The sequence below is a fragment of the Ruegeria sp. MALMAid1280 genome, assembly GCF_049195285.1.
Classification (GTDB): Bacteria; Pseudomonadota; Alphaproteobacteria; order Rhodobacterales; family Rhodobacteraceae; genus Ruegeria.
On sequence record NZ_JBMIRT010000038.1, the window covers coordinates 1 to 111819 of the forward strand.

112 protein-coding genes and 2 pseudogenes (1 of these 114 only partly in view) are annotated in these 111819 nt (G+C 60.1%); 49 read left to right on the forward strand and 65 right to left on the reverse strand.

Going from position 1 to position 111819, the window contains the following annotated elements:
* From ACOQFT_RS04780 to ACOQFT_RS04800, 5 genes and pseudogenes are all read left to right on the forward strand, one after another.
* Nucleotides 1-421, forward strand: a pseudogene (locus tag ACOQFT_RS04780) (transposase); the annotation flags it as partial.
* Nucleotides 422-959: 538 nt separating this feature from the next.
* Complete coding sequence (locus ACOQFT_RS04785; protein WP_421596899.1) at nt 960-1985, forward strand: ABC transporter substrate-binding protein; 1026 nt, start codon at nt 960-962, stop codon at nt 1983-1985.
* 90 nt (nt 1986-2075) lie between these two features.
* Entirely contained in the window at nt 2076-4202 is a 2127-nt protein-coding gene (locus tag ACOQFT_RS04790) for an ABC transporter permease (protein ID WP_421597014.1), read from the forward strand.
* The gene (locus tag ACOQFT_RS04795) at nt 4199-5272 is read left to right on the forward strand and encodes an ABC transporter ATP-binding protein (RefSeq protein WP_421596900.1); all 1074 of its coding nucleotides are present in this window, start codon (nt 4199-4201) and stop codon (nt 5270-5272) included. The genes ACOQFT_RS04790 and ACOQFT_RS04795 overlap by 4 nt, the downstream gene beginning before the upstream one ends.
* A gap of 2 nt (nt 5273-5274) precedes the next feature.
* On the forward strand, nt 5275-5841 hold the full coding sequence (locus ACOQFT_RS04800; protein WP_421596901.1) for a histidine phosphatase family protein: 567 nt from the start codon (nt 5275-5277) through the stop codon (nt 5839-5841).
* A 6-nt stretch (nt 5842-5847) separates the two neighbouring features.
* Here the strand turns inward: ACOQFT_RS04800 and ACOQFT_RS04805 are convergent, their stop codons facing one another.
* The 3 genes from ACOQFT_RS04805 to ACOQFT_RS04815 form a co-directional block, all read right to left on the reverse strand.
* Nucleotides 5848-6639 carry an inositol monophosphatase family protein gene (locus ACOQFT_RS04805; protein WP_421596902.1) on the reverse strand — a complete coding sequence of 264 codons (792 nt, stop codon included), beginning with the start codon at nt 6637-6639 and terminating at the stop codon, nt 5848-5850.
* 167 nt (nt 6640-6806) lie between these two features.
* Nucleotides 6807-7343 (reverse strand): tyrosine-type recombinase/integrase, encoded by a 537-nt coding sequence (locus ACOQFT_RS04810; protein ID WP_421596903.1) that lies wholly within the window; start codon nt 7341-7343, stop codon nt 6807-6809.
* A 244-nt stretch (nt 7344-7587) separates the two neighbouring features.
* Nucleotides 7588-8787, reverse strand: a complete 1200-nt coding sequence (locus ACOQFT_RS04815; protein ID WP_421597015.1) for an ROK family transcriptional regulator — start codon at nt 8785-8787, stop codon at nt 7588-7590.
* Nucleotides 8788-9017: 230 nt separating this feature from the next.
* Between ACOQFT_RS04815 and ACOQFT_RS04820 the strand changes: the two genes are divergently transcribed.
* The 10 genes from ACOQFT_RS04820 (at nt 9018) to ACOQFT_RS04865 (ending at nt 14226) form a co-directional block, all read left to right on the forward strand.
* Nucleotides 9018-9992: a sugar ABC transporter substrate-binding protein gene (locus tag ACOQFT_RS04820; protein ID WP_421597016.1), complete on the forward strand. Its 975-nt coding sequence runs from the start codon at nt 9018-9020 to the stop codon at nt 9990-9992.
* Between the two features lie 116 nt (nt 9993-10108).
* Nucleotides 10109-11179: an ABC transporter permease gene (locus tag ACOQFT_RS04825; RefSeq protein ID WP_421596904.1), complete on the forward strand. Its 1071-nt coding sequence runs from the start codon at nt 10109-10111 to the stop codon at nt 11177-11179.
* Complete coding sequence (locus ACOQFT_RS04830; protein WP_421596905.1) at nt 11179-11961, forward strand: ATP-binding cassette domain-containing protein; 783 nt, start codon at nt 11179-11181, stop codon at nt 11959-11961. Before ACOQFT_RS04825 ends, ACOQFT_RS04830 begins: the two co-directional genes overlap by 1 nt.
* A complete protein-coding gene (locus ACOQFT_RS04835; protein ID WP_421596906.1) occupies nt 11958-12599 on the forward strand; it encodes a hypothetical protein in 642 nt (213 codons plus the stop codon). The genes ACOQFT_RS04830 and ACOQFT_RS04835 overlap by 4 nt, the downstream gene beginning before the upstream one ends.
* A 123-nt stretch (nt 12600-12722) precedes the next feature.
* Nucleotides 12723-12917: a hypothetical protein gene (locus ACOQFT_RS04840; RefSeq protein ID WP_421596908.1), complete on the forward strand. Its 195-nt coding sequence runs from the start codon at nt 12723-12725 to the stop codon at nt 12915-12917.
* Nucleotides 12899-13024 carry a hypothetical protein gene (locus ACOQFT_RS04845; protein WP_421596909.1) on the forward strand — a complete coding sequence of 42 codons (126 nt, stop codon included), beginning with the start codon at nt 12899-12901 and terminating at the stop codon, nt 13022-13024. The genes ACOQFT_RS04840 and ACOQFT_RS04845 overlap by 19 nt, the downstream gene beginning before the upstream one ends.
* Nucleotides 13025-13048: 24 nt before the next feature.
* Nucleotides 13049-13348 carry a hypothetical protein gene (locus tag ACOQFT_RS04850; protein WP_421596911.1) on the forward strand — a complete coding sequence of 100 codons (300 nt, stop codon included), beginning with the start codon at nt 13049-13051 and terminating at the stop codon, nt 13346-13348.
* Between the two features lie 38 nt (nt 13349-13386).
* On the forward strand, nt 13387-13635 hold the full coding sequence (locus ACOQFT_RS04855; RefSeq protein ID WP_421596912.1) for a hypothetical protein: 249 nt from the start codon (nt 13387-13389) through the stop codon (nt 13633-13635).
* Nucleotides 13636-13681: 46 nt separating this feature from the next.
* On the forward strand, nt 13682-13870 hold the full coding sequence (locus ACOQFT_RS04860) for a hypothetical protein (protein WP_421596913.1): 189 nt from the start codon (nt 13682-13684) through the stop codon (nt 13868-13870).
* 110 nt (nt 13871-13980) lie between these two features.
* Entirely contained in the window at nt 13981-14226 is a 246-nt protein-coding gene (locus ACOQFT_RS04865; RefSeq protein ID WP_421596914.1) for a hypothetical protein, read from the forward strand.
* 192 nt (nt 14227-14418) lie between these two features.
* Here ACOQFT_RS04865 and infB read toward each other — a convergent pair whose 3' ends face one another.
* The 6 genes from infB to pip all read right to left on the reverse strand — a co-directional run bounded on the left by infB (nt 14419) and on the right by pip (nt 21704).
* On the reverse strand, nt 14419-16893 hold the full coding sequence (gene infB / locus ACOQFT_RS04870) for a translation initiation factor IF-2 (RefSeq protein WP_421596915.1): 2475 nt from the start codon (nt 16891-16893) through the stop codon (nt 14419-14421).
* A gap of 8 nt (nt 16894-16901) precedes the next feature.
* Nucleotides 16902-17525 (reverse strand): RNA-binding protein, encoded by a 624-nt coding sequence (locus ACOQFT_RS04875; RefSeq protein WP_421596917.1) that lies wholly within the window; start codon nt 17523-17525, stop codon nt 16902-16904.
* A gap of 23 nt (nt 17526-17548) precedes the next feature.
* The gene (gene nusA / locus ACOQFT_RS04880; protein WP_421596918.1) at nt 17549-19162 is read right to left on the reverse strand and encodes a transcription termination factor NusA; all 1614 of its coding nucleotides are present in this window, start codon (nt 19160-19162) and stop codon (nt 17549-17551) included.
* Nucleotides 19162-19752, reverse strand: coding sequence for a ribosome maturation factor RimP (gene rimP / locus ACOQFT_RS04885; RefSeq protein WP_170447332.1), 591 nt, complete (start codon nt 19750-19752; stop codon nt 19162-19164). Before rimP ends, nusA begins: the two co-directional genes overlap by 1 nt.
* Nucleotides 19753-19911: 159 nt before the next feature.
* Complete coding sequence (locus ACOQFT_RS04890; RefSeq protein ID WP_421596920.1) at nt 19912-20730, reverse strand: ABC transporter substrate-binding protein; 819 nt, start codon at nt 20728-20730, stop codon at nt 19912-19914.
* Nucleotides 20727-21704 carry a prolyl aminopeptidase gene (gene pip, locus ACOQFT_RS04895; protein ID WP_421596922.1) on the reverse strand — a complete coding sequence of 326 codons (978 nt, stop codon included), beginning with the start codon at nt 21702-21704 and terminating at the stop codon, nt 20727-20729. Before pip ends, ACOQFT_RS04890 begins: the two co-directional genes overlap by 4 nt.
* Nucleotides 21705-21752: 48 nt before the next feature.
* On the opposite strand from pip, the gene ubiG reads away from it, so the two are divergent.
* Entirely contained in the window at nt 21753-22499 is a 747-nt protein-coding gene (ubiG, locus tag ACOQFT_RS04900; RefSeq protein WP_170405771.1) for a bifunctional 2-polyprenyl-6-hydroxyphenol methylase/3-demethylubiquinol 3-O-methyltransferase UbiG, read from the forward strand.
* Between the two features lie 390 nt (nt 22500-22889).
* On the opposite strand, the gene ACOQFT_RS04905 is transcribed toward ubiG, so the two are convergent.
* From ACOQFT_RS04905 to ACOQFT_RS04920, 4 genes are read right to left on the reverse strand one after another with little or no spacing between them, the layout of a single operon-like run.
* A complete protein-coding gene (locus ACOQFT_RS04905; RefSeq protein ID WP_421596924.1) occupies nt 22890-23330 on the reverse strand; it encodes a MarR family winged helix-turn-helix transcriptional regulator in 441 nt (146 codons plus the stop codon).
* Nucleotides 23331-23344: 14 nt separating this feature from the next.
* Entirely contained in the window at nt 23345-24175 is an 831-nt protein-coding gene (locus ACOQFT_RS04910) for a carbon-nitrogen hydrolase family protein (RefSeq protein ID WP_421596925.1), read from the reverse strand.
* A complete protein-coding gene (gene grxC, locus ACOQFT_RS04915; protein WP_421596927.1) occupies nt 24175-24432 on the reverse strand; it encodes a glutaredoxin 3 in 258 nt (85 codons plus the stop codon). The genes ACOQFT_RS04910 and grxC overlap by 1 nt, the downstream gene beginning before the upstream one ends.
* Nucleotides 24433-24469: 37 nt before the next feature.
* Nucleotides 24470-25198, reverse strand: a complete 729-nt coding sequence (locus ACOQFT_RS04920; protein ID WP_421596928.1) for a double zinc ribbon domain-containing protein — start codon at nt 25196-25198, stop codon at nt 24470-24472.
* Between the two features lie 16 nt (nt 25199-25214).
* Here ACOQFT_RS04920 and ACOQFT_RS04925 point away from each other — a divergent pair, with 16 nt between their 5' ends.
* Both ACOQFT_RS04925 and hemH read left to right on the forward strand, forming a co-directional pair.
* Nucleotides 25215-26045, forward strand: a complete 831-nt coding sequence (locus ACOQFT_RS04925; protein WP_421596930.1) for a methyltransferase domain-containing protein — start codon at nt 25215-25217, stop codon at nt 26043-26045.
* A 57-nt stretch (nt 26046-26102) separates the two neighbouring features.
* A complete protein-coding gene (gene hemH / locus ACOQFT_RS04930) occupies nt 26103-27152 on the forward strand; it encodes a ferrochelatase (RefSeq protein ID WP_421596931.1) in 1050 nt (349 codons plus the stop codon).
* 89 nt (nt 27153-27241) lie between these two features.
* Here the strand turns inward: hemH and ACOQFT_RS04935 are convergent, their stop codons facing one another.
* Entirely contained in the window at nt 27242-27424 is a 183-nt protein-coding gene (locus tag ACOQFT_RS04935) for a hypothetical protein (RefSeq protein WP_010442520.1), read from the reverse strand.
* A gap of 140 nt (nt 27425-27564) precedes the next feature.
* Nucleotides 27565-28164, reverse strand: coding sequence for a L,D-transpeptidase (locus ACOQFT_RS04940; protein WP_421596933.1), 600 nt, complete (start codon nt 28162-28164; stop codon nt 27565-27567).
* 168 nt (nt 28165-28332) lie between these two features.
* Here ACOQFT_RS04940 and ACOQFT_RS04945 point away from each other — a divergent pair, with 168 nt between their 5' ends.
* Entirely contained in the window at nt 28333-28848 is a 516-nt protein-coding gene (locus ACOQFT_RS04945) for a CAP domain-containing protein (protein ID WP_421596935.1), read from the forward strand.
* 66 nt (nt 28849-28914) lie between these two features.
* Here the strand turns inward: ACOQFT_RS04945 and ACOQFT_RS04950 are convergent, their stop codons facing one another.
* The 7 genes from ACOQFT_RS04950 to ACOQFT_RS04980 all read right to left on the reverse strand — a co-directional run bounded on the left by ACOQFT_RS04950 (nt 28915) and on the right by ACOQFT_RS04980 (nt 33699).
* Nucleotides 28915-29379, reverse strand: a complete 465-nt coding sequence (locus tag ACOQFT_RS04950; RefSeq protein ID WP_170674368.1) for a PTS sugar transporter subunit IIA — start codon at nt 29377-29379, stop codon at nt 28915-28917.
* A gap of 62 nt (nt 29380-29441) precedes the next feature.
* Nucleotides 29442-30005, reverse strand: a complete 564-nt coding sequence (gene hpf / locus ACOQFT_RS04955) for a ribosome hibernation-promoting factor, HPF/YfiA family (protein ID WP_421596937.1) — start codon at nt 30003-30005, stop codon at nt 29442-29444.
* Nucleotides 30006-30257: 252 nt separating this feature from the next.
* Nucleotides 30258-31016 (reverse strand): LPS export ABC transporter ATP-binding protein, encoded by a 759-nt coding sequence (lptB, locus tag ACOQFT_RS04960; RefSeq protein ID WP_170447358.1) that lies wholly within the window; start codon nt 31014-31016, stop codon nt 30258-30260.
* Nucleotides 31016-31507 (reverse strand): LptA/OstA family protein, encoded by a 492-nt coding sequence (locus ACOQFT_RS04965; RefSeq protein ID WP_421596939.1) that lies wholly within the window; start codon nt 31505-31507, stop codon nt 31016-31018. The genes lptB and ACOQFT_RS04965 overlap by 1 nt, the downstream gene beginning before the upstream one ends.
* A 3-nt stretch (nt 31508-31510) precedes the next feature.
* Entirely contained in the window at nt 31511-32110 is a 600-nt protein-coding gene (gene lptC / locus ACOQFT_RS04970; protein ID WP_170447362.1) for an LPS export ABC transporter periplasmic protein LptC, read from the reverse strand.
* Between the two features lie 15 nt (nt 32111-32125).
* On the reverse strand, nt 32126-33088 hold the full coding sequence (locus tag ACOQFT_RS04975) for a KpsF/GutQ family sugar-phosphate isomerase (RefSeq protein ID WP_421596941.1): 963 nt from the start codon (nt 33086-33088) through the stop codon (nt 32126-32128).
* Entirely contained in the window at nt 33085-33699 is a 615-nt protein-coding gene (locus ACOQFT_RS04980) for a ribonuclease D (protein WP_421596943.1), read from the reverse strand. The genes ACOQFT_RS04975 and ACOQFT_RS04980 overlap by 4 nt, the downstream gene beginning before the upstream one ends.
* A gap of 198 nt (nt 33700-33897) precedes the next feature.
* Between ACOQFT_RS04980 and ACOQFT_RS04985 the strand changes: the two genes are divergently transcribed.
* The 7 genes from ACOQFT_RS04985 to ACOQFT_RS05015 all read left to right on the forward strand — a co-directional run bounded on the left by ACOQFT_RS04985 (nt 33898) and on the right by ACOQFT_RS05015 (nt 40692).
* Nucleotides 33898-35130: an MFS transporter gene (locus ACOQFT_RS04985; protein ID WP_421597017.1), complete on the forward strand. Its 1233-nt coding sequence runs from the start codon at nt 33898-33900 to the stop codon at nt 35128-35130.
* Nucleotides 35131-35165: 35 nt separating this feature from the next.
* Nucleotides 35166-35594, forward strand: coding sequence for an Lrp/AsnC family transcriptional regulator (locus ACOQFT_RS04990; protein WP_421596944.1), 429 nt, complete (start codon nt 35166-35168; stop codon nt 35592-35594).
* Between the two features lie 73 nt (nt 35595-35667).
* Complete coding sequence (locus tag ACOQFT_RS04995; protein ID WP_421596945.1) at nt 35668-36360, forward strand: lytic transglycosylase domain-containing protein; 693 nt, start codon at nt 35668-35670, stop codon at nt 36358-36360.
* A 69-nt stretch (nt 36361-36429) separates the two neighbouring features.
* Complete coding sequence (flhA, locus tag ACOQFT_RS05000; RefSeq protein WP_421597018.1) at nt 36430-38457, forward strand: flagellar biosynthesis protein FlhA; 2028 nt, start codon at nt 36430-36432, stop codon at nt 38455-38457.
* A complete protein-coding gene (locus ACOQFT_RS05005) occupies nt 38454-39227 on the forward strand; it encodes a flagellar biosynthetic protein FliR (protein WP_421596946.1) in 774 nt (257 codons plus the stop codon). Before flhA ends, ACOQFT_RS05005 begins: the two co-directional genes overlap by 4 nt.
* Nucleotides 39224-40312 (forward strand): flagellar type III secretion system protein FlhB, encoded by a 1089-nt coding sequence (gene flhB / locus ACOQFT_RS05010; RefSeq protein ID WP_421596947.1) that lies wholly within the window; start codon nt 39224-39226, stop codon nt 40310-40312. The genes ACOQFT_RS05005 and flhB overlap by 4 nt, the downstream gene beginning before the upstream one ends.
* Complete coding sequence (locus ACOQFT_RS05015) at nt 40309-40692, forward strand: hypothetical protein (RefSeq protein ID WP_421596948.1); 384 nt, start codon at nt 40309-40311, stop codon at nt 40690-40692. The genes flhB and ACOQFT_RS05015 overlap by 4 nt, the downstream gene beginning before the upstream one ends.
* Before the next feature lie 24 nt (nt 40693-40716).
* Here the strand turns inward: ACOQFT_RS05015 and ACOQFT_RS05020 are convergent, their stop codons facing one another.
* From ACOQFT_RS05020 to ACOQFT_RS05060, 9 genes are read right to left on the reverse strand one after another with little or no spacing between them, the layout of a single operon-like run.
* A complete protein-coding gene (locus ACOQFT_RS05020; RefSeq protein WP_421596949.1) occupies nt 40717-41220 on the reverse strand; it encodes a flagellar basal body-associated protein FliL in 504 nt (167 codons plus the stop codon).
* Nucleotides 41221-41232: 12 nt separating this feature from the next.
* Nucleotides 41233-41964 carry a flagellar basal body L-ring protein FlgH gene (flgH, locus tag ACOQFT_RS05025; RefSeq protein ID WP_421596951.1) on the reverse strand — a complete coding sequence of 244 codons (732 nt, stop codon included), beginning with the start codon at nt 41962-41964 and terminating at the stop codon, nt 41233-41235.
* Complete coding sequence (gene flgA / locus ACOQFT_RS05030; RefSeq protein WP_421596952.1) at nt 41964-42380, reverse strand: flagellar basal body P-ring formation chaperone FlgA; 417 nt, start codon at nt 42378-42380, stop codon at nt 41964-41966. Before flgA ends, flgH begins: the two co-directional genes overlap by 1 nt.
* Nucleotides 42380-43165 (reverse strand): flagellar basal-body rod protein FlgG, encoded by a 786-nt coding sequence (gene flgG, locus ACOQFT_RS05035; RefSeq protein ID WP_421596953.1) that lies wholly within the window; start codon nt 43163-43165, stop codon nt 42380-42382. Before flgG ends, flgA begins: the two co-directional genes overlap by 1 nt.
* A gap of 22 nt (nt 43166-43187) precedes the next feature.
* Nucleotides 43188-43898, reverse strand: a complete 711-nt coding sequence (locus tag ACOQFT_RS05040) for a flagellar hook-basal body complex protein (RefSeq protein WP_421596954.1) — start codon at nt 43896-43898, stop codon at nt 43188-43190.
* Nucleotides 43898-44170 (reverse strand): flagellar biosynthetic protein FliQ, encoded by a 273-nt coding sequence (locus ACOQFT_RS05045; RefSeq protein ID WP_058282142.1) that lies wholly within the window; start codon nt 44168-44170, stop codon nt 43898-43900. Before ACOQFT_RS05045 ends, ACOQFT_RS05040 begins: the two co-directional genes overlap by 1 nt.
* Nucleotides 44171-44174: 4 nt before the next feature.
* Nucleotides 44175-44465 carry a flagellar hook-basal body complex protein FliE gene (gene fliE / locus ACOQFT_RS05050; RefSeq protein WP_170405836.1) on the reverse strand — a complete coding sequence of 97 codons (291 nt, stop codon included), beginning with the start codon at nt 44463-44465 and terminating at the stop codon, nt 44175-44177.
* Between the two features lie 12 nt (nt 44466-44477).
* Nucleotides 44478-44864 (reverse strand): flagellar basal body rod protein FlgC, encoded by a 387-nt coding sequence (flgC, locus tag ACOQFT_RS05055; protein WP_421596955.1) that lies wholly within the window; start codon nt 44862-44864, stop codon nt 44478-44480.
* A 12-nt stretch (nt 44865-44876) separates the two neighbouring features.
* Nucleotides 44877-45263, reverse strand: coding sequence for a FlgB family protein (locus ACOQFT_RS05060; RefSeq protein WP_421597019.1), 387 nt, complete (start codon nt 45261-45263; stop codon nt 44877-44879).
* 105 nt (nt 45264-45368) lie between these two features.
* Between ACOQFT_RS05060 and ACOQFT_RS05065 the strand changes: the two genes are divergently transcribed.
* From ACOQFT_RS05065 to ACOQFT_RS05090, 6 genes are all read left to right on the forward strand, one after another.
* Nucleotides 45369-46688: a FliI/YscN family ATPase gene (locus tag ACOQFT_RS05065; protein WP_421597020.1), complete on the forward strand. Its 1320-nt coding sequence runs from the start codon at nt 45369-45371 to the stop codon at nt 46686-46688.
* An 86-nt stretch (nt 46689-46774) separates the two neighbouring features.
* Nucleotides 46775-47611 (forward strand): flagellar motor protein MotB, encoded by an 837-nt coding sequence (locus tag ACOQFT_RS05070; RefSeq protein ID WP_421596956.1) that lies wholly within the window; start codon nt 46775-46777, stop codon nt 47609-47611.
* 98 nt (nt 47612-47709) lie between these two features.
* Complete coding sequence (locus tag ACOQFT_RS05075) at nt 47710-49005, forward strand: flagellar hook protein FlgE (RefSeq protein WP_421596957.1); 1296 nt, start codon at nt 47710-47712, stop codon at nt 49003-49005.
* Between the two features lie 33 nt (nt 49006-49038).
* On the forward strand, nt 49039-50490 hold the full coding sequence (gene flgK, locus ACOQFT_RS05080) for a flagellar hook-associated protein FlgK (RefSeq protein WP_421596958.1): 1452 nt from the start codon (nt 49039-49041) through the stop codon (nt 50488-50490).
* A gap of 2 nt (nt 50491-50492) precedes the next feature.
* Entirely contained in the window at nt 50493-51500 is a 1008-nt protein-coding gene (locus tag ACOQFT_RS05085; RefSeq protein ID WP_421596959.1) for a flagellin, read from the forward strand.
* Nucleotides 51497-52591, forward strand: a complete 1095-nt coding sequence (locus ACOQFT_RS05090; RefSeq protein ID WP_421596960.1) for a flagellar basal body P-ring protein FlgI — start codon at nt 51497-51499, stop codon at nt 52589-52591. The genes ACOQFT_RS05085 and ACOQFT_RS05090 overlap by 4 nt, the downstream gene beginning before the upstream one ends.
* A 37-nt stretch (nt 52592-52628) precedes the next feature.
* Here ACOQFT_RS05090 and ACOQFT_RS05095 read toward each other — a convergent pair whose 3' ends face one another.
* The 8 genes from ACOQFT_RS05095 to ACOQFT_RS05130 form a co-directional block, all read right to left on the reverse strand.
* Nucleotides 52629-53273: a DUF1523 family protein gene (locus tag ACOQFT_RS05095; protein ID WP_421596961.1), complete on the reverse strand. Its 645-nt coding sequence runs from the start codon at nt 53271-53273 to the stop codon at nt 52629-52631.
* A 10-nt stretch (nt 53274-53283) separates the two neighbouring features.
* Nucleotides 53284-53550, reverse strand: coding sequence for a hypothetical protein (locus ACOQFT_RS05100; protein WP_421596962.1), 267 nt, complete (start codon nt 53548-53550; stop codon nt 53284-53286).
* Between the two features lies 1 nt (nt 53551).
* Entirely contained in the window at nt 53552-54889 is a 1338-nt protein-coding gene (locus ACOQFT_RS05105) for a DUF6638 family protein (RefSeq protein WP_421596963.1), read from the reverse strand.
* Between the two features lie 294 nt (nt 54890-55183).
* Nucleotides 55184-55741: a hypothetical protein gene (locus ACOQFT_RS05110; RefSeq protein ID WP_421596964.1), complete on the reverse strand. Its 558-nt coding sequence runs from the start codon at nt 55739-55741 to the stop codon at nt 55184-55186.
* A gap of 7 nt (nt 55742-55748) precedes the next feature.
* A complete protein-coding gene (locus ACOQFT_RS05115; RefSeq protein ID WP_421596965.1) occupies nt 55749-57680 on the reverse strand; it encodes an ATP-binding protein in 1932 nt (643 codons plus the stop codon).
* Nucleotides 57681-57773: 93 nt separating this feature from the next.
* On the reverse strand, nt 57774-58892 hold the full coding sequence (locus tag ACOQFT_RS05120; protein ID WP_421596966.1) for a hypothetical protein: 1119 nt from the start codon (nt 58890-58892) through the stop codon (nt 57774-57776).
* Nucleotides 58885-59262, reverse strand: a complete 378-nt coding sequence (locus ACOQFT_RS05125) for a hypothetical protein (protein ID WP_421596967.1) — start codon at nt 59260-59262, stop codon at nt 58885-58887. The genes ACOQFT_RS05120 and ACOQFT_RS05125 overlap by 8 nt, the downstream gene beginning before the upstream one ends.
* Nucleotides 59263-59283: 21 nt before the next feature.
* Nucleotides 59284-60363, reverse strand: coding sequence for a hypothetical protein (locus tag ACOQFT_RS05130; RefSeq protein WP_421596968.1), 1080 nt, complete (start codon nt 60361-60363; stop codon nt 59284-59286).
* A 270-nt stretch (nt 60364-60633) separates the two neighbouring features.
* Between ACOQFT_RS05130 and ACOQFT_RS05135 the strand changes: the two genes are divergently transcribed.
* The 3 genes and pseudogenes from ACOQFT_RS05135 (at nt 60634) to ACOQFT_RS05145 (ending at nt 63911) form a co-directional block, all read left to right on the forward strand.
* Nucleotides 60634-62109, forward strand: coding sequence for an NAD-dependent succinate-semialdehyde dehydrogenase (locus tag ACOQFT_RS05135; protein WP_421596969.1), 1476 nt, complete (start codon nt 60634-60636; stop codon nt 62107-62109).
* Nucleotides 62110-62223: 114 nt separating this feature from the next.
* Nucleotides 62224-63078, forward strand: a pseudogene (locus ACOQFT_RS05140) (hypothetical protein); the annotation flags it as partial.
* Between the two features lie 173 nt (nt 63079-63251).
* Nucleotides 63252-63911: a hypothetical protein gene (locus tag ACOQFT_RS05145; protein WP_421596970.1), complete on the forward strand. Its 660-nt coding sequence runs from the start codon at nt 63252-63254 to the stop codon at nt 63909-63911.
* Between the two features lie 88 nt (nt 63912-63999).
* Here the strand turns inward: ACOQFT_RS05145 and ACOQFT_RS05150 are convergent, their stop codons facing one another.
* From ACOQFT_RS05150 to ACOQFT_RS05175, 6 genes are all read right to left on the reverse strand, one after another.
* On the reverse strand, nt 64000-64467 hold the full coding sequence (locus tag ACOQFT_RS05150) for an Hsp20 family protein (protein WP_421596971.1): 468 nt from the start codon (nt 64465-64467) through the stop codon (nt 64000-64002).
* Between the two features lie 122 nt (nt 64468-64589).
* Nucleotides 64590-65405 carry a trypsin-like serine peptidase gene (locus ACOQFT_RS05155; protein WP_421596972.1) on the reverse strand — a complete coding sequence of 272 codons (816 nt, stop codon included), beginning with the start codon at nt 65403-65405 and terminating at the stop codon, nt 64590-64592.
* Nucleotides 65402-66193 carry a trypsin-like serine peptidase gene (locus ACOQFT_RS05160; RefSeq protein WP_421596973.1) on the reverse strand — a complete coding sequence of 264 codons (792 nt, stop codon included), beginning with the start codon at nt 66191-66193 and terminating at the stop codon, nt 65402-65404. Before ACOQFT_RS05160 ends, ACOQFT_RS05155 begins: the two co-directional genes overlap by 4 nt.
* A gap of 118 nt (nt 66194-66311) precedes the next feature.
* Complete coding sequence (gene glcF / locus ACOQFT_RS05165; RefSeq protein WP_421596974.1) at nt 66312-67628, reverse strand: glycolate oxidase subunit GlcF; 1317 nt, start codon at nt 67626-67628, stop codon at nt 66312-66314.
* 4 nt (nt 67629-67632) lie between these two features.
* Complete coding sequence (locus tag ACOQFT_RS05170) at nt 67633-68733, reverse strand: FAD-binding protein (protein WP_421596975.1); 1101 nt, start codon at nt 68731-68733, stop codon at nt 67633-67635.
* 25 nt (nt 68734-68758) lie between these two features.
* Nucleotides 68759-70207, reverse strand: coding sequence for an FAD-linked oxidase C-terminal domain-containing protein (locus tag ACOQFT_RS05175; RefSeq protein ID WP_421596977.1), 1449 nt, complete (start codon nt 70205-70207; stop codon nt 68759-68761).
* 81 nt (nt 70208-70288) lie between these two features.
* Between ACOQFT_RS05175 and ACOQFT_RS05180 the strand changes: the two genes are divergently transcribed.
* Both ACOQFT_RS05180 and ACOQFT_RS05185 read left to right on the forward strand, forming a co-directional pair.
* A complete protein-coding gene (locus tag ACOQFT_RS05180) occupies nt 70289-70999 on the forward strand; it encodes a DUF599 domain-containing protein (RefSeq protein ID WP_421596978.1) in 711 nt (236 codons plus the stop codon).
* Nucleotides 71000-71034: 35 nt separating this feature from the next.
* Nucleotides 71035-71382 (forward strand): hypothetical protein, encoded by a 348-nt coding sequence (locus tag ACOQFT_RS05185; RefSeq protein WP_421596979.1) that lies wholly within the window; start codon nt 71035-71037, stop codon nt 71380-71382.
* 3 nt (nt 71383-71385) lie between these two features.
* Here ACOQFT_RS05185 and ACOQFT_RS05190 read toward each other — a convergent pair whose 3' ends face one another.
* The 4 genes from ACOQFT_RS05190 to ACOQFT_RS05205 all read right to left on the reverse strand — a co-directional run bounded on the left by ACOQFT_RS05190 (nt 71386) and on the right by ACOQFT_RS05205 (nt 74264).
* Nucleotides 71386-71871 carry a flavodoxin family protein gene (locus tag ACOQFT_RS05190; protein ID WP_421596980.1) on the reverse strand — a complete coding sequence of 162 codons (486 nt, stop codon included), beginning with the start codon at nt 71869-71871 and terminating at the stop codon, nt 71386-71388.
* Between the two features lies 1 nt (nt 71872).
* Nucleotides 71873-72343, reverse strand: a complete 471-nt coding sequence (gene rlmH / locus ACOQFT_RS05195; RefSeq protein WP_421596981.1) for a 23S rRNA (pseudouridine(1915)-N(3))-methyltransferase RlmH — start codon at nt 72341-72343, stop codon at nt 71873-71875.
* Nucleotides 72344-72387: 44 nt separating this feature from the next.
* Entirely contained in the window at nt 72388-72747 is a 360-nt protein-coding gene (gene rsfS / locus ACOQFT_RS05200) for a ribosome silencing factor (protein WP_421596982.1), read from the reverse strand.
* Between the two features lie 164 nt (nt 72748-72911).
* Nucleotides 72912-74264 (reverse strand): mechanosensitive ion channel family protein, encoded by a 1353-nt coding sequence (locus ACOQFT_RS05205; protein ID WP_421596983.1) that lies wholly within the window; start codon nt 74262-74264, stop codon nt 72912-72914.
* A 241-nt stretch (nt 74265-74505) separates the two neighbouring features.
* Here ACOQFT_RS05205 and leuC point away from each other — a divergent pair, with 241 nt between their 5' ends.
* From leuC to ACOQFT_RS05230, 5 genes are all read left to right on the forward strand, one after another.
* Nucleotides 74506-75909 carry a 3-isopropylmalate dehydratase large subunit gene (gene leuC, locus ACOQFT_RS05210; protein WP_421596984.1) on the forward strand — a complete coding sequence of 468 codons (1404 nt, stop codon included), beginning with the start codon at nt 74506-74508 and terminating at the stop codon, nt 75907-75909.
* 37 nt (nt 75910-75946) lie between these two features.
* Nucleotides 75947-76492, forward strand: a complete 546-nt coding sequence (locus tag ACOQFT_RS05215) for an HdeD family acid-resistance protein (protein ID WP_421596985.1) — start codon at nt 75947-75949, stop codon at nt 76490-76492.
* A gap of 42 nt (nt 76493-76534) precedes the next feature.
* Complete coding sequence (gene leuD, locus ACOQFT_RS05220; RefSeq protein ID WP_421596986.1) at nt 76535-77140, forward strand: 3-isopropylmalate dehydratase small subunit; 606 nt, start codon at nt 76535-76537, stop codon at nt 77138-77140.
* A gap of 408 nt (nt 77141-77548) precedes the next feature.
* Nucleotides 77549-78328: a hypothetical protein gene (locus tag ACOQFT_RS05225; RefSeq protein WP_421596987.1), complete on the forward strand. Its 780-nt coding sequence runs from the start codon at nt 77549-77551 to the stop codon at nt 78326-78328.
* Nucleotides 78325-79353 (forward strand): endonuclease/exonuclease/phosphatase family protein, encoded by a 1029-nt coding sequence (locus tag ACOQFT_RS05230; protein ID WP_421596988.1) that lies wholly within the window; start codon nt 78325-78327, stop codon nt 79351-79353. Before ACOQFT_RS05225 ends, ACOQFT_RS05230 begins: the two co-directional genes overlap by 4 nt.
* Nucleotides 79354-79359: 6 nt before the next feature.
* Here ACOQFT_RS05230 and ACOQFT_RS05235 read toward each other — a convergent pair whose 3' ends face one another.
* Nucleotides 79360-80250, reverse strand: a complete 891-nt coding sequence (locus tag ACOQFT_RS05235; RefSeq protein ID WP_421596989.1) for an epimerase — start codon at nt 80248-80250, stop codon at nt 79360-79362.
* 83 nt (nt 80251-80333) lie between these two features.
* On the opposite strand from ACOQFT_RS05235, the gene ACOQFT_RS05240 reads away from it, so the two are divergent.
* Entirely contained in the window at nt 80334-81227 is an 894-nt protein-coding gene (locus ACOQFT_RS05240) for a LysR family transcriptional regulator (protein WP_421596990.1), read from the forward strand.
* Between the two features lie 132 nt (nt 81228-81359).
* Nucleotides 81360-82463, forward strand: coding sequence for a 3-isopropylmalate dehydrogenase (gene leuB, locus ACOQFT_RS05245; protein ID WP_421596991.1), 1104 nt, complete (start codon nt 81360-81362; stop codon nt 82461-82463).
* 59 nt (nt 82464-82522) lie between these two features.
* Here leuB and ACOQFT_RS05250 read toward each other — a convergent pair whose 3' ends face one another.
* Entirely contained in the window at nt 82523-84712 is a 2190-nt protein-coding gene (locus ACOQFT_RS05250; protein WP_421596992.1) for a transglycosylase domain-containing protein, read from the reverse strand.
* Between the two features lie 260 nt (nt 84713-84972).
* Here ACOQFT_RS05250 and ACOQFT_RS05255 point away from each other — a divergent pair, with 260 nt between their 5' ends.
* Nucleotides 84973-85311, forward strand: coding sequence for a P-II family nitrogen regulator (locus ACOQFT_RS05255; protein ID WP_058273036.1), 339 nt, complete (start codon nt 84973-84975; stop codon nt 85309-85311).
* Between the two features lie 34 nt (nt 85312-85345).
* Nucleotides 85346-86668 (forward strand): ammonium transporter, encoded by a 1323-nt coding sequence (locus ACOQFT_RS05260; RefSeq protein WP_421596993.1) that lies wholly within the window; start codon nt 85346-85348, stop codon nt 86666-86668.
* A 123-nt stretch (nt 86669-86791) separates the two neighbouring features.
* Here ACOQFT_RS05260 and ACOQFT_RS05265 read toward each other — a convergent pair whose 3' ends face one another.
* The 4 genes from ACOQFT_RS05265 to ACOQFT_RS05280 form a co-directional block, all read right to left on the reverse strand.
* Nucleotides 86792-87976: an aromatic amino acid transaminase gene (locus tag ACOQFT_RS05265; RefSeq protein ID WP_421596994.1), complete on the reverse strand. Its 1185-nt coding sequence runs from the start codon at nt 87974-87976 to the stop codon at nt 86792-86794.
* The gene (gene sseA, locus ACOQFT_RS05270; protein ID WP_421596995.1) at nt 87976-88830 is read right to left on the reverse strand and encodes a 3-mercaptopyruvate sulfurtransferase; all 855 of its coding nucleotides are present in this window, start codon (nt 88828-88830) and stop codon (nt 87976-87978) included. Before sseA ends, ACOQFT_RS05265 begins: the two co-directional genes overlap by 1 nt.
* A gap of 81 nt (nt 88831-88911) precedes the next feature.
* Nucleotides 88912-89181 carry a CBU_0592 family membrane protein gene (locus ACOQFT_RS05275; protein ID WP_421596996.1) on the reverse strand — a complete coding sequence of 90 codons (270 nt, stop codon included), beginning with the start codon at nt 89179-89181 and terminating at the stop codon, nt 88912-88914.
* Between the two features lie 29 nt (nt 89182-89210).
* Nucleotides 89211-89774 carry a helix-turn-helix domain-containing protein gene (locus tag ACOQFT_RS05280; RefSeq protein ID WP_421596997.1) on the reverse strand — a complete coding sequence of 188 codons (564 nt, stop codon included), beginning with the start codon at nt 89772-89774 and terminating at the stop codon, nt 89211-89213.
* 107 nt (nt 89775-89881) lie between these two features.
* Between ACOQFT_RS05280 and ilvD the strand changes: the two genes are divergently transcribed.
* Nucleotides 89882-91714: a dihydroxy-acid dehydratase gene (gene ilvD / locus ACOQFT_RS05285; RefSeq protein WP_421596998.1), complete on the forward strand. Its 1833-nt coding sequence runs from the start codon at nt 89882-89884 to the stop codon at nt 91712-91714.
* 196 nt (nt 91715-91910) lie between these two features.
* Here the strand turns inward: ilvD and ACOQFT_RS05290 are convergent, their stop codons facing one another.
* Nucleotides 91911-92729, reverse strand: coding sequence for a sulfotransferase family protein (locus ACOQFT_RS05290; protein ID WP_421596999.1), 819 nt, complete (start codon nt 92727-92729; stop codon nt 91911-91913).
* 141 nt (nt 92730-92870) lie between these two features.
* On the opposite strand from ACOQFT_RS05290, the gene ACOQFT_RS05295 reads away from it, so the two are divergent.
* Entirely contained in the window at nt 92871-94448 is a 1578-nt protein-coding gene (locus ACOQFT_RS05295; RefSeq protein ID WP_421597000.1) for a DUF5928 domain-containing protein, read from the forward strand.
* 32 nt (nt 94449-94480) lie between these two features.
* Here ACOQFT_RS05295 and ACOQFT_RS05300 read toward each other — a convergent pair whose 3' ends face one another.
* Entirely contained in the window at nt 94481-95977 is a 1497-nt protein-coding gene (locus tag ACOQFT_RS05300) for an aldehyde dehydrogenase family protein (RefSeq protein WP_421597021.1), read from the reverse strand.
* A gap of 18 nt (nt 95978-95995) precedes the next feature.
* The gene (locus ACOQFT_RS05305) at nt 95996-97102 is read right to left on the reverse strand and encodes a saccharopine dehydrogenase family protein (RefSeq protein ID WP_421597001.1); all 1107 of its coding nucleotides are present in this window, start codon (nt 97100-97102) and stop codon (nt 95996-95998) included.
* 488 nt (nt 97103-97590) lie between these two features.
* On the opposite strand from ACOQFT_RS05305, the gene ACOQFT_RS05310 reads away from it, so the two are divergent.
* Nucleotides 97591-101181, forward strand: coding sequence for a flavoprotein (locus ACOQFT_RS05310; RefSeq protein WP_421597002.1), 3591 nt, complete (start codon nt 97591-97593; stop codon nt 101179-101181).
* On the opposite strand, the gene ACOQFT_RS05315 is transcribed toward ACOQFT_RS05310, so the two are convergent.
* From ACOQFT_RS05315 to ACOQFT_RS05345, 7 genes are all read right to left on the reverse strand, one after another.
* Nucleotides 101178-102341: a hypothetical protein gene (locus tag ACOQFT_RS05315; protein WP_170405990.1), complete on the reverse strand. Its 1164-nt coding sequence runs from the start codon at nt 102339-102341 to the stop codon at nt 101178-101180. The two genes, ACOQFT_RS05310 and ACOQFT_RS05315, sit on opposite strands and share 4 nt — an antisense overlap.
* Nucleotides 102342-105620, reverse strand: a complete 3279-nt coding sequence (locus ACOQFT_RS05320) for an adenylate/guanylate cyclase domain-containing protein (protein ID WP_421597003.1) — start codon at nt 105618-105620, stop codon at nt 102342-102344.
* A gap of 111 nt (nt 105621-105731) precedes the next feature.
* On the reverse strand, nt 105732-107441 hold the full coding sequence (locus ACOQFT_RS05325) for an ABC transporter ATP-binding protein (RefSeq protein ID WP_421597004.1): 1710 nt from the start codon (nt 107439-107441) through the stop codon (nt 105732-105734).
* 4 nt (nt 107442-107445) lie between these two features.
* The gene (locus ACOQFT_RS05330; protein ID WP_421597005.1) at nt 107446-108396 is read right to left on the reverse strand and encodes an ABC transporter permease; all 951 of its coding nucleotides are present in this window, start codon (nt 108394-108396) and stop codon (nt 107446-107448) included.
* The gene (locus ACOQFT_RS05335; protein WP_421597006.1) at nt 108393-109370 is read right to left on the reverse strand and encodes an ABC transporter permease; all 978 of its coding nucleotides are present in this window, start codon (nt 109368-109370) and stop codon (nt 108393-108395) included. The genes ACOQFT_RS05330 and ACOQFT_RS05335 overlap by 4 nt, the downstream gene beginning before the upstream one ends.
* An 83-nt stretch (nt 109371-109453) precedes the next feature.
* Entirely contained in the window at nt 109454-111019 is a 1566-nt protein-coding gene (locus ACOQFT_RS05340; RefSeq protein WP_421597007.1) for an ABC transporter substrate-binding protein, read from the reverse strand.
* Between the two features lie 102 nt (nt 111020-111121).
* Nucleotides 111122-111819 carry the 3' portion of an ABC transporter substrate-binding protein gene (locus ACOQFT_RS05345; RefSeq protein ID WP_421597008.1) on the reverse strand. It continues 883 nt past the right edge of the window, so 698 of the gene's 1581 nt are visible here — the last part of the coding sequence; the start codon falls outside the window, past its right edge — the gene reads right to left on this strand; its stop codon occupies nt 111122-111124.

The following is a 111819-nucleotide window of genomic DNA, read 5'->3' on the forward strand; positions in this document are numbered from 1 at the left end:
CTATGACGCGGATGCGGATGTTTACCGATGTCCGGCAGGCGAGACGCTGACATACCGCTACACGACTGAAGAAGGCGGCCTGGTGGTGCGGCGCTACTGGACCGACGCCTGTCAGACCTGCCCTGTCAAGGCGGGCTGCACGACTGGCAAGGAACGTCGTATCACCCGATGGGAGCACGAGCATCTGGTCGACGACATGCGCGACCGCTTGAGCCGCGACCCGGCCCTGACGGGTCTGCGTCGCTCGACCGTCGCGCACCCGTTCGGCACGATCTAGGGCTGGATGGGGGCAACGCACTTCCGGATGCGGCGGCTGAAGAACGTCCGCACCGAAATGGCCTTCCATGTCCCTGCCTATAACATCAAGCGGATGGTCGCCCTGATCGGGGTACGTCGGTTACTGACCGCCAATCCGGCTTAAACTGGGGCGATCCGTTCAAATTTCACGACGGGAAACGCCGCAAGAGCGCAGATTCCACACAGCCTCAGCCCATTGTTGACGTTGGTTGGGAAAGTTGCCTCGGTCATGTAGGGCGATGAGCGCACACTCACTGCGTGAGCCCACCCAACACAAGCGGGGTCAAAACTGGACGTTCACATTTTGCAAAATTCGTTAGAAAATCTATATCGACGCTAGACAACCTGGCACTCAAACGCGTTCTCCAATTCTTGCAAGCATCAAACATCCGCGCATTCGAAAGCTATCGGTGAGCTTGCGATCTGCCATTGGAAACCGCTTGCAGAGGCGCTCCGCTTGGATCGTACTGAATTTGTCGCTCTGTGAAATTCCTTGCGAAACAAGAGTTAGAGTGCTCAGACTGGCATGGTCACATGAAGGGTACACCGGACGGCTGCCGGAAAAACACCGAAATCGTCACGCTTTTGCGTGCGCTCCTTCACCCGTGGCACGACGGCGCCGGCGCAAAGCCGACTGTCGGAAAAATATGGGAGGATAGACTTTGGAAAAACTGACCACCACAATTGCTGGATCACTGATCGTATTCGCCGCTTCGATGGGCGCTGCGCAAGCCGACAAGCTGACATTTTACTGTTCGGCGCAGGAAGACTGGTGCCAACTGATGGCGCGCAGCTTCGAGGACGCCACAGGAATTGACGTAAATATGACCCGCAAATCGTCGGGCGAGACTTTTGCGCAAATCCGTGCGGAAAGTTCAAACCCAAAAGGAGATGTCTGGTGGGGCGGCACGGGTGACCCGCACCTTCAGGCGGCCGAAGAAGGTTTGACCATGGAATATGTCTCGCCTATGCGCGACCAGCTTCATGACTGGGCGATTTCACAGGCCGAAAGTGCCGGCAACAAGACCATAGGTATCTATTCGGGTGCCTTGGGCTATGGCTACAACTCCGACCTGCTGGCTGCCAACAACCTGCCTGAACCCGCCTGCTGGAAAGACCTGCTCAAGCCTGAGTACAAAGGGCACGTTCAGATGGCGAACCCGAACTCGTCCGGAACTGCCTACACGACGCTGGCGTCGATGGTGCAGATCTTTGGCGAGGACGAGGGTTTTGAGTTCATGAAAGGCCTTCACGCCAACATAAATCAGTACACCAAATCGGGTTCAGCACCCATCAAGGCCGCAGGCCGTGGCGAGAACACGATCGGCATTGTCTTCATGCATGACGCGGTCAAGCAGGCGGTGTCAGGCTTCCCTGTAAAGGTGGTCGCCCCGTGCGAAGGCACTGGTTACGAGATCGGCTCGATGTCGATCATTGAAGGCGCACGCAACGAAGAAGAAGCCAAGAAGTTCTACGACTGGGCGCTGAGCGCCGAAGCGCAGAACCTCGCGCTTGAAGTCAATGCCTTCCAGGTTCCGTCAAACAAAGGTGCGAAGACGTCAGACAGCGCGCCGGACATGAGCCAGATCAAGCTGATCGACTATGACTTCAAAAAGTACGGCTCCTCTGATGAGCGCAAGCGTCTGCTGCAAAAGTGGGACGAAAACGTGTCAGTGCTGCCGCAGTAAGTGACTGACAACGCGAAAACCAGGACCCATTCGGTATTGATCTTCTGGATCATTGTCGGGTGGGTCGGCTACTGCCTGCTGCCATGGTATATGGTTGAGGGTGGCCTTTGGTCATCTGAATGGCTCTTTAGCGGCTATCCGTTTGATGAAGATTTTGCGCCCGCTCTCTTTCTGACCGCGCAAAGGGAAAAGCTCTGGCTTGCACCATTGCTGGTCCCACTGGCTTTGCCGCTTCTTGTGCTGGGCAAACCCAAATCTGATCCGATCTACGCCAAGATTCTGATCCTCGCGGGTGCTCTGGGCTTTGGCTGGCTGATTGCGCAAGGCTTTGGGATCGGCATTCGCGGCTTGAACTTCGACTGGCTAAAGGCCTTGTTTGGCGAGCCCAAAATCCGCCAGTTCGGCATGGGCTACGGCGCTATGCTCTGTGCGTCGGCTTTCCTGTTCCTGTTCACGCAGGGCATTGCGGCGCGCGGTGCAGTCATCGGCGATGTGTTTGTCGCCAGCGCCATCGGCGGCGTCATCACAATCGTGACGGCCTTTGTGTTCTTTCCAATTGCCAACATGCTGTTTTCGGCCTTTGTGACAGAAGAAGGAGCCTATTCCGTCTCTGTATTTGCATCGAAATTCTTCGATGATCGTCTCTGGGGACTGGGCTGCTTTTGGGGCGCGAAATGCGGCGCCGCCTGGAACTCCCTTTTCCTTGCGATTCTTGTCGGCCTTATCACTACTGTTCTGGGATTGTGCTTTGCACTTGCGGTCACCCGATCAGGGTTTCGGTTCAAGCGCGGTATGCGCGCGCTGACTGTTTTGCCGATCATCACGCCGCCCTTCGTAATCGGGCTGGCTCTGATCCTGCTCTTCGGCTTGTCAGGGTCGGTTACGGTCTTTTTTGCTGATCTTTTTGGCGTGCAACCGACGCGGTGGCTTTACGGTATGCCGGGTGTCCTCATCGCACAGACGCTGGCCTTCACCCCTATCGCGTTTCTTGTGCTGATCGGCGTGGTCGAAGGCGTGTCTCCGTCGATGGAAGAAGCGGCCCAAACGCTGCGTGCCAACAGGTGGCAAACCTTCCGGACGGTGTCGCTGCCCTTGATGCGGCCCGGTTTGGCGAATGCCTTTCTGCTCGGCTTTATCGAAAGCATGGCCGACTTCGGTAACCCGCTGGTTCTGGGTGGCAATTTCGACGTGCTGTCGACCGAGATTTTCTTTGCCATCGTCGGCGCGCAATATGACCAGGGGCGGGCGGCCGTGCTGGCCATGGTACTGCTCTTCTTCACGCTGTCTGCCTTTTATGCGCAGCGCGCGTGGCTCGGAAAGAAAAGCTACACCACCGTTTCCGGCAAGGGGGATGCCGGCGTGCATCCGCTGATGCCGAACGGTCTGGCCATTCCAGTGCTGGCCATCGCGACCGTCTGGGCGCTGTTTACAGCTGTTGTGTACAGCATGATCATTTACGGCAGCGTCGTTGAGCTTTGGGGCGTTAACAGCACGCTCACTTTGAAACACTATGTCACCGCCTTCTCAGTGCGCTTTGAAGAGGAAGGCATTCGTTGGACAGGTGCCGCATGGGACAGTTTCTGGACGACCATCAGCATTGCGGCCATCGCGGCTCCGCTGACGGCTGCTGTCGGACTGGTAACCGCCTATCTGCTCACCCGGCAAAACTTTGCAGGGAAGAACGCCTTCGAATTTGGAACGATGCTGTCCTTTGCTATCCCCGGTACCGTGATCGGGGTCAGCTACATCCTTGCCTTCAACGTCCCGCCGATCGAAATCACCGGCACCGGTGTCATCCTCGTGGTCAGCTTCATTTTCCGCAACATGCCAGTCGGCGTGCGTGCGGGCATTGCATCCATGTCGCAACTGGACCGGTCGCTTGATGAATCCTCGCTGACGCTGGGCGCAAACTCTTGGCAGACGTTTAGACGCGTGATCCTGCCCCTGCTCAAACCCGCCATTCTGGCTGCACTCGTCTACAGTTTCGTCCGCGCTATGACCGCTATCTCGGCGGTCATTTTCCTGGTGTCGGCCGAATACGACATGGCGACCAGCTACATCATAGGGCGCGTCGAGAACAATGATTACGGCCTTGCCATCGCCTATTCCACGACGCTGATCTTCGTGATGCTGGCAGCGGTGGGGCTTTTGCAATTCCTCGTGGGCCGCGTGCAGATCGGACGGCGCACGCAAATAGGAGCGGAAAGAACGACATGACGGGTACCAACATTGCTAGTAAAGCCGCGCCGGTTCGGTTCGAAGGGGTGTCAAAGGTGTTTGGCAAAGATGTCGTGGCCGTCGACAACATCGACCTGCAAGTGGAAGCAGGTAAACTGGTGACGCTGCTGGGGCCGTCGGGCTGCGGCAAAACAACGACGCTGCGCATGATTGCCGGTTTGGAAATGGCGAGTTCAGGCCGGATCGTGATCGGCGACCGGGATGTGACAAAGCTACCTGCGACCGATCGCGACGTTTCCATGGTTTTCCAGTCTTACGCCCTGTTCCCACATATGAGTGTGCTGGAAAACGTGATGTACGGGCTCACCTTCTCCGGCTTTGACAAGAGAGAGGCCAGATCGCGCGCGCTCAACGGGTTGGAGCTGGTGGGCCTCAAAGGCTTTGACAACCGCTTGCCAAGCGAGCTGTCCGGTGGCCAACAGCAAAGGGTCGCCGTCGCCCGCGCTCTGGTGCTGGAACCGCAGGTGCTACTCTTTGATGAGCCCCTGTCGAACCTCGATGCCAAACTGCGCCGACAGGTGCGTGAGGACATCCGCTCCATTCAGCAGGACCTCGGACTGACGGTTGTCTACGTGACCCACGATCAGGAAGAAGCGCTGGCAGTCTCCGACGAGATTGTCGTCATGCGCAACGCCGCCATCGCCCAGATCGGGACCCCGCGACAACTCTATGATGCGCCAATTGACCGCTTTGTGGCTGACTTCATCGGTGAAGCGAACCTGATCGAGTGCAAAATCGTCGAAGTCGACAGCGATCAGGCGACAATCGAAATCGAAGGACACCGCCACAGTTTGCTTTCGCGCGATTTGCCCGTGGGTCCGGCAACTCTGGCGGTGCGCCCGTCCCGCATCCTGATCGGATCTGAAACCGGCATCCCGGCAAGAGTCGCCAAGGCAACCTATGTCGGCGTTCGCATGGAATACACGCTGACCGGCGTATTCGGACAGGTGTTTGCCGTGCAGGACGACGTGGATGACCCGTTGCAACCGGGCACCGACGTCAAAATGGCCTTTGCAGACCGGGGACCGGTTTTGCTGCCGCAAGGCTGATATTGGCGAAACTCATTGTCATTTCGCACCCAGAAGTGGTGGTGAACCCAGAGATTGCGATCACCGACTGGGGGCTGAGTGAGGTGGGCCGCGCTCGGGCAGACGCATTCGCAACCGCTCCGATCATGGCCTCAGTCAGCGCCATCTGGTCCAGCACCGAGCGCAAGGCAGAACAGACAGCCGCCATACTGGCCAGACCGCACGGCCTTCAGGTGAAGTTAAACCCGGCGCTGGGCGAAAATGACCGCAGTGCCACAGGTTTCTTGCCACCGTCCCGGTTCGAAGCCGCGGCAGGTGCATTCTTCGCCGCACCGGATGTGAGCTTTCGCGGCTGGGAAACCGCAATGGATGCACAGGCCCGCATTGTCAGGGCGATCACGTCGATCATGAACGCGCACGATGGTGGCGACCTTGCCATCGTCACCCACGGCGCGGTTGGGACGCTGCTCTGGTGTCACTTCTCTGATGTGCAGATTGGGCGGCAGCACGACCAGCCTGGGCAAGGGCATTACTGGAGCGCTGATTTGGACACGCTGTGCTGTAACTCCGGCTGGCGGCCCATCGCCTGACGCAAATCAGACGCGCCATGCCTTCTCGCAAATGGCTTTGAGATCATCAAAGATCTTTGGCGTGCCGGCAATGACGCGGCCACCATCGCGGATCATTTCATTGGCGTCCTGATCTTCGACGACACCACCGGCCTCTGCGATCAACAACTGACCGGCAAGACAGTCCCACGCGTTCATATGCTCTTCGACGTACCCCAACAGCCGGCCTGCCGCGACATAGGCAAGCGACAGCGCGCCGCTCGCATTGCGATGATACATGGCCCCGCGTTCGATGATGCCTGAAATAATTGGGATCACCTTTGCCGCTTCGATTCGGTTCGAATATCCAACCGAGACGGTCCCGCTTGCCATATCGACGCCTGATGCCACCTGAATTGGTTCCCCGTTGAGCGTAGCTCCCGCACCCCGCATGGCGACATAGGTCTCAGCCACGTTCGGCTCGTGAATGACACCGATTTGCGTTTGCCCCTCTGAAACAACCGCCAGGACAATCGTCCACGCCGGAATGCCGTTTACAAAGTTCGTTGTGCCGTCAATTGGGTCGATCACCCAGTCAAACCCGCTGGACCCTGATTTCGCAGCGTGCTCCTCTCCGAAAATTCCGTCATGGGGATAGGCTTTGGCTATTTTTTCGCGAACAAACGTCTCGACATTCCGGTCGGCTTCGCTGACCCAATCCTGAGCACCCTTTGCGTCCACCACCAGAGCGGTTCGATTGCCAAAATATCTTATCGCCAACGCCCCTGCTTCTTCAGCCACTTCGGTGGCGAATACACTTCGATCAGAGATGCTATGCACTCGACCCTCCTGCAGTTAAATTCTGTTTATGAGTACAACTAATAGGCCGTGCCAGGAGTTAGCACCACTAAACGGCATTCAAACCACGTATCGTCGATTTATCCAGATACGCACTACAATAGCGAAATGAAGCCGCAAACTAACGGTGGAAGGTGGGCCCGTTAGCCTTAAATCTCAATGGCTTCGGCGATGGTCAGGGTACCCTCGAGTTCGACGCCGAGATACCGGACTGTGCCGTCCATCTTGGTACAGCCCAGCAAGTGCTGAACTACACTGAGGTTACCAGTTTTCCTGTAGATCTGGGTAACTTTCGTGCGCCTCAATGAATTGGTTCCGTAGGCGCTTGCGTCGAGGCCGATCGATGTGACCCAGTCTCGAACAATCCGCGCGTATTGACGTGTCAAATTGTGCAATCGTTCGTGAAATCGACCGGGCCAAAGGTATTCTGACCCGACCATGAGTACGTCTTCCATCCATTTCTCAACAGAGGCGCGGGTGCCCTCGGATGTTTCGAAGCGCACAGGTTTCTGCGTTTTGGTTTCAGCGGGCGCATTTGACCTACAATACGCCCTTTGTTCCAGGCTGGGCGAAGTGCGCGAATGGCAGGTAAATTTGGGGTTTCCATGGTCGATCCTCCAATCCGCCATGCCCGCCCACAACGACAACCCGACGTTGACGCAATACAATATCATAGGATGCTGCATGCTGCTCGAATGACAGTGAAGCGCAGAAAGAAGACTTTGCAAAGTTTAACGAACAGCGCATAATCGCTGATCGGCAGCAGGTGATAAGCTTGCGGCGCAGCATTTCAAAGCGGCCGTTCGCGGTTGGTATGTGGTCCCATTCAAGCTGAAATCGCGCGCGTCAAAGAGGCGTCCGAAGGCCGCCACCTAAAGCGTGACCAGCGATTCCTTCCTGCATAGAAGACTTGACTGCAATGTGCTTCGGCTACATCCCCGAAAGCCCAGCATTGGTATTCAATAGAAATTGGCGGAAAATTGGGCTGCTAGCCGCCCCAATGCCACGAGCGTTTTCCCCAACCGCTGCGGCTTCCACGACCGGAGGAATCAAACCGCGTTTGTCTTGGTTGATTAAGTAACGGCGTACCCTTGACACCAGTTCTTCCCGAACTTCAGGCGGGAACGCGCCATCGATGAAAATGGCCTCAAAGTCGATGACAGCGCAAATTGAAAGAGCGGCCTTGGCTAATTCTTGCGCCGTGGTGCCTATCCAAGGGTCGACATAGCGAGAAATGCTGCTCCAATCCTGCGGCTTCCTCCATAGAATCCCCGGGGCGACACCTGCTTCGATCAATCGGTCCTCGAGCAAAAACAGCGACGCAGTGTCGATCAGTTGCTGGCTTTCACCCAAAGGACCCGTCGTGCGCATGGCGCCCAATGCGCCGGCGTTGCCTTGGTTGCCTTCGAACACGGTGCCGTTCAGTGCAACACCGCCGCCGATCATTGAGCCAATAAAGAAGTAGAAGTAGTCACGATATTCCGCCCCACGCCCATAGAGATGCTCTGCGTGACATGCGGCTGTCGCGTCGTTGACCACAAAAACCGGCAAGTCGCTAAACTTGGCGACCTCGGAAAAGAAGTTCACGTTTCTCCAAGATCGAAATTTTTTTGCGGCAAGCCCAGATAGATCGTGCCATTTCCAAAGTTCGAATGGGGTCCCGATCCCGATCCCACAAACACGATCACGAAGCCTCTGAGGCTCGTGGGCCAGAAGCGTTTCCAAACCAGACTCCAAAAACCCGAAAATAACCTCTGGTAGCGGATAGTCATAAGTCGTGGAAAGTTGGCGGCGCGGCGTGCCTGTAAAGTCGATCAAGAGCAGATCAGCGCTACGCCGCCCGATCTTCATCCCGACCGACAAGATGCCTTCCGGGTTTAATTCCATCGGGATTGAGGGCTTTCCAACCTTCCCGCGCAGCGGGGTTCCACGCTTGAGAATCGCATCCTTTTCAAGCTTGCGCAGAATGATTGATACAGTCTGAGGAGACAGGCCCGTTAATCGCGCGACGTCGGCGCCTGCGGCGGGCCCATGCCGTTGTAAAACTGTCAAAATCAGACGTTCGTTGTGATCGCGAACCCCACTTTGACTTACCCCACCGGTCAGTGTGTTGAGTGCCTCTCTCTCCATAAGCCAGAACATAAACACCTTGTTTTCTTATGAAAAGGTGCCTGGGCAAATTAATAAATAAACTTTATTTATTTATTGACAGGAAGACCAGAATCACAGTTTCTTGAATCAGACCTTCATTGGAGGATGAGGGCGAGTCTCGCAGGCATGCCGTGCGGGGCAACACATTTTTCTGGGAGGACAACATGAAAAGTCTATTCAAGATTGCCGCATCTGCGACCGTGCTCACGATGGCAGCTGCATCTGCTCACGCGGCCGGGGAAACTGTTTGCCTGATCACGAAGACGGATACCAATCCATTCTTTGTAAAGATGAAGGAAGGCGCAACGGCCAAAGCCGAAGAGCTTGGAATGACCCTAAAGGCCTTTGCCGGCAAAGTTGACGGCGACCACGAAACCCAGGTTCAGGCCATTGAAACTTGTATACTCGACGGCGCAAAGGGAATTCTCCTGACGGCCTCGGACACAAGCTCGATTGTCCCCGCTGTTCAGCAGGCGCGTGATGCTGGCCTTCTGGTTATTGCTCTGGACACACCGCTGAGCCCAATTGATTCCGCTGACGCAACCTTTGCGACAGACAACTACAAAGCCGGCCTGTTGATCGGACAATGGGCGAAGGCAAAGATGGGCGATGCGGCTGCGGACGCCAAGATTGCGACGCTTGACCTAAACGTCAGTCAGCCAACCGTGGACGTTCTCCGCAATCAGGGCTTCCTGGACGGCTTCGGTGTGGACCTGGCAGACCCTAATGTCATTGGCGATGAATCTGATGCGCGATTGGTCGGCAGTGACGTGACCGACGGCAACGAAGAAGGTGGGCGCCGCGCCATGGAGAACCTTCTGGCCAAGGACGCGACGATCAACGTTGTTCACACGATCAACGAACCGGCAGCGGCAGGTGCCTATGAGGCTTTGAAATCCATTGGACGTGAAAACGACGTGCTGATCGTTTCGGTCGACGGTGGCTGTCCCGGTGTGCAAAATGTGCAGGCCGGAGTTATTGGAGCCACAAGCCAGCAATATCCGCTGTTGATGGCTTCGCTTGGAGTCGAGGCTGTCAAAAAGTGGGCTGAGGAAGGCGTAAAGCCTGAAAACACGCCCGGAAAAGACTTCTACGATACCGGAGTCGCGCTCATCACGGACCAACCTGTTGATGGCGTGGAATCAATCTCGGTCGCCGAAGGCTTGGAGCTCTGCTGGGGCTGACGCAGACCTAATGGATGAGGCGCATGTGAGCGCCTCATCAATCCTTTCAGCAGCAAACCGAAAATTCCTGTCCACTTACCTCGTGGGCGCAATGCCAGCCACAAAAAGGGGGAGAGATGTCTGAATCAAACCAAAGTGCCCAGGGATTTGAATCCGCCGCCAGCAGAACAGAATCTGTAGCCGAGTTCGAAGATCATCGGCGTGGCGTATTAGGGAAGTTGCAGCATCTTCTCCACGTTAACCCATCCTTTGTGCCGCTAATTGTCCTGGTCGGGGCGATAGTGATTTTTGGCCTGCTTTTGGGCTCAAAATTCTTCTCACCTTTTGCAATGACACTGATCCTTCAGCAGGTTCAGATCGTCGGCATTGTGGCCGCGGCACAGAGCCTTGTCATTCTGACAGCAGGCATTGACCTGAGCGTCGGCGCGATCATGGTGTTTTCTTCTGTCATCATGGGGCAATTCACGTTCCGCTACGGCATTCCAGTGCCCATCGCCGTCATGTGCGGACTTGCGGTTGGAACCTTGATCGGAGCACTCAACGGATGGCTTGTCAGCCGCGTTAAACTTCCCCCCTTTATCGTCACACTTGGAATGTGGCAGATCGTTCTGGCCACAAACTTCCTGTATTCCGCGAACGAGACTATTCGCAGTCAGGACATCGAAGCCAACGCCCCTTTCCTTCAATTCTTCGGAACCAAGTTCAGCATCGGTGGAGCGACCTTTACAGTTGGCGTCATTTTTATGCTCACCCTGATTTTAGTGTTGGCCTATGCACTTAAACACACAGCTTGGGGAAGGCATGTCTATGCCGTGGGTGACGATCCTGAGGCCGCCGAACTGTCAGGTGTCAACGTCCATCGAACGCTCATGTCCGTCTATATGTTGTCTGGTCTGATCTGTGCCTTCGCGGGCTGGGCTCTGATTGGGCGCATCGGATCAGTCTCGCCAACGTCCGGCCAATTGGCCAACATTGAAAGCATCACCGCTGTTGTGATCGGAGGCATCTCTCTGTTCGGTGGGCGGGGGTCTATTCTGGGATCGCTATTCGGCGCACTGATCGTCGGCGTGTTTACTCTTGGGCTAAGGCTGCTCGGCGCGGACGCGCAGTGGACTTTCCTACTCATCGGTCTTCTCATCATCGCAGCGGTCGCAGTTGACCAGTGGATCAGAAAGGTATCGGGCTAATGTCAGACACAACTCCAGTCGTCCAAGGGCGCGGGATCGTGAAGCGCTATGGCCACGTCACCGCCATCGACCATTCCGACTTTGAACTGCGGCAAGGAGAAATCCTTGCAGTTATCGGGGACAACGGCGCCGGCAAATCGTCCATCGTCAAAGCGATTTGCGGGGCTACAATCCCGGATGAGGGCGAAATCCTGATCGAAGGAGAAAAGGTCAACTTCACCTCGCCGATCGACGCCCGGAATATGGGGATCGAAATCGTCTATCAGCAGCTGGCCATGTCGCCCGCTCTTTCGATTGCAGACAACATGTTCATGGGGCGCGAGATCCGCAAACAGGGTTTCATGGGCAAATATCTGCGTCAGCTTGACCGACCAGCCATGGAAAAGTTCGCCCGCGAAAAACTGACCGAGCTTGGGCTGATGACTGTACAATCGATCAATCAGGCGGTTGAAACACTGTCTGGTGGCCAGCGTCAAGGCGTTGCCGTTGCGCGCGCAGCCGCCTTTGCGACCAAGTTCATCATCATGGACGAACCCACAGCAGCTTTGGGCGTGAAAGAGAGCCGCAAGGTACTTGAACTCATCCAAGACGTACGCGCACGTGGCATTCCGATCATCCTGATCAGCCACAACATGCCACATGTCTTCGAAGTCGCTGACCGAATCCATGTGCACCGGCTCGGCAAAAGGCTCTGCACGATTGATCCCAAGGATTACACGATGTCCGACGCCGTAGCGTTTATGACCGGCGCAAAAGAACCACCAAAAGAAGACGCCGCGTGATCGAGCAGGATGCAACGCGCGTGTGCGACCTGATCTCCTCTCGGAGGCAGGTTGGGGTTCGGGCGATTGTCGCAATCGCCGGCCCCCCTGCATCCGGAAAGTCGACCCTGGCAGAAACCGTTGTGCAATCGCTGAACGCACAACAGGGCTCGGCGGTTCCGTTGGCCGCGCTGGTGCCTATGGATGGCTACCATTTGGACAACCGAATACTTGAAGCGCGAGGGTTGCTGGCGAGAAAAGGCGCGCCAGAAACCTTCGATGCAATTGGGTTTTGCAATGCAATCAAAGGGTTGAAATCCTCGCAACATGAGTCCTTTCACCCTAAATTTGACCGTCAAATGGATTTAGCCATTGCCAACGCGATTGCGGTTCACCCGGACACTCCGATTGTTGTTGTTGAGGGGAACTACCTTCTGATGGATAGCGTCCCATGGAGGACACTGGCGGAAGTCTATACCGCAACGGTTTTTGTCTGCCCTAATTTGGAAGAACTCGAAAACAGGCTGCAATACCGCTGGATCAAGCATGGATTTGACCCAGAAACCGCACGCCAACGCGCGAAATCGAACGATCTGCCCAATGCTATTCTTGTCATCAGTGGTAGCCGGAGAGCCGATCTTACATTGAACCAGAATTAAACCGAATTCGGGGTACGCGACGCGTTCTGAACTTACGCATTGGCTTCAGCCAGCCATTGATGCAGCACCTCTAGGCGGATTCAGGTGCAGCCAAAATCAGCCCATACGCGACGAGGAGACCTCATGAAATTTTTGAACACAGTAAAATTAAACGAGATCAAAGACCTGATAGGCTTCGGATTACTGGATGCCGTCACCACCAATCCAGGCCCGATCGCCATTTCCGGCCGCGATTTTAAAAAGGTCGTTGCTGAAGTTTGCACTCTGACGAATACGCAGTTTCGGCGGAAGTTGCGGCATTGGATACCGCGGGACTGATTGCAGAGGGAGAGCATCTTGTAGCAATCGCCGAAAATGTTGTTGTCAAATTGCCGCTTACACCGGATGGATTCAGGGCTTTCTGGCGCGGCGTTTCTTGCATCTGATGCGGTGCAGACTGGACGGAAGCTATGCGTGATCGGCGTGTAGACGCGGCAGGGGCGCGACTTGGGGTCGATGTGACTACTGTCGAAGGCCGTCTGGCCGCAACCGCATATGCCCTCGTGCAGGAAGGAATCAGTAGCGGCGGTTATCCAGTCTTTCCCAAGAACCCCGAATTTACGCGTATCGGCGCAGAGGCCGCAGCGATTTACGAGTTGATGAATCCCGGCACCATTCTGGAAACAGGCGTTGGCGGCGACCCCGCGAAGCAGCGCGCCATACAGGATTATATTGAAGCCGCTGGTAAAACATTTGCACAAGGTGGTTAAGGCTTCTGGACGGCGAACTGGCGCAAGGCTGGGTGGAAGTGTTCCCTGAACTGACGGAAGATGAGCGCCGCTTGGGGCAACTGTCAAGCTTCACACCGGAACGGATCAAGCAATGTCTTGAAACGTATCCGATTGAAGATTTAGATCTGGCTAACAACACAGGATCGCCGATCCCTGATGATCCGACCGATAGTCTCATTTCGACTCCGATCCCAGAAGAAACCGTGCCAAATATCGTTGATAGTGCGGCCTGGGTAACCGACGCCAGTCAATCCCAATTCCAATGACGCAACACAACGCGGGCATCAGCGAGAAAATGAATCCGCACAGATTTTGGGGCAAAATGGCTTTGACATCATTCAGAATCCGGCGCTCGACGGGCCGAAAAATCCTGACTATTTGATCACCAGAGAGATTTACGATCACTACGCACCGTCAAATGACCGCACCCGAAACATTTGGTCCGAAGTCAAAGGCAAAATCGACAGGGGACAGACTGAAAACATTGTCATTGGTCTTTAGGATAGCAATGTAGATGAAGACGCCCTTCGACAACAGTTTGAGAACTGGCCGACTGAGGGGCTTGGCGATGTGACTATCATTCGCCGTGACGGAACCATTGGGAGGATGTGATGGCAATCGCGTATCATATTTACGCCGATCTGGATATCCAAACGTTGAAGAGGCGAACCGAAGCTGCCGCCAAGGGTACGCAAAACCTTTGGGAAGGTTGGTGGGTTAACGATGACCTGGGGCCGTTCCACGAAGAGGTCATAGAGGATTACGGTGATCAAAAAGGTTACAAGACGATAATGACTTCGCGTTACTTCAAGGACCGCAGGGTTGAAGCGCGGGCTGGATTAATTGAGTTTTTTTGACTCCTTGCCGGGAAGGAAACTCATTTTGAATGGCGACAGCTTCGTCGAATATCGGGAAAGCTAAGAGCAGCCATTGGTGAGGTCGCAGCAAATGCCAGCCTTGTCCCGCGTAGCCGACGTTGAAGCTAGCAACAGCCTACAAAAAAAGCGGTCCAATCGGACCGCTTTTCCTAATTTCTGTTCCGGACCGGATCAGTCCAGCGTGCGGGTGACCTCTTCGCGCTCGAAGATTTCGATCACGTCGCCGGCGCGGATATCGTCGTAGTTCTCGAACGCCATACCGCATTCCTGACCCGACTGAACCTCGGCCACTTCGTCCTTGAAGCGCTTCAGCGTCTTCAGCGTGCCTTCGTGAATCACCACGTTGTCGCGCAGCAGGCGGACACCTGCGGAGCGGCGGGCAACACCCTCGGTAACCAGACAGCCGGCAACCTTGCCAACACCGGTGACCTTGAAGACTTCGCGGATCTCGGCGTACCCGATGAACTTCTCGCGAATCTCGGCGCTCAGCAGGCCAGAGGCGGCGGCTTTCACGTCATCCACGAGGTCATAGATCACCGAGTAATAGCGGATCTCGACACCCTTCTGGTTCGCCGTGTTCCGCGCCGAAGCATTGGCACGCACGTTGAAGCCAAAGATCGGAGCGCCCGAGGCTTCGGCCAGACCGACATCCGTCTCGGTAATCGCACCAACGCCCGAGTGCAGCACGCGCACGCGCACTTCGTCGTTGCCGATTTTTTCCATCGCCTGAACGATGGCCTCGGCCGAACCCTGCACGTCCGCTTTCATCAGAATCGGCAGCTCGGTGACGTTTTCGTCTTCCTTGGCCTTCTGCATCAGCTGCTCAAGGGTCGTCGCGGCACCAGCAGCGGCGCGTTTGTCCTTGGCGGCCTGTTCGCGGTATTCGGCGATTTCACGAGCCTGCGCTTCGGTTTCGGTGACGTTCAGAACGTCACCGGCCTCGGGCGTGCCATTCAGACCCAGAACCTCAACCGGAACCGAGGGGCCAGCTTCCTTGACGCGCTCACCCTTGTCGTTGATCAGCGCACGGACCTTACCGTATTGCTCACCCACAACGAAGATGTCGCCCTGACGCAGCGTACCGGTCTGAACCAGAACGGTGGCAACCGGGCCGCGGCCCACATCCAGCTGCGCCTCGATCACGGCACCCTGGGCGGCGCGGTCGGGGTTGGCTTTCAGTTCCAGAATCTCGGCCTGCAGTGCGATGGCTTCCAGCAGCTCATCGAGACCCTGACCGGTGATGGCGGACACTTCGACGTCCTGAACCTCACCCGACATTTTCTCGACGATGACTTCATGCTGCAACAGATCGGTGCGGACCTTATCCGGGTTGGCATCCGGCTTGTCGACCTTGTTGATCGCCACGATCATCGGCACTCCGGCCGCTTTCGCGTGGTTGATCGCCTCGATCGTCTGCGGCATCACCGCGTCATCAGCAGCCACAACCAGAACCACGATATCCGTGACCTGAGCCCCGCGCGAGCGCATTGAGGTAAACGCCGCGTGGCCCGGCGTATCCAGGAAGGTCAGCGTCGTACCGCCATCGGTTTTCACCTGATAGGCACCGATGTGCTGGGTGATACCACCCGCTTCACCGGCCACAACACGTGCGTCGCGGATTGCGTCCAGCAGCGAGGTCTTGCCGTGGTCAACGTGACCCATGATGGTGATGACTGGCGGGCGCGGCTGCAGGTCGTCATCGCTGTCTTCGACCTCTTTGATGACGTCTTCAACATCCGAATCAGAGACGCGGGTGACCTTGTGGCCAAATTCCTCGATGATCAGCTCGGCGGTGTCGGCGTCGATAGTCTGGTTCTGCGTAACCATCATGCCCATGTTCATCAGCGATTTGACAACGTCCGCCACGCGCTCGGCCATACGGTTGGCCAGTTCCGAGACCACGATCGCCTCGGGCAGCTGAACGTCGCGGATCACCTTTTCCCGCTCGACCGGGCCGCCCATGGCTTTCTGGCGCGCACGCTCCTGCTTGCGCTTCATCGACGCCATCGAGCGTTGGCGGTTGCCTTCGCCACCGGTAGCCTGACCCAGTGTCAGCTTGCCGGACCGGCGATTGTCGTCACGACCCTTGCCACGGCCACGCTGTTCACGCTCGCGATCCTGCTTGCGCGGAGTCGCAGCGGGGGCCGGTTTGCTGGCCGGTGCACGGGCGGTTTTGGGTTCTTCGGAGGCCGGGGTGGCTGCGGCGCGTTTGGCTGCGTCTTCTGCCTCTTTGCGCTTGCGCTCTTCCTCTTCGGCCTTGGCCTTTGCACGTTCTTCCGCCTCACGCTGTTCGCGTTCCTTGGCTTCCTGCTCGGCACGGCGACGGGCGCGTTCTTCTTCACGCGCCTTTTCGGCGGCCTCGCGGGCGGCGGCCTCTTCGGCCTCGCGCGCTTTGGCGGCCTGCAATGCCTTCATCCGGCGGGCCATTTCCGCGTCGGAAATCCCGGCAGGGCGGCGCGACGGATCACCCGAGGGCGTTGCTCCGCCACCCGGTTTGCCGGCGCCCGGCTTGGGAACCACCACGCGCTTGCGTTTGGTTTCCACCACGACATTCTTGGTGCGTCCGTGGCTGAAACTCTGTTTCACATTTCCGGGGCGTGCCCCGCCACGAAGACCCAATGTCTTTTTGCCGTCATTATCGCTCATAAAGCTTCTTACCCTTCCGTGCGGCCCCTGCCGCCGTCATCCGTTTCGCGCAAGCCACGCAGGCGCTGCGCTTCCTCTACAACACGTTTGGCGAGTCCACCAGAGGCCAAGGCCGCATGAATCACCGTTTGGCGCCCAAATGCCTGTCCCAACTCGTCCGCCGTGAGCCATCCGATGTATTTTCCGAAGTGCGGCGTGCTGAGTTTCGACTTGCCGCGCCCCGATCCATCGATGGCCTGAATCAGTACCTGGGCCTCTTCCCGGTCCAGCCACGTCTTGACCTTTTCGTACCCGGCGACCGCGTCACCGGACTTGCGTGCCAGGCTGAGAAGTTCAACCACGCGACGCGCAACCTGCTTTTCGACCTCATCGGTCAGATCTTTCGGCACACTCACCTGAGCCTTGAACCCGCGCGCGAACAATTTCTTGCTCACCGCCTTGTCCAGCGCCCCGCGATCCGCCGCCACGTAAACCCCGCGCCCCGGCAATTTTGCCGCGACATCCGGAAAGACCTGACCGTCCGGCCCCATCACAAAGCGGATCAAGCCATATTTAGGCTGAATCTCGCCCGTGGCGATGCACTTGCGCTCAGGTCCTTCGGACCGATCCTTATGGACGCCACCGCGACCCATGTGCGCCACCCGAGGCCCTGAGATCAGGCCTCGGCCTCCTCTTCAGTAACTTCGCTGTCTTCTTCGGCCTGCTCCAGCTCGGCCGGATCGACCCAACCCAGCATGATGCGCGCGGTCATGACCAGATCCTGCGCCTCTTCCAGCGTCACGCCGAAAGGCTCAAGCACACCGTCATCCTTGATACGCTCACCGTCGACCGTGGTCCAGCCACCGGCCAGTTCCCAGTCGGCGCAAGTGGCAAAGTCTTCCAGCGTTTTCACGTCGTCCTTTGCCAGAGCCTCTACCATCTGGGGTGTCAGACCTTCGAATTCAATAAGGCTGTCCTCGGCACCCAATGCACGGGCACTGTCCAGTGCCGCTTTGGCCTGGGCTTCCAGGAATTCACGGGCACGGGTCTGAAGCTCTTGCGCGGTGCCTTCGTCGACGCCGTCGATCACCAACAGCTCTTCGATTTCCACGTAAGCGACTTCTTCCAGATTGGTGAAGCCTTCAGACACCAGCAGCTGCGCGAAGAACTCATCCAGATCCAGGCTGTCCATGAACAGCTTGGTGCGGGCTTCGAATTCCTTCTGACGGCGGGCCGATTCTTCGGCCTCGGTCATGATGTCGATGTCCAGACCGGTCAGCTGGCTGGCCAGACGCACGTTCTGACCGCGGCGACCGATGGCGAGGCTCAGCTGCTCTTCGGGAACCACAACTTCGATCTTGCCGGCTTCTTCGTCCAGAACCACCTTGGAAACCTCGGCAGGCTGCAGCGCATTCACCAGGAAAGTCGGCTGATCTTCGTTCCACGGGATGATGTCGATTTTCTCGCCCTGCAGTTCGTTCACAACGGCCTGCACGCGGCTGCCGCGCATACCAACGCAGGCACCGACGGGGTCGATGGACCCATCATAGGAAATCACGGCGATCTTGGCGCGCGAACCGGGGTCACGGGCCACGGCCTTGACCTCGATGATGCCGTCATAGATTTCCGGCACTTCCATCTTGAACAGCTCGGCCATGAATTCCGGCGCGGTGCGCGACAGGAAGATCTGGTGGCCACGAACCTCGCGACGAACTTCCTTGATATAGGCACGCACACGGTCGTTGGGGCGATAGCTTTCGCGGCCGATCTTGTCGTTGCGGCGCAGGACGGCCTCGGCACCACCCAGATCGACGATAACATTGCCGAATTCTTCGCGCTTGACCGCACCGTTGATGATGGTGCCGGCTCGATCCTTGAATTCTTCGTACTGACGGTCGCGCTCGGCTTCGCGGACCTTCTGCAAGATCACCTGCTTGGCGGACTGAGCAGCGATACGACCCATTTCAACCGGCGGAACTTCTTCAACGAAGACGTCACCGACCTCGGGCGCTTCCAGGTACTGCTTGGCCTGCTCGACGGTCATCTCGGCCTGATAGTTCTCAAGCTCTTCATCCTCAACCACGGTGCGGACGCGGGTAAAGGTCGCCTTGCCGGTCTTGCGGTCGATGCTGACTCGGATGTCCATCTCGGCGCCGTAACGGCTCTTGGCAGCACGGGCGAGCGATTCCTCCATCGCTTCGACAACCAGACCGGGGTCGATCATCTTTTCGCGGGCCACGGCCTCGGCGGTCTGCAGCAGCTCCAGCTGGTTGGCTGAGGTGATTGCCATCAGTTCGTCTCCTCTTCGGACCCTTCGGTCTCAATCTCGTCGAAAGCGTTTTCGTTCAGGGCACCGGCGTCTTTGCGCTGGCGCAGCATTTCCTTGATCAGGTCATCGGTCAGGACCAGCTTGGCATCGCTCAGCCAGTCGAATTGCAGACCGATGGTGATCGTCTCATCCCCCTCGGGGATGTTGATCAGAACCTCTTCCCCTTCGATCCCGGCCAGTTCGCCCTTGAAGCGTCGGCGGCCGTCGATCAGCTCGGCGGTCTCGATCTTGGCCTCATAGCCCTCAAACGCCTCAAAGTCTTTGAGGCGGGTCAAAGGCCGGTCGATTCCGGGGCTGGAGACCTCCAGCGTATAGGCGTCCAAAATCGGGTCTTCGACATCCAGCGTGGCGCTGACCGCGTTGGAAATCTCGGCACAGTCATCCACTTCGATGCCGCCATCGGGCTTGTCGGCCATGATCTGCATCGTGGTGGTCTTACCGCTCATCAGGCGGATGCGGACCAGCTCATACCCCAGATCCTCGATCACAGGGGTGATGATCTCGGCCAGTCTCCGGTCGATCGCAGCTTTGGCTATCAGGTCGTTTGTCATCTGGTACTCTACCCTTCGTCCGGGCACAAAAAAACGGGCGCGCGGCCCGTCGAAATTTCCGGTGGAGCCTTGGACCAGAAGTCCAACGCGCCGCTGTTGAAACTGCATATACGCAGGGTTTGTCGAAACTGCAACCCCCGGCGGGATTCGTGAACGGATTTACGCCCGCCACCACCGTTCGGCGATGCGCCCGTCGTCCAGCATCTCCCTGCCGATTTGACGCGGCATACCGACATGCGCAGCCACGGCCAGCGCCATATTCGATTCGCCGGGATGGTACCGCAGACCGCGCAAACCTTTCAGATCATCGCTTTCGGGCAAGGCCACCACATCCACATAGCCGTCCCGCAACGCCTCGGCGCGGACACGCGGATCAGGGATCACGATAATCTCTATCGCATCGACCCAGCCCGCCTGACCCGTCTTGTAGTGATCCGGAACACGCCGCCCCAGAAAATGCCGGTCATCTTCCGCGCGCTCGACCTTGTAACAACCGGTACCATTTGCAGCGTTCAGAGGCGTCACACCCTGCCCATCACGCGTGATGACAAAGCGGCTGTCGGCCAGCAGGAAAGGCAAGCCCGGGTTGGCCTCGGCCAGTTTCAGCCGCACCGATTCAGGCGCCAGCGCCTCGGCCTCTCCGACCTCGCGCAGCACCGAGACTACGTCGGTCACATTCAGCGCCGCGCCATCGTGAAATGTTACGTCGGTGCGCAGATCAAAGGTCCAGATCCGCGCGTCGGAATCGGTCTGCCAGCCGGTCGCCAGCTCACCGCGCAGGGTGCCGTCGGGCGCAATCTCGGTCAGGGTATCGAACACGGACCCGCGGGCCACCTGTTCCAGACTGTCATCGCGCGGCACCGCAAGGCGCAGCGTACCGCCGGCCTTGGGCGTATCCGCCAACGAAGCCCCCGTCGCCGCCAGCAACGCAGCGGCAGCACCCGAGGCAAACAGAGCACGGCGGTCAATCCGGGTCATGCCACCTCCTCGGCCACGCGATCCATGATCCGGACCAGCTCGGCGCTGATACCGGGTTCAGAGAGGGCGTGACCTGCGTTGCGTACCATCTTGAGCTCGGCGTTGGGCCAGCGTTCGGCCAGGTTCCAAGCGGCCTGCGGTGGGCAGATCATGTCATAGCGCCCCTGCACGATATGACCGGGGATATGGGCGATCTTCTCGATCTGATCCAGAATCAGCCCGTCTTTCTCAAGGAAAGCGCCATTGATGAAATAGTGATTCTCAAGCCGCGCAAAGGCGCGCGCGTATTCGCCGGGGCTTTCCCCCGTCATTCCATTGGTGTGGATCGACGCCAGTGCGTTTTCCCAAGCCGACCACGCCCGCGCATACAGAATCTCGGTTGCGCGATCCCCCGAGAACAGGCGTTTGTTATAGGCCCCGATTGTGTCGGACAGCTCTGCCTCGGTCAGCAGAGCGGTGAATTTCGCCCATGGCTCGGGCCAGAACTTGCCTGCGCCACCGCCATAGAACCAATCCAGCTCGGCCTGAGTCGCCAGAAACACGCCGCGCAGCACCAGACGGTTGACCCGGTCGGGATGAGTTTGCGCATAGATCAGCGCCAGCGTCGCCCCCCAGCTGCCGCCAAACACCGTCCAGTCGTCGATATCCAGCAAGGCCCGCAGCCGTTCGATATCAGCCACCAGATGCCACGTCGTGTTGTCGGTCACTGACGCGTGCGGCCGCGACCGCCCACAGCCGCGCTGATCGAACAGAATCACCCGAAAGACAGCCGGGTCGAAATACCGCCGCATCGCCGGGCTGCAGCCGCCGCCCGGCCCACCGTGCAGCACGACTACCGGCTTGCCGTTGGGATTGCCGCATTGTTCCAAATAGATACGGTGCCCGTCGCCCACATCGACCATGCGCTGATCGAAAGGATCGATCGGCGGGTACAGATATTGAACTGCGCGCTTTTGGTCCGGGTACTTGTCCATTATGGCCCTATATAGTCCTTAAACGTAAAAGAGCATACGGAGACAGGAATGCAAGCGCATCCGAACACGGTGGACCCTTCCGAGATCGCAAAATTCGAAGCGATGGCGGCCGAGTGGTGGGACCCTCATGGGAAATTCAAGCCTCTGCACATGCTGAATCCGTGCCGCCTGGATTATATCACACAACAGATTGCGGGCGAATTTGACCGCGATCTGAAGGCCCCGCGCCCATTCGAAGGCCTGCGCCTGTTGGACATAGGCTGCGGTGGCGGCCTGCTGAGCGAACCAATGGCCCGCCTTGGCGCCACGGTGGTCGGAGCCGACGCCGCCGAAGGCAACCTGCCCGTCGCCCGCATCCATGCCGAGCAATCGGGGCTTGAGATCGACTACCGCCACACCACCGCCGAGGACATGGCCGCCGCAGGCGAACAATTCGACGTGGTGCTGAACATGGAGGTGGTCGAGCACGTCGCCGACCCGGCGGGTTTTCTGACTGCGTCGCAGCACTTGTTGAAGCCGGGCGGCCTGTTGATCTGCTCGACCATCAACCGCAATCCGAAATCCTATGCGATGGCCATTTTCGGCGCCGAGGTCGTCATGCGCTGGCTGCCGCGCGGAACGCATGAATGGAACAAGTTCATCACCCCCGATGAGCTGTTCGACCTGCTGCGCCAGGCCGGGCTGGACCCGGTGGACCGCAAAGGCTTTGTGTTCAACCCGATCCTGTGGAGTTGGTCGATCTCGGACCGGGATCTGAGCGTGAATTATGTGACGGCAAGTGTGAAGCCGGGGTAAACTCAGCACAACGATGAAAATGACAGGTAAATGGACAAGTAAGTGGTTTCTTCCGCTCTATGATCGAAACCCATTAATCGGAAGCGTGTTGGGCTTGGCCTGCATTAATTTCGCATTCGCTGTAATTGGATTCTACACCGCCGCTATGAAAGTACTTGCAGGGTTTCCGACACTCGTAGTGATATTCGCTCTAACTCCTCTTTTTGCTATCTTAGTCAAACCTTTGACTATGATAGTTTTTTTGGTGAGTGAGTTCATATGTAAAACACTCGGCCTTTATCGCCTACTGGGAGTCGAAGGGCGTCCGATCCGTAACCGCTATGGGCTTGCGGAGTAACGTCCTGTATCGCTGCCGAGAAGTTGCAGGATACAAGGCTAAGCTTCTGCCCCCTACTCCCCCTCCAACTGAATCCGCAAATCCCGCAGTACCGGCAGCGTGCTGCGGACGCGCTCCAGCCCCAGCTCTCCGACCACGCGGTTGATCAGGGGGGCAATCGAAGAAATCGCCTGATCGCGCGCCCTCCGGCCAGCGGGGCTGATCGCGACCATCTTGCGGCGGGCGTCGTCCCAGTCAGGGCGGATGTGGATGTATCCGGCCCATTCCAGCTTGGCCAAAGTGTTGGTCATCGCCCCGCGCGTGACGTGGAACGTATTGGCCAGTTGCGCCGGGCTGCGTTCATCCCCCACAAACACCAGATGGTTCAGCACCGAGAAATGCGAGATTTCCATGCCCTTGGGCAGCACCCGGCTCAGCCGGTTCCGCAGCAACTGGTCGGCGGTCAGGATCTCGCTGAACAGCGTGACCGCAAGGGCATTTTTCTCGTCAGTCATGTCTCGGTTCTGGGTCAGGGCCCGTCAAAGGGCCGCACGTGAGTCAATGAGGGCACCCGACGGCGCGCCTCTGTCACAGAACTATCATCCAAATCGAAAAAGTGAATGCCCGGATCGGTGCCTGCGTCGATGACGACCTCGCCCCACGGGGCCACAACCATGCTGTGACCGTAAGTATGGCGCGTCTTGCCGCAGGTTTTCGGATGCGTGCCGGTCTGTGCGGGCGCCAGCACCCAACAGCTGTTTTCAATCGCTCGGGCGCGCAGCAGAGATTGCCAATGGGCCGCGCCGGTCACCGGCGAAAACGCTGCCGGAACGGTCAGGATACGAGCGCCCGCCTGCGCCAAGGCCGCATAGAGATGCGGGAACCTAATGTCATAGCAGATGGTCATACCCACCGCGCCGAATTCGGTTCTGGCCAGCACCGCGCGGTCGCCGGGGCGGTAGTTCTTGGATTCGCGGAAGGTCTCGGTGTCAGAAACCTGCACGTCGAACATGTGGATCTTGTCGTACCGCGCCACGATCTGCCCCTGCGGGTCGATCATGAAGGATCGGTTGGCAAAACGCCCATCGGCGTCATGGGTCTTGATCCCCAATGAGCCGATCAGCAGCCAGACACCCAGCGCGGCGGCCTGATCCCGCAGGCCCGCCAGCGTCTGGTCATCCTCTTCATGCTGCAGCACCTCGCGCTGGCGTGTCGTGCTGGTGGACACGCAGTTCGTCACCTCGGGCGTCAGGATGAACCGTGCGCCCTGCCCTGACACCTCGGCCATCATGGCGCGCACGGTTGCCAGATTCTCGGCCGGATCATCCGACGAGGTAAGCTGCAGCAGCGCAGTTTTCATCAGGCTGCCAGCAGGCGATCCAGCTTGCCCTGACGCTCCAGTTCATAGAGGTCGTCGCAGCCGCCCACATGCTGTGTGCCGATGAAAATCTGCGGTACGGTGCGTTTGCCACCCGCGCGCTGGATCATCTCGGGCTTGCGTTTGGGGTGAAGCAAGACATCGATCTCATTGAATTCGACGCCTTTCTGTTTCAGCAACCGCTTGGCCGCGTGGCAATATCCGCAGAGCGGCGAGGTATAGAGTTCAACCGGCTTCATATTTCGTCCCTTGAGGTTTCGCGCAATCCTGAGCGAATTAGGCATCCTTGGCAACGCGCGCCAGTACCAACACGAAAATATGATTTGCTCCCGCGGCAAGGCAGACACGCGCACAAGCCGACAGAGTTGCCCCCGAGGTCATCACATCATCCACCAGCAAAACATCGCGCCCCTGCATCCGGTGACGCCGTTTGGGATGCGTCACAATGGCATCCGCCAGAGTCTCGGCCCGTTCCACAGCGGTTTTGCCATCCAGCACCGGGGTCCGCACCCGTCGCAGCAGCAAATCCGGACACACGTCCAGCCCGCTCTGACGCCCCAGATGCTGCGCCAGCAGGGCCGACTGATTATAGCGCCGCTTCAATAGCCGCGACCAATGCAGTGGCACCGGCGCGATCAGCATGTCATCGCGGAGCAACTCGCGCCCCGCCTGCGCCATCCAGCGGGCCGCCGGCTTTACCAGTTCCGGCCTGTCCCCATGTTTCAGCGCCAGAATCAGGGACCGCGCCTTGCCGTCATACAAAAGCGCCGCGCGCCCGTCCTGCCAGGGGCGTGGCGACTTCATGCAGTCGTCACATTCGATCCGGTGGCCGTCCGCCTCACCGGGCAGCGGCACGCCACAGCTTTCGCACACCACCCCGCCGATAAAGGGCGTATCGCGCCAGCATTGGCCACACAGACCGAAATCCGCTTCGGTCAGTTCACCGCATCCCAGACAGCGCGGCGGATAGATCAGGTGAACAGCGGTTTGAATCCGCTGCCACATGCGATAATTGCGCCCTATGAAGCTGCCTGACTCCAACGCACCCTCTCTGTTCGACCGCCTGGCCCTGACCCGGCACCGCGCCCGCGCGCAGGATGACGCGCTGTTTCTGCACCATGCCGCCGTGGACGAGGTGCAGGATCGGCTCTCCATGGTTAACAAAACCTTTACGGCACCCGCGGTGGTGACGCCGTTTGCGCCGATTTGGCAGGATGTGCTGCCCGGGGCACAGGTCGTCGCAGATGACGAAGTTCTGGCCCTCACGCCCGGGGCACATGATCTGGTGATTCATGCCATGGCGCTGCACTGGGCCAATGACCCGGTTGGACAGCTGATCCAATGCCACCGCGCCCTGCGCCCCGACGGGCTGCTGCTGGTGGTCTGTCTGGGCGGAGAAACCCTGCACGAGCTGCGCGCCGCCCTTGGACAGGCCGAGATCGAAGTCGCTGGCGGCCTCAGCCCCCGCATCGCGCCGATGGCCGAACTACGCGATCTGGGCGGTTTGCTGCAACGGGCGGGGCTCGCTCTGCCGGTGGCCGACACCGCGCGTCTGACGGCGGAATACCGCGACCTGACCCACCTGATGCGCGATCTTCGGGCGATGGGCGAGACCAACAGCCTGTCGAGCCGCGTGAAACACCTGACAAAACGGCAGGTCTTTGCCCGGGCGCAGCAGATCTATGCCGACCATTTCACCACGCCGCAGGACCGTCTGGCCGCCACGTTTGAACTGGTTTGCCTGACTGGTTGGTCTCCCGACGAAAGCCAACAGAAACCTCTGCGCCCCGGATCGGCCCAAGCCCGCCTTGCCGATGCGCTGGGTGCAAAAGAAGGCAAACTGCCCGATTGACGACCGGGTTTTTCCCGTTATCTCAGCTTGGCACAGAGAAATCTCAGGAAGCCCGACATGTTTGACGCCACTCGCCCATCCCACGCCCCCGCAGACCACCCCAAGGTCAAGATGGGCCGCGTCGGTATTCTGCTGGCCAATCTGGGCACGCCGGACGATTACAGCTATTGGCCGATGCGCCGCTATCTGAACGAGTTTCTGTCGGATCAGCGTGTGATCGACTATCCCAAGTGGAAATGGCAGCCGATCCTGCAGGGTATCATCCTGACCAAACGCCCCTTCAGCTCGGGCGAGGCCTACAAGTCGATCTGGAACCACGACAAGGGCGAAAGTCCGCTGATGACGATCACCAAGGACCAGACCGCCAAGCTGCGCGACGCGATGCAGGCGCGCTATGGCGACCGTGTTCTGGTTGATTTCTGTATGCGGTACGGAAACCCATCGACCAAGTCCAAGGTGCGCGAGATGGTCGCAGCAGGCTGCGACCGCATCCTGTTCTTCCCACTCTATCCGCAATACGCCGGTGCGACGACAGCCACCGCCAACGACCAGTTCTTCCGCGCCCTGATGGAGGAAGCCTGGCAGCCCGCCACCCGCACCGTGCCCGCCTATTTCGACGAACCCGCCTATATCGACGCTTTGGCCGATTCGGTGGAAAAAGCCTATGCCGCGATGCCGGTTGAACCTGACATTCTGGTCGTTTCATACCACGGAATGCCGGAACGCTATTTGCAGCAGGGCGACCCGTACCACTGCCAATGCGCAAAAACCTCGCGGTTGCTGAAGGAACGGCTGGGTTGGTCGGACGACCGGCTTGTATCGACCTTCCAGTCCCGATTCGGCCCCGAGGAATGGTTGAAGCCCTATACGGTCGATCACGTGGCCGAACTGGCCCGGCAGGGCAAAAAGAACATCGCCGTGATAGCCCCGGCGTTTTCCGCCGATTGCATTGAAACGCTGGAAGAGATCAACGAAGAGATTCGGGAAAGCTTTGAGGAAGCAGGCGGCGAGAGCTTTACCTATATCCCCTGCCTGAACGATGATGATTCGCACATCGCGGCCCTGGGCAAGGTGATTGAAAACAACCTGAAGGGCTGGCTGGACTGACCGGCCCCTTCAAACAGACCCGGTCAAGCAGACATGAAAAAAGGCGGTGGATTGCTCCACCGCCTTTTCTCTAGATGACGCTCGTCAAATTAGCTTGCTGCAACAGCTGCGGCAACTACGACCAGCAGGATCAGCGGCAGGATGATGCCCTGCGACGAACCTTGAGTTTCCTCGACAACAACCGGTGCTTCAACAACCGGCTCTTCCAGGTTGCCAGCATAGGCGGTCGATGCAGCAGCAGTCAGTGCAGCGGCGAGAACGAGTTTCTTCATATTAACCTCCAGAATTTGCACGGTTCCAAATAGCGAAACCGCACACCCAAGACTTACCTCGTACGTTTTTTCTAATCAGCTATCCAACTGGAATGCAATTGCAACTTGCGCCGCAAGCGGGTTCGTGCGCGAAAATGTCGTCAAATAAGCAACACTTGCGTGCCGACCTGCGCCATTGAGAACAATTCCGCGATATCCTCGTTGAAAAGACCGATGCAGCCGTTAGACGATCTGCGCCCGATTTTGCGCGTATCGTGGGTGCCGTGGATGCGATAGTACTTCCAGCCCAGATACAAAGCGTGTGTTCCCAACGGGTTATCCGGCCCCGGAGGGATATAGTCCGGCCATTCCGGATTGCGCTTCTTCATCGACGGCGTTGGCGACCAGCTTGGCCCTTCGACCTTGCGGACCACGCTGGTGCGGCCGCGGCGGGTCAGCTCCTCGGTCAGCGGCACGGAAGAGGGGTACAGTTTGTATACCCGCTGGTCGTCGGACCAGTAGTGCAGTGCGCGCGAGACGGTATCGACCAGAATGGCCCCGTTATTCGTATTGGAAAAATAGGGCTGCCAGTCCAGCGCGCGGAACCCCGAGATGTTGCGACGTACATCTGGTTCCGGCTCGGGCGCGGGGCGCAGCGGGTCGCCGGGGATATATTGGGCAACCGCGGGCGAGGCCAGCAGGGCCGACGCTCCGGCCAGGAATCCCCGGCGTGAGGGCGCGAGATAGTGTTTTTTGACCATGACGGGCGGTCCTTTTCTAAGGCCAGTCTGAATTTCCGCGTATTTTATGGCCAGAATGCTTCAGTCGCAAATCAAACCGGCAGAATCACGCGGAACCGGGCCAATGTGCGTTTGCCCAAGGCGGCCTGTCGCGCTATGCCCTAGGTTAAATCAAACATCAGGTCGATCATGACGCGTATCATTTCATTACTATTTGCCTGCTTTGTGGCGCTGTCCGCATGTACTCCCGGCGGCACGCCGACATATGGATCGGACGGGCGGCCGCTGCCGACGGTCTACAAGATCCGGGGCAATCCCGAAAAACTGCAGTTCCGTATGCTTGATTCGGTCAACGCGCTGCGCCAGGCCCAGGGCCTGCCGGCGGTGCAGCTGAATTCACAACTCAATGCCGCCGCAGCCACCCATGCCAAGGACATGGCGCGCCAGAACCGCCCCTGGCACTTTGGATCCGACGGCTCGTCGCCGCTGGATCGGGCCCAGCGCGTTGGCTATTACGGAACCTTCCTGGGTGAAGCGATCTCTGAGACCTATGAGACCGAGACCGAAACTCTGGCCGCCTGGATGCAGGAACCCGGCCCGCGCTCGGTGATCATGGACCCCAAGGCGACGCAGATGGGCTTTGCCTGGCATCAGGAAGGCGGCGGCAAGATCTGGTGGACGCTGGAAATGGGCGCAGGCGGGTAACCGCAGCCCTGTCCGAAAACGAAAAAGCCCCCGGACATCCGGGGGCTTTTTTGTAAATACAATGGCTTAAGCCGCTTGCATGGACTGTGCTTCGGTCAGAATGGCGTACAGTTTGACCGGATCGGGATTGGCCCGCAATTTCGCGCAGACCGAGGTATCGCGCAGCGTCCGCGAGACCAGCGCCAGCGCTTTCAGGTGATCCACCCCGGCTTCTTCCGGTGCGAACAGCGCAAACGCGATATCCACCGGCTGACGGTCGACCGAGCCGAAATCAATCGGCTTTTCCAGCATCACAAAAACACCGGCAACCGCCTCAAGCTCGGCCATGCGGGCGTGCGGCAGGGCCACGCCATGACCCACGCCGGTGGGCCCCAGACTTTCCCGCTCCAGCAGCCCGTCGACAACGATCTGAGCCTCAAGACCCAGAGTCGCTTCGGCTACATCGGCGATTTCCTGAAACAGCCGCTTCTTGCTGGATGCGGCGGACAATACACGCACTGCTTCGGGCTTCAGTATGCTCGAAAGCTCCATGATCACGCTCCATGACGAAGCCCCCACAAGGTGCAGGGGCGTGCCTTTGTTATTCTTGCCTGTTACGGATCGATCCAGCCGATATTGCCGTCATCGCGGCGGTATACGACGTTCAATCCGTCCTTGTTTTCATTACGGAACACCAGCACCGGGGCACCGGCCAGTTCCATCTGCATAACGGCTTCACCAACACTCAGCGATGGAATCTTGGTTTCCATCTCAGCCACGATCATCGGTTGCAGAGAATCCGGCTCCGCTGCCGACTCGGACTCGTTAGAAGCGAGGATATATGAGGACGCACCAAAGAGTTCAACCGGCTCGGAACGATCCTTGTGGTGATCCTTGAGACGCCGTTTATAGCGGCGCAATTGGGTTTCCATCTTGTCGCAGCAGGCCTCGAACGCTGCGTAGATTTCGGTTGCATGGGCCTTGGCCTGCGCCGTCAGGCCGGTGGAAAGATGTACGGTGGTTTCGCATACATATTCATGCGCAGAACGGGAAAAGACGACATTGGCATCGGTCGGACGCTGGGCATATTTGCCCACGACCTCGCCCAGTTCGGTCTGCACATGAGTCTGAAGTGCTTCGCCGATGTCGATCTGTTTTCCGCTGATTTGGTAACGCATGTGATCTCCTTCACAATTCACACCCATTCTGACGTCACGTAACGCGACGCGCTTGTTGTTATCGGGTGGGGGGTAGAGACATTTCCTGCGGTAGCCGCGCCGTTCCCCCTTCGATGAAGGGGCATCGTGATCCAGACGGAAACCGAAGAAATGCCATGGCCCAATTGAGGCAAGAGACAGCGGAAGAGTCAATCAAAACAGACGTGTATATACGTGATTTCCGTCATGCATTCGGCGCCTTTCTGCGCAAGCTCATGAAATCCGGAAATTTTCACCCAGATAGACGCGGCGGACGTTCTCATTTTCGACCACTTCGTCCGGGGTTCCGGACATCAATACCTGCCCATCATGCAGGATATAGGCGCGATCCACAATTTCCAGCGTTTCCCGCACGTTATGGTCGGTGATCAGCACGCCGATACCGCGCTTTTTCAGATCCGCAACCAGATGGCGGATGTCGCCGACGCTGATCGGGTCAACACCCGCAAAGGGCTCATCCAAAAGCAGATATTTCGGGTCGGCCGCCAGACAGCGGGCAATCTCGACGCGGCGACGCTCACCACCCGACAGGGCCAGCGCCGGCGCCCGGCGCAGATGTTCAATCGAGAAATCCGACAGCAGCTCTTCCAACCGCTCCTTGCGGCGGTGGGCGTGACGTACCGTAATGTCCAGAACGGCCGCGATATTGTCCTCGACGCTCATGCCGCGAAAGATCGACATTTCCTGCGGCAGATAGCCGATCCCAAGCCGCGCGCGGCGGTACATCGGCAAGGTCGTCACCGTCTGCCCGTCGATCGTGACCGTGCCCGCCTCGGGGAAGACCAGCCCGGCAACCGAATAGAATGTGGTCGTCTTTCCCGACCCGTTTGGCCCCAGCAGGGCCACAACCTCGGACCGGTCCAGCGTCATCGACACGTCCCGGATCACAGTCTTCTTGCGGTAGGATTTCCGCAGCTTTTCGATCCTGAGGCCGGAATTGCCCTCGGCCACAGTCAGTTCAGGGCGCGCCATCAGTTGTTGCCCTGCTGCAGAATGGTTTTGACATTGCCGGTCATCGTCGCTGTTCCGGCGGTCAGGTCGGCATTCATCTGGTCGCCGCTGATGGTGCTGGGCCCCTGATTCAACAGCACGTTGCCCTTCATCACGATCACGCCGGAATCGATGGTGTATTCGGCCCAGTCGCCTTCGGCCGCATCGGGCGGGCTGACAAGAACTACATCCTCGGTGGCTTCCATCCGTTCGATGCCCGAGCGATCCTGATTGTATATCACCAGCACCCGGTCGGCGGTCAGGCGCATTTCACCCTGGATGACGATCACATTGCCCAGAAACTCGGCCGAACCGTCCTCTTGATTGACGTTCAGCTTTTCCGAGGTCACCTCGACCGGCAGGCTGGGGTCGGCCTGGGTCGCGCCAAATGCAACCTGAGTCTCCTGCGCCGCCGCTGAAAAGGCGCCAAGGGTCAATAAAAGGCAAAGTGGAACAAATCGGAAATCGAACACAGGTTATCTTTCTGCTTTTTCAGGCTCGTATATCAGCTTCACGCCATCTGTAAAAAGAATATGCACGGGACCGTCGGTTTTTTCAGTACCAAAGCTCATGCTGCCGGCGGTGAAATTGCCGATGATCCCGGTTCCGTTGACCTGACCGGGCGCATCGCCCCGGATTTCGTCCAGTGACGTGTTCAGCAGATCAGTGGTGATTTCGGTGCCGTCGGTCGAGGTGATGACGACATCACCAACAAAGGTGGCCGAGTTCTTGTCGGGCCGGATCATGCCGGAATTGGAATCCAGCGTGATGACACCGCCGCTTGACAGGTTCATGCGGCCGCGGAATTCGGCCGCGGTGGGAATCGAGCCTTCGCGCCCCTGCGTTGCCCGGATGGCCTCGATCTGAACCTCTTCGCCCTTGCGCGTGGTACCGCGGTAGTTCGGCTGCGTCACCACCTGATCGGCAAGGCGTTCGTCGATGTCCTGCTGAGTGAACGGAACGCTGACATTGGTTTCGATGCTGCGCGACAGAAGGAAAACGGTGGACAGCATCAGGATGGCCACCAACGGCAGCACCACCTTGAAGAACTGAACCATGCGGGAATGTCCGTCCATAGCGCGACCCTCCGCCTAACCCAGACCGACGCGCAGGCAATCGTGGATATGCAGCAGCCCCTGCGCCGGACCCTGCGTTTCGGGATCAACCACAAACAGAGAGGTGATCTTGCGGTCGTTCATGATCGCCACCGCCTCTTCTGCCATGGCGTTGGGTGCGATGGTCAGCGGGTTGCGGGTCATAACCTCTTCGGTGGTCTTGTTCAGCAACCCGTCCATGTTCCGGCGCAGGTCGCCATCGGTCACGATGCCTACCAGGCGGCCCGCCTCATCGGTCACGCCAACAACGCCAAAGCTCTTCTGGCTCATGACCAGCAGCGCCTCGCTCATCGGGGTTCTTTCGGACACCACGGGCAAATCGGCGTGCATCAGGTCGCGCACGGTGGACAGCTGCGCCCCCAGCTTGCCGCCGGGGTGGAAGGCGCGGAAATCCTCGGGCTTGAAATCGCGGTATTTCATCAGCGCAATTGCCAGCGCATCGCCCATCGCCAGCGTCAGCGTGGTGGAAATCGAGGGCACCATGCCAAACCCGCAGGCCTCTCCCATCGACGGGATCAGCAGATGCACGTCGGCCTGTTTCATCAGCGTGCTTTCCGGCTTGCTGGACAATCCGATCAGCGGGATGCTGAAACGGCGGGTAAAGGCCAGCAAGTTCACCAGCTCCGGCGCCTCGCCCGAATTCGAAATGGCCAGAACAACGTCACCCTTCGAGACCATGCCCAGATCGCCGTGGCTTGCCTCGGCCGGATGCACGAAATAGGCGGGCGTGCCGGTGCTGGCCAGCGTCGCAGCGATCTTGTGACCGATATGGCCCGACTTGCCGATGCCGCTGATGATGATCCGGCCCGGCGCCTGCAGGATCAGCTGCACAGCCTCGGCAAAGTGCTCGTCCAGACTGTCGGCCAGAACGTCCAGCGCACGGGCTTCGTCGGTGACGACCTGTCGGGCGGTTCTCAGGAATGCTTCGGTATCGGTCATGAGTGCGCAAAGATATCCGTTTCGGGCCAACCGGCGAGGTCGAGTTTCGCACGCATCGGCAGGAAGTCAAAACACGCCTGCGCCATCTCGGCACGCCCCTCGCGGGACAGACGGCCGTCCAGCGCCTCGCGCAGTTGATGCAGGTACAGAACGTCCGAGGCGGCATAGTCCAGCTGCGCGTCGGTCAGGGCCTCGGCGCCCCAGTCGCTCATCTGCTGCTGCTTCGAGATATCGACGCCGATCAGTTCCTGGCACAGGTTCTTCAGGCCGTGGCGGTCGGTATAGGTGCGCACCAGACGGCTGGCGATCTTGGTGCAATAGACCGGTGCAGCCAGTGCGCCAAAGGTGTGGTACATCGCGGCAATGTCAAACCGGCCGAAATGGAACAGCTTCAGCACGTCGGGGTTTTCCAGCATCGCGCACAGATTCGGGGCCTGCGTCTGGCCCTTTTCCACCTGCACGATATGGCTGTTGCCGTCGCCGCCCGACATCTGGATCACGCACAGGCGGTCGCGATGCGGGTTCAGCCCCATGGTTTCGCAGTCAATGGCCACAACAGGGCCCAGATCCAGCCCGTCCGGCAGGTCGTTTTTATACAGATGGTTCGCCACGCGGGTCTTCCTTTGTCCGGTATTGCCCCCGAGATAGGAGGTTTGGTTCCCAAACTCAACGCTATCGATGGAATGCGGCCAAGTTGCGCGGATTTCTTGACCCGGAAGGCATTGGCGGGAAAATGATTTCGGGCGCAACGCTTCGGGTCACAAGAGGCTTTGGGGCGGGTCCGAATGGTCAAAAGGTCCAACCTGCCGATGCTGAGTGTTCTGCGAAACCGAACGTATCGCCACCTGCTGGCGGCGCAACTGGTTGCCCTGACGGGCACCGGGCTGGCGACCGTGGCGCTGGGGCTGCTGGCCTATGATCTGGCCGGAGATGCGGCGGGCATGGTTCTGGGCACGGCCCTGACGATCAAGATGGTGGCCTATGTCACCATCGCGCCCCTCGCGGCGGCCATTGCCGAACGGCTGGACCGCCGCCAGATGCTGGTGGCGCTGGATCTGGTGCGGGCGCTGGTTGCGATCTGCCTGCCCTTCGTGACCGAGATCTGGCAGGTCTATGTGCTGATCTTCGTGCTGCAATCGGCCTCGGCCGGGTTCACCCCTGCGTTTCAAGCCACCATTCCGGACGTGCTGACGGACCAGCAGGACTATACCAAAGCCCTGTCCCTGTCGCGGCTTGCCTATGATCTGGAAAGCCTGCTGAGCCCGATGCTGGCCGCCGCGCTGCTGTTGATCGTCAGCTTTGACAGCCTGTTCTGGGGCACCGGGCTGGGGTTCATCGCCTCAGCCCTGTTGGTGGTGTCTGTCACCCTGCCCTCCCCCAAGCCTACACAACGCCGGGGCACCTATGACCGAACAACCTATGGCATACGCCTGTATCTGCGCACCCCGCGGCTTCGTGGTTTGCTGGCCCTGACATGGACGGCGGCGGCGCTTAGTGCGATGGTCATCGTCAACACCGTGGTCATCGTCCGCGCCGATCTGGGCCTGTCCGAAAGCGCGGTGGCCATCGCGCTGGCCGGGTTCGGCGGTGGGTCGATGCTGGCCGCGTTCACCCTGCCCAAATTGCTGGAGACCTACAAAGACCGCAGCGTCATGCTGTCCGGAGCCGCATTCGGAACCCTGACCATGGGAATGGCCGCGGGCGCCTTCGCCTTTGCACAGGTCTCGCTGACCGGGCTGGCATTGCTGTGGGCCTGCATCGGCTTCGGCTATTCCGCAACGCTGACACCTTCGGGCCGCCTGCTGACCCGATCGGCCCGCCCCGAGGACAGACCGGCGGTGTTTGCCGCCCAGTTCACGCTGTCCCATGCCTGCTGGCTGGTGCTGTATCCGTTGGCGGGCTGGATGATGACGACGTTTGGCGCGGCGATCACGCTTGCCTGCATGGCGTTGGTCGCATCGCCGGGACTTGTGGCTGTAACCCTGATCTGGCCACGTCCGGACCGGAAAGCCGTTTCGAAAGAACGCTCTGACATGTCTTGAGCCCCCCGCCCCCTGTGCATTACACCTTGGGGATCATGGACCAGCTAGACCGCCGCATCATCGCCGCCCTGCAGCACAACGCCCGCGAGACGACCTCGAAGATCGCCGCGAAACTGGGCGTGGCCCGAACCACCGTGCATGAGCGCATTCGGCGGATGGAAGAAAACGGCGTGATCGCCGGATATTCGGTGATCCTGAACAGTTCCGAAGATGCCCCACGCGTTCAGGTGGTGGTGCTGCTGGAAGTGCAGCAAAAGGAAACCAGGCGCATCATCAACCGGCTTGAGGCCTATCCCGAGGTGAAGCTGTGCCTGTCGATCAATGGCGAGTTCGACCTGCTGCTGTCGGCGGAGGCCCCGAGGATTGAAGATCTGGACATTCTGGTCGACGAACTGGCCAAAATCCCCGGCGTGCTGCGTACCAATACCAGCGTTGTCTTCGGTCGCCGGATCGACCGGAACTAGGTGGCTGATAACCCTCTGTAAACCCAAGCGGGATTAGCTTGGCCGGGACTGATCAGAATCCCGGACCGGCAGAATGCCCCATCGTTTGATCTTTGGCCTGAGTTTCCTTGCGCTGTGTGCGGCGCAACAGGGCTTTGCCATGCCTGATGCCCGTGTGGCCGGTGTCTGTGACTCAGCCGCGCAGCGGGCTGCGCGGTCCGAAGGTGTCCCGCTGGACGTGCTGCGCGCGATTGCGCGGGTGGAGACCGGGCGCCTGCGGGACGGACGGTTGGAACCCTGGCCCTGGACCATCAATGTCGAGGGGCAGGGGTTTTGGTTCACCTCGGAATTCGAGGCGAAATCCTACGTGTTCAACATCTTCAAGGCGGGCAAGCGCAGCTTTGACATCGGCTGTTTCCAGATCAACTACCGCTGGCACGGCAAGGCGTTCCGGTCCATCGACGCCATGTTCGATCCGGATGAAAACGCCACCTACGCCGCGCGGTTTCTGAAAGACCTCTATGCCGAGCTTGGGTCGTGGCCCGCCGCCGTCGGGGCCTATCATTCCCGCACGCCGTCCCTGGCCCAGGCCTATTCCGGTCGGTTTCAGACCGTGCTGGCCCAGCTGGACCAGACCCTTCCCGCCGCTCCGAAAGGCGTGGCGCGCGACCCGTTCACCCCCGCCGCAACTCCACTGATCCCAGTCAACCTGCCGCAAAACGGCAGTGTTCTAGGGTCGCTGGTTCCACCCTCGGGCACCGCCACCGCCTTTATCTCGTTCAACTAGGAGGCCTGCGTGCCAAAGATCGACGCCCGTTCCCTGTTCTCGCCGACCGTGCTGCTGGCGCTGGCGCTGATGACGGTCATCGTGATGATGATCCTGCCGATGCCCGCCTGGGTGCTGGATGTGGGGCTGGCGGCGTCCTTCGCGCTGGCGATCCTGATCTTCACGCTGACGCTGTTTATCGAACGGCCGCTGGATTTCTCGTCCTTTCCGACGATCCTGCTGGCCTCGTTGATGCTGCGGCTGTCGCTGAACGTGTCTTCGACCAAGCTGATCATTGGCCAGGGGCATACCGGCCCCAACGCCGCCGGGGACGTGATCGAGGGGTTTGCCGATTTTGTCATGGGCGGCAGCATCTTTCTGGGGCTGGTGGTGTTCGGCGTGCTGCTGATCGTGAACTTCATGGTCATTACCAAGGGTGCCGCGCGCATGGCCGAGGTCGGCGCGCGGTTCGCTCTGGACGGGATGCCCGGCAAGCAGCTGGCCATCGACAGCGACATGTCCGCCGGGGCCATCGACCACCAGCAGGCCAAGGAACGACGCGAGAGGGAACAGCAGGAAACGACCTTCTTCGGCTCACTCGACGGTGCGTCGAAATTCGTCAAGGGCGACGCGGTTGCCGGGTTGCTGATCACACTGCTGAACCTCGTGATGGGTCTGATCATGGGCGTGATCGTGCACGGGATGCCGATCTCTTCGGCGTTCGAGACCTATGCCATCCTCACCGTCGGCGACGGCCTTGTATCGCAAATCCCGGCGGTGATCATTTCCATCGCATCAGCCCTGCTGTTGGCCCGCGGCGGCACGCAGGGGGCCACCGACAACGCGATTTTCTCGCAGCTGGGCAAGCATCCGGCCGCACTGGGAACAGTTGCGATGCTGATGGTGCTGTTTGCGCTGGTTCCCGGCCTGCCCTTTCTGCCCTTCATTCTGGGCGCGGGTGTGCTGGGCTACGCCGCCTTCAACGTGCACCGCAAACAAAAGGCCGAGGAAGAGGCGGCGCTGGAGCCCACGCCTCAGGACGAAACACCGGTTTCGCAGGCCATTGGCGACATTCTGGATCTGGACGACGTGCATCTGGAATTCGCCCCCGATCTGGTCAGCATGGTTTTGAATCCCGGCACCGGTCTGGACGCGCGGATTGCCAATATGCGGACCTATGTCGCCTCAAGCTTTGGCCTGATCCTGCCCGATATCCGCCTGACGGACCGCGCCGATCTGCCAATGGGCACATATGTGGTCAAGGTGCAGGGGGTCGAACAGGCCCGCGGCGTTCTGAACCCCGATCTGGTGTTGGCGCTGGTGCAGGACGACCGCGACATGCTGCCTGAAGGCAATGACGTGACCGAGCCGGTCTATGGCGCCCCGGCCCGCTGGATTCTGCCCAAGGATCAGGAGGCCGCAGCGATGAGCGGGGCCACCATTGTCTCTCCGCCCGAGATTCTGGCCACGCATCTGCTTGAGATCATCAAACAGAACTTTTCGCGCCTGCTGACGCTGAAATCCTTGCGCCGCCTGCTGTCCGAGATGACGCGGCTCAGCGATCCGGTCCGGGCCGAGGCCAACCGCAAGCTTCTGGACGAGCTTATCCCCGACAAGGTGCCGATCGACACATTGCACGCGGTATTGCGGCTGCTGCTGGACGAACGCGTCTCGATCCGCAACATGGCCCTGATCCTGGAAAGCGTGGCCGAAGCGCGCCTGACCACCACCCAGCCCGAGGGCATCTGCGAGCTGGTTCGGCAACGGCTGGGCTTCCAACTGGTGGCCGAGATGAAGCGCGAGGATGGCTCGATCCCGCTGATCCAGCTTGCCCCAGAATGGGAGGACACCTTCGCCACTTACCAGATCGACGCGCCGAATGCCGGGCTGGACGTGGCACTGCCGCCGAACCTGTTCAACAAGCTGGCCGACGGTGTGGTCGACAGTGTGGCGCATTCCGCCGATCACGGGCTGTTCCCGGCATTGGTCACCTCGACCCGGCGGCGCAGGTTGCTGCGCACCATCATGCACGCGCGCGGCATCGCCAACCCGGTGCTGTCCTTCGAGGAAATCGGGCTCGAGGCACGCCCCGCACTGGTCGGGACGGTGCCGGCGTGATCGTGCTGCCGCCAGAGCTTTTGCCCCAGTTGGGCGAGGGTCTGTGGCACATGTTTGCCGTCTTTCTACGCGTCTCTGCCATGGTCTCATTGCTGCCGGCCTTTGGCGAACGCAGCATCCCGACCCGCGTCAAACTTGGCATCGCGGTGGCGTTCACACTGATTGTAGCGCCGGCAGTTCAGGCTGCGGGTACCGCACCCGACCTGTTTCCATTGGCGCGGATGATTGTGGTTGAGACCCTGATCGGCGTGGTTCTGGGCTTGGGCCTGCGCTTGTTCGTACTGGCCTTGCAAACAGCCGGGTCGATTGCGGCGCAGGCGACCTCATTGTCTCAGATTCTGGGCGGTGCGGCGGCAGACCCGGTCCCTGCGATGGGATATCTGCTGACCTTGGCGGGATTGGCCCTGGCGGTGCTGCTGGGCCTGCACATCCGCGTCGCGCAGTTCCTGATCTACAGCTATACCCTGTTTCCGATGGGTTTGGCTCCGATGGCGCCCGATCTGTCGCAATGGGGCGTGCAGCAGATCACGCGCAGCTTTGGTATGGCTTTCGCGCTGGCCATGCCGTTTGTCATCGCCTCGCTGATCTATAACCTCGCGCTCGGGGTCATCAACCGCGCAATGCCGCAGTTGATGGTAGCCTTTGTCGGTGCCCCGGCCATCACCTTCGCGGGGTTGTTCCTGCTGTTCGCGGGCACCCCACTGATCCTGTCGGTGTGGTCCGACGCCCTGTTCGCCTTCATGGTGAACCCGCTTGAGGGCACACGATGAGCGGATCGGAGGACGACAGTGACAAGTCCTATGAGCCGACGCCGCAGAAGCTTCAGAAAGCGCGGGAAAAGGGCGAGGTCGCCAAATCCAACGACCTGTCCGTTGTGGCGGCCTATACCGGATTTCTCATCGCATTGTTCGCGGCCGGCCAGTTCGGCGTCCAGCATTTGGGAACCCTGTTTGTCGTCCTGATCGACCAGGCGGATACGTTTGCCCCGCTGGTGACCGACGGCCCCGCCGCCAGCCCGGTGGGCGGGATGCTGAAAACCGCCTTGCTGTCGGTTTCGATCCTGTTCGCCCTGCCCGCCACTGCCGTATTGCTCAGCCTGATCGCCCAGCGCGCGCTGATCTTTGCGCCCAGCAAGCTGAAACCGAAGCTGTCCCGCATCTCGATCCTGTCGAACGCCAAGAACAAATTCGGACGCGGGGGCCTGTTCGAATTTGCCAAGAGCTTTGTGAAACTGGCGATCTACGGCACCTGCCTGGCCCTGTTCCTGCGCGCGAACCTGAACGAGATTCTGTCGGCCAGCGCGGCCCCCGCACGATCCTCGGTGATGCTGATGATGAACCTGCTTTTTCGCTTCCTGTTCATCGTCATCGCCGTGGCCCTGGTGATCGGGGTGGTGGATTATCTGTGGCAATACGCCGAACACATGCGCAAGAACCGGATGTCGCGCAAGGAAATCCAGGACGAAACCAAGGATGCCGAGGGCGATCCGCATGTCAAACAGCAACGCCGCCAGCGGGCGCAGGATATCGCGACAAACCAGATGATGTCGGATGTACCATCGGCGGATGTGGTGATCGTCAACCCGACCCACTATGCGGTGGCGCTGAAATGGGCGCGGACGGCGGGCTCGGCCCCGGTCTGCGTGGCCAAGGGCGTGGATGAGGTCGCCGCCGCGATCCGTGCGCGCGCCGCCGAATCCGGTATTCCCATTCACTCTGATCCGCCCACTGCGCGCGCGCTTCATGCGGCCGTCGAAATCGGACAGGAGATCGCCGAAGAACACTACCGCCCCGTGGCCGCCGCAATCCGGTTTGCCGAGGCGATGCGCAAACGGGCAAAGGGACAGATCAGATGAGACGGGACGGGTTTTCACATCTCGAAAAAGTCACCGAGGCCGCGTTTCAAAAGGAATACAACACCCTGCGCCCGCTGATCGAAGCCGAGGCGCGGGTGCAGCAGCAACTGGCGCGGCTGGATACTCAGGTTCAGCAAACCCGCAAGGACAGCGCCTCGGCCGAGGGGTATCGGGTCACTGGCACGGACGTTCTGTGGAATGGATGGGAATCGGCCACTCGCCGCCAGCTGAACCTGGAACTCGCCCGGCTGCGGGCACAAAAGCTGACGGCGATGGAGGCGTTGCGCACGGCATTTGGCCGCCAGCAGGCTGTTACGAACCTGTCAGCGGCCCAGAAAGCAGCGCGCAAACGTGCGCTGAACAAGAAACTGTCCGTTTAACCGGCTACGTCTGCGCCGCCTGGATCAAACGTCCTGGCGGCTGACACTCATGATCAGGACCTGCGAGACATCATCCCCCAGATCGCGACGCGCCGTCTCAAGCAGTGCTTTGCGCAACACTTTCAGGTTGTCGGACTCGGTGAAGGCACCGTCGAACCCGCCCGTATTGGCGTGGTCGAACATGACCTGCAGAAACCCGTCGCGTAGCTTTGGCTCGACCGCATAAAAGGCCTCGGTCATGCCGGGGGTGATCTCAAGGCTCAGCGACATGGTGACCAGAGCCTCGATACGCTCGGAATCAACGACCGGAACCACAAACTGCTTGGTCAGCTTGAGGTATTCATAGTCGCTTGGCTTGTCGTTTTCCCCCGCCTTGCCATCCTTGACTTTGGCTGGTTTCTCCTTGGACTTTTCCGCCTTTTCCTGTTTGGCGGCCTCTTTCGATTCCGAAGGTGACAGCATGACGCCAGCGCCGATACCGGCGCCCAGACCGACCAGCAGAAAAATGACGGGCAACACTTTTTTCATCTCATCTGCTCCTTAATACGGCAGCACGGCATCCAGAATCTGCTGGCCGTATCTCGGTTGCTGCACGTCGGTGATCTGTCCGCGCCCGCCATAAGACACGCGGGCCGAGGCGATCTTGTCATAGGTGATCTCGTTCTGGCGCGAGATATCCTGCGGCCGCACATAGCCCGCGACCAGCAGCTCACGCAGTTCGAAATTCACGCGCAATTCCTGCGAGCCCGAAATCGACAACACACCGTTCGGCAGCACATCAACGACAGTGGCGGCCACGCGCAGCGTCAGCTTCTCCTTGCGTTTCACCGATCCTTCGCCCGTACTTTCCGAGGACGAGTCAATCTCGACTGCGTCAGCCAGTGATGCGCCGTCCGGCAAATGCTTGGCGGCGCGCTGCGGCAAACCGAACAGGCCCACGATCCCCAGGCTTTCCGAGGCCGAGCGCGACCGTTCCGTGTCATTCGAGAACTCGGCCTTTTCGTCCAGCTCAATCACGACCGTCAGGATATCCCCCTTCTTGATCGCCCGCTGATCGCCCAGCAGCGATTGCTGGCCGCCGCTCCACAGCGAAGACCGGTCGACATTGCGCTGCGGTTGTGTGTGCAGCGGCAGACCCGGCCACAACATGGCGACATGTTCGGGCGAGTCCTCATTCGGGGTGAAACTTGGCGGCTTGCCCAGATGATCCACTCGGCCACAGGCCGACACCGCAAGCACGGCAAACAACAGAGATTTCGAAAGAGCTGACATCATTTCACCTCGATTTGGCCGTCGGGCCGGATAAGACCGGTCACGGTCGTGCGGGAGGACAGGTTCATGACCCGAATGCGTTCACCGGTTGCCCCGCGCCCCAGCGCGCGGCCTTCCGCCGTGATCGACAGCGGTTTGCGGTCAAAGATCAGCACAACCAGATCGTTGCGATCCACCAGCGCCGGCGCGCCGACATCTCCGGCGCGGATCGGACGCCCGGGGTAGAGCGCGACACGGGCCTCTTGCCCGATCAGAAACTCAGGGTCACTCACCGCTCCGGGCACTTGTTGCGCCTTGAACTCCAGATCGGTGGCCGAGATGATTTCCTTGGCGCGGATGGTGCGGGTTGGCACGACGATGTCAGCTTGTGCAAACACCGGCGTCAGCACCCCCAGTATCAGGATCAGAACCCGCATCACCGCACCTGCGTGGTTGCGCCCATCATCTGATCGACGGCGGAAATGACCTTGGCGTTCATCTCATACCCGCGCTGTGCCTCGATCAGTTCGGTCACCTCGCGGATCGCATCGACCGAGCTGTCCTCAAGGTAACCCTGCCGCAAGGTTCCCAGCCCGTCTTCGCCCGGGGTTCCGACCACCGGCGCGCCCGAGGCCTCGGTTTCCTTGAACAGGTTGCTGCCGATCGCCTCGAGCCCCTTGGCGTTTGAGAAGCTGGCCAGCGTGATTTCCCCTAACAGCTGTCCCTCGGGCGCATCGTCAAAATAGGCATAGACCTCGCCCGAGGCGTTGATCGAGATCGAGCGCGCATCGTCGGGAATGGTGATCTCGGGCGCCACCGCATACCCGTCCGACGTGATGATCAGCCCTTCGGCCGAGCGTTTCAGACTGCCATCGCGGGTAAACCCGGACTGACCGTTGGTCAGCGTCACCTCAAGATAGCCGCGGCCTTCGATGGCGACGTCCAGATCATTGCCGGTGGCCGACAACCCGCCCTGCGCCAGCTGCACCGTGACCGCCGCCGGACGCACGCCCAGACCTAGCTGAATGCCAGTGGGCAGGACCGTGCCGTCATTGGCGTTCACCGTCCCGGCCCGCGCCATCTGCTGATAGTGCAGATCCGCGAACTCGGCCCGACGCGCGTTGTACCCGGTGGTGTTCGTATTCGCCAGGTTGTTCGAGATCGTCTCGACCCGCATCTGCTGCGCGGTCATTCCTGTTGCTGCAATTTTCAAAGCCCGCATGTTGAAATCTCCTTTTCACAAATCAGCGCATCAGCGCTTTCAGCGCCCCACGCACACGTTCGTCTTCGGCTTCCAGAAAACTCTGCCCCAGTTCATAGGCGCGCTGGATTTCGACCAGCCGGGTCACCTGATGAACCGCGTTGACGTTGGAGCCTTCGAGGAACCGATGCACAACCACCGGGTTTTCCACCGGATCTATCTCGCCATCGGCGCGGAATTGCGTGCTGCCTTCGCGCACCAGCGTGCTGGGATCGGCCACGCGATAGACGCCGATCTGCCCCAACAATTGCCCTTCGATACTGAGCGTGCCGTCGCTGCCCACATCGATCGAAGCCGCGTCCGGAGGGATGAAAACAGGTGCACCGTTCACGTCCAGAACCCGGTGGCCATCCATCGTGACCAGATCGCCCTCGGCGCTTGGGGAAAAGGCGCCCGCCCGCGTCAGACGATTGCCCGATGCGGTTTCGACCATGAAGAACCCGTCGCCTTCGATAGCGAAATCGAACTGGCCGCCGGTCTGGGTCAGCACCCCCTGCTGCTGCGAGGTGTTGCGCGCTTCGGCACGGCTCATCGACAGGGACGGGTTGCCCGGTATGTCCTGGACGAATTCGGAAAACACCAGACCCTGCGCGCGGTATCCGGTGGTGTTGGCATTGGCGATGTTATTCGCCACCAGCCGCATTTCATTCATCAGTCCGGACTGGCGGGACAGGGTGACATAGGCGGTATCCATCAGCGGCCTCCTGCAATCAGTGGGATGAGGGTTGTGGTGAAGAACGTCACCAGCGTCTGGGTCATGAAACCCATGGAAATCCAGAACACGATGACGATAGCGATCAGTTTCGGTACGAAGGTCAGCGTCATCTCCTGAACCGAGGTCAGCGCCTGGAACAGGCCGACGATCAGGCCCGACACCAGCGCCACCGCCAGGATCGGGACCGAGGTGATCACCGCAACCCACAGCGCCTGACGCACGATGTCATAGAAGAGACCTTCGCTCAGCATCTCGTCAGACCGGCATCCGCAGGATTTCCTGATAGGCCTCGACCACCTTGTCGCGCACGACCACGGCCGTTTCCACGGCCAGTTCGGTCTGCGCCAGCGCCTGAACCAGCGCGTGCGGGTCAGCCTGCCCGGTCATGGCGGCCTGAGAGACTTGCTCGCTCTGTTTCAGCGTTGCGGCAAAGTCCTGAAACGTGTTGCGCAGCCCCTGCGCCAGTCCGGCGTGGTTGGGATCGGCCTGCGTGGCCGGACGCGCAACGGCATAGTTCTGGGCTGCGGTCAGGGATCGGATATCCATTCTGGTGTCCTTTTATCTTCTGAGGAGTTCCATCAGGCTCGACGACATCTGACGTGTCTGGTCGAACATCTTGAGATTGGCTTCGTAGCTGCGCTGCGCCTCGCGGGCGTCGGCGATCTCGATCATCAGATCGACATTCGATCCGCGATAATGACCGGTTTCATCCGCCATCGGGTGGCCGGGGTCATAGATGCGTGTCCCGTCGCGGCGGTCCAGCTTGACGCGCCCGGCCTGCACCACTTCGCGCCCGTCCTTCTGCACCGTCTCGAACGGCACCGTCTTGCGGCGGTAGCCGGGTGTATCAGCATTCGAGATATTCTCAGACACATGCCGCAGCCGCGCCGATTGCGCACGCAGGGCGCTGGTCGAGGCAGAGAGGGAATGGGAAAAATCACTCATGTCTGGCGCTCCTTACGACCGGCCAATGCTGCTGCGCAGAATGTTCATCGAGGATTTGTAGATCGTCAGTGCGCGGTCATGCTGGCGCTTGACCTCGACCGCTTTGAACATCTCTTCCTCGATGGACACACCGTTGCCGTTGGGGTCGCCCGAAGGCGCGACCTCATATTCGGCCCAGGGCTGCGGGCCAGAGGCACCGTTCAGGTGGCCAGCCCGCGTGGCGGTCATAGCAACCTCGCGGCCCGAGTTTTCGAATGCTTTCTGAAAGGCCTCGATATCGCGGGGCTGGTAGCCCGGCGTATCCGCATTGGCCATGTTGCGCGCGATGACTGCCTGCCGTTGCCCGGCATGGGTTGCCATTGCGTGCGCGGTCTTAAAGACGTTCAGGTCATAGAACATCGGGGCTTCTCCCTCGATCAATTTCAATCAAGGCTTAACCCCGATTCCTTTAGAAAGCGTTTTCAGAAACCCGTTGGAGAACCCACGATGTCCGATCTCGACCCGATGCTTCTGAAATGCGAATTCGACCGCCTGTCGGCGGTCCGCCATATGGGCCGCGTGTCCGGCGTGGCGCGGGGTGTCATTGAAATACAAGGGCTTGAGGGGCAGGCGCGGATCGGCGACCACCTGACCTTGCGGCGACGCAGCGGGCCGGATCTGCCGGGCGAGGTGCTGCATGTCGAATCGGATGTGATTCACATGATGCCGACCGCCGCACCCGATGGGGTCTGTCTGGGCGACCGGGTGATTCTGGATCAGACACCGGCTTTTGCACCGGGGATGCACTGGCTGGGGCGCGTGGTTGACCCGTTCGGTAAGCCACTGGACGGAAAGCCCCTGCTGTCGGGCGTGCAGGAGCAGGATATCATGCGCGCGCCGCCCCCAGCCGTGGCGCGCAAACCGCTGGGCGCGCGGATGGAGACCGGGCTGGCGATGCTCAACACCATGCTGCCCGTGGTGCAAGGACAGCGCATTGGCCTGTTCGCCGGGTCAGGTGTGGGTAAATCCACCCTGCTGGCGACATTGGCGAAATCGATGCAGGCGGATGCGGTCGTGGTGGCGCTGGTGGGCGAACGCGGGCGCGAAGTGAATGAATTCGTCGAACAGGCGCTGGGGGCCGAGGGGATGAAACGCTCGGTCGTGGTGGCGGCAACCTCGGACCAGTCGGCGCTGGCACGCAGGCGCTGCGCCTGGTCAGCGATGTCAGTGGCGGAATATTTGCGCGATCAAGGGCTGAACGTGTTGTTCCTGGCCGATTCGGTGACCCGCTTTGCCGAAGCGCATCGGGAGATTGCCGTCGCGATGGGCGAATCTGCTTCGCTGCGCGGATTCCCCCCGTCGGTCACGCCGCTGATTGCCGGTCTCTGCGAACGCGCCGGACCCGGCACCGCAGATCAGGGCGACATCACCGCCGTGTTCAGCGTACTGGTCGCCGGGTCGGATATGGATGAACCTGTCGCCGACATTCTGCGTGGCGTGTTGGACGGCCATATCGTGCTGAACCGCGACATTGCCGAGCGCGGGCGATTCCCCGCCATCGACCTCAGCCGCTCAGTCTCGCGCAGCCTGCCGGGCGCGGCAACGCCGGAAGAAAACCAGATGATCTCGGAAACCCGCAAGCTGGTCGGCAGCTATGAACAATCCGAGGTGATGATCAAAGCCGGGCTTTATACTGAGGGTGCAGACCCGCTGCTGGATCAGGCCGTGCGCATGCACGAGGAACTGGACGCATTCTTCGGCAAACCCGAGCCGGACGGCATCCAGAACAGCTTCAACCGCCTGCAACTGATCCTGCGGCGGGCCAGCGCCAACCCGCCGCGTTAGAGAAGTCCGGACAGTTTTAAGTGTTAAGCCCACCTTAAGACCTGCCCGGCTACGCCTGTAGTCGGGTGATAAAAAAGGTGGTGGAGATGGGTGCGCAATCCAATGCGGCGCCAATCATCATCAAGAAGAAACGTGTGTCAGGTGGCGATGGTCACCACGGTGGCGCGTGGAAGGTCGCATATGCCGACTTTGTCACGGCCATGATGGCGTTCTTCATGTTGATGTGGCTGCTGAACGCAACGACCGAAAAACAACGCAAAGGGCTGGCGGATTACTTCTCGCCGACGATTCCGGTGAACCCGGTCTCGGGTGGTGGTGACGGCGCCTTTGGCGGCAACAACATGTTTTCCGAAAAGACCATGGTGATGGATGGCTCGGGAGCGGCCAAACGCTATCCCACGGTCGCCCGGCAGGCGCGCGGCGCGATCGGGGTGAACCCGGATGGCAGCAAGGAAACCTCCGAGGATTTCTCGACGCTCGAGGCCCAGCTGCTGGGGCATACCGGGGAAAGCATGGTCTCGGACAAGGTGCTGAAACACATCGTCACGCGCGTCACCGACGAGGGTCTGGTGGTCGAGCTGTTCGATACCGAGGATCAGCCGCTGTTCGAATCGGGTACGGATGAGCCGACAACGATGATGCGGGCGCTGGCGTTGCTGGTGGCGCGGTCGTCGGATCTGGTGACCAATGATGTGGCGGTTGAGGGCCATGTTCGCGCCTCGCCCGTGGTTCTGGCGCGCGATCCGTCCTGGGATACTTCGACGTCACGCGCGCAGGTGGTACGTCAACTGCTTGAAGATAAGGGGTTTGCGACCAGGCGGCTGGATCGCGTCACCGGTCACGCCGACCGGGAATTGTCAGATGAAAACCCGATGGCGGTGCGCAACAACAGGATCGAGATCATCTTTCTGCGCAAGACCTGACGGCCATAGGATAGAACGCATTTTACCTGTTAGCCCGCTGTTAAGGGGCAGTGCGTTAGCTGTTGCATCAAAGATTGACGCAACAGAAGGGCGTGCCAATGACGATTTCCTCCTCGCTGAATGCCGGTGTGGCCTCATTGAAGGCCAACGCCAACCGGCTGGCCACCATTTCGGACAACATCGCGAACTCTTCGACCTTCGGCTACAAACGGGTCGAGACGGATTTTCATTCGATGGTCACGTCGGGCCAGGGCGGCAGCTATTCGGCGGGTGGGGTCAGAACCACCAGTCAGCGGCTGATCGACCAGCGCGGACCGCTGGTGCCCACCAACAACTCGACCGATCTGGCGGTGCGGGGCCGGGGCATGTTGCCGGTACGCCCAAGCTCGCAAATCGCAGGCGGTTCGAATGAGATGCAGCTGACCACCACCGGGTCATTCCGCACCAACGAAGAGGGGTATCTGGTCACCGAATCCGGCCTTGTCCTGCTGGGCTGGCGCGCAAATCCGGACGGTACGATTCCGCCGGTGCCGCGGGACACCCCGGCGGCGCTGGAACCCATCCAGATGAGCGTCAATCAATTGTCCGGCTCTCCGACTACGTCAATGAACCTGCGCATGAACCTGCCGGCAACCGCGACCGACGCCGGCGCCCCGGGCGACACGCAGCCCCTGTCGGTTGAGTATTTCGACAACCTGGGCAAATCCGAAAGCGTCGATATCGAGCTGGTGCCAACCGTGCCTGCAGCCGGCAGCAGTAACGAATGGACCATGATACTGCGGGATTCCGCGTCTGGCGGGGCGGTGATCGGGGAATATACGCTGACTTTCACGGACAGCCGGACCGCTGGCGGCACGCTGGCAAGTGTGACGACCGTATCCGGTGGGGTTTATGACCCGACCACCGGCAGCCTTGTGGTGAACGTCGCCGGTGGCCCGATGGAGATCAATGTCGGCCAGATCGGCGATGCGGACGGCATCACGCAGTTGTCCGACACGTTCGCGCCGGTTTCGATCACGCGCGATGGATCGGCGGTGGGCACGATGACCAGCGTTCAGGTGGATGAGAATGGCTATGTCTATGCGTTCTATGATACCGGTGTCAGCCGTCGCATGTTCCAGATTCCGCTGGCGGATGTGCCCAATCCCAACGGATTGACCGCGCTGGACAGCCAGACCTACGCGCCGTCCCGCGAAAGTGGCACCTTCTTCCTGTGGAACGCGGGCGAAGGGCCGACCGGCGAACTTGTGTCTTTCGCACGCGAGGAATCCACCACCGACATCGCGACCGAACTGACCTCGCTGATTCAGACCCAACGCGCCTATTCCTCGAGCGCAACGGTGATCAAAACGGTCGACGAGATGCTGCAGGAAACCACCAACATCAAACGCTGATTTGGGTTTTGACCCGGAAAGGGGGGCTGTCCGATGAATATGACGACGGCATTCAACAACGCAGTAAGCGGTCTGACGGCCGCGGGCCGGGGCACGTCGGTTGTGTCGGACAATATCGCCAACGCGCTGACCCCCGGCTTTGCCCGCCGGTCACTGGAGCTGACGACGAATACGATCTCGGGCCATGGGGTGCGAACCGTTGGCGTGGTGCGCAACCAGGACCCGGTCCTGACCGCCAATCGCCGCGTCACCGACGCGGATCTGGCGTACCAAACCGCTGTTTCCAGCTTTCACGCCGGGGTCGAGGGTTTCATCGGCACGGCTGACGATCTTTCATCCCTCGCCGCCCGGCTGGCCGATTTCGACAGCAGCCTGATCACGGCGGCCAGTCTACCGGACTCGTCCGAGCGGCTGGACCAGGTCGCCCGCACCGGTCGCGATCTGGCCAACAGGATCAATTCCGCCTCTGAAGGCGTGCGGCAATTGCGATCGGACGCGGACCGCACCATTGGCACGCAGGTGGACAGTCTGAACCAGACCCTCAGGGATATCGAGAAGCTGAACGCCAAAATTCCCTCGGTCAAACACTCGGGCGGTGACATCGGTGCCTTGCTGGATCAACGGCAGGTTCTGATCGATCAAGTCAACGCATTGGTGCCGGTCAACGCGGTGCCACGGGCAAACGATCAGGTCTCGCTGTATTCCGATGGCGGCCTTATCCTGCTGGAAGGCACCGCGGCGCAGTTCGCCTTTACCACCACTGGCGACACCAAGCCCCACTTGACGGTCGGCAACGGCCTGCTGTCGGGGTTGGAGATGAACGGCAATCCGGTGCGCACCAGTGGCGACAGCGCCCAGATACGCGGCGGCGCACTGATGGCGCAGTTCCAGATCCGCGATGAATTGGCGGTTGAAGCACAGGCCAATCTGGACTCGGTTGCCCGTGACCTGATCGAACGGTTCGAAACACCTGGTCTGGACCCCACCGCGCTGCCTACGGATGCAGGCCTGTTCACCGACGCCGGTAACCGGTTCGATGCGACGGCCCCGGCGGGTCTGGCCTCGCGCATCAGCCTGAACGTGATTGTCGACCCCGACAATGGCGGCGGCAGCTGGCGGCTGCGCGACGGTCTGGGCGCGGCGGCGCCCGGCGATCCGGGTGATGCCACGCAGTTGCAGGCCTTCGGCGCCATTCTCAGCGACGCGCGCCCTGTCGCCGGTTCGCCTTTTGGCACCGGTGCCATGCGCGCCTCCGACCTGACCGAGGCGCTTTCGTCGAAATCCGGCGCAAACGCCCACATGGCCAGCCAACGCCTGACTTTCACCAACAGTGCCCAGCTGGAAATGGCCCGGATCGAGGCCGAAGACGGCGTCGACACGGATCAGGAACTGCAACGTCTGATGGAGATCGAGCAGGCCTATGCCGCCAATGCCCGGGTCATCTCGGTTGTGGATGAATTGATGAATACTCTGTTGAGGTTGTGATGATGAATTTGACGTCTATCGGTGATCTGGCGCGGGGCATGACATTGAAGACCCGCTCGGCTGAGTTGAAAACCCAGATAGAAACCCTGTCGTATGAGATGTCCACCGGCAAGGTTCAGGACGTGTCCGGGCGATTGGATGGCGATTACTCGCACCTGCTGGATCTGGATCGCAGCCTGTCGCGGCTGGGCGCCTATAAGGTGTCCACGGCCGAGGCCGGGCTGTTCACCGATGCCATGCAGCTGAGCCTGACGACAATCGATGACTCTGTCAGCGAATTCACCGCATCCCTGCTGTCTTTTGGCACGTCGAACCAGGCGGTCAGCCATGAAAACGCGTCCGTGCAAGCCCGTAACGAGCTGGATACGATCATTTCGGCGCTGAACACGCGGGCCGGCGGGCGCAGCCTGTATTCCGGGGTCGCAACGGACGTTTCCCCCTTGCCCTCGACCGACACGCTGCTGACTGCGCTGGAGGCTGAGCTGACCGGACATGCCACAGTGTCGGATATCCGGCAGGCGGCAGAGGATTGGTTCAACGACCCGGCCGGGTTTCACGCGGTGATCTATCAGGGCTCCGGCACCGCCTTGGCGGCGATGCAGATTTCCGAGAATGAAAGCGTCCGTATTCCCATCACGGCAACGGATCCTGCGATCAAGGACGTGTTGCGGGATATTGCCGTTGCGGCGCTGGTGTCGGACGATGGGCTGAACCTGCCTCGCGATCAGCGCACGGCGTTGTTCACGCAATTGGGCGTCGATCTGGCCAATACCCAGAATGAAATCGTCAATCTGCGCGGGCAGGTGGGGGCGGCCGAGGCGCGGATCGAACAGGCCGCCACGCGCAACAGTGCGGCGCAGACCAGCCTGGAATACAGCCGGAACAAGCTGATTGCAGCGGATCCGTATGAAACCGCCGCGCAGTTGCAAACCGTGCAGTTCCAGTTGGAAAGCCTGTATTCCGTCACCGTTCGCAACGCGAACCTGTCCTTGGTGAATTTCCTGAGATGAAACTCCTTGTTTTCCTGTTGATGCTGCTGCCCGGGATCGCCTCGGCCGGTGCGATCCGCCTGAAGGACCTTGTGGACTTCGACGGGGTGCGCGGGAATGATCTGGTGGGCTATGGCCTTGTGGTCGGGTTGAACGGCACCGGCGACGGTTTGCGCAACTCGCCCTTCACCGAAGAGATCATGTCGAACATCCTCGAACGGCTGGGCGTCAATGTGAACGGTGAGGATTTTCGCCCCAAGAACGTGGCGGCGGTGTTGGTCACCGCCAGCCTGCCGCCCTTTGCGCGGGTCGGCGGGCAGATCGACGTGTCGGTGTCTGCCATTGGTGATTCCAAGAGCCTGCTGGGTGGGACGCTGATCATGACACCGTTGAATGCCGCCGATGGGCAGATCTATGCGGTGGCGCAGGGCACGGTTCTGGCTGGCGGCGCCGTGGCCGAGGGCGAGGCCGCCTCGGTCGTGCAGGGGGTTCCGACCTCTGGCGTGATCCCCTCGGGCGCGCGGGTGGAGCGGGAGATCGACTTTGACCTCTCGACCCTGACGCAAATGCGGCTGGCCCTGCGCGAACCGGATTTCACCACCGCCAGCCGCATCGAGGTCGCGATCAATACCGAGTTCAACCGGGCGGTGGCGATCATGCGCGACTCCGGGACGGTCGAGCTGAATATCGCGGCAACGCAGGCGATCTCGACGGCACATGCACTGGGCCGGATCGAGAATATTCTGGTCGAGCCCGAAACCAAGGCCCGCGTGGTCGTCGATCAGCGTTCGGGGACAATCGTTATGGGGCAAGAGGTTCGGATTTCGCGCGTGGCGGTATCCCAAGGCAATCTGACCCTGACGGTCGAGGAATCGCCGATCGCAGTCCAACCCAACCCGTTTGCGCGCGGAGAAACGGTTGTGGTTCCCCGCACATTCGCCGGGATCGAAGAGGAAGAAGGCACCGGACTGGCGGAAATCCCCGAGGCCACCACCCTGTCCGAGGTCGTGGCGGGCCTGAATGCGCTGGGTGTCTCGCCCCGCGACATGATCGACATTCTGAAAACGATCAAGGCCGCCGGTGCGCTACACGCGGAATTCGTGGTCAGATAACGGAAGTCGCAGGGGCCAGGGGCTGACGCCCCTGTCCTCACTTGGATTTCCAACTGTCCAGCCACCGGCGAAATCCGTTGCGTTTCTCTTCAATCGCGTCGCCTGCTGCATAAAAGCCGTCCTCGACATTTTCCAGCATCGGGTCGATTTTAGCCTGCCGGAACCTGCGCCAGCGCACCCAGATCGCCCAGACGATAGCAAAGAAGACGGTCAGAAAGAGGATGTTGAACCAGGGAATGATCCGGACATCCGGCCCCTCCACATGTTTGATGGAAACGGCATTGGGAAAGATCGACATGAATTCATTCCGCCACCCGTAATGTGTCACGACCACCCAATCCGGATCATCTTTGTCCGAAATCGCGTCATTGGCCTCGGTATACAGGTTCGCGGTGTCGAATTTGAAGTAGGGTGGCCAGCCCCAGCTCGTATCCTCATTGCGGTAGACGATCGGCTTGCCATTGGCGCGCACAGCCTGGATGAACTGCACGTCGCGGTTTGACAGGCTGGTCGACTGATCGTCCGGCTCGGACCAGAAAATACGGGTCCAGTCGTTCAAATCCTGCCGCTCTTCATAGGTGTTGACGATCCGCACGATGTCGCGCTGCGGCAGAGAATATTGCAGGATCACGGCAATCGCGCCCCAGAAGATGATAATGAACGCCCATTTCAAATAGGCCATGCCGTAACCCTCACATGTAGTTCACGATATAGATCAGCGCGCCAATCGCCACCCAAGGCACAATATAGACACCCAGGATCAGTTTACGCCGGAAAGAATTGTCATAGACGTGCAGGCCACGTTCGACAAACGCGGCCTTGTTGCCGGTTTTGCCCTTTTCGTCCCACCAGGTTTCCAGCTTACGGCGCCGGACACCGCGCGAATAGAACGAGAGCGCGAAAAAGGCGATCGTCTGGATGACGAAAAGGATCAGAAACAGGCGTATCGCTCCGAACATCTCAACCCCTCCTCAACGCGCCCCAGGGCCCGACCCGCGCGACCACCGCTTCGCCGACCCGGTCATTGCCGCTCATGTCCGGTTCATGACCGAACAAAGCGGCGCGGGCACCGGCCTTGTCCACCTGATACTCGCGCGCGAGGAAGTCGGCAACATAGGCTTTTTTGGCCTCGGGCCAGGTGGAATAGGTACTGTAGAACAATTCCTTATGGCAGATGAACATCTGGCGCGGGTCCAGCGGGGCCAGTTCGGCCAACAGCATGTTCACCAGATCACGGTCGGGCATATCCGCCGCACGCAGCGTATAAAAATAGGCCGGATGCTCCGAGGTGATGCGCGGCCACGGTCCGCCATCGCTGGCCCAGCGCAGCAATTGGGCCAACCCGTGAAAAGCGTCAGGCAGGCGGTCTGCATGATTCCGGGCCAGACGACGCATATCGCTGCGGTCCAGACCAGTCAGGTCGACACCCGCGTCTGCGGCGGCGTGGACGGTCAGAAAATCCATCTTTTGCTGCAGAACGGCGGCCGCGTTCACGCCGCGCGCCTCGATGATCGTTTCGACCAGATTGTTGTCGTTCAAGAAGGCCGCAATCCGGTGCCGTTGCGTTGGATCGAACACGTGCTCGATCGGCATGTCATCAGGCCGGTCACCCATGCAAACCGCGGCCGGATAGTCCAGATCGGGAAACAGGTAGAGGCCACCGAAATGCGCCGTCCAGAAGTTGCGCTGCTCAAACGCTGTGTGGCGCAGGTGGACGGGGTTGCGGGTGACGTCGCCGGTTTCCCTGGCGGTTTCGATCATCCTGGCGATCAGCACATCGTCGAACCAGGCGTCCTCTTCGGTCTTGAACCGTTCGACCATGCCCGCCAGTTGCTCGGCCTTGCGCAGGGTGCCGCCGACCGTGTCGGCCTCAATCTCGATCTTGCGCAGGTTCAGCAGATCGCGCGGTGTGGTGAGTTTGAAAACCGAGTTCACCAGCTCTCCGGCCACCGCATCGGTGGCGGTCAGGGCAAACAGCTGCGCCTCGTTCATCTCGATGAATTCCCGCAGGATATCGCGCGAGGTCGAGAATTTGACGTTCAGCAGAGGCGCACGTTTCTGTTCAGTCGTCAGCAGGATGAACTGCCGATTGACGCCGTTGGGATTGAGGTAGAGCGGGTCGTCCAGCTCAATCCCCACCTCGGGCGAATAGCCCGAGATATCGATATGGAAATCCGTCAGCGCCGTGGTCCTGCCCGCCAGATGCTGCAGCGCGCGGTTATACCGCTCGACCAGAGCCGGGCTGGAGATGTGGACGAGATTGCCGAACATCAGGCCTTTTTCGATGAGGCGGATCATTTCTCATTGCCCCTAGGCGCACTCCAAAATTCGGATGTGTTTAGCAATTTCTCCAAATTATGAAGCAACTTTTCTACATTCAGAGCGGTCAGTCTTGCTTTTTGGCTTTCCGACAAACGAGGCTTCATTTCAACGAGTTCCCTTAGTTTTTCCACCACTGCACAGTAGTTTTCTCGATCTTCAGGTGATTCGATGATGAAACCGCATTCAAAATATTGAAAAATTTCAGATATTTGGAGCAGCGAATTTCCCGCTATTTGTTGTACACATCTATCGACACTGTGGTCTGATGGATTAACGTGGTGCAACGCACTTTTGTGACCAGTAGTGGCGGTTTTTTTTGTCCTCAGATACACGATGATATCGCCAAGTCTCAAAACTACCCTCGTGACAATGAATCACAAAGTTTTCGAGCAACTGGTCTAAGAGATCCTTAGCTGCGTTTTGCGACCTCTGCTTCTGGACGGTCTCTGATGCTTCGGCCTGAGCACTCATCGCGCGCGCCATATCCTGGGTAGCTTTTCGCTGTTCCCCCATTTCAAGCCTAGTAAGGCGCAATTCTTCACGTTGCGCAGCAAGCTCCTGACTCTGAAGCCAAACAGTTATGATAATCCAAAGAAACGCTAAAACACCCGCGATGCCCGCAAAGGTGTCCCCGATCTCATTCGCGGGTGAAACTAGCAATGCGAATAGTCTCAAGTTCCACCCGCCCGCCTCCGTATGCTGAGGAAGAAGCGCCAAGAATACGACTATTGTGAGAAACACCTTTGTGAGTGCCTTGCCGACTTCCAACGGATGTTCGCTAGCAATGCCCGAACGAATGGATTGCCACTGGAGTTTCAACCGCTTCATAGGTGCTTCACCCTTTCCCCTCCAGATACCGCCGCTTGGCCTCTTCCATCCGGCCCATCTCACGGACGGCATTCTCGATGGCGACCTCGTCGCTCTTGTCGGCATAGCGGAATTCGCTGTCGGCGTAGCGGTTGATCTCTTGCATCACCATCTCGACCGTGATCGGCTGGCGCAGATCCTCGATCATGGCCTTCTTGGTGTCGTAGTCGCGGAACAGGAACAGGTCGGGGTTTTCCATCCACTCGTCAGGCAGTTCGAAATCCATTGCGCGGACCTTGACCGCGTCGGTGATGTTCTTGATCGCGCGGCCGGTAAAGCGCTCATCCGCCTGTTGGATCGCCTTGAGATAGGTGCCCAGCTTGGCAATCGTGTCCATCTGGCCGATCTCGCCGGAGACCCGGTCATAGACCTGCAGCAAGGCGTCCTCATGCGGGCGGGAATGGCTTTCGAAACTGGCGGCGACGGCCTTTTTGATCTCCTGCGCGGCATAGGCGTCGTGTTCGCCTAAGGGTATGTCGTGGTTGCGGCCCATCAGCAGGTGCAGGATGTCGATGTAATCCTCGCGCGTCTGCGGCCCGTCGACAAGGAACCGCGCGCCTGCACGCTGGCGCAGGGCGTCGTCCACATTCTCGGGGTAGTTCGAGAACATGCCAAAGGTGCAATTGCCGCGCACGACGGTGTTGGCGCCCGCAAAGCTCTCCATCAGCACGGCGGTGATTTCCAGTTGTCCGGCTGATGACTGCCGGTCACCACGTTTGCCCGCCAACTGGTCGATATCGTCGATGGTGCCGAAGCCTATGACCGAGGGGTCGATGATCGTGTTGATAAACGCCTTGGCGTTCTGGCCGGACTTGCCCTGATAGCTGTCGATATTGTCGGTGCTCAGGTTCTGATAGCGGAACGGATAGCCCGCGTTCTGGCAGTAATCGTTGATCAGCCCGGCCATCATCTGGATCAGGGTGGTCTTGCCGGTGCCCGGCTTGCCGTCGCCCATGAAGGTAAAGATGAACCCGCCAAGCTCGGCAAACGGGTTCAGGCGGCGGTCGAAATCATAAGCCATCACCATCTTGGCAAGCTTCATCGCCTGGTATTTGGCGATATGGTTACCCACCACCTCGTTCGGTTTCTTGAACGTCATGGTCAGGGTGGTGGATTTGGCCTTCGATGCCGGCTCAAAACCCCGGATCGTCAGGTCGTCGGCCTCGATATGCCAGGCGGCGTTCTGGAACGGGGCCAGATGGCCTGCGGATTGCGCACGCAGGGCGGCCTTCTCCATCAGTTGCTCGGCATAGGCGCTGGTGGCGGCGATCAGATGCGCGTCGTCGGGGGCGTGTTTGGCAAGGGTCTGGTCCAGCTCCCACAGCGCCCCGTGCAGGGCGAGTTGGCCATTGTCAGTCAGAACCTCTTCGATCTCCCCAATGTCCACCGTCGTTTCACCCAGATGCGAGGACACCAGATAGGCCAGTGCATTGCCAAACGTGTGCGATGTGATCAGAGCTTCGGCCGTCAGTAATCCCGAAAACTCGGACTTTCGGGCAGCAGGCAAGTCCCCGGCCAGATTGGCGCGCTTCAGGTCGGCCAACGGGGTCTGCTCTGCATAAGCCTCGGCCACAGCCAGAGCAATTGCAATGGCGCGGCGAATGGCCTGCTGCGTGGTGGCCTGCGGCGGCGAGACCAGCGCATCGCCGTCATCCGAGGCCTCGATCCGCTCGACCAGGTGCACCCCGTCAGCCCGCGCAGTGCGCCGCGTCACCAATCCCGGCGTCGTGGACCGGAATCGGCGCCCCGTGGATACGCCCGGCGACCGCTCAACCGCCGCCTCAACCACCTTGGCAATCCGCGGCGCATGTTCAAACCCGTTCAGCATGGCAGTCGCCGCCGGATAGTGTTTGCGAATATCCGCCTCGCGCAATTCCATCTGATCTGACGTCAAACTCATCTCAATAACCGCCCTTGCTTCATCTTTTCAAAAATACTCTCGTTGCGTTGCCCGACGGGACCCGGAATGGGTCCGTTAGGGGAGGCGAAAACCTTAATACCTCAACACCTGCCCGCTCTTACTGACCACGAACTTGCGCACATCGGCAAAGCCCGGCGGGTTGCGCTCGGCCAGCACCTGAAACGGGCGCTGAGGCAGAATGATCGACCTTTGGGTGCGCGTAGCCCCGGTTTCGGCCCCTTGCCCGCCGAACGGGTCCAACGCAAAAACCTCGCGCTCGACGGTCGAGAACCACCCGGCGCGCTCTTCGATCACCTCTTCGCTTTCCAACTCCTCTGTGGTCCAGGCCAAAGCCCAATCCTGCCCTTGCGGAGATTGCGCGTCCTCCAGAACCTGCCGCAGCGGGCCGGATTGCTCGGTATAGGCCGAGGAATACATCGGCCCCACGTGGATGCGGCGCAGATGTTTGGGGTGCAGGTCGTCGAAATCCTGATCGAAGCCCTTGGCAATCGTCACCAGTTTCAACCCACCCAAAGACTGCGCCATCAGATGCGCCTGCACCTCGGGCCAGCGGCGCTGGTCTTTGGGCAGGGCCGTCTTACCGCTGTCTTCAAGCTGCAACAGGTAGATGACCGGCAGGTTGATCTGGCTGTCATAGACCGCCCAGTGGATCATGAACCTGCGCCGCTCGCCTTCGTTGCCGATCCAGTGGCACTCGGGATCATTGCGGGCCCAGAACAGCTGACCTTTCAGCAATTCCTCGTAATAGAGCCTTTGCGACAGCGCGAATTGCAGCTTGGTGGGGATTTCCCGGTCGCTGATGATCGTCCGCACCATGTCGGATTTCAGATCATCTTCCGAGGGCATATTCGCCAGATGCACCTGCGCCTGCTGCGCGTCATTGGCCATGGTCAGCAACTCGGCCGCCACCGGAAACCCGCTGTCGCGCTTGTCCATGGCAAGGCTGCCAAAGAACCGTCCCGTATCGCGCCCAACCAGCAGGTATTTCATGGAAAGCGCGCGGAAGGTGTAGAGCAGCCCCGAGAGGTAACGCGATACGATCCGCACCTCTTGCTTGCTGATCGCGCCCTCAGCCTCCATCGTCGCGGCCACGCGCAGGAGGTGGACGGTGATTACCTCGAATTTGCGAAAATAGCGGCGCGAGGCGAAAGTGTCGGTCAGACCGACATGGTCTTGGGTGGGGTCAGTCATAAGCTCTTTCGCGTTCCAAAGCTTGTGCTACTTCACGATGCAAAAAAGGCCATTTCCCTCTTTCGCTGTGCTTTGCCATAGGATCGCCAAGAATTTGTTTGCCGAACCAAGTTCCGAGTTTGATCCCTAGTATCCACTCAAACAGACTTAGATACTTCCAGAAAACCCACAGAAACAATGGCAGGAACACATTGAACAACCAAACCCAAAGCCATGCTAAAATTGGCATTGCTAGCCCGATGGCAGATACGATCTGAATGAGCTGCCAATTGACTGTTCCCGCAGATTGGTAAGTCGCGAAACCAATAATCAAGCAGGTTAGTCCGGTCAGTGACAAGACCGTTGCGAACAATAGAGTAGTCGTTTTCATATCGGCTTCCGACCCTCTACCTCACCCTCCATACAAATTCTTATCATGCTTCTCGACAATCGAGGCAAACCGGCGGGCAAAGCGTTCGTCCGCCTTGGCCTTTTTCTCCAGCACATCGCGGGCAAAGACCATGTGGTCCTCATGCGCCTCAAGCATGTCGGCCATTTTCTGGTTGGTCGCGGTGCCGATGGCGGCCATGGCGGTTTGCGCCTCTTGATCCGTCTGCACGCCGATCTCGTTGATGCGGTGGGCCACGTCCTGCTGCTGCGCGGTTTTCAGCGATTTGGTCAGGGCGTCATACAGCACCACGCGCTGTTGCGTGTCTGTCTGCAGCTTGTTGATCAGCACCATCTGCGTCGCCGCCTGGTTCTGTAGCGAGTCGACCCAGGTTTTACCCTTTTCGATATAGCGCTCCAGCGTTTGCGACTTGGCCAGCTTGACCTGCTCTTCCTGAACCTTGGCGTTGTATTGCTTGTTCAGCTCGGCCAGTTCGGTCTCCAACTGAGTGCGCGCGGCGGCGTCCTGTTCGACGCTGATCTTGTTTTCCAGCGTGATGATGGTCGGGTCCATGCCCTGAATCTCGGCGCGCAGAGCCTCCAGCTCGGCCACGGTGGCCTCACGGTCGTCAAGCGTGCCGCTCAGATTGTCTTCGACCTTCACCCGCTGTTCTTCCAGCACCGACAATTGCCCTTCCAGCAGTTTTACGATGACGTCGGATTTGGCGATCAGGTCCTGCAGCTTGTCGTCAATATTGGCGGTGCGCATCCGCTCTTGCCGCATCGACTCGGATTTGGCCTTGGCGAAAATGCCGACAAAGCTCTCCCACCCGGTTTTCGAGCGCATCTCGTCGAAATCCTTGGAAAACGCGTTGGTGACATCGTCCAGCCCCATGATCAGCTCGGCGATGTTGGCGTTCATCACCTCGGTATGGGCGTGCACGTCTTCCAGCGTCGCGTTTTCGATGTCGATATCCGCCTCGGCCGTGCCGATTTTGGCGCGCGCAGCTTCGATCCGGCTCGTCAGCCCCTCGATCTGCGACTGGCTTTCCCGCACTTTGGTCTGCGTTTCCTGAATCAACGCTTCGAATTGCTGGTTCGACATCTCTGCTATCCCCTTTTTTCTTTAATTACCCAAAAGATAGGGAATGTTACGATGGTTTACATCCCCTCGGGTCCAAAATTCATCCAGACTTTGGCAAACTCATCACAAAAAAGATAGCGCCATGATGCCGCCGATTGCGATCTGTTGGACATCTGCAATTTCACCCTTTTGATCAAATCTGGATTGATCCGCGGGGCACAGTGGACATAGACAATCCAGACCCCAACTGATTGGGTGCACGCGAACCCTTTTCCTGCCGGAGGCCGACCCATGCTGGACGCAAAAACCGACCTGAAATCGATCCTGAAAAGCCCCGATCTGCTGGTGACCAAAGCCTATATCGGCGGGAGTTGGGTGGATGGCGACAACGGCACCTTTGCCGTGACCAACCCGGCCCGCGGCGATGTTGTGGCCGAGGTCGCCGATCTGAGCCGAGCGCAGGTGGCAGGGGCCATTGCGCAGGCCGAGGCGGCGCAAAAGGACTGGGCCAGGCTGACCGGCAAGGAACGCGCGGCGATCCTACGCCGCTGGTTCGATCTGATGATGGAAAACGCCGAGGATCTGGGCAAGATCCTGACCGCAGAACAGGGCAAGCCGCTGGCCGAAGCCGTTGGCGAGATCGGCTATGGCGCCTCGTTCATCGAGTTCTTCGGCGAAGAGGCCAAGCGGGTTTATGGCGAGACCATTCCCGGCCACCAACGCGACAAGCGGATCACCGTTCTGAAACAACCCATCGGGGTGGCGGCCTCGATCACGCCGTGGAACTTCCCCAACGCGATGATCACCCGCAAGGCCGCCCCCGCTTTGGCGGCGGGCTGTGCCTTTGTTGCCCGTCCGGCGGCGGAAACCCCGCTGTCGGCGCTGGTTCTGGCGTTTCTGGCCGAACAAGCCGGTGTGCCCGCGGGTGTGTTCAACGTCGTGCCCTCGTCGCGCTCCAGCGAGATCGGCAAGGAGTTCTGCGAAAACCCCGGCGTGCGGAAACTGACCTTTACCGGCTCGACCGAGGTGGGGCGAATTCTGCTGCGGCAGGCCGCCGATCAGGTGATGAAATGCTCGATGGAGCTGGGCGGCAACGCACCCTTCATCGTGTTCGACGATGCCGATCTGGATGCGGCCGTCGAAGGCGCGATGCTGTGTAAATTCCGTAACAACGGTCAAACTTGTGTCTGCGCCAACCGCATCTATGTTCAGGCCGGTGTCTATGACGCCTTCGCCGCCAAGCTGAAGGCCGCAACCGAGGCACTGCAGGTCGGCGATGGCCTGACTCAGGGCATCACCACCGGCCCGCTGATCAGTGATGAGGCCGTGGCCAAAGTGCGCGAACACATCACAGATGCCACCGAAAAAGGCGGCGTCGTCCTGACCGGCGGCCTGCCGCATGATCTGGGCGGCACCTTCTTTCAGCCCACCATCGTCACCGGCGTCACGCAAGAGATGAAAGTCGCACAGGAAGAAACCTTTGGCCCGCTGGCCCCGCTGTTCAAGTTCGAGGATGAGGATGACGTGATCGCCATGGCCAATGACACGATCTTTGGCCTGGCTTCGTATTTCTATGCCAAGGACCTGAGCCGCGTTTACAAGGTGGCCGAGGCTTTGGAATATGGCATCGTTGGTGTGAACACCGGCATCATCTCGACCGAACTGGGGCCGTTCGGCGGCGTCAAGCAATCCGGTCTGGGCCGCGAAGGCAGCCATCACGGCATGGAGGATTACCTCGAGATGAAATACATCTGCATGTCGGTCTGATCGCAACCGGCCACCATTCCGGTGGTGGCTGCGTTTGTCGCAAAACTGATGCCAAACTGCCCCACACCGCGTTGGTCCCGGTCCTTCCCCTCTCACATCCAACTGAGAGAGGGAATCCACAGATGTCGTTCGGCCGTCTGCCTGACATCTGCCCTTGCCCTGACCGCCTGTCAGGCCGTGGCAGATATGAATTTCAACCGAATTGCGTCTTTCCCGGTCTTCAAGAACATGACCGAGGGGGCGGATACAATCCGCGAGACCTCGCCCGAGATCATCGCGGCGATCGCAGATGGCATGACGCTGGTTTACACCTTGCCCGCGATATCGACCAAGATCAGCCTGCCCGACGGGGCGGTTGGACTGGACGGTATCGATGCCACCGATGAGCGTGGGGCGCTGATCTTTACCGACAGCCAGCCGGGCCGCCAGCGCCAGCCTGATGCGGTGAAATAGATCGACGATAATCACTTTGCCACCGCCAACGAAGGTGACTACCTGGGCTGCTCGCGCGGCTGGACGATCTTCCACAAGGACTGGGCGGTTGTTTACCAAAACGGCACCGATCCGGCGAATCCGGTTCTGAAACAGCTGGTGCCTTCGGGTTTTGGTCCGGAGGGTTATGTGGTGATCCCCGAGCGCAACCTGTTGATCTCCGCCAATGAAAATGACCTGATCGAAGATGGCGGTCCACGGGCGCATGTGTCGATTTTTGAGCATCAGGACGCCCCCGCTGCTTACCCGCATTTGACCTCGGAGGGCGCGGATGAGCTGATCGGATGGGGGCTCCGTCCGGTCTGGTCGCGGATGAAGACGGTATGATCTACTCAGTCAACGACAGCTTCTACGGCTTCCAGCCCTCGATCTTCTAGATCGACCCCAGCCCGCATCGTCGACGTGATCCGCATCCACTGCCAGGACGGCAACCCGGCGCAGAAGCTGGGCCTTGAAGGCATCACGCCGGACGGACAATGATGGCGTCGACGATGCCTCGGGCGAGACGATGTTCTGGTCGATCGGGTCAGTGACGGCTGGGAATTAGACAGATTAAAGATGAACTTGGAAGCATCGCTCGGAAACGGGCGGGCTTCCCTTTGTGGTTTGCGCATGGAAAGATACGAAAGCCGATTGAAGACAAAACAGAAATGTACAACCCAACAATAGACGTCATTGATCATTCGGATTTAAGCGAGATCATTCTTCCTGATGAACGCCTGATCTGGTCCGGTCACCCGGAGTACGGACAAAAATTCTTTCAACCAGTCGGTGCCGAACGGCTGCTGCACCTTTGCTTATTGCTCGGAGCTCTCGCAATGTGGAGCACGATCCCGTTTATTGAAGCTCGTGGCAACTTAGGCCGTGTGGATGCGTACGTAACATACACAGTTGTTACGATCGTTTTTCTGGGAATTTCATTCGGCACGGCCGCCCAAAGGCAGTATGTCCTTCAAAATCTAGCTTACTTCTTATCAAACAAGCGATCCATCATATGCCGTCGTGGCAGGAACTGGCGGTTGGGTAACCGGATATACGTCATCTCTTGCCCACACAGCGCTGCGTATCCATATGAAATGATAGAAAGCCGCCCTTATCCATCGCTTCAAATCGGTGTTTTGCTGTCGGAAGATCAAGTGCAGCCGTTTGGGCTTGGGCTGGCTCATCCCGGGCAACCTGTTTTGTGGGGACGGATAACTGCACCGATAGTTTTTGAGTACATTGCGGATGCAAAAGAGCTTCTGGAAGCCATTAGAAATTGCGCCCAAGAGAATACCAGTTACTCAGAAAACTCTGGACTCAACCTCTAACAAACAACGCCCCGCGCCTGGAGGTGCGCGGGGCGTGCAGTCTGCGACAGTCCAGAGAGGCGGGACTGTCGCTTTGGGGTCAACGGCCTCAGTTCACGGCTTTGGCGTCGAACACATCCTTTTCGATGGCCTGGGCCGAAGAAATCTCGATCCGGCGCGGTTTCAGGGCCTCGGGCACCTCGCGTTTCAGGTCGATGTTCAGCATGCCGTTTTCATGGCTCGCGCCGGTGACACGGACATGATCGGCCAACGCAAAGCGGCGCTCGAACGCGCGGGTGGCGATGCCACGGTGCAGGTAGCTGCGCTCTTTGTCCTCGGCGGCTTTCTTGCCGGCAACGATCAGCGCGTTTTCCTTCACTTCGACCGACAGGTCCTGTTCGGAAAAACCGGCGACAGCGACCGAGATGCGATAGGTGTCGACATCGGTTTTTTCAATGTTGTAAGGCGGATAGCTGGGTTGGGCCACGTCATTGGTCAGGACGCGATCCATCATGTCGGCGATCTGGTCGAACCCAATGGTGGCGCGGTGCAGCGGTGCAAAATCAAACGTACGCATATGTCATATCCTCATGTCTGAGCGATCTGTGTTTTGCCCTCCGTTCGGACGGGCGGTTCAGTCTGCCGGGCCCCGTTTGCGGCGACCCGGTACAAATCACATGGGAAGCTGTCTGACCGAGTTCAAGACCCGCCGGACGAGATGAATTTGGCACCGGAATTTGCCTTGCCCGACCCCACCTGCAACCGCCGGATCGCAGCCTTGGGTTTGGGTGCATCGCGGCGCAGATCGGCCTTGAGTTCCGAAATGATTCCAGCCAGTTCCATCCCGAACCCGACCTTTTGCCGCCCGTCGGTTCCGACCGAGGACACAACCGACAGAATCTGCCAGCGCGGGCCGTTCCGGGCCAGCAACGCCGACCCGGACGACCCAAAGGTGATGTCGCAGTTGAAGGTGATCAACCCCTGCCGTCTTTGCAGAATGTTGCAGGACCGTTCGCGCGTAATCGCCTCGGACCGGCCGCGCCCGTATGAGGCGAGACTGACCTCTTTTCCCACCACGCCGCCGTTGAACAGCACAAAGGGATCGGCCACGGAATAGGGAATGGGCTGTTCCAGCCGCATCAGGGCAACATCTGCCCGCACGGACGCGGCCGAAAGCTCGGGGTGGTTGAGGTAATCCGGATGCACCGCGATCTGGACAATGTCGCGGTCGGCCAGCGATTTGCCATAGCTCAGACCGGCCCGGAACGTCACCTCGCCCGGGGTATAGGTCTTGCCCGTCTTCTTGTCGAACGCGCAATGCGCAGCGGTCAGAACCAGATCCTGCGCAATCAGCGTACCCGTGCAGAATCCGCGCGTGCCAAAGTCCAGACGGCCAATGGCTTCCCAGCCGAACAGGTCCTCGCGGTCGGTCAGCTCACGCTTGCTGCTTTGGGCGTGGGACGCGGTGGCCAGGACCGACAAGCCCAACAGGGCGCTCAGAAGAAGTCGTGTCACGGTTTGATGAACCTCGCGCCAATATTCCTGTTGCGCGCTCCATTGGGTGTGTCGGCCAGAAATCCGCGACCGGCCGACAGTTCGGCCTGCAACAGAGGCAATGACCCCTCGACCGCTGTGCCGACCGAGACCCGCTGGCCGTTGAATTCCGCCTTGGCGGCCACCACCGACACGATGCGCGGACGGTCGCCGTCAAAGGAAAACACCGGCGCACCGGACGCGCCGAACTCGACGTCGCAGGACATCACCAGCACATCGGACCGGCGGGTCATGACCGAGCAAACCTCTTGCAACGACGGCGCCTCGGCCCGGTCCCGCGCGTAAGACACCACGCCCACCTCGGCGCCCCGGTGCGGCCGGTCGCCGGTTTCAAAGGGAATAACGGTGGTATTGCGGATCGGTTGCCACAGCTCGATCAGAGCGATGTCATTGGCCAGCCGCGCCGTCGGGGTCTCACGGCTATAATGGTAGTCCGGGTGTATCACCGCCTGCCGCGCCGCCCGGTAAGCCGAGGCCCGGCCCAGACGCCACGCGGCCAGAAACTCGACCTCGGACAGATCGATCCGCCGACCGGTCGCTTTGTCGAACAGGCAATGGGCGGCGGTCAGAACCAAAGTTGGTGAGATCAGCGTGCCGGTGCAGAACCCCGCACCGTTGATGTCCAGACGGCCCACAGCCATCCACGCCCGCCCGGCATCGGTAGTGTCCAGGCTTTTCAGCCCGCTGTCCTGCGCCGCGGCGGCCATCGGCATCAATGCCAGCGCGATTGCCCTGATCCAGTTTCGCAAGCGGTTCTCCGACGTTTCTGTCAGCTTACCTTCCTACGGTGCTGGTGGGGCGAAAATAGGGCGGTTGCATCGGAAGTGCTTTCCCCCGGAACCTGATGCACCGCTGCATCATCCGCGCCTATCTGAGGATCGGGGCCTGGGGCACCTGGCCGGTTTGCAGGCCCCTCGGCTTGGGGCCGCCTGTCGCCCAGTCCAACAGCTCGACCGTGTGCAGAACCGGAACATCAGTGCCGGAACCGATCTGCATCATGCAGCCGATATTGCCTGCAGCGATCACATCGGGGTTCTTCGCCTCAAGCGTTCTGACCTTGCGCTGCTTCAACCGGTCCGAGATTTCAGGCTGCATCAGGTTATACGTTCCTGCGCTGCCACAGCACAAATGGCTGTCAACAGGCTCTAACACGGCGAAACCGGCCCGTTTCAGCAAATCCTTGGGCTGGGATTTGATCTTTTGCCCGTGCTGCAGGGAACAGGCCGCATGGTAGGCGACGGTCAGGCCCTTGTCAGCGCCTTCGGGCAGGTCCAACTGCACCAGCAGCTCGCTGATATCCATCGCAATGCCCGACACCCGCGCTGCATCCTCGGCCAGCGGGTCATTGCGGAACATATGCCCATAGTCCTTGACGGTGGTGCCGCAACCCGAGGTGTTGATGACGATGGCGTCCAGACCGTCGCCCTCCATCTCGGCTACCCAGGCTCTGATATTGGCTTTGGCCGCTTTGTGGCTGTCTTGCACCTTGCCCATGTGATGGGTCAGCGCACCACAGCACCCGGCGCCTTCGGCCACCACGACCTCACACCCCAACCGGGTGAACAGGCGGATCGTCGCGTCATTGATATCGGTGTTCAGCGCCCTTTGCGCACATCCCGTCATCAGCGCCACCCGCTTGGTACGCGGCCCCTTGGGCGCAAAACTCTGCGGGTCATCATTGCGGCTGACCGGAGGGATATGTTTCGGCGCCATATCCAGCATCGCCCGCAGCCGGGCGTCGGGCATCAGGAACCGGAACGGCCGGCCCAGCTTGGCCCCGATCAGCGCCCAGCGGAACCGCATCGGATAGGGCAGAATCTGCGCCAACACCCAGCGCAGCGCGCGATCCGTCAGGGGGCGTTTGTAGTTGGCCTCGATATATTCCCGCGCGTGGTCGACCAGATGCATGTAATGCACGCCCGAGGGGCAGGTCGTCATGCAAGCCAGACAGGACAGGCAACGATCGATATGCTTGACGGTCTTTTCATCGGGCACGCGCTCGTTTTCCAGCATATCCTTGATCAGGTAGATACGCCCGCGCGGACTGTCCAGTTCATCCCCCAACACCTGATAGGTCGGGCATGTGGCGGTGCAAAACCCGCAATGCACACAGCTGCGCAGGATCTCATTCGAACGCTTTATCGCCGGGTCCTGCAACTGTTTTTCCGTGAAAGTCGTCTGCATCGGCTTACCCCATCAGCCCCGGATTAAGGACACCGCGAGGATCAAAACGCGCCCGTAAGTCCCTTGTTAGAGCCTGAACACCTATAGATTCAGGCTGAAACCGGCCCAATACTGCAGCAGTCTCAGCCTCTGCGCGCACCAGCGTCGCGTGACCCTGGAATGCGCCCAACCGAGCACGCGGATCGGTACCTTTGGGAACGCGCGCCCAGATCAGACCGCCACCCCAATCCAACAGGGTCTGATCCGCCTCAAGCCGGGTCAAGATTTCAGGCGCATCGGTTGGCTTGACCGAAATCCGCCAGACATCACCCGCCTGCCCGTGAAATGGCGTGACATCGCGCAGGCCCTGCCACAGTTCAGCCGGATCCGAGACCTCAGTAGCCTCGCCAAACGCCGACAGCGTGGATTTCAGTTGATCTGTCCGGTAAGTCACCGAATCCGAGAACCCTTCAACCCGCAACAAAGCCCGTCCGACCTGCGGATCAAAAGCGGCCCCACTGACTTCGAACGGCGATTTCAGTGCGGCAGACAGGGCCTGTATCACATCCCCGGCACTCGTGACGTGAACGGCAAGGGTCGCAACGGCCTCGGGCTTGGGCAGCACCTTAAGCGACACCTCGGTCAGAACCCCAAGCGTGCCCCAAGACCCGGCCATCAGCTTGACCAGATCGTAGCCGGTCACGTTCTTCATCACTCGACCGCCATTTTTGATCACCTGCCCCATGCCATCGACATAGCGCACGCCCAGCAGGAAATCCCGGCAGGCCCCGGCCTGAATACGGCGCGGGCCCGAGATATTGGCGGCCACAACACCGCCAATGGTCGGCGTCCCGCTGGTACCCAGCAGCCCGCGATGGTCCATCGGTTCAAACGCCAATTGCTGCCCTTCGGCCTCCAAAGCGGCCTCAATCTCAGCCACGGGCGTGCCTGCTTGCGCCACCAGGGTCAGCGCGCCGGGCTCATAGAGGGTTATTCCGCCCAGCCCCGAGGTCTCAAGCACCGCCCCCGGCCCATTCACCCCGCGTGTACCGCCGCCGACAATACGCACCGGTTCGCTCAGCCCGGCCACCATCTCGGCCAGTTCGGCCTCTGTCTCAGGTTTCATCTCAAATCTTCTTTGTTAGAGCCCGTTATTCTGCAGCAATCCGTACATCCCGGCGGGATTCGGACGCATCCAGAGGAAACACCTTGGCAGGGTTCAGCAGCCATTTGGGATCGAACACATCCTTGACGGCCATCTGCGCTTCAAGGTCCGCAGGCGTGTATTGATGGGACATCAGGTCCCGCTTTTCGATGCCCACGCCATGCTCACCGGTCAGGCATCCGCCCACATCGACACAGAGTTTCAGGATATCGGCCCCGAACGCCTCACATTTTTCCAGATCGCCGGGTTTGTTGGCATCGAACAGGATCAGCGGGTGCATATTGCCGTCACCTGCATGGAACACGTTGCCCACGGGCAGGCCGTACTCCGCGCTCAGTTCACCGATCCGCCGCAGGACTTTAGGCAGCGAAGACACCGGGATCGTCCCATCCAGACACATGTAGTCGTTCATCTGACCCATCGCACCAAAGGCCGATTTGCGCCCCAGCCAAATCTTGGCGCTTTCCTCGGCCGATTGGCTTTCGCGCAGTTCCACCGGGTTGTGGCGCCTGGCGATCTCGATGATTTTCGACAGTTGATAGTCGATCTCGGCCTCGGAGCCTTCGACCTCGACAATCAACAGCGCGTGGCAATCCGGATAACCTGCATGGGCGAAGTTCTCGCAGGCCTTGATGCAAAGCGTGTCCATGAATTCGATCGCCACCGGCAATATTCCCGATTTGATGATGTCGGACACGCATTGGCCCGCAACCTCATTGTCATCGAACCCCATGAGAACGGGCCGCGCCCCCTCGGGCTTGCGCAGGATGCGCAGCGTCGCCTCGGTCACCACGCCCAACTGCCCTTCGGACCCACAGATGACGCCCAGCAAGTCCAGCCCGCCTGCGTCCAGATACGCACCGCCGATCTCGACCACGCTGCCATCCATCATCACCATTTTCACGCCCAGCAGGTTGTTGGTGGTCACGCCGTATTTCAGACAATGCGCCCCGCCCGAGTTCATCGCGATATTCCCCGCAATCGCGCAGGCCAGTTGCGAGGACGGGTCGGGCGCATAGAAAAAATCCTCTTCCTCGACCGCGCCGGTCACGCTCAGGTTGGTGCGGCCGGTCTGAACGCGGATGAAGCGGTTGTCATAGTCGGTCTCCAGCACCTCATTCATCCGGGCGACGCCCAGAATCACACAATCCGCGGTGGGCAGCGCCCCACCCGCCAACGACGTGCCCGAACCGCGCGGCACCACCGGAACGCCTTCCTCATGGCAGATGCGCAGCACGTCCGAGACCTCTTGCGTATTCGACGGCAGCACCGCCAGCATCGGCGGACAACGATAAGCGGTCAGCGCGTCACATTCATAGGCGCGGGTTTCAGCCGGGTCGTGGATCACGGCATCCACAGGCAACACCTGCAACAGGCGCGACAGCACGGCCTGCTTGCGCGCCAGGATTTCGGGATTTGGCCGGGGCATTTCCATCGCAGATCCTTTGTTTGGTAAAATAATATTACCAATTTACCCATCTGGCAAGTTGCTATCTCTGGCCCTACTGTCGCCGCCATGACATGGATCGACCGCGCCCTTTTGTTCTCATCACTGGATTATGCTGCCGTACTGCTGTTGCTGGGCGCATGGCAATGGATCGGCTGGCGGATCGAGCATCCCGCACCGAACAAACTATCGGTCGCGATGATGATGGACGACTTCCGGCGCAGCTGGATGCATGAGATGGTCACGCGGCAACCTCGGATGTTTGACGCGCAGGTCGTGGCGGCGATGCGGCAAGGCAGCACATTCTTTGCGTCAACCACCATGATTGCCATCGGGGGCGGGCTGGCGCTGTTGGGAAACACCGAACGGCTGGCCGGAGTCGCCAGCGATCTGGCCATCGGCAGCGCCCCGGCGTTGGTGTGGGAGATCAAGATTCTATTGGTGATCCTGTTTCTGGCCAACGCGTTCCTGAAATATGTCTGGGCGCATCGGCTGTTTGGCTATTGCGCGGTGCTGATGGCTGCCGTCCCGAACGACCCCGAAGACCCGCGAGCCTATCCCCGTGCCGCGCAAGCGGCCGAAATTTGCGTCACCGCTGCGCGCAGTTTCAATCGCGGTCTGCGTGTCACCTATTTTGCGCTGGCTTCGTTGGCGTGGATTTTGGGCCCGCTCGCCCTGATACTCGGCACGGTCATCACTCTGGGCGTTTTGTACCGGCGCGAATTCGCGTCCCATTCCCGGTCAGCGCTGTTGACCCTGCCGCCCAACACAGACTCGTGATGACGCCGCCACGCGTCACCCCGTATGGTCACCTGATGCGATATCTGATTCTCAGCGCCGTTCTGGCCGCACCCGCCATTGCCGATCCTGCCGAGATCGAGAATGTCTCGGCCAGCCGCAGCGGTGATACGTGGCGCTTTGACGTCACGATCCGCCACCCGGATACCGGCTGGGACCATTACGCTGACGGGTGGCGCGTATTGGACATGGACGGCAATGAGCTGGGCATGCGCGTGCTGCACCATCCGCATGAGACCGAGCAGCCTTTTACCCGCTCACTCAGTGGTTTGGTGATCCCCGAGGGTGCTACGCAGGTGCAGGTGCAGGCGCGGTGCAACGTGGATGGCTGGAACGACGGCACCACGGTTGTTGATCTGAACTGAGGGTCAGAACACACCCAGGCTCAGACCTGCGGCCAAGGCGGCGCCTATTTCGCGACATTGATCAAGCTGATCATCAGGAATGGTCTTTTGCGCCAAGATCGCCTCGGGCGATTGGGCGTGGGTGCAGATGATCAGGGGCGGCTGTACCTCTTTCAACCGCCAGCCGGTGGCAATCCGGGCCATCTGGCGCGCCGCGTTTTCCCCATCAGATCCGGCACAGACCATCTGCGCATAGGGGCGGCCTTCGATCTGACCCAGCACGGGATAGTAGCTGCGGTCGAAAAATTCTTTCATCAGGCCCGAAATCGCCGCCAGATTCTCGGGCGCGCAGAAGATATAGCCATCGGCGCGCAGCAGATCGTCAGGTCCGGCCTGATCGGCGGATTTCAGAATGGTCTCAGCCTCATCGCGCGCAGCCTCAGCCGCCGCTTCGGCCATCTGCCGGGCCCCGCCGGTACGGGAATGGTAAACGATCAGAAGCTGCGCCATGTCAGACCCGGTGATAGGGACCGCCCGACAGGATTGTTGCGGCCCGGTAAAGTTGCTCGGCCAGCATCACACGGACCAGCATATGCGGCCAGACCATCGCCCCGAATGAGATGGAAAAATCGGCCTCGGCCCGCAGATCAGGGTCTATTCCGTCAGCGCCGCCAATAATCAGTGCCAGATCCTGCCGCCCGGCTTCGCGCCAGCCGCCCAGCTTTTTGGCAAAATCGGGCGACGACATCACCCGCCCGCGCTCATCCAGCGTGCAGATCACAGCACCTTTGGGCAGGGTCTTGCGCAGCAGCGAAGATTCTGCGCCCATGCCGGCGTTTTTCTTGTCTTCGACCTCGATCACCTTAGCAGGACCAAGGCCCAGCGCGCGGCCGGTCCGGTCAAATCGGGTCAGGTAATCGTCAAGCAGGGTCTTCTCCGGTCCGGCGCGCAATCGCCCAACCGCACAAATGCTTATACGCATATTTCTCTCGCCTCCGGCCTGTTAATGCAGGCCGGGATGGCGCCTCAGTTGGCTGAGGCGCTGCCGCCCTGGGGCAGCCACATCTTTTCCAGCTGGTAGAATTCACGCACTTCGGGGCGGAAGATATGGACGATCACGTCGCCCGTATCGATCAGCACCCAGTCGCCGGCTTCCTTGCCTTCGACCTTCGAGGTGAAACCGAATTCCTGCTTGATGCGATCCGTCAGCTTTTCCGCCATGGCAGCGACCTGACGGGTCGAGCGACCCGAGGCAATCACCATATGATCCGCAACAGAAGACTTACCTTGCAGGTTGATCTGCACGATGTCTTCGGCCTTGTCATCGGAAAGTGAGGAAAGGATACGTTCAAGCAGCTTGTCGCTGATTGACTGAGAGTGGGCCATTACACCGGCCCCGTCATCGGCGGGCAAACCCGCCTGGGTATGTAGAGACAGGACATAGTCCTCCTTTGCTGCGCGCCGCCAAACCCCGGCGCAGGGGTACTAATAAGGTAACAAGGGGAATGCAACATTTCAATGAAAGGCCGCTGCGCGGGGCGCACGGGCGGTCACTCTTTGGCGACCTGTTGCGCGTCTGCGCTGTCGGATAACAGCCGAACCTCGCGCTGCGGGAAGGGGATCGAGATGTTTTCCGCCTTAAAGGCATCCCACAGGGCAAGGTAGACATTGCCGCGAATATTGGTCAGCCCCTTGGTCGGATCGCTGATCCAGAACCGCAGCACATAATCGACACTGCTGTCGCCGAATCCGGTGATATGGCAGACCGGCTCATGGGACCCGCCGCTCAGCACCCGCGTCACGGTTTTGACCGCCTTTATGGCGGTTGCACGGACAAGATGCGGGTCGTCGTCATAGCTGGTGCCAAATTCCAGATCCAACCGCACGAACTTGTCCGAATGCGACCAGTTCACCACCTGATTGGTGATCAGATCCTCGTTCGGGATCAGATATTCCCGCCCGTCCCGCGTGACCACCGAGACATAGCGCGCACCCAGCGCGTTGATCCAGCCGAACGTATCCCCCAGCGAGATCACATCGCCCGGCTTGATTGACCGGTCCATCAGGATGATGATCCCCGAGATCAGGTTTGACACCACCTTTTGCAGGCCAAAACCGATCCCCACACCGATTGCACCTGATAGCAGCGCAATCCCCGTCAGATCGAACCCCAGCGTGCGGATAGCGGCCAGAAAGACCGCGCCATACAGCAACACCTGAATGCCCTTGGCCAGCAGCACCTGCATCGACGGGGTGATGTCGTCATTGCTCATCAGCCCCCGTTCTGCGGCGCGGGTGCCGACGCGGGCCAGCGTCAGCAGGATACCGATCAGCAGCGTTGCCTTGAGAATCCCCAGCGCCGAGATGTGCAGATCGCCAATGGAAATCGCCACGCCGTCCAGAAACTCGGCCACGTCATCGGTCAGGTTCAGGGCAACAAGCGTTGCATAGACCCACATTGCCCATTTAAAGATGCGCCGCAGGGTCCGGTTGCGCACCAGCCGCGCCACCAGCGCAATCGCCAGCCACGCCAGCGCCAAGGTCGCCACAACCCCGATGATATAGCTGCGCGAGGGCCATGTGATCTGCTGCATCAACAGATACAGCGCCCATGACAGCAGCACGAAATAGACCAGCGTCAGGCGCTGCATCAGCTGCACCAGAATCCGCAACCGCCATTTCGGCCAACCTTCGCGGGCGCGGGCCCAGGCCTCCCATCGGCCTTGTGTCGCAAGTTTCACAACATAGGCCAGTGCCCACAGGCCCAGAATGATGACCAGCTGGTGCTGGCGCCAGCCGGGCGTGACGACCAGTTCGACAAGGTTTTCGAATTGCACGGAAAAGCCCGCGACCATGTTTTTATAGAGGTCCGACAGCGAGCTGGGGATCAGGTCCTGATTCATGACCCCAGCTTGGACAGCGTTTCCGCACGATGCAAGCCTGTCGGGGATTGAACCTTGATTGACGGCCAGACGCGATATATCTGGTGCGCATGAGACTCACCCTGGCCCCAGCACCGACGTTGCAAGACCGCACGCGCCTGCGTGAACGGTTCTTTGGGGCCGCCCGCACGGTTCTGGCGCGCCTATAAGCGGCGCCCAGCCACTCGCCAGCTATTTCTCATTTAAGAACGGGAGAGGACCGATGTCCCCCAAAACACTCTATGACAAAATCTGGGATGCCCATGTCGCGCACGAAGCCGATGATGGCACCTGCCTGCTGTATATCGACCGCCATCTGGTGCACGAAGTCACCAGCCCGCAGGCCTTCGAAGGCCTGCGCATGGCGGGCCGCAAGGTGCGCGCGCCGGAAAAGACCATCGCTGTTCCGGATCACAACGTGCCGACCACGCCGGACCGTGTGAACGGGATCGAAAACCCGGAATCGCGCATTCAGGTCGAGGCGCTGGACAAGAATGCCAAAGATTTCGGCATTCACTATTACCCGGTGCATGACGTCCGTCAGGGCATCGTCCACATTGTTGGCCCAGAACAAGGCTGGACCCTGCCCGGCATGACCGTTGTCTGCGGTGACAGCCACACCGCCACCCACGGCGCCTTTGGCGCTCTGGCCCACGGCATCGGTACGTCTGAGGTCGAGCACGTTCTGGCCACCCAGACCCTGATCCAGAAGAAATCCAAGAACATGAAGGTGGAAATCACCGGCAAATTGCAGCCGGGCGTGACCGCCAAGGATATCACTCTGGCCGTGATCGGCGAGACCGGCACCGCTGGCGGCACCGGCTATGTCATCGAATATTGCGGCGAAGCGATCCGCGATCTGTCGATGGAAGGCCGCATGACCGTCTGCAACATGGCCATCGAAGGCGGCGCCCGCGCTGGCCTGATCGCGCCGGACGAAACCACCTATGACTATGTCAAAGGCCGCCCGCACGCGCCGAAAGGTGCCCAGTGGGAAGCGGCTTTGGCGTGGTGGAAAACGCTGTTTACCGATGACGACGCGCATTTCGACAAGGTCATCACCCTGCGCGGCGAAGACATCGCACCGGTCGTCACATGGGGCACCAGCCCCGAGGACGTGCTGCCGATCACCGCAACCGTCCCGAACCCGGAAGATTTCGACGGTGGCAAGGTCGACGCCGCCCGCCGCTCGATCGAATATATGGGTCTGGAAGCTGGCCAAAAGCTGAGCGATGTGGAAATCGACACCGTCTTTATCGGCTCGTGCACCAACGGCCGTATCGAAGACCTGCGCGCTGCGGCTGAGATTCTGAAGGGCAAAAAGATCAAGGACGGTCTGCGCGCCATGGTCGTGCCGGGCTCGGGTCTGGTGCGGGCACAGGCCGAAGAAGAAGGTCTGGCCGAGATATTCAAGGATGCCGGTTTCGAATGGCGTCTGGCGGGATGCTCGATGTGCCTGGCGATGAACCCCGATCAGTTGCAACCGGGCGAACGTTGTGCCGCGACCTCGAACCGCAACTTCGAAGGCCGTCAGGGTCGCGGTGGGCGCACCCACCTGCTGAGCCCGGCAATGGCTGCCGCAGCGGCAATCACAGGACGGCTGACAGACGTTCGTGAATTGATGTAAACTCCCCTCATATCTAGATATTTGAGGGATTGAAAACATGAGTGACTGGGTCAAATGGCTCCTGCTGGGGCTTCTGTCTATCGCGTTCGGTATCTTTGTACTGGGCGCGCCAGTTGTGGCGTCAATCGCCGTGACGGTGGTAACCGGTGTGTTGCTGCTGATCTCAGGCGCGCTGCAATTTGTGGGTGGCTTCACGGTTGAAGGCACCGGCAACAAGATTCTGTCACTTGTCATGGGTGCGGTGATGCTGTTTCTGGGCTGGTCCTTTCTGGATCACCCGCTGCAGGGCACGCTGACGCTGGCGACCGTGATGCTGATCCTGTTCATGGCGGGCGGCATCGCGCGGGTCATTCTGTCGTTCCAGATGAAAGGAACGCAGTTTTTCTGGCCCACGCTGATTTCGGGCATCTTGTCGATCGTGCTGGCCGGTATCATCTGGTCATATGCGGCGGCAGAACCGGCGGCTTTGCTGAGCCTGCTGGGTATCCTGCTGGGCATCGAGATGTTGTTCAACGGGTTCGGCCTGATCTTCATGGCGTTCTTCGTCAAGAACGCACCCAAAGGCGAAACGAAAGAAGCTTAAACGCGGGGCATGGGCGCGGCCCTCTCCCGCAGGAGTGTAGAGATGGAAAAGTTCGAAAAAGTTCACGGGGTGGCCGCCCCAATGCCGCTGATCAATATCGATACCGATATGATCATCCCGAAAGTGCACCTGAAAACCATCAAACGGTCCGGCCTAGGCGTCGTGCTGTTTGACGAGATGCGCTATCACGACCATGGCGGTGAGAACGAGGATTTCGTTCTGAACAAACCCGCGTATCGCAATACCGAGATTCTGGTCGCGGGCGACAATTTCGGTTGCGGCTCATCGCGCGAACACGCGCCCTGGGCGATCAAGGATTTCGGCATCAAGGTGGTGATCTCGACCAGCTTTGCCGACATCTTCTTCAACAACTGCTTCAAGAACGGCATCCTGCCCATCGTGGTCGGAGAGGAGCATCACGCGATCCTGATGGAGGACGCGCACAAGGGCGAAAACGCCCGCATGACCGTGCATCTGGAAGATCAGCAGATCACCACCTCGGATGGCGTCGTGATCGAGTTCGACATCGACCCGCACCGCAAGCACTGCCTGCTGAACGGTCTGGACGATATCGGCCTGACGATGGAAAAAGACCATCACATCGACAAATTCGAGGATCACGCAGGCCAGGCCCGCCCCTGGGTGTGATTCTGTAACGAATCTGTGGATACTCAACCTAACGGGGTCGCAAGGCGGCCCCGTTCGCATTCTTGGGGTTGTGCTTCAGGAAACCACAACATCTAGGTATCACACTGATACACACGTCGGATTTGCGTCGAAAATGATGCAATCCCGCACCAGTTGCGCCATCATTTTGCCCGAAATCACGTGTTTTCTGCGCCTTGGCTTGAGCGAAATGTCGCTTATCGCCAATGTGGCGGGCACAGGCACCCACCAAAAGAACATTGGTGACTTATGACATCCGCCACAACTTCAAGTGGCGGGCACAAGTTGGAGGTGAAGTCGGCGAAGAATCGACTAATCCAGTTTGAAAGGGTTCGGATAGTGATTGCGCGCACAACTGGGGCGGCGATTCGGGGACTATTGGTTGCACTGATGGTGTTGACCCCCGCGTTGTACCTGCCCGTATCGTCAACGAATGGGACCGAGATTGTCGTCTTTCTCGCCATTCTCGCATTCTTTCTGACCTTTGCCGAATACAATTCGGCCTTTCCCAGCTTTATCGAGTTTCGCGACGCACCGCCGGTGAACCGCCTGCGCTTTGTCGGACTGATGTCGATGATCATGTTCCTGACGCTGATCTGCAAGAACGCCTATGCGCCCAGCAGTTTGACCACGATTTTCTATGCGCTTGGTCTGGGCGTCGCCAATGTGGTCGACTTCCCGTATTCTCCGGTCCGGCTGGTGGTGCTGATGCTGCCCGCGGATGCCAGTGCGCCGCTGATCGAACTGGTGCGCATCGCCGCCAGTGTGGCCTATGTCGCTGCGCTGGTGACCATTGCCAGCTTTGCCTATGCGGTGAAGCTGCGCGGCTGGCCCACGGGCAACGGCGCCTTCAATGTCTGGACCAACCTGCCGCTGTTCGACCCGACCAAGGGCGGTGACGTCGTCACCCGCCTGCAACGGGACGGACGGCTGAACATCTCGATCGGGGTGCTGCTGCCGTTTCTGATCCCGGCCCTGATCAAGATGATGACCGACTATGCCAGCCCGATCTCGCTGAGCAACCCTCAGACCCTGATCTGGACCCTGAGCGCCTGGGCCTTCCTGCCCGCCAGCATGATCATGCGCGGCATGGCGACCTTGCGTATCGCCAATCTGATCGTCGAAAAGCGCCGGGCCTACTCCACCGCCGAGTCCACGCAGGCTGCATGATCCGCATCCTTCTGCTGCTGCTATTGCCGGTGATGGCGCAGGCGCAGACAGTCCGTATCGCCTCATACAACACGGAACTCAGCCGCGACGGGCCGGGCCTGCTGCTGCGCGACATCCGGCGCGGTGATCCGCAGGTGCAGGCAGTGGTCGAGGTGTTGGTGGCCACGCAACCTGACATTCTCGCGCTGCAGGGCATCGACTGGGACCTGAACGCAGAGGCGCTGACCGCGTTGACCGAACAGCTGCGCACCGCGGGGTTGGATTACCCTCATCACTTTGCCGCACAACCCAATGCCGGGCTTGAAACCCCGTTGGACCTGAACGGAGATGGCCGCACCCATGGTCCGGCAGACGCGCAGGGCTGGGGGCGTTTTACCGGTCAGGGCGGAATGGCGGTGTTGTCGCGCTATCCGATTCACTCTGACGGCGTGCAGGACTTTACCGATCTGCTGTGGCGCGACCTGCCCGGCGCGCAGCTGCCGGTCACGGACGACGGCCCTTTCCCCTCGGAAGCAGCGCAGAGCATTCAGCGCCTGTCCGCCGTGGCCCACTGGATCGTGCCGGTGGACACACCCCTTGGCGCGCTGGACCTGATGACCTTCCACGCCGCCCCGCCGGTGTTTGACGGCCCCGAAGACCGCAACGGGCTGCGCAACCGCGATGAAATCCGCCTCTGGTCCGCGGTTCTGGACGGCCAGCTGGGCCGCAGGCCCGAAGGCCCGTTTGTGATCGCCGGGGATGCCAATCAGGACCCGGAACGGGGCGACGGGCGCCGGGAAGCGATCCGGGCGCTGTTGGCGGACCCCCGTCTGCAAGACACGCACCCCGCCGACATGTCGGGTGCACTGACCACGGTGGAATGGAAAGCGGTGGGAGAGATGCGGGTGGACTACGTGCTGCCCTCGACCGATCTGCAGGTGACAGGTGCCGGCGTGGTCTGGCCTGCACCGGGTTCACCTTTGCGCGCTGCCGCCGAACAGGCCAGCAGGCACCGGCTGGTCTGGGTCGACGTGACCGCGCCCTAGCGGCGATCAGGCAGGGGCCAGAACCCCATCCGGTCGCAACGCACCGGGGATCGCCCGTTTCAGCGCTGTATCCAGATCGGTACGTTGAAAACCCCCGACCAGTTCGCGGAAAAAACTATCCTCCAGACTGTGCGGCGTATTCCACAGATACCGCATCTCAAGCAGATAAGGTACCACCCGCCAGAAGGGACGGGCAAGCTGAATCGGCAGCCAGTTCATCCGTTGCACGGACACATGCCGCCCCGTGACGCGGGACAGCGCCTGCGCCATTTCAGAGCCGGTTGCCGTATACCCCTGATAAGGCACGTCGCAAAAACGGGGCAAGCTCTCGCGCATCTCGGCAAGGACCACCGCCGCACGCGCAAGATCGGGCAAGTAAGCCCAGGCATGGGCGATGTCGGGATTGCCGGGATAGATGAAACGCCCTTGTGCCAGCGATTTGATCATGACCCGATCGAACCAGTTCCCCGACGCGCATGTGTCAAGATAGTCTCCGGCCCGCAGGATGATCGTACGGACGGTCGAGGCGCGGTAAGCCTCCTCCATCCCGATCCGAATGCGACCCAGAGGGTTCTGGGCCAGATGTGGCGTAGCCGCGGACCACGGCCCCGGCACGTCGGCGCCGAAGACATAGACATTGCCCGGGATGATAACCGTTGCCCCGGTGTCCCGCGCTACCGAAATGACCCGTCGGGTCAGCTCTGGCACCTGGGCCTGCCAATCCGGATAGGGCGGGTTCCAGGCGTTGACGATCACATCCGCGCCCCGCGCAGCCTGCGCCAAGCTGTCGGTGGTGCGGTCAAAGATGCGAACGGTCCAACCTGCGTTTCGAAACGCAACCATGGCGTTACGTCCAAATCGGCCGGTTGCACCCAGGATGAGAACGGATTGGGTCATGGGAAACTCCTTTCAAGTCGAAACTACCAATTCAAATTAATCGAGCAATTGTCGGGAAATGCAGAACGTGTATTCATTTATGAATGGATAAATCACTCACCCACGCCGACTGGTCCCTGATTCAAAGCTTTCTGGCGGTGGCCGAAACCGGCTCGTTGTCGGCGGCGGCGCGGCAGCTGGACCGCAGCCAGCCCACGCTGGGCCGTCAGATTCACGCGCTTGAGGACGAGCTGGGCGTGTCCCTGTTCGACCGTCACGCGCGCGGCCTGAAACTCAGCGAGGTCGGCACGCAGTTGTTGCCGATGGCGCGGCAGATGCACAAGGCCATGACATCGTTCAGCCTGGCGGCGGCTGGGCAGTCGCAGCAGTTGGAAGGATCGGTGCGCATCACCGCCTCGGTCTTTGCGTCGCACCACCTGCTGCCCCCTATTCTGGCGCAGATCCGACAACAGGAACCGGCCATTCAACTGGAACTGGTCGCCACCGACGCCGTCGAGAACCTGCTGTATCGCGAGGCCGACATCGCGGTGCGCATGTACCGCCCCGAGCAGATGGACATCATTTCGCGCTATCTGGGAGATGTGCAGCTGTGTCTCTGTGCCGCCCGGTCCTATCTGGACCGCGCCGGGCATCCGCAACGCCCCGAGGACATGCTCGACCACGATCTGGTTGGCTTTGACGCCAATGAATATATCATCACCCGGATGCGGGATCGCGGCTGGCCGGTCAGCAAGGACAGCTTTGCCACCAGATGCGATCTGCAAAGCGCCTATTGGGAACTGGTCCGGGCCGGGTGCGGGATCGGCTTTTCACAGGTTCAGGTGGCTGCGGCCGACCCGGAAGTCGAAGTGCTGGACCTGAATATCGAGATTGCGCCGCTTCCGGTCTGGCTGGCTGCCCCGCAGGCGATGCGCCAGACGCCCCGAATCCGGCGTGTCTGGGACCTGCTGGCCGAGGGGTTGAAAGCCAGTCTTTGACCAGAAAACGCTGGCTGGGCGGTGGTTTCGGCCCGGAAACAGGATTTCCGGCCCATAAAGGCCGGTTGGTCTCATTGACCCGATGCGGCACAGACGCTAGGGCGATTGCGACGAAACGCAAGGAGATCCTTCATGTCCAACCCCTCGCTCCTCATCCTGCCCGGAGACGGAATTGGCCCCGAAGTCATGGCCGAAGTGCGCCGCGTAATCGACTGGTTCGGTGCGAACCGCGGCCTGGAATTCGACGTGAGCGAGGATCTGGTCGGCGGTGCCGCCTATGACGCGCATGGCAAGCCGCTGTCGGACGAAACCATGGCCAAGGCGCAAGAGGTCGACGCGGTTCTGCTGGGCGCGGTCGGCGGCCCGAAATACGACGATCTGGATTTCAGCGTAAAGCCCGAGCGCGGGTTGCTGCGCCTGCGCAAGGAAATGGACCTGTATTCGAACCTGCGCCCGGCGCAGTGCTTTGACGCGCTGGCGGATTTCTCGTCGCTGAAGAAAGACATCGTGGCCGGTCTGGACATCATGATCGTGCGCGAGCTTACCTCGGGCGTCTATTTCGGCGAGCCGCGCGGCATCTTTGAGGAAGGCAACGAGCGTGTGGGCGTCAACACACAGCGTTACACCGAATCCGAGATCGAACGCGCCGCGCGTTCCGCCTTTGAACTGGCGATGCGCCGGAACAAGAAACTGTGCTCGATGGAGAAGGCCAACGTGATGGAGGCCGGTATCCTGTGGCGCGAGGTCGTGGACCGTGTCGCGCAGGACTACCCCGAGGTCGAAGTGACCCACATGTATGCCGACAACGGCGCGATGCAGCTGGTGCGCGCACCCAAGCAGTTCGACGTCATCGTCACCGACAACCTGTTCGGCGATATCCTGTCGGACTGCGCCGCGATGCTGACCGGCTCGCTGGGCATGTTGCCGTCGGCGTCCCTTGGCGCCCCGATGGCCAATGGCCGCCCCAAGGCGATGTACGAACCGGTCCACGGGTCTGCACCGGACATCGCCGGCGAAGGCAAGGCCAACCCGATCGCCTGTATCCTCAGCTTTGCCATGGCACTGCGCTACAGCTTTGATCAGGGCGCCGAGGCCGACCGTCTGGAAGCCGCGATCGAGAAGGTTCTGGCCGATGGTGTCCGTACTGGCGATCTGCTGGCCGAAGAAGGCGTTGATCCGGTCTCGACCACCGAAATGGGCGACGCGATTCTGGCGGCCCTGGACGAGAGCCTCTGATCAGGTCCGACATTCCAAAAGGAAAGGCGGTGCCCGGTGCACCGCCTTTTTTTGTGGGTTCAGTTGCCGAAGATATTGTTCAGCAGGTTGTTGATGGCCCTGTCCAGACCGGTCTGTTGCCTGCGGCGTTGTTGCCGCGGCTGCGCGGTCTGCACCGGCGGATCAGGGGCCAGCATCGGCAACGGCGTGGGTGTCATCCCCTCGGTTACGCGCAGCATGGTTTCTTTCCAAATCTCCGCAGGCAGGCCGCCGCCGGTCACGCCGGACAGCGGCGTGTTGTCGTCATAGCCCATCCAGACACCCGCGACGTAATCGGCGGTAAAGCCGATAAACCACGCATCCCGCGCCGCCTGAGTGGTGCCGGTCTTGCCGGCCACCTGCCACCCCGGCAGCTTGGCGCGCCCGCCGGTGCCTTCGGACACCACACGTTCCATCATCCAGGTCAGCTGCTTGGCGGCCTTGTCGTTGATCACCCGCTCACCAATGCCGGTGCTGGTCTGGATCAGGGGCGTGTTGTCACCCAGCAGTTTCAGCTCGGACAGGCCATAAGGTTCCACAGCCGAGCCGCCATTCAGGATACCGGCATAGGCCCCGGTCATCTCGATCAGCGTGCTTTCCGACGCGCCCAACGCCAGCGCCGGACCTTCGGCCAGGTTGCTTTCGATGCCGAACTCGCTGGTTACGGTGCGCACATTGTCCAGCCCGACAAACTCGGCCACTTTCACCGCCGGAATGTTCAGCGAGTTCTTCAGCGCATCCGCCAGCGTCACCCGGCCATAAAACTTGTGGGTATAGTTTTTGGGGCACCACTGGCCCGACCCGGGGATGTTGACGCAATAGGGTTCATCCACCACCGTATCCAGCGGCGAATGGCCAAGCTCCAGCGCGGTGGCATAGACGAAGGGCTTGAAGGACGATCCGGTCTGCCGCAGCGCTTGCGTTGCCCGGTTGAACGCCCCCGACACCCGCGTCTTGCGCCCGCCGACCATGGCCCGCACCGCCCCATCCGCCGACATCACCACAATCGCCGCCTGCGCCTTGGAGCCTTCGCGCACCTTTTCCTGGAAGATGTATTTCAACGCCTCTTCCGCCGATTTCTGCAGGCGCTGGTCCAGCGTGGTGCGGATCACCACATCATCGGTGGTGTCGGTGCCAAAATAGCTGGGCAGCTCGGTGATCACCCAATCGGCAAAATAGCCGCCCGCCCGCGCCGCCGCGGCCTCGGACAGTTGCGCCGGGTTGCTGCGGGCGCTGCTGGCCTGTGCGGTGGTCAGATAGCCCTGCGCCTCCATCAACCCGATCACCAGCTTCGCCCGGTCCTGCGAGCGTTGCAGATTGTTGGTGGGTGCAAAGCGCGTCGGCGCCACCAGCAGACCGGCCAGCATTGCCGCCTGCGCCGGGTTCACCTCGGCAGCGGAAATACCAAAGTAGCGCTGGCTTGCGGCCTCGAATCCACGGGCGCCTGCGCCCAGGAACGCGCGGTTCAGGTAGATGGTCAGAATCTCATCCTTGGAGTATTTCACCTCCATCGCCATCGCATAAACCGCTTCCTTGGCCTTGCGCCACAGCGATCCCTGACGGCAATCGGACTCATACGCGGCCTCGGAGTCCCACTCGCTGGGCACATACGGCACGCCCAAGCACAACAGCTTGGCGGTTTGTTGCGTAATGGTCGACCCGCCGTGGCCCGAAAGCGGCCCGCGCCCTTCGCTCAGGTTGATTCGAACGGCGCTGGCGACACCGCGCGGGCTGACACCGAAATGGCGATAGAATCGCTTGTCCTCCGTGGCGACCACGGCGTTTTTCAGATGTGGTGAGACGGTATCGGCGGTGATTACCCCGCCGAACTGATCGCCACGCCAGGCAAAGACCTTGCCATCGCGGTCCAGCAAGGTGACCGAGCCCCGTGCCCGGCCATCCAGCAAGGCGTCCACGTCCGGCAACGAGGTGTAGACAACCCCCACCGCCAGCGCCAGCAGCATGGCGACCACCGCGCCCACGCGCCACGTAACCCCCCAGAACAACCGCCAAATCCAGCGGAACAGCCGACGGAAGAATCCGCCACCTCCGCCGCCACCGGATTTCCGGCGGGTCGTCTTCCGGGTGGTCTTACGGGTTGTCGTCTTGCGCGCGGTCGCCTTCTTTCCGGCCGGCTTCGCAGCCCGCTTGGTCGCCGTGGGCTTGCGCCTTTTCGACGGGTATCTTTTATCTGCGACAAGCGGTGCCTTTCGGCGCCTGGACTCAGTCATGCTCAAACTCTGCCCGGTTATCATTTTGAGGCACCATACCCTGACACACCGGTGAAGTAGAGGTCTGAATTTCCGGAAACCGCCCTACACAAACTGCCTAATTTTTAATCATCGTATGCCATTTGTGCAAAAATTGTGCAAATTGCCGCTATTTTCCCCAGCGTTTTACCTCCTCAACCGTTCCTTACCGGGCGCAGGCGCGCTTTTTTTTCTGCACGTGCAAACAAGCCGGAGCGACCGGGCAAGCAGAGGGGTTCAACGTGAAACTGATCATTGCGACAATCAAGCCGTTCAAGCTGGAGGAGGTGCGCGAGGCACTGACCGAGGCGGGCGTGCGCGGCATGATGGTGACCGAAATCAAGGGCTTCGGCTCGCAATCGGGTCACACGGAGATCTATCGCGGCGCCGAATACGCCGTAAATTTCGTACCCAAGATCAAGCTCGAAATCGTGGTTCCCGCCACGATGGCCGACCAGATCGTCGAAACCATCACCAAAACCGCCAAGACCGGCAAGATCGGCGACGGCAAGATTTTCGTCCTTGATGTCGAGCAGGCCCTGCGCGTGCGGACCGGGGAAACGAACGAAGAGGCGCTGTGAGGCGCCCCCATTCACAAACATTCGAGGACTGACAATGAAACTGATGAAATCGCTCATCCCCGCTGCCGTGATTGCCGCGCTGCCGCAGATCGGCCTTGCGCAGGAAGCCGCCGGTGAGGCCGCGCAGCACACGCAATATATCCTGACCTCACTGCTGTTTCTGGTCGGTGGGTTCCTGGTGTTCTGGATGGCTGCGGGCTTTGCCATGCTCGAGGCCGGACTGGTGCGGTCCAAGAACGTCGCGATGCAGTTGGTCAAAAACATGGGCCTGTTTTCGTTCGCCGCCATCATGTACTGGCTGGTCGGTTATGGCCTGATGTATCCGGGTGACGGCTGGATGATTCCCGGCGTATTGGGCGCCATCTCACCCGCTGCGCTGGAAGCTGTTGGTCTGGACGGCGTGAATGCCGATCTGTCCTATGCCACCGTTGGCTCGGATTTCTTCTTCCAGCTGATGTTCTGCGCCACCACCGCGTCCATCGTGTCGGGCACTATGGCCGAACGGGTCAAGCTGTGGCCCTTCTTTGCCTTCGTCATTGTCCTGACCGGCATCATCTACCCGATCGAAGCGTCCTGGCAGTGGGGCGGCGGCTGGCTGTCCGAGATGGGCTTCAGCGACTTCGCAGGCTCGACCCTGGTGCACGCCGCAGGTGGTTTCGCAGCGCTGGCCGGTGCCATCGTGCTGGGCCCGCGTATCGGCAAATACAACAAAGACGGCAAAGTGGTTCCGATCCCCGGTTCGAACCTGGCGCTGGCAACCCTGGGTACGTTCATCCTGTGGCTGGGCTGGTTCGGCTTCAACGGCGGTTCGCAGCTGGCAATGGGCACCATTGGTGACATCGCAGACATCAGCCGCATCTTTGCCAACACCAACATGGCCGCTGCTGCCGGTGCCGTTGCCGCGCTGATCCTGACGCAGGTGATGTATGGCAAGGTCGACCTGACCATGGTGCTGAACGGCGCGCTGGCCGGTCTGGTGTCGATCACCGCCGAACCGCTGGCCCCGTCGCTGTTCCAGGCGCTGATCATCGGTGCCGTCGGTGGCGTGATCGTTGTCCTGACCGTTCCGATGCTGGACCGCATGAAGATCGACGACGTGGTCGGTGCCATCCCGGTTCACCTGATCGCGGGCTTCTGGGGGACCTTCATCGTGGCATGGACCAATGGTGACGCGTCCTTTGTGACCCAGATCATCGGCTTCGCGGCCATCGGTATCTTTGTTTTTGTGGTCAGCTTCATCCTGTTCTCGATCCTCAAAGCCACCGTTGGCCTGCGGGTCGGTGAGGAAGAAGAGATCAACGGCCTGGATATGGGCGAACTGGGTATGGAAGCCTACCCTGAGTTCTCGAAGGGCTAAGACCAGAGTTCACCACTCAAAGGCCGGGCGTTCGCGCCCGGCTTTTTCTTTTGGCTAAACCCAAAAATCAAAAAAAAGGCCGCGCTGATCTGCGCGGCCTTTGTTCTTTGATGTTGTGTCGTCTTAGACGCCCACGTCAACGATCGCCTTGGCCAGAATCGGCACGGTGGTCGCGTTCAGACCGGCGATGTTCAGGCGGCTGTCGCCGACCATGTAGATGCCGTGATCGGCGCGCAGCTTTTCGACCAGCTCGGGCGCTGCACCCAGTCGCGAGAACATGCCGCGGTGCTGCGCGATAAAGCCGAAACGGTCGGATCCGGTCAGGCGCTGCAGCTCATCGGCCAGTTGCTGCCGCAGACCCAGCATGGACAGGCGGATCTCTTCCAGCTCAGCTTTCCAGTCGGCGCGCAGTTCGTCGTCATTCAGGATCGTGGTCACAACCCGCGCGCCGTGATCGGGCGGGAAGGAATAGTTCTGGCGGTTCAGAAACGCCAGAGTCGACTGATTCAGAGCCGTTTGCGCCGCATCATCGCTGATCGCCATCAGCAGACCGGTACGCTCGCGGTAAACGCCGAAGTTCTTCGAGCAGGACGCCGCGATCAGGCAGCGCTTGACGGATGAAGCCACCAGACGCACCGCCTGCGCATCCTCTTCCAACCCGTCGCCAAAGCCCTGATAGGCAATGTCGATCATCGCCACGAGGCCCAGTTCGTTGATGATGTTCACGACCTCCTGCCACTGCACCATGTTCAGGTTGGCGCCGGTGGGGTTGTGGCAGCAACCGTGCAGCAACACCACGTCGCCCGCCTTGGCGGTTTTCAGGTCCTCGACCATGCCGTCGAAATCGACACCACGGGTTTCGCCGTCAAAGTAACGGTACTGGACCGTCTCCATGCCCAGATAGCTGAGGATCGACAGGTGGTTCGGCCAGGTCGGGTTCGACACGAACACGCGGGCCGAGGGGTTGGCCATGCGGATCATCTCGAACGCTTGCCGACATGCGCCCGTGCCACCCGGAGTCGCCACTGCCGCGATATTGCCGCGCGGGACCGCGTTGCCGAGGATCAGACCGATCATCGCATCGGCATAGGCCGGATCACCGGCCAAACCGGTATAGGCCTTGCTCTCCTGCTCTTCGAGAATGCGTTTCTCGGCGGCCTTGACCGCGCGCATCACGGGCGTCACGCCTTCGGCATTCTTGTAGACACCCACACCCAGATCGATCTTCTGATCGCGCGGGTCTTCGCGGTACATCTGCATCAGCGCCAGAATCTTGTCGGCGGGCTGCGGTTTGAGGTTTTCGAACATCAGGTCTCTCCGGTTGCGACGGGCAGGGTCGGGAAGGCACCCCATTCAGCCCAGGAGCCGTCATAAAGCGAGTGATCTTTCTTGCCCAGGCGCTCGAGCGCGAGGCTGAGGATCGCAGCTGTCACGCCCGACCCGCAAGAAGTGATGGCGGGTTTCGACAGGTCCACGCCTGCGGCCTCGAACACGGCGCGGCATTCGTCGGGCGACTTCATCGTGCCGTTCTTGTTCAGCAGGTTGCCAAAGGGCACGTTGCGTGAGCCCGGAATATGACCTGAACGCAAGCCTTCGCGTGGCTCTGCCTCGGTTCCGGCAAAGCGGGCGGCCGAACGGGCGTCGATGATCTCGTGATCGGCCAGCTTGGTCGCCGACGACACCTGTGTCACGTCGCGCACCAGATGGTTCTGCACGCGCACGGTCATGTGCCGGTCTCGGATCACCGGGGGCAGATCCTCGATCTCGCGACCCTCGGCCTGCCATTTCGGGAAACCCCCGTCCAGAACGGCTACGTTTTCCTGCCCCATCAGGCGGAACATCCACCAGACCCGCGCCGCCGATATCAGACCAGCCCCGTCATAGACCACGACCTGATGACCATCGCCCACACCCATCGCCCGCAGGCGCGACATGAACTTTTCCACCGGAGGCGCCATATGCGGCAGGTCCGACCGGTGATCGGAAATCTCGTCAATGTCGAAAAACCGGGCGCCGGGAATATGCGCTTCGTCATATTCCGCCTTGGCGTTCCGCCCTTGCTGCGGCAAATACCACGACCCGTCCAGAATCCGCAGATCCGGATCCTTGATGTGGGCTGCAAGCCATTCGGTTGAAACGAGGGTTTTCGGATCGTCCTGCATCAAAGCCTCCCCAAAAGCGCGCTTGATTTGTCCCTATACGCGCAGGCATTTGGGTTCAAGGCTGGATGGGGCCTGGCCCGCTTAACGCGCGCGTCTGAGCCGGAAAAACTGAACGATCCCGATCATACTGATCAGAATCCAGAAGGATTCAATCAACATCGACGCCAGATTGAAATTCTGAAGCAGCGAATAGACGATCAGGATCGATCCCGCCAGGTTCAGCACCGGAAAGGCCAGATCGTCGGAATTCATCATCCGCATCTGGGTGGCGAAATAGGCCGCCACAACGACCAAAGCACCAATCGAGCCGACCGCATCTGCCAGCGTCAGAGTTTCAAGAAATGCGGCCATATCGTTCCCCGGTGCTATTGGTTTCTTGGTCAGCCGATCGCGGCCAGCGCATCAAGCTGCCCATAATGGTGCATGTTCAGAAACGCCGCGCCCCGATCACCGGCGCGGTAGCCATGCGGCAGGTCCGCCGCAAACCGCAGCCCCTGCCCGGCCTGCAGCGACACCCATTCGCCATCGCGCAGAATCTCAAGCGATCCGTTCAGGACAAAGACCTCTTCGGTCACACCGGTGGCATGAGCGGCGGATTCGTGGCTCTGGTTCGGCGCAAGATCAACGTGAAAGGTCTCGGCCCGCAAGGTGGGGTCAAAGGGAAACACGATCTTGACCTCGATGCTGCCGGGAAAGGTCACGGTGCGGAACACGTCCGGCGTGGCCGTATCGCGCAGCACGTCCGGGCCGATCAGAGCACTGAGGGGCAGCTGGAACCCTTTGGCAATCTTCCACAGCGTCGCGATGGTCGGGCTGGATTCGCCACGCTCGATCTGGCCCAGCATGGCCTTGCTGACCCCGGTCATTTCGGCCACCTTGGACAGGCTCAGCCCCGAGGCTGCCCGCACGTCCCGTAGTTTCAGCGTTATGTCGTCCGGTGCCATATCACTCGTCTTTCGAATCCCCTTGTGCGTTATAGCGCACATGTGATACGTGCGCTATAACGCACACATCCCGCATATCGCAACCGGGGCAAAAGGGAAACAGCATCATGCCAATGTACCGATCCAGAACCTCTACCCATGGCCGCAACATGGCCGGTGCCCGCGGCCTGTGGCGCGCCACCGGTATGCAGGATGACGATTTCGGCAAACCGATCATCGCCATCGTCAACTCGTTCACCCAGTTCGTGCCCGGCCACGTGCACCTGAAAGATCTGGGCCAGATGGTTGCGCGCGAGGTCGAGGCCGCAGGCGGTGTTGCGAAAGAATTCAACACTATCGCCGTGGATGATGGCATCGCCATGGGCCATGACGGGATGCTGTATTCCCTGCCGTCGCGCGAGGTGATTGCAGATTCGGTCGAGTACATGGTCAATGCCCACTGCGCCGACGCGATGGTCTGTATCTCGAACTGCGACAAGATCACCCCCGGCATGTTGATGGCCGCCATGCGCCTGAATATCCCGGCGATCTTTGTCTCGGGCGGCCCTATGGAGGCCGGCAAGATCGACATCGCCGATCTGGACGTCAAGAAAATCGACCTGGTCGATGCGATGGTCGCCGCCGCCGATGATCACTACACCGACGAGCAGGTGAAGCATATCGAGGAAAACGCCTGCCCCACCTGTGGGTCGTGCTCGGGCATGTTTACCGCCAACTCGATGAACTGTCTGGCCGAGGCGCTGGGTCTGGCACTGCCGGGCAACGGTTCGACCCTGGCCACTCACGCGGACCGCAAAGAGCTGTTCCTTGAAGCCGGTCGCCGCATCGTCGAGATCACCAAGCGTCACTATGACCTGAACGAAAAGGGGTTCCTGCCGCGCGAGATCGCCACCTTTGAGGCGTTCGAGAACGCCATGAGCCTGGATATCGCCATGGGCGGCTCGACCAACACCGTGCTACACCTGCTGGCCATCGCGCATGAGGGCGAAGTGCATTTCACCATGTCCGACATGGACCGCCTCAGCCGCAAGGTGCCCTGCCTGTGCAAGGTCGCGCCGAACACCGAGAACGTCCATATGGAGGACGTCCACCGCGCCGGTGGCATCTTCTCGATCCTCGGCGAACTTGGCCGCGCGGGTCTGTTGCACGAGGATTGCAGCACGGTTCATTCCGGTACGATGGGCGAGGCGATTGCCAATTGGGACATCAAGGTTGCAAACAACCCCAAGGCGCAGGAACTGTTCAAGGCCGCCCCCGGTGGCGTACGCACGACGCAGGCGTTCAGCCAGTCGAACCGCTATAAAGAGCTGGACACCGACCGCGAAAACGGCGTGATCCGGTCGAAGGAACACGCCTTCAGCCAAGACGGCGGTCTGGCCGTTCTGTTCGGCAACATCGCGCGCGATGGTTGTATCGTGAAAACCGCAGGTGTTGATCCGGCCAGCCTGACGTTCACCGGCACGGCTTATGTCTGCGAAAGCCAGGATCAGGCGGTCAACGATATCCTGACCGGCAAGGTCGAAGCGGGCGACGTTGTGGTCATCCGCTACGAAGGCCCGCGGGGCGGTCCCGGGATGCAGGAAATGCTGTACCCCACCTCGTATCTGAAGTCCAAAGGTCTGGGCAAAGCCTGCGCGCTGCTGACCGACGGCCGTTTCTCGGGTGGCACTTCGGGTCTGTCGATTGGTCACGTCTCGCCAGAGGCCGCCGAGGGTGGTGAGATCGGTCTGGTGCGCCAGGGTGACAAGATCGAGATCGACATCCCCAACCGTTCGATCCATCTGGCCGTGTCCGACGAAGAACTGGCGGCACGGCGTGAAGAGCAGGACGAAAAGGGCTGGGCACCCGCCGAGCCGCGCAAGCGCAAGGTGTCCACCGCCCTCAAGGCCTATGCCAAGCTGACCACCAGCGCCGCCAAAGGCGCCGTGCGTCAGGTCTGAGCAATAAGAACCGGTCCTGATCGAGACCGGTTCCTTCCTACCTCAAAAGGCTCCCGCGCCCGAAGCGCTCCATCGGCTAAGCCGATGCCATGTTCGGCCTAGGGCCCGGCGCCGCGCAAAGCGCGGCGCCGGGCCCAACCAGAGGAGATGTCTCGTCAGAGACATTGACGATGGGCGGGAGCGCGCTGAGGCAGGGTCAGTCGCCAAGTTTGGCGTGGACCTCATCAAGATCGATTTCACCAATCGGCATCTTGTTCGCCGGGTTTTCGAAATCGTATTTGAACAGCTCGAAATCCTGTTTGTAGATCTCATACACCAAATGCATCGACAGGTCGTCGAAATAGTCTTCGACCGGATGAGCCCGTTTGGGGCCGTGGCCTTCGGATTCGTTGAACCGTGGGATGTCTGACAGGTTCACCGCGTGCGGCGTGTCGAGATTGTCCAGAACGCCCTGCATCCCGTCGTTGAACTTCTCGGTCCAGAATATCCGATCATAGCGCCCCCCATTTGCGATGAAGGTCGCGATATGTCCGGACATTGCCGACCAGTGGATGTCGGGGTCCATCGGCCTGCGCCAGCGGATCGTATCGCGCGCAAACAGCAGAAAGCGGCGGAAGCTGGCGATCTGGTCGAACTCACCCTTGCCGTCATCGCCGCCCACCTCGATCCCGTAATTGTAGATCAGCGTCGGAACCAGATTGCCGCGATAGCGTTTGCCGTTGCGCTGAATGCCGCAGATCTTGTCGAAGAACGAGCTTAGAATCCGCGTGTAGGGATTGCGCACGCAGGTAAAGGAATAGGACGCATGGTTGCGGATATTGCCCGAGATGCGATCCTGACTATGGTCGAACGCCCATTTGTGCATTCCGTCCTTCGCATCATGGATATCGCCATCAAAGAACCGGCCATGATCCGAAAAATACATGATCTGCCCGATGGTCGAGCAGGCACATTTCGGCACGACACGGTAAACCATGCTTTCACTTTCGGTCATCCATGTACCGGGAAAACCCATCTGCAGTGCCTCCTCAACGGGTCAAGATTTGCCCTACGCGCCCGCTTTGGTTCTCAAACAATCAAAAATATTCTGTTTATTCAATCGCTCATCCTCAGTATCACGGATCAAACAGGCTAAAACGGACATCACTGATACGATATGGCAAGGATTGCCTATATTCTCTTGTGCCACAAAGACCCCGAAGCGATCATTGCCCAGGCCGGGCAACTGACCGCCGCCGGCGATTGTATGGCCATTCACTTTGACGCGCGCGCCAGTGCGGCAGCCTATGATCGCATTCGCACCGCGCTGAAGGACAATCCGAATGTGACCTTCGCCGCCAAGCGCATCAAGTGCGGCTGGGGCGAGTGGTCTTTGGTTCAGGCAACGCTGAATGCCTTGCAGGCCGCCGTGGATGCCTTTCCCCGCGCCACGCATTTCTACATGCTGTCCGGCGATTGCATGGCGATCAAAACGGCCGAATACGCCCATTGGTTTCTGGACGAAAACGACAAGGATTTCGTCGAAAGCCACGACTTCTTTGCCAGCAACTGGATCAAGACCGGGATGAAGGAAGACCGGTTGATCTATCGCCATTTCTTCAACGAACGCACTCAGAGCAAACGGTTCTACACCTCATATGATCTGCAGAAACGTTTTGGCCTGACCCGCGAGATACCGGCTGATATTCAGGTCATGATCGGCAGCCAGTGGTGGTGCCTGCGCCGCCGCACGGTCGAGATGATCCTCGATTTCCTGCAACAGCGCCCCGATGTGAAACGCTTTTTCTCGACCACCTGGATTCCGGATGAGACTTTTTTTCAGACCCTCGTCCGACACTTGATTCCGAAGGAAGAGATCGAGAACCGCACCCCGACCTTCCTGATGTTCTCGGATTACGGGATGCCGGTGACCTTCTACAACGACCACTATGACATGCTGCTGGGGCAGGATTACCTGTTCGCCCGCAAGATCAGCCCCGAAGCCCATGAACTGAAGGAACGGCTGGGCACGCTTTATGCCAGCGAAGGGGTCGAATTCAAAATCTCGGATGAGGGCCGCAACTTATATGGTTTCCTGACCGGGCGGGGCCGCGTTGGCCGCCGGTTCGGACAGCGGTTCTGGGAGGCGGGCAATTCGCTGGGCCCCGAACGTGAGATATTTTTGATCGCCTGCAAAAAATGGCATGTGGCCAAGCGGCTGGTCGATCAGATCACATCCGAGACGGATATCCCCTGCGTCGAATACCTGTTCAACGAAGAAAACACGCCGCTGCCCGATCTGGGCGGGATCGAGACGACACTGCTGAAACGGTCCCGCCATCGGCGCGCGGTGGTGCGGCTGTTGTTCGACCATTTCGGCACCGACAAGCTGGTGATCTGCGTCGATCCGGCCAATCTGGACATTATTCAGGATTTCTGCGCCGATCAGGCCAGGACCCATGTGCTTGAGATCGAATGTGAATATTCAGACGACTACCTGATCGGTCACGCCCGCCGGGTAGGTCTGGCCGGAGAAAACAGCCCCACCGAAACGGTCGCGCGTCTGGTGCCGACGCTGCGCAACTCGATGACATACGAATCCGAACTGATCCGGGCGGCCGGGTTTGACGGGTATTTGCGTATCCGGGAAACCAGCCCCCGCGCCGAAAACGAGGCCGCCGTGGCCGAGTTTCTGGGTGTTTCACAAGACAAGGCACAAGCCGTGATGCGGCTGGATTACCTGTTTGCGGATTGACCCGGCGACGGTATTGCCGCCGGGCCCTTTGATCAGATGTCGAACTTGACGCCTTGCGCCAGCGGCAGTTCGGCTGAATAGTTCACGGTGTTGGTTTGGCGCCGCATATAGGCCTTCCACGCGTCCGAGCCGCTTTCGCGCCCGCCGCCGGTTTCCTTTTCACCGCCAAAAGCGCCACCGATTTCAGCGCCCGAGGGGCCGATATTGACGTTTGCGATACCGCAATCAGACCCGGCAGCCGTCAGGAACTGCTCGGCCTCGCGCATGTTCAGGGTGAACACGCAGGATGACAGGCCCTGCGGCACGTCGTTCTGGATCTCGATGGCCTCGTCGAAATCGTCATAGCCCATGACATAGAGGATCGGGGCAAAGGTCTCGGTCTTCACCGTTGCGGTCTGGCCCGGCATCTCGACGATGGCGGGCTGCATGTAAACACCCTCGGGCACGCCTTCAGTCACCCGGTTGCCGCCAAATACAGTGCCACCTTCAGCTTCAGCCGCTTTCAGGGCCGCCGTCATGGCCGCACCCGAGGCCTCGTCCACCAGCGGGCCGATCAACGTGCCCTCAACCAGCGGGTTGCCGATGGGCAGACCGGCATAGGCTTTCTTGAGACGCGCCACCAGTTCCTCGCGGATCGAGTTATGCACGATCAGGCGGCGCAGCGTGGTGCAGCGCTGACCGGCGGTGCCCACGGCCGAGAACACAATCGCCCGCACCGCCATTTCCAGATCGGCCGAGGGGCCAACGATCATCGCGTTGTTGCCGCCCAGCTCCAGAATGCACTTGCCGAACCGCTGCGCCACGACAGGCGCCACCGCGCGGCCCATGCGGGTCGACCCCGTGGCCGAGATCACCGGAACGTCCTCGCTGGCCACCAGCGCCTCGCCCAGCGCGGCGCCGCCGATCAGGGTTTGCAGCAGGTGGTCAGGCGCGTCGCCAAACCGGGCCAACGCGCGTTCAAAGATCTTCTGACAGGCCATCGCGGTCAGCGGGGTTTTCTCGGACGGTTTCCAGATCACCGTATCGCCGCAAACCAGCGACAGTGCCGCGTTCCACGACCAGACCGCAACCGGGAAGTTGAAGGCCGAGATTACGCCGACCGGACCCGCAGGGTGCCAGGTTTCCATCATCCGGTGGCCGGGACGTTCCGAGGCAATGGTCAGCCCGTATAGCTGCCGCGACAGACCCACGGCAAAATCGCAGATATCGATCATCTCCTGCACTTCGCCCAGACCTTCCGAGGTGATCTTGCCCGCCTCCCAGCTGACCAGCGCGCCCAGATCGTCCTTGGCGGCGCGCAGTTCCTCGCCCAGCAGGCGGATCAGCTCACCTCGGCGCGGGGCCGGAACGGTACGCCAGGCTTTGAAGGCCGCCTTGGAGCGGGCAAACACCGCATCCATATCCGCAGAGGGCGTCTCGTGCACCTCGGCCAGCAGGCTGCCGTCGATGGGGGACCGCACGGCCAGAGTGCCGCCGGTCAGCTCCGCCTCGGTCAGGTCCAGATTCGCCAGTGTGGTTTGCGCAGTCATAACGATGTCTTTCATATCTCAGGCCGCCTTGTTCTGTTGGGTGACGTCACCGGCCCGATAGAGCCGGCCAAATTCTGTGTTGAGGAAATCGGACAGGTTCACCTGCTCCTGCCGCACAAACCCTGTGCCGGGCAGAGACCCCGTGCGCGTCAGATCAACCACGCCCAGAACGCCTGCTGCGGTAGTGACCTGAATGGCGCTCCAGACCTGGCCATTGATGGTGCGGGCAAAGCTCTTGTTGATCAGCGATTTCTCACGCAGGGAACCGTCGATCATACCCTTGGCGGTGCAATAGACCAAAACCACATCCTGATCGGTGCGCGGCAAGGCGGTCTCGAAAATGTCCTTGAGCAGATCGCGGCGGCGTTCCAGCCCCAGATCCTTGAGCAGTAGCTTCAGGATATCGCAATGGCCGGGATAGCGGATCGAGCGATAGGACACCGCGCGCGCCTTGCCTTCCAGTGTTTCCGGCAACGTGCCCAGCCCGCCTGAGGTGTTGAAACATTCATACTCCACCCCGTCATGACCCAGCACCTCGTAGTCTTCCAGCGGCGCGGTTTTCACACGCTCACCATTCACGATGGCATCGCAGGGGTTGCAGTATTCGTTGATCAACCCGTCGGTGGACCATGTCAGATTGTATTTCAGTGCGTTGGTCGGATAGAGCGGCAGAGCGCCGACGCGCATATGCAGGCTGTCCAATTCGTCGAACTCAGATGCCAGCGCTGCCCCGGCGATGCCAACAAAGCCCGGCGCCAGACCACATTGCGGCATGAAGGCGGTTTTGCTGTCCTCGGCCAGCTCACGCACCGCGTTGGTGGCGGCAACATCTTCGGTCAGGTCAAAGTAATGCGCGCCCGCTGTCTTGGCAGCTTTGGCTATTTTGGGCGTTAGAAAGAACGGCGCCGCCGAAATCACGGCGTCGAACCCGGCCAGCCCCTGCGCCAGTTGCGCCTCATCCCCCACATCGATCTGCCGGGTCGCAATCCCCTGCTTGTTCAGCACCGACAGCGCGGCCAGATCGCGATCCGCCACCGTGACCGAGTAATTGGGGGATGATTGCAGCAAGCTTGAGATCATCTGACCGATCTTGCCTGCCCCTATGACACAAATATTCCAGCTCAAAACGCGCCTCCTCTTTCGTCCACAGAAAGTATGGGACGCGGGCTGTTCGATCCGCAGGGGGTATCTTGACGAAAACGTCGAAAGTTTCGTCATTTTGACGGTGTTTTCGTCAATATGAATTAAGCGATCTGCGCCATGCGCGATAAGGCCATCTCAGAGTCGGCGCGGCGCTGGAACCAGCAGATAAGGCTCTGCGACATCGGGGCAGGGAAAGGAGGGCATAACAAGTGGGCTGGCTTACGGCCGGGCCTTGGAACTCGCACAATCAAATCAACAACATCCGTGATTTTTGTGTCCAAATAAGCTACGGTACGGCCAATTGGGCCTATTTGTTCGCACAATTTCCTGCGTCCGCGCGGCCCGGCCAGCGCAGAACGCCCGTCGGGTCGGTCATGAAATTCCGTGTGACCGCTGCGGCCTGACTTGGGCACAAGACACAGCGTTGGTTCTTTCAAGCGTTTCACGGCTAAGTTCAGGGGGGAACAGACGTGCCTAAGGACCCGATTGAAAACACCATTTCCTTTGCTCCAACCGAACCCGAATGGGCATTGATACAGGACATCCTGCCTGCGGATGATCCGGCCGCCATCAGGCCGCATTTCGAATGTTTCGAACTGGCCGAGGAAACGGTGCTGCCCTCACAGGGCATGTATGTTGTGCTGGGCGGCGAGGTACAGTTGCGGCAGGACGGGGTGGTTCTGGCCACTGCCGATACCGGCGACTATTTCTACGAAGAGCATCTTGAGATCTTTGACATCCCCGTCAGCCTCGAGGCGCTGGCCACGCCCGGCACTAAACTGGCTTATCTGTCCAGCAACCACTGGTTTGAAATTCCGACCAAGGTGCGTGAGACCTGTTACGACACATTGTTCGGCGATCTGGTCAGCGTGCATCTGCAGAACTTCCAGCAACCGATCAATTGCTGCAGCGTCACGGCGGCGGCGCTGAGCATGTCGGCGCTGGGGTTCAGCTGCGAGGTCAACGACATCTTCCGAGAATGCGGCCTGCCGACCTCGTTCGTGGTGAATGACGGCATATCGCTGGGCGAGCTCTATGACGTTGCCTGCACCTTCATTCACTCGCAGGGGCTGCGCGAGAAAGTGCAGGTTCAGGCCTATTTCATGGATGAGGCCACCACCTCGGTCGAGTTGTTGCTGGAGGCGATTGACGAATCCAACCGACTGGGCGGCGACAACGACATTCTGGTGGCGAATTTCCAGGTCGGCGTTGCCCATGGCAAACCGAACATGCCAGGCGGGCATTTCGCCATCATCGCCAAATGCAACCCCAGCACCGGGCTGGTGCATATGATGGACGTGCACCCGGAAAAATACGGCAAGCTGTGGGTGACTACGGTGGATCGTATCTGGGCCGGGATGTCGGACCGCGACGGAACCTCGATGCGGTCGCGGGGCATCCTGCGGTTTTCCGCGCGCGAGGCGGTGAAGACCAACCTGCAGACGCTGCAGCAGGACTGCAACTATGTCGACAGCACGCAATATCTGGCCAAAGACCCCAAGAAACGGCGCAACCTGTTCCGGCGGGCCAGCCCGAACATGAACTCGCTGGGGGTGCTGGCCGAAAGCCTTGCGATTCTGGGGGATGCGCAGGTCGATGAAGACAAGCTGCTGATCGCCACGCAAACCAACTTCACCGACGCGCTCAGCCGGGTGTCCACGGCGAAAGAGATGCACGCGCTGGCGCAGCGCTATCTCAGCCAGTCGCCGGACGTGCATCTGGGCAGCACCTTCCACGGCTATTCCACCCGCACGGGCGCTGAGGACAAAGCGCCCGAGGATTGGTTCCGCGACAAGCTGCGCAGCCTGAACGAAGACCAGGACCGGCACCTGATGATCAATATCGACTTCAACCGCGTGCTGGGGTTCGAAGTCATCCGCCCGCCCGAGAACGTGTATCGCGAGACCGCCCTGCTGGAAGAGTTCTGGTGCCTTTGCATCGCCTATGATGAGGACGGCGATCTGGTGACCGTGGTAGACATGAGCCCCGCCACCTCGCAGGTCTGGCAGGCGCCGCGCGGGCATATCTTCCGCGGCCTGCGCGACCTGAAGAACCCGGCGATGCTGGTGATCGAGGAACACGAGCCGCCCGAAGACCCGACCGACGTCGCCCGCATCGTGGCGCGCCACCCGATCGTCATGTTCTACGCGGATGAGGACCCGTGGTCCTACATGCTGCGCAGTATTCTGGCCAATATCGGCATCACCAGCGTCAGGCTGATCGACATCGAAGGCCACGGGGCCACTGTGATGAAGATGCGGCGGCAGCTGAACGTGCTGACGGGCAAGGAAAAAGCACCCTATCTGTTCTTTCAGGGCGAATGCCTGGGCCGACGCACCGATATTGTCGACATGATCCTGAAAGGGCATTTGCAGGAACGCGTGCGCGAGGCCGGGCTGCCGGTTCTGCTGCGCCATGAATCCCCCAGCCTGGACAAGAACATCTTTGGCTATCCCAAGGGCGGGCTGACCGATGCCCCCACCGAAAAGCGCAATGTGCTGTTATGTGCCTGCGGGTCCTCGGCGGCGGACAAGGTGCCGGAACTGGTGGAGCGGATCACCGCGGCCGGTCACAACGTGAAACTGATCCCCTCGGTTTCGGCCGAGAAGTTCTTTCGCGATTTCGGCACCGAGCGGATCGAGAAATGCATCACCCACAATGACTATTACCGCGACGATGACGAATGGAATTTCCGCTATATCGAATTCGGAATGCCCCTGCGCGCCTCGCATCTGGCGTTGTGCGATTGGGCTGATTGCGTAATTGTCGCTCCGGTGACCTGCAACTCGATGGGCAAGATCGCCAACGGGATTGCCGACAACCTGCTGACCTCGGTCTTTGTGGCCTGGCAGTACCGGAACAAACCGGCGATCCTCTGCCCCGCCTGCAACACCAATATGTGGAACAACGTCACCACCCAGCGGAATGTGGAAAAGCTGCGTGATCTGGGCATCGACCTGGTCGGCCCGCGCAAGGGGCGGCTGTCCAACGGCATGATGGGGATCGGCATGATGGCGACCCCGGACCAGATCATGGAGGTGCTGGACGAAGCCTTCGAGGAACTGGCCGATCAGGAGCACAATATCTGCAAATGGGCGCAAGAGGCCGCCGCCTCGGATGATATCGCGCGATGGGGCCGGGTGTTCCAGGCCATCGACAATGGCATGGCCGGGATCGATATCGTCGATGACAGCAACGGTGACACGCTGCTGCATTACGCAGCAGGTGGCGAAGGCGAGATGAACGAAGGCGGTGTGGATCTGGGCAAGCCCGACCTTGAGGCCGCGCAGGCGCTGATCGACCGGGGTATCAACGTCAACGCCACCAACGATCACGGCTTTACCAGCCTGCATGTGGCGGTGATGAACAACTCGGTCGAGATGGTGGAAATCCTGCTGGACGCCGACGGGATCGACGCCAGTTCCTGCATTCACTTCCTGCAGAACCCCAACAACACCAGGGGCCACAAGCTCTCGGAAGAGATCGTCGAGATGCTGGACGACTGGGCCAATACCCACACCCTGACCGAGCTGGAGGAAGAGGACGAAAGCGATCTGATCGAGGGCCGGGAAAAGACCTATCTGTATTTCACCTATGGCTCGCTCAAGAAAGGGTTCCCCAATCATGACGCCCATACCGAGGTGCTGGATGATTTCGTGGGCGAGGCCATAACCCGCCAGCGAATGCCCCTGATCGTCCCGCACGAGCCGCATTGCGACAATCCCAACTGCGGTTTCCTGCACCGCATGGCCACGCTGGTCGACCAGAAAGGCCGTGGCAAAGCGGTGAAAGGCGAGGTCTACCGCGTCTCATCCAGCGGGATGAAAGAGCTGGACAAGCTGGAAGGCTATCACGGTCCCAACGCGCCCGAGAATGTCTATGTGCGCAAGCGGATCAAGGTGCTGATCAACGGCGTGAAAAAACCTGCCTATACCTATGTGATCGCGCATCCCAACAAGTATCTGGATCAATGGGAGCAAGGCACAGCCGGTATCGTCGCCGAATACACGCTGGATATGGCCACGGGCACGCCCAAGCCGGGGTATCAGCCCCCGGCCTAGTTCTGCATCTCGATCACGGCCTCATCGTCCGGGTCAGCCTTGAAGCTGAGGTTGTAGGCCGTGATCCCCACCATACACAGCAGAACGAAGGGCCAGAATGCGGCCTTGGGATACAAGTTGTCCTTGTAGTGGATGAACCGCAGTGAGGGCACTGCCTCGGACGCGAACAGATAGGTGTTGATCGAGACCGCCAGCAGCAGGAAATACATCAGGAAAAAGAACGACTCCATGTAGATCACCGGCGAACCGGCAAAGCCTTCGCGCAGTTGCACATGGGCCAACAGGATCACGAAGAACAGGACCGAGCAGGTGCCAATCACGCTGGAGGTGCTGAAATCATGCCGTTCGACCAGATTGGGGAGGCGGGTGACGGTCATCACCGCGCCGAACAGCAACATCGTCACCACGATCAGCGGGATCATGTGGACGATGAAGGCATTCCCGAAATTCCGCTTGATGACGAAGTTATAGTGCAGTTCCGGTTGGTTGGTCTGGAACTCGTTTTCACCGATACCCAGCGTGGTATCCAGATCTGACAGGCGATAGTCGAAATAGGTGTTTTCCCGCTCCCACGTGCCCATGACGATACTGGGATCGATGCCGAAGATATCTTCCGGGCCAGTGGCCGGATAGGCCGAAAAGTCCGGTATTAGAGCCACATTCACATCAAACTCGCCGGGCCAGAACCGGACCCAGACGGTTTTGTGGTCGAACGGATAGCTGGTGTAATCAAAGCTCTGCCGTAAGGTCTGTTCGAAATACCAGCCGATCAGTTCCGACCCGTCCTGATCCATGCGATAGACCTCTTCGATCAGACCATTCGCGGCATCGGTGGCCTCGGGCAGGATGAACCCGACCTCGCCCTCGGCGGGTTTGATCGCATCATGGATGCCGTCTTCGTAGTGCTGCCAGATATAACCGCTGACATGCACGTCGCTGGCGCCGATAAAGCTGAAGGATTTGATGAAAATGCCGGTTTTCACTCTGTATTCCGGCGCATTCCCCAGCTTTTGCAGATACTCATCGACCGAGGCCTGATCGGGCAATTGCGTCGGATCGCCCTCGAAATGGTTCAGCGCAACCAGAAGCCTGAACAGCAGCACTGCCAGACCAAAGGTCAGGGCACCGGAAATCCACCAAACCTTCTTTTCGATGCTCATTCAGCCCCTCTCGTGCGTGGTCCAGCTGCCGACCAGGGATTGCGTGATGCCCATCTGGGCGAACCGCGCGCCCAGCGCCTCGAAGTCTTCATGCGCGGACATTGGAATGCCCCAGCCGCCGCACGCGGCCAGAACCTTTGCATGCTGAATCGACAGTTCGACCATCGGCAGGGGTTCATCGGCGGTGAACTTGGCCAAAGCATCCGCGTATTCCGTGGCCTTGTCCCATTCCCGACGCGCCAGCATGACGGCGCTGGCGTCAGGATAGAAATGCAGATGGCTGTGCCCCACGCACCCCTCGGCAATAATCTGAGCACCCAGTTTCAGGTGCTGATCCTGTTTGTTAGGGTCTGTTTCCGCCATGGCCAGCGCCGACAGCGCCTTGGGCCCCACGAAGTTGCGGCCATGTTCCAAGGCGATGTCCACGGCGTGCTGCCCGGTTTCCCGCGCCTGATCCAATCGCCCTGCATAGACCTGCGTGCGGGCCAGATGCTCCAACGCCTGTGCCTCAAGCCGTTTGGCGCCCACGCGATTGGCGATCTCGGCGGAAACGGTGAAGGTCTCAAGCGCCTGATCCAGTTCGCCCAGAAAGGTGTGCGCCACGCCCAGACAGGTCTGCGCCACACATTCGGGCACAAAGGCAAAGTACTTCTGCGATACCTCAATGGCCTCCTGCGCGTCGCGCTTTCCCTGCGCCACATCACCGGTATAGCTGCGCGCCACGCTGAGGTTGTGCAGGTTGGCCGCCAGATCCCGCACCAGCCCCTTTTCGCGCGCCCGCTCGACCGCCTGCGTATAGAACCCGGCGGCGGTCTGCATCGTCGCATTCATGAAATTGGCATCGCCAAACCCGCTGAGCGCACCGACCTCCAACCGGGCCGATTCCAGCTTTCTGGCCAGTGTTAGAGCCTTTTCGTTGCTCTGCATCGCATCTTCGACCCGGCCCAGCGGGAAGTAGACATTGCCGCGCACATAGTTGATCTGGGCGATGTCGCGCTCGGACCCGCAACGCTCGGCCGCCTCTTCGGCCGTATCGAGGCTTTGCAGCGCGTCCTTATACAGGCTGGCCTGCCGCGCCGCCTGTGCCAGACCGATATGGGCCCGGCTGACCTGTTCATCGGTTTCGGCCAGATCTGCGGCCTCTTTGAACTCGCGCAGGGCGTCATCCGACAAACCTTGCAAGCGGTGCGTCTCACCCCGGGCGCAGAACAGATCGAACCGCACCCCGGATGGGGCGGGCAGTTCCAACGCCCGTTCGATCAGCGGGCTGGCATCGTCGAATTGAAACGCCTGGATCAGGTTCTCGGCGGCGTCCAGATAGGCCTGCGCTGCGTTGGTTGCCCCCGCCCGGTCCAGATGCTGTGCCCGCAGGGTGGCATCGCGGTCCTCGAACCATTTCGCGGCCTGACGATGCAACCGCGCGCGTTCCGATTTGACCAGCGTCGCATAAGATCCGTCGCGAATTAGCGCATGGGCAAACATCAGATCGGTCCCGGCCTCACGGATCAGGGCCGAGCGGATTAGGGTAGATACATCCAGATGCCCCTCGCCCAGAATGAAGTTCAACACCTCGGGCGAGAACCGCTGACCCAATACCGAAGCCGCCTGAATCGCCGCACGGCTGGAGCGGTCCAGAGCATCCAGCCGCGACTGCACGATGCCCTGTATGCTGCCGGGAACGGATTCGCGTTTCAGCACGTCGATATTGCGCAAGAGCTGTTCCAGAAACAGCGGATTACCCCCGGCGCGCTGCACGCAGGCGTCCAGAAGCTCGGGGTCGATGCCGGTGAACTCCTCGACCAGTTGCCGGGCCTGATCCTCGCCCATTGGCGCCAGTTCCAGTTTCGAGATCAGCGCGCCGTCCGTGCTCATCTGCCATTCACGGTTGATCGGGTCACCCTCGACCCGGCTGGTCATCAACAACACACAGGGCAAATCCCGCGTGGTGGCGGCGATATGGGCGCAAGCGGTCAGAATATCCGGCGCGGCCCAGTGGATATCCTCGACCTGGATCAGCATCGGCGCTTCACGGCTGCGCGCGGCAATCAACTCATCAATCACCTGCCGCCGTCCGCGCTGACGGGTGGCATTGTCCATCACCGCATAGACCTCGGCCAGTCCCGGGTCTTGCTCCAGCTCCAGCAGCGCGTTCAGATGGGTGGCGTTCGAAGGCGAGACCCAGCCCTTGTCCACCGCCTCCTGCGCCATCGCGGCGCAGGTCGCCGCGTCATCTGCGGCGTCAAGCCCCAGAATGCTGCGGGCAACGGATTGAATGGCCGAATGTCCCTCACGCGCGCCGAAATCCATCACGACGCCATTGTGGATCGCGTATCCAAGCCCACCGGCCATTTCGGCCACCTGTTCCGACAGGTGGGTCTTGCCGATCCCCGGTTCCCCCAGAACGATATGGACCTCGCCTTTGCCATGCTGCTGGCAGCGGTCGAATGTGGCCGAGAACAGCGACAACTCGCGCTCACGCCCGACAAAACGGTGCCGCCGCGACCGGATGTTGCGTGCCAATCGGTCCAGCCGCCACAGCTCGACCGGTTCATTCAGACCCTTGATGTCCTTCTTACCCATACTCTCGCCGACAAAAAGCGGCCCTAACGCGCGCTGAATGTCGTGTGAGACAAAGGTCTCGCCCGGTACGGCCATGTCGGTGATGCGCGAAGCCAGGTTCACGCCATCACCGGTCACCGTGTATTCCGTATGCGCCTGGCTGCCGGTTGTGCTGGCGATCACCTGCCCCGACGCAATACCGATATGGCAGGAAACCGGCGGGTTAAGGCTGGGCAGCACCGCGTGGATTTCCAGCGCCGCACGGGCCGCGCGTTCGGTATCGTTGGTGTGGGAAATCGGCGCCCCGAACACGGCCATCACCGCGTCACCGATATGCTTGTCGATCCGGCCGCCGAATTTCTCGACCACGTGATCGACCTTGGCAAAAAACGCGTTCAGCAGCGCGTGCATATCCTCGGCGTCCAATTCGCTGGTCAGGCGGGTAAAGCCGGTAAGGTCGGCAAACATCACCGTAACCTGCCGTTTGGCGGGCTCGGGCGGGGTGTCAGGTTCATAGGGCTGAACGGTTTCAACGATCTCAAGCTCGGCAATCGCGCGCAGCAGCCTGCGGCGATCTCCGACAGCGGTCACTCCGATTTCGATCAGGTCTTCGCCCGTCAGGTCGGGCAGAATTGCGAAATCAATTTTGTTATCCAAAAAGGCTTGCGCGTATTCGGAAAGTCCAAGCGCGCCCAGCCAGTCCCTAAGGTCCTGAGACATGTCGCCCCTCTGAAGCCCCCTTACTTCAGAGTCAGACCTAGCACAGCAGACCCGCCCGAGTCTGCAATGCTTAACGAAATTAATGTTTATGTACGCTCATATGCCTGAAACTCAGACCTCGGCGCTTAGCCCTTCGGTCGACAGATCGTCCAGCCGTGGCATCAGGCGCAGCAATTCGCTGGCGTATTCCGTCTGCGGATGGGCGAACAGCGCGTTGGTCTCTTGCAGCTCGACCACCTTGCCCTGTTTCATCACCGCGACGCGGTCACACATCTGGCGGACCACCGGCAGGTCATGGCTGATGAACAACAGGGTCAGGCCCAGATGTTCCTGCAAATCCTTCAGGATGTTCAGGATCTGCGCCTGAATCGAAACGTCCAGCGCGCTGGTCGGCTCATCACAGATCAGAAAGCGCGGCTGTGTGGCCAGCGCGCGGGCGATGGAAATCCGCTGACGCTGGCCGCCTGAGAACTCATGCGGGTATTTCATCCCGGCCTCATGACCCAAACCCACCTGATCCAACAGCTCATCGACACGGCGCTTGATATCGGCGCCGTCCATCAGCCGGTGATGGCGGATCGGTTCGGCCACGATATCGTCCACCCGCATCCGCGGGTTGAGCGAGGAATACGGGTCCTGAAAGATCATCTGGATGTTCTTGCGATAGGCATCCAGCGCGGCGCGGTTGGTCAGGTCACTGACCACCTGCCCCTCAAAGGTGATGGTGCCGCCATCCACCGGATAAAGCCCCGCAATCATCCGCGCGACGGTGGACTTGCCCGAGCCGGACTCGCCCACCACGCCAAACACCTCACCGGCGCGGATGTCAAAGCTGACATCGTCCACGGCGGTGAAATAGGTGCGATCCCACGGCAGCAGCCCGCGCTTTTGCAGGAACTTCTTGGTCAGGTTGCGGATCTCGAACACCGGCTTGCTGGCGTCATTGTCCACCTTCGGCCAGTGGCGAGCCATGTCTTCGATGGCGAACCGGGTCTCGCGCCCGCCATAGCTGATCTGCGGAAAGCGGTGCAGTTTCAGCGTCGGGCGCGGGACGGCGGCGATCAGCGACTTGGTGTATTCATGGCTGGGCTGGCCCATGACCTGAGACGTCGGCCCGCTTTCCACCACCTTGCCCGCATACATCACCGTCACCTTGTCCGTGGTGTCGGCGATCACGCCCATATCGTGGGTAATCAGGATGACACCCACCTGACGTTCGCGCGCCAGTTCCTTGATCAGGTCCAATATCTGTGCCTGAACCGAGACGTCCAGCGCCGTGGTCGGTTCATCCGCGATGATCACGTCCGGCTCAGTGCACAGCGCCAGTGCAATCACCACACGCTGCCGCATCCCGCCCGAGAATTGGTGCGGGTACTGGTCCAGCCGCGTGTCCGGATCGGGGATTCCAACACGGTCGATCAGATCACGGGCGCGCTGGCTGGCCTCGGCCTCGGACCCGCCCAGATGGGCCTGAATCGTCTCAACCAGTTGCTCGCGCACGGTGAACAGCGGGTTCAGCGAGGTCAGCGGGTCCTGAAAGATCATCGAGATCTTCTTGCCGCGCAGCCCGCGCATCGCCTCGGCGTCCAAACCGCTGATCTGGTCGCCGCTCAGCCTGATCATGCCGCTGGCGATGCGGCCGGGGCGGTCCAGCAGGCCCATGATGGCGGCGCCGATGGTGGATTTACCGGCCCCGGATTCACCGACCAAACCGTGGATTTCGCCGGGCTCGACCGACAGGTCCACATGGTCCACAGCGGTAAACAGTTTGCGGCGGGTCGGGAATTCGACCGTCAGGTCATTGATCGTCAGAAGGCTCATGAAGTCACCGCAGCTTGGGGTTCAGCGCGTCGCGCAGCCAGTCGCCCAGCAGGTTTACGGACAGGGCCAGCGCCAGAAGGGTGCAGGCCGGGAAGAACAGAATCCACCACTCGCCCGAGAACAGGAAACCCTGCCCGATGCGGATCAGCGTGCCCAATGAGGGTTGGGTAGGCGGTGCGCCGACACCCAGAAAGCTCAGCGTCGCCTCGGCAATGATCGCCAGCGCAAGGGAAATGGTGGCGATCACCAGAACCGGGCTGAGCACGTTGGGCAGGATGTGGCGGAACATGATCGGGATAGACCCGCGGCCGATCAGGCGGGCGGCCTGGACGTATTCCTTGTTCTTCTCGACCAGCGCCGCGCCGCGCACGACACGGGCAAACTGCACCCAGTCGGACAGGGCAATGGCGACGATCAGAACATAGATGGCCATCGCATTGCGGTATTCCGGCGGGGTCACCCCCTTGGCGATACCAAAGATCAGCATGGCGACCAGAATCGCCGGAAAGGTCAGCTGCACATCGGCGATCCGCATAATCACTGTTTCAACCCAGCCGCCATAATATGCCGCCATCAGCCCCAGGATCACGCCGATGATCATCGCCAGCAGCACCGCCGAGGCGCCAACGAACAGCGAAATCCGCAGGCCGTATAGAATGGTCGAGAACACGTCGCGCCCCTGATCGTCAGTGCCCAGCAGGAAGGTTTCCTGCGTAAAGGCGTTCGGCGTGCCCGGCGGGGTGAACCCGTTCATCAGGTTCAGCGTCGCCGGGTCGAACGGGTTATAGGGCGCGATCAACGGCGCAAAGATGGCCGCCAGCACAAGGATCACCACCACGACCGACGCGACGATGGCCACCGGAGAATGCCGGAACGACCACGCGAAATCGCTGTCCCAGAACTTGGCGAAACGCGATTTGGGGGCGGGTGGAGGGGTTTCGATGGTATCGGTCATGTGGCCCTCGCGTCGACACGCAGGCGCGGGTCAATGGCATAGTAGAGAAGATCGACAATCAGGTTGATTGTCACGAACATGACCGAGATCAGCATCAGATAAGCGGCCATGACGGGGATATCGACGAACTGGATGGCGTTGATGAACAGCAGGCCCACACCGGGCCACTGGAACACCGTTTCAGTGATGATGGCGAATGCGATGATGGACCCCAGTTGCAGACCCGTAATGGTAATCACTGGCACCAGCGTATTCTTCAGCGCATGGCGGAAATTGATCACCCGGTCCGACAGCCCTCGGGCGCGGGCAAAGCGGACGTAATCGGCCCGCATCACCTCAAGCATTTCCGACCGCACAAGCCGCATGATCAGCGTCATCTGATAGAGGCCCAGCGTAATCGCCGGCAGGATCAGCGCCTTCAGCCCCGAAGCCGTCAGGAACCCGGTAGACCAGTTGCCGATCTTCACCGTCTCACCCCGACCGAAACTGGGCAGCCAGCCAAGTTCAATGGAAAAGACATAGATCAGCAATATCCCGATCAGGAAGGTTGGCAGAGACACCCCAAGCAGCGACACGGTCATGATGACATTTGCGGCGATGCCTTGTCGTCGGATCGCCGTAAACACGCCCAGCGCGATACCCATAGTGATGGCCAGAAAGCCCGAGACAAAGGCCAGTTCCAACGTGGCGGGCGCGCGTTCGACCAGGATCGTCGAGACCGGCCGCCCCTGACGGTACGAGACGCCGAAATCGCCCTGCACCGCGCCTTTCAGGAACTTGAAATACTGAACCGGAAAGGGTTGATCCAGACCAAGCTCGGTGCGCAGCCGGTCAATGTCGGCCTGCGTGCGTTCCTGCCCCAGCATGTTGTCGATCGGATCACCGACAAAGCGGAACATCGAAAAGGCCACCAACCCCACGACCAGCAGCACGATAACGGATTGGAACATCCGTCGGACGATATATGCGAACATGCGTTTCCCTCGTTGATCGGTCTTCCTAGGATGCCTTTGTTCAGATGGTCAAGCTATCGCTAACAGATAGACGCGAGATTCCGTCAGTTCACGCGCACCCAACGCAGCAGAAAGAAGTTATCTGACCGCTGGGTCACGTCGACATTGCTGCGCGTTCCCCAAACCAGGGGTTCGACATACATCGGCACATAGACCTGTTCGCCCTGAATGATCCCCGCCACCTCATCCAGCATGGCCTGCCGCCTGACCTCATCCAGTTCGGATTGGATCATCGGCAACAGCTCATCCACGCGTGCATTCGAAAAGCGCCCGAAATTCCAGCTGCCCAGCTTTTTCTCTTGGTTCGGTGTGGCCACAAGGAACCGCACCGGATGTTCCGCATCAAAGGTGCCGGGGCTCCAGCCCAGCAGGTACATGTCGTAATTGCCTTCACGCAGCTCGGGCCAGTAGTTGCGGACCGGCATGGCATCCAGCTCTGCGGTAAGTCCGATCTGGGCCAGCATGGAAACCACGGCCTGACAGACGGCCTCATCATTCAGATAACGGTCATTGGGGCATTTCAGACCGAAGGAAAAGCCATCCGCATGACCCGCCTCGGCCAGCAGCGCCTTGGCGGCGTCAACGCCAAAGGCCGGGCGGTCGGTATGGGCTGCGGAATAGCCGCTCATGGCCGGGCTCACCAGTTGCGAGGCCGCCTCGGCATTGCCCCGCATGATGGTGGCCAGAATGGCATCGACATTCACCGCCTGCGCCACGGCCTTGCGCACGCGCGGGTCGCGGAACGGGTTTGGTTTGCCCGCATCTTCGGTGTATTTCAACGCCTCGGCCTGATGACCGAAACCCAGCATGATCACGCGGGCCTCGATGCCCTGAATGACGTTCACGTCGGCATTGCCCTGCAGGCGCGCGACGTCCTGAATGGGCACCGGGTTGATCATGTCCACATCCCCCGACAACAGCGCCGCAACGGCGGTGGCGGGGTTCTGGATCGGATTGAACTCGGCACTGGTGATGTTGTGTTCGGCGTCGTCCCACCAACCGTTATGCGGCTCTAACACAGTACGCAGGCCCGGCTCGCGCGCGGTGACCCTGAATGCGCCGGTGCCGTTTGCATTCAGCGTGGCGAAATTGCCGGTTTCCTTGTCGGGGACGGCGGCATCATTGGACTCGGTCCAGCCCTGATCCATGATCATCCAGTTGGCAATCGACGACGGAAACAGAGGGTTCGGCGCAGTTGTCATGAAATCGACGGTGTAGTCATCGACCACGATCACGTCACTGATCGGCGCAAACCAGCTGCGGGTATCGGCAGCCTCACCCGAAGCGCGCTGATAGCTGAACAGCACGTCCTGCGCATCGAATGTGCTGCCGTCATGGAAGGTCACGCCTTCACGCAGTTTGAAGCGCCAACCGTCACCTTCGCCGATGGGTTCCCAACTGACCGCCAGGGCCGGTTCGACCTGCATGTCCTTGTTGCGGCGGACAAGCCCTTCGTAGACATTGTTGAGAAAGCCCAGAACCGGGGCCGAGTTGACCGCGTGCGGGTCCATCGTCTGCGGATCGGTGGTCGAGGCCCATGTGAACTCGGCTGCCTGCGTATCGGTGGCGGCAAGCAGGATCAGACCGATGGCACTGTGTCTGAGGTTCATGGCGAAATCTCCCTATGTCTGCCGCAAAAGGGCGGTGTTGAAGGATAACGCAAAAGGCAGGGCGCGAGGATCACGCCCTGCCAAGTCACTGGTCTGAATATTTTAGTTCAGAGTGAAGTACTTGATCTTGGGCGAGTCTTCCGGCTCGACCACGGTTCCTACATTGGACTTCATACCCCAGTTCAGCACCTGATGGTGGATCGGGATATAAAGCTGTTCGTCCTGAACCACCTGCCAGATCTCGGCGATCTGCTTGTCGCGTTCGGGCAGGTTGGTTTCCGAGGCCAGACCTTGAATCTTGGCATCCAGTTCCGGGTTGCTGTAGCGGGTGCCGTTCCACGAGCCGTACTTCTCACCCTTGGTATGCGCCAGGAAGTTGAAGATATATTCGGAATCGTAGGTCGGAACGCCCCAGCCCAGCATGTAGAAATCGGTTTCCAGGTTGTTGATCAGTGGGAAGTGCTGCGCTTTGGGCTTGGCGTCCAGGTTCACGGTAATCCCGATCTGCGCCAGCATCCCGACAGTGGCCTGACAGATCGCTTCATCGTTGATGTAACGGTCATTCGGGCAATCGAGCTGGATGGTGAAGCCGTCCGGATACCCCGCCTCGGCCATCAGGGCCTTGGCGCCTTCGATATCGGTGGTCGAGGAGCTGTCCATGCCCTCATCCCAGCCATTGACGAAGGGCGGGGCAATCATGCCCGCCGGGGCCGATTGGCCGCGCATCACGACCTGCTTGATCGCATCGCGGTTGATCGCTTTGGACATGGCCTGACGCACGCGGACATCGGACAAGGGGT

Excerpts from the sequence above, each read along its gene's own strand:
- ACOQFT_RS04790 (WP_421597014.1), top strand. The coding sequence starts at position 2,076 with ATGGTTGAGGGTGGCCTTTGGTCATCTGAATGGCTCTTTAGCGGCTAT.
- ACOQFT_RS04795 (WP_421596900.1), top strand. The coding sequence starts at position 4,199 with ATGACGGGTACCAACATTGCTAGTAAAGCCGCGCCGGTTCGGTTCGAA.
- ACOQFT_RS04810 (WP_421596903.1), bottom strand. The coding sequence starts at position 7,343 with ATGCAGCATCCTATGATATTGTATTGCGTCAACGTCGGGTTGTCGTTG.
- ACOQFT_RS04815 (WP_421597015.1), bottom strand. The coding sequence starts at position 8,787 with ATGGAGAGAGAGGCACTCAACACACTGACCGGTGGGGTAAGTCAAAGT.
- ACOQFT_RS04820 (WP_421597016.1), top strand. The coding sequence starts at position 9,018 with ATGGCAGCTGCATCTGCTCACGCGGCCGGGGAAACTGTTTGCCTGATC.
- ACOQFT_RS04825 (WP_421596904.1), top strand. The coding sequence starts at position 10,109 with ATGTCTGAATCAAACCAAAGTGCCCAGGGATTTGAATCCGCCGCCAGC.
- ACOQFT_RS04830 (WP_421596905.1), top strand. The coding sequence starts at position 11,179 with ATGTCAGACACAACTCCAGTCGTCCAAGGGCGCGGGATCGTGAAGCGC.
- ACOQFT_RS04840 (WP_421596908.1), top strand. The coding sequence starts at position 12,723 with ATGAAATTTTTGAACACAGTAAAATTAAACGAGATCAAAGACCTGATA.
- ACOQFT_RS04850 (WP_421596911.1), top strand. The coding sequence starts at position 13,049 with ATGCGTGATCGGCGTGTAGACGCGGCAGGGGCGCGACTTGGGGTCGAT.
- ACOQFT_RS04865 (WP_421596914.1), top strand. The coding sequence starts at position 13,981 with ATGGCAATCGCGTATCATATTTACGCCGATCTGGATATCCAAACGTTG.
- infB (WP_421596915.1), bottom strand. The coding sequence starts at position 16,893 with ATGAGCGATAATGACGGCAAAAAGACATTGGGTCTTCGTGGCGGGGCA.
- ACOQFT_RS04875 (WP_421596917.1), bottom strand. The coding sequence starts at position 17,525 with ATGGGTCGCGGTGGCGTCCATAAGGATCGGTCCGAAGGACCTGAGCGC.
- nusA (WP_421596918.1), bottom strand. The coding sequence starts at position 19,162 with ATGGCAATCACCTCAGCCAACCAGCTGGAGCTGCTGCAGACCGCCGAG.
- rimP (WP_170447332.1), bottom strand. The coding sequence starts at position 19,752 with ATGACAAACGACCTGATAGCCAAAGCTGCGATCGACCGGAGACTGGCC.
- ACOQFT_RS04890 (WP_421596920.1), bottom strand. The coding sequence starts at position 20,730 with ATGACCCGGATTGACCGCCGTGCTCTGTTTGCCTCGGGTGCTGCCGCT.
- pip (WP_421596922.1), bottom strand. The coding sequence starts at position 21,704 with ATGGACAAGTACCCGGACCAAAAGCGCGCAGTTCAATATCTGTACCCG.
- ubiG (WP_170405771.1), top strand. The coding sequence starts at position 21,753 with ATGCAAGCGCATCCGAACACGGTGGACCCTTCCGAGATCGCAAAATTC.
- ACOQFT_RS04905 (WP_421596924.1), bottom strand. The coding sequence starts at position 23,330 with ATGACTGACGAGAAAAATGCCCTTGCGGTCACGCTGTTCAGCGAGATC.
- ACOQFT_RS04910 (WP_421596925.1), bottom strand. The coding sequence starts at position 24,175 with ATGAAAACTGCGCTGCTGCAGCTTACCTCGTCGGATGATCCGGCCGAG.
- grxC (WP_421596927.1), bottom strand. The coding sequence starts at position 24,432 with ATGAAGCCGGTTGAACTCTATACCTCGCCGCTCTGCGGATATTGCCAC.
- ACOQFT_RS04920 (WP_421596928.1), bottom strand. The coding sequence starts at position 25,198 with ATGTGGCAGCGGATTCAAACCGCTGTTCACCTGATCTATCCGCCGCGC.
- ACOQFT_RS04925 (WP_421596930.1), top strand. The coding sequence starts at position 25,215 with ATGAAGCTGCCTGACTCCAACGCACCCTCTCTGTTCGACCGCCTGGCC.
- hemH (WP_421596931.1), top strand. The coding sequence starts at position 26,103 with ATGTTTGACGCCACTCGCCCATCCCACGCCCCCGCAGACCACCCCAAG.
- ACOQFT_RS04935 (WP_010442520.1), bottom strand. The coding sequence starts at position 27,424 with ATGAAGAAACTCGTTCTCGCCGCTGCACTGACTGCTGCTGCATCGACC.
- ACOQFT_RS04940 (WP_421596933.1), bottom strand. The coding sequence starts at position 28,164 with ATGGTCAAAAAACACTATCTCGCGCCCTCACGCCGGGGATTCCTGGCC.
- ACOQFT_RS04945 (WP_421596935.1), top strand. The coding sequence starts at position 28,333 with ATGACGCGTATCATTTCATTACTATTTGCCTGCTTTGTGGCGCTGTCC.
- ACOQFT_RS04950 (WP_170674368.1), bottom strand. The coding sequence starts at position 29,379 with ATGGAGCTTTCGAGCATACTGAAGCCCGAAGCAGTGCGTGTATTGTCC.
- hpf (WP_421596937.1), bottom strand. The coding sequence starts at position 30,005 with ATGCGTTACCAAATCAGCGGAAAACAGATCGACATCGGCGAAGCACTT.
- lptB (WP_170447358.1), bottom strand. The coding sequence starts at position 31,016 with ATGGCGCGCCCTGAACTGACTGTGGCCGAGGGCAATTCCGGCCTCAGG.
- lptC (WP_170447362.1), bottom strand. The coding sequence starts at position 32,110 with ATGGACGGACATTCCCGCATGGTTCAGTTCTTCAAGGTGGTGCTGCCG.
- ACOQFT_RS04975 (WP_421596941.1), bottom strand. The coding sequence starts at position 33,088 with ATGACCGATACCGAAGCATTCCTGAGAACCGCCCGACAGGTCGTCACC.
- ACOQFT_RS04985 (WP_421597017.1), top strand. The coding sequence starts at position 33,898 with ATGCTGAGTGTTCTGCGAAACCGAACGTATCGCCACCTGCTGGCGGCG.
- ACOQFT_RS04990 (WP_421596944.1), top strand. The coding sequence starts at position 35,166 with ATGGACCAGCTAGACCGCCGCATCATCGCCGCCCTGCAGCACAACGCC.
- ACOQFT_RS04995 (WP_421596945.1), top strand. The coding sequence starts at position 35,668 with ATGCCCCATCGTTTGATCTTTGGCCTGAGTTTCCTTGCGCTGTGTGCG.
- flhA (WP_421597018.1), top strand. The coding sequence starts at position 36,430 with ATGACGGTCATCGTGATGATGATCCTGCCGATGCCCGCCTGGGTGCTG.
- flhB (WP_421596947.1), top strand. The coding sequence starts at position 39,224 with ATGAGCGGATCGGAGGACGACAGTGACAAGTCCTATGAGCCGACGCCG.
- ACOQFT_RS05015 (WP_421596948.1), top strand. The coding sequence starts at position 40,309 with ATGAGACGGGACGGGTTTTCACATCTCGAAAAAGTCACCGAGGCCGCG.
- ACOQFT_RS05020 (WP_421596949.1), bottom strand. The coding sequence starts at position 41,220 with ATGAAAAAAGTGTTGCCCGTCATTTTTCTGCTGGTCGGTCTGGGCGCC.
- flgH (WP_421596951.1), bottom strand. The coding sequence starts at position 41,964 with ATGTCAGCTCTTTCGAAATCTCTGTTGTTTGCCGTGCTTGCGGTGTCG.
- flgA (WP_421596952.1), bottom strand. The coding sequence starts at position 42,380 with ATGCGGGTTCTGATCCTGATACTGGGGGTGCTGACGCCGGTGTTTGCA.
- flgG (WP_421596953.1), bottom strand. The coding sequence starts at position 43,165 with ATGCGGGCTTTGAAAATTGCAGCAACAGGAATGACCGCGCAGCAGATG.
- ACOQFT_RS05040 (WP_421596954.1), bottom strand. The coding sequence starts at position 43,898 with ATGGATACCGCCTATGTCACCCTGTCCCGCCAGTCCGGACTGATGAAT.
- ACOQFT_RS05045 (WP_058282142.1), bottom strand. The coding sequence starts at position 44,170 with ATGCTGAGCGAAGGTCTCTTCTATGACATCGTGCGTCAGGCGCTGTGG.
- fliE (WP_170405836.1), bottom strand. The coding sequence starts at position 44,465 with ATGGATATCCGATCCCTGACCGCAGCCCAGAACTATGCCGTTGCGCGT.
- flgC (WP_421596955.1), bottom strand. The coding sequence starts at position 44,864 with ATGAGTGATTTTTCCCATTCCCTCTCTGCCTCGACCAGCGCCCTGCGT.
- ACOQFT_RS05060 (WP_421597019.1), bottom strand. The coding sequence starts at position 45,263 with ATGTTCTATGACCTGAACGTCTTTAAGACCGCGCACGCAATGGCAACC.
- ACOQFT_RS05065 (WP_421597020.1), top strand. The coding sequence starts at position 45,369 with ATGCTTCTGAAATGCGAATTCGACCGCCTGTCGGCGGTCCGCCATATG.
- ACOQFT_RS05070 (WP_421596956.1), top strand. The coding sequence starts at position 46,775 with ATGGGTGCGCAATCCAATGCGGCGCCAATCATCATCAAGAAGAAACGT.
- ACOQFT_RS05075 (WP_421596957.1), top strand. The coding sequence starts at position 47,710 with ATGACGATTTCCTCCTCGCTGAATGCCGGTGTGGCCTCATTGAAGGCC.
- flgK (WP_421596958.1), top strand. The coding sequence starts at position 49,039 with ATGAATATGACGACGGCATTCAACAACGCAGTAAGCGGTCTGACGGCC.
- ACOQFT_RS05085 (WP_421596959.1), top strand. The coding sequence starts at position 50,493 with ATGAATTTGACGTCTATCGGTGATCTGGCGCGGGGCATGACATTGAAG.
- ACOQFT_RS05090 (WP_421596960.1), top strand. The coding sequence starts at position 51,497 with ATGAAACTCCTTGTTTTCCTGTTGATGCTGCTGCCCGGGATCGCCTCG.
- ACOQFT_RS05095 (WP_421596961.1), bottom strand. The coding sequence starts at position 53,273 with ATGGCCTATTTGAAATGGGCGTTCATTATCATCTTCTGGGGCGCGATT.
- ACOQFT_RS05100 (WP_421596962.1), bottom strand. The coding sequence starts at position 53,550 with ATGTTCGGAGCGATACGCCTGTTTCTGATCCTTTTCGTCATCCAGACG.
- ACOQFT_RS05105 (WP_421596963.1), bottom strand. The coding sequence starts at position 54,889 with ATGATCCGCCTCATCGAAAAAGGCCTGATGTTCGGCAATCTCGTCCAC.
- ACOQFT_RS05110 (WP_421596964.1), bottom strand. The coding sequence starts at position 55,741 with ATGAAGCGGTTGAAACTCCAGTGGCAATCCATTCGTTCGGGCATTGCT.
- ACOQFT_RS05115 (WP_421596965.1), bottom strand. The coding sequence starts at position 57,680 with ATGAGTTTGACGTCAGATCAGATGGAATTGCGCGAGGCGGATATTCGC.
- ACOQFT_RS05120 (WP_421596966.1), bottom strand. The coding sequence starts at position 58,892 with ATGACTGACCCCACCCAAGACCATGTCGGTCTGACCGACACTTTCGCC.
- ACOQFT_RS05125 (WP_421596967.1), bottom strand. The coding sequence starts at position 59,262 with ATGAAAACGACTACTCTATTGTTCGCAACGGTCTTGTCACTGACCGGA.
- ACOQFT_RS05130 (WP_421596968.1), bottom strand. The coding sequence starts at position 60,363 with ATGTCGAACCAGCAATTCGAAGCGTTGATTCAGGAAACGCAGACCAAA.
- ACOQFT_RS05135 (WP_421596969.1), top strand. The coding sequence starts at position 60,634 with ATGCTGGACGCAAAAACCGACCTGAAATCGATCCTGAAAAGCCCCGAT.
- ACOQFT_RS05145 (WP_421596970.1), top strand. The coding sequence starts at position 63,252 with ATGTACAACCCAACAATAGACGTCATTGATCATTCGGATTTAAGCGAG.
- ACOQFT_RS05150 (WP_421596971.1), bottom strand. The coding sequence starts at position 64,467 with ATGCGTACGTTTGATTTTGCACCGCTGCACCGCGCCACCATTGGGTTC.
- glcF (WP_421596974.1), bottom strand. The coding sequence starts at position 67,628 with ATGCAGACGACTTTCACGGAAAAACAGTTGCAGGACCCGGCGATAAAG.
- ACOQFT_RS05170 (WP_421596975.1), bottom strand. The coding sequence starts at position 68,733 with ATGAAACCTGAGACAGAGGCCGAACTGGCCGAGATGGTGGCCGGGCTG.
- ACOQFT_RS05175 (WP_421596977.1), bottom strand. The coding sequence starts at position 70,207 with ATGGAAATGCCCCGGCCAAATCCCGAAATCCTGGCGCGCAAGCAGGCC.
- ACOQFT_RS05180 (WP_421596978.1), top strand. The coding sequence starts at position 70,289 with ATGACATGGATCGACCGCGCCCTTTTGTTCTCATCACTGGATTATGCT.
- ACOQFT_RS05185 (WP_421596979.1), top strand. The coding sequence starts at position 71,035 with ATGCGATATCTGATTCTCAGCGCCGTTCTGGCCGCACCCGCCATTGCC.
- ACOQFT_RS05190 (WP_421596980.1), bottom strand. The coding sequence starts at position 71,871 with ATGGCGCAGCTTCTGATCGTTTACCATTCCCGTACCGGCGGGGCCCGG.
- rlmH (WP_421596981.1), bottom strand. The coding sequence starts at position 72,343 with ATGCGTATAAGCATTTGTGCGGTTGGGCGATTGCGCGCCGGACCGGAG.
- rsfS (WP_421596982.1), bottom strand. The coding sequence starts at position 72,747 with ATGGCCCACTCTCAGTCAATCAGCGACAAGCTGCTTGAACGTATCCTT.
- ACOQFT_RS05205 (WP_421596983.1), bottom strand. The coding sequence starts at position 74,264 with ATGAATCAGGACCTGATCCCCAGCTCGCTGTCGGACCTCTATAAAAAC.
- leuC (WP_421596984.1), top strand. The coding sequence starts at position 74,506 with ATGTCCCCCAAAACACTCTATGACAAAATCTGGGATGCCCATGTCGCG.
- ACOQFT_RS05215 (WP_421596985.1), top strand. The coding sequence starts at position 75,947 with ATGAGTGACTGGGTCAAATGGCTCCTGCTGGGGCTTCTGTCTATCGCG.
- leuD (WP_421596986.1), top strand. The coding sequence starts at position 76,535 with ATGGAAAAGTTCGAAAAAGTTCACGGGGTGGCCGCCCCAATGCCGCTG.
- ACOQFT_RS05225 (WP_421596987.1), top strand. The coding sequence starts at position 77,549 with ATGGTGTTGACCCCCGCGTTGTACCTGCCCGTATCGTCAACGAATGGG.
- ACOQFT_RS05230 (WP_421596988.1), top strand. The coding sequence starts at position 78,325 with ATGATCCGCATCCTTCTGCTGCTGCTATTGCCGGTGATGGCGCAGGCG.
- ACOQFT_RS05235 (WP_421596989.1), bottom strand. The coding sequence starts at position 80,250 with ATGACCCAATCCGTTCTCATCCTGGGTGCAACCGGCCGATTTGGACGT.
- ACOQFT_RS05240 (WP_421596990.1), top strand. The coding sequence starts at position 80,334 with ATGGATAAATCACTCACCCACGCCGACTGGTCCCTGATTCAAAGCTTT.
- leuB (WP_421596991.1), top strand. The coding sequence starts at position 81,360 with ATGTCCAACCCCTCGCTCCTCATCCTGCCCGGAGACGGAATTGGCCCC.
- ACOQFT_RS05250 (WP_421596992.1), bottom strand. The coding sequence starts at position 84,712 with ATGACTGAGTCCAGGCGCCGAAAGGCACCGCTTGTCGCAGATAAAAGA.
- ACOQFT_RS05260 (WP_421596993.1), top strand. The coding sequence starts at position 85,346 with ATGAAACTGATGAAATCGCTCATCCCCGCTGCCGTGATTGCCGCGCTG.
- ACOQFT_RS05265 (WP_421596994.1), bottom strand. The coding sequence starts at position 87,976 with ATGTTCGAAAACCTCAAACCGCAGCCCGCCGACAAGATTCTGGCGCTG.
- sseA (WP_421596995.1), bottom strand. The coding sequence starts at position 88,830 with ATGCAGGACGATCCGAAAACCCTCGTTTCAACCGAATGGCTTGCAGCC.
- ACOQFT_RS05275 (WP_421596996.1), bottom strand. The coding sequence starts at position 89,181 with ATGGCCGCATTTCTTGAAACTCTGACGCTGGCAGATGCGGTCGGCTCG.
- ACOQFT_RS05280 (WP_421596997.1), bottom strand. The coding sequence starts at position 89,774 with ATGGCACCGGACGACATAACGCTGAAACTACGGGACGTGCGGGCAGCC.
- ilvD (WP_421596998.1), top strand. The coding sequence starts at position 89,882 with ATGCCAATGTACCGATCCAGAACCTCTACCCATGGCCGCAACATGGCC.
- ACOQFT_RS05290 (WP_421596999.1), bottom strand. The coding sequence starts at position 92,729 with ATGGGTTTTCCCGGTACATGGATGACCGAAAGTGAAAGCATGGTTTAC.
- ACOQFT_RS05295 (WP_421597000.1), top strand. The coding sequence starts at position 92,871 with ATGGCAAGGATTGCCTATATTCTCTTGTGCCACAAAGACCCCGAAGCG.
- ACOQFT_RS05300 (WP_421597021.1), bottom strand. The coding sequence starts at position 95,977 with ATGACTGCGCAAACCACACTGGCGAATCTGGACCTGACCGAGGCGGAG.
- ACOQFT_RS05315 (WP_170405990.1), bottom strand. The coding sequence starts at position 102,341 with ATGAGCATCGAAAAGAAGGTTTGGTGGATTTCCGGTGCCCTGACCTTT.
- ACOQFT_RS05320 (WP_421597003.1), bottom strand. The coding sequence starts at position 105,620 with ATGTCTCAGGACCTTAGGGACTGGCTGGGCGCGCTTGGACTTTCCGAA.
- ACOQFT_RS05325 (WP_421597004.1), bottom strand. The coding sequence starts at position 107,441 with ATGAGCCTTCTGACGATCAATGACCTGACGGTCGAATTCCCGACCCGC.
- ACOQFT_RS05330 (WP_421597005.1), bottom strand. The coding sequence starts at position 108,396 with ATGACCGATACCATCGAAACCCCTCCACCCGCCCCCAAATCGCGTTTC.
- ACOQFT_RS05335 (WP_421597006.1), bottom strand. The coding sequence starts at position 109,370 with ATGTTCGCATATATCGTCCGACGGATGTTCCAATCCGTTATCGTGCTG.
- ACOQFT_RS05340 (WP_421597007.1), bottom strand. The coding sequence starts at position 111,019 with ATGAACCTCAGACACAGTGCCATCGGTCTGATCCTGCTTGCCGCCACC.